The organism is Rhizobium sp. AG855 (assembly GCF_003610655.1).
Classification (GTDB): domain Bacteria; phylum Pseudomonadota; class Alphaproteobacteria; order Rhizobiales; family Rhizobiaceae; genus Allorhizobium; species Allorhizobium wuzhouense.
Window position 1 is genome coordinate 2,519,872 of record NZ_RAQG01000003.1, and the last position, 110,006, is coordinate 2,629,877.

The 110,006-nt window shown below is 62.7% G+C and carries 115 protein-coding genes and 2 tRNA genes (2 of these 117 only partly in view); 53 read left to right on the forward strand and 64 right to left on the reverse strand.

The genetic code is table 11. The features are described from left to right. Both DFO46_RS12500 and DFO46_RS12505 read right to left on the reverse strand, forming a co-directional pair. Positions 1-1,619 carry the 5' portion of a GGDEF domain-containing protein gene (locus DFO46_RS12500; RefSeq protein WP_110789501.1) on the reverse strand. Its footprint begins 184 nt before the window's first position, so 1,619 of the gene's 1,803 nt are visible here — the first part of the coding sequence; it begins with the start codon at positions 1,617-1,619; its stop codon lies off the left edge, out of view. A 116-nt stretch (positions 1,620-1,735) separates the two neighbouring features. Then, a complete protein-coding gene (locus DFO46_RS12505; protein WP_120277515.1) occupies positions 1,736-2,533 on the reverse strand; it encodes a pYEATS domain-containing protein in 798 nt (265 codons plus the stop codon). A gap of 129 nt (positions 2,534-2,662) precedes the next feature. Between DFO46_RS12505 and betI the strand changes: the two genes are divergently transcribed. Together betI and betB are read left to right on the forward strand one after the other, a co-directional pair. Further along, positions 2,663-3,310 (forward strand): transcriptional regulator BetI, encoded by a 648-nt coding sequence (gene betI / locus DFO46_RS12510; protein ID WP_120277516.1) that lies wholly within the window; start codon positions 2,663-2,665, stop codon positions 3,308-3,310. A gap of 106 nt (positions 3,311-3,416) precedes the next feature. Beyond that, complete coding sequence (betB, locus tag DFO46_RS12515; protein WP_120277517.1) at positions 3,417-4,880, forward strand: betaine-aldehyde dehydrogenase; 1,464 nt, start codon at positions 3,417-3,419, stop codon at positions 4,878-4,880. A gap of 226 nt (positions 4,881-5,106) precedes the next feature. Here the strand turns inward: betB and DFO46_RS12525 are convergent, their stop codons facing one another. Together DFO46_RS12525 and DFO46_RS12530 are read right to left on the reverse strand one after the other, a co-directional pair. After that, complete coding sequence (locus DFO46_RS12525; protein ID WP_120277518.1) at positions 5,107-5,457, reverse strand: helix-turn-helix transcriptional regulator; 351 nt, start codon at positions 5,455-5,457, stop codon at positions 5,107-5,109. A 3-nt stretch (positions 5,458-5,460) separates the two neighbouring features. Beyond that, complete coding sequence (locus DFO46_RS12530; protein ID WP_245422567.1) at positions 5,461-5,655, reverse strand: cytotoxic translational repressor of toxin-antitoxin stability system; 195 nt, start codon at positions 5,653-5,655, stop codon at positions 5,461-5,463. A gap of 100 nt (positions 5,656-5,755) precedes the next feature. On the opposite strand from DFO46_RS12530, the gene betA reads away from it, so the two are divergent. After that, complete coding sequence (gene betA / locus DFO46_RS12535) at positions 5,756-7,408, forward strand: choline dehydrogenase (protein WP_120277520.1); 1,653 nt, start codon at positions 5,756-5,758, stop codon at positions 7,406-7,408. 3 nt (positions 7,409-7,411) lie between these two features. Here the strand turns inward: betA and DFO46_RS12540 are convergent, their stop codons facing one another. The 5 genes from DFO46_RS12540 to DFO46_RS12560 form a co-directional block, all read right to left on the reverse strand. Next, positions 7,412-7,711 carry a type II toxin-antitoxin system RelE/ParE family toxin gene (locus DFO46_RS12540; RefSeq protein ID WP_120277521.1) on the reverse strand — a complete coding sequence of 100 codons (300 nt, stop codon included), beginning with the start codon at positions 7,709-7,711 and terminating at the stop codon, positions 7,412-7,414. Continuing rightward, complete coding sequence (locus tag DFO46_RS12545) at positions 7,708-7,980, reverse strand: prevent-host-death protein (protein ID WP_120277522.1); 273 nt, start codon at positions 7,978-7,980, stop codon at positions 7,708-7,710. The genes DFO46_RS12540 and DFO46_RS12545 overlap by 4 nt, the downstream gene beginning before the upstream one ends. A gap of 64 nt (positions 7,981-8,044) precedes the next feature. Continuing rightward, positions 8,045-9,430, reverse strand: coding sequence for an AcvB/VirJ family lysyl-phosphatidylglycerol hydrolase (locus DFO46_RS12550; RefSeq protein WP_120277523.1), 1,386 nt, complete (start codon positions 9,428-9,430; stop codon positions 8,045-8,047). 77 nt (positions 9,431-9,507) lie between these two features. Further along, complete coding sequence (locus DFO46_RS12555; protein ID WP_120277524.1) at positions 9,508-10,812, reverse strand: phosphatidylglycerol lysyltransferase domain-containing protein; 1,305 nt, start codon at positions 10,810-10,812, stop codon at positions 9,508-9,510. A gap of 235 nt (positions 10,813-11,047) precedes the next feature. After that, positions 11,048-12,187: an alpha/beta fold hydrolase gene (locus DFO46_RS12560; protein ID WP_120277525.1), complete on the reverse strand. Its 1,140-nt coding sequence runs from the start codon at positions 12,185-12,187 to the stop codon at positions 11,048-11,050. Positions 12,188-12,542: 355 nt separating this feature from the next. On the opposite strand from DFO46_RS12560, the gene DFO46_RS12565 reads away from it, so the two are divergent. The 3 genes from DFO46_RS12565 (at position 12,543) to DFO46_RS12575 (ending at position 15,499) form a co-directional block, all read left to right on the forward strand. Continuing rightward, a complete protein-coding gene (locus tag DFO46_RS12565) occupies positions 12,543-13,577 on the forward strand; it encodes a TRAP transporter substrate-binding protein (protein ID WP_110789512.1) in 1,035 nt (344 codons plus the stop codon). A 72-nt stretch (positions 13,578-13,649) separates the two neighbouring features. Next, a complete protein-coding gene (locus tag DFO46_RS12570; protein ID WP_110789513.1) occupies positions 13,650-14,189 on the forward strand; it encodes a TRAP transporter small permease in 540 nt (179 codons plus the stop codon). Beyond that, positions 14,189-15,499, forward strand: coding sequence for a TRAP transporter large permease (locus DFO46_RS12575; protein ID WP_120277526.1), 1,311 nt, complete (start codon positions 14,189-14,191; stop codon positions 15,497-15,499). Before DFO46_RS12570 ends, DFO46_RS12575 begins: the two co-directional genes overlap by 1 nt. Here the strand turns inward: DFO46_RS12575 and DFO46_RS12580 are convergent. Further along, positions 15,477-15,755: an Ada metal-binding domain-containing protein gene (locus DFO46_RS12580; RefSeq protein ID WP_245422568.1), complete on the reverse strand. Its 279-nt coding sequence runs from the start codon at positions 15,753-15,755 to the stop codon at positions 15,477-15,479. The two genes, DFO46_RS12575 and DFO46_RS12580, sit on opposite strands and share 23 nt — an antisense overlap. Positions 15,756-15,908: 153 nt before the next feature. On the opposite strand from DFO46_RS12580, the gene DFO46_RS12585 reads away from it, so the two are divergent. Then, entirely contained in the window at positions 15,909-16,589 is a 681-nt protein-coding gene (locus DFO46_RS12585) for a DUF2161 domain-containing phosphodiesterase (RefSeq protein ID WP_120277527.1), read from the forward strand. On the opposite strand, the gene DFO46_RS12590 is transcribed toward DFO46_RS12585, so the two are convergent. Further along, positions 16,573-16,944 (reverse strand): hypothetical protein, encoded by a 372-nt coding sequence (locus DFO46_RS12590; protein ID WP_110789517.1) that lies wholly within the window; start codon positions 16,942-16,944, stop codon positions 16,573-16,575. The two genes, DFO46_RS12585 and DFO46_RS12590, sit on opposite strands and share 17 nt — an antisense overlap. 380 nt (positions 16,945-17,324) lie before the next feature. On the opposite strand from DFO46_RS12590, the gene DFO46_RS12595 reads away from it, so the two are divergent. From DFO46_RS12595 to DFO46_RS12610, 4 genes are all read left to right on the forward strand, one after another. Then, entirely contained in the window at positions 17,325-18,071 is a 747-nt protein-coding gene (locus tag DFO46_RS12595; protein ID WP_183041889.1) for a phosphoadenylyl-sulfate reductase, read from the forward strand. 186 nt (positions 18,072-18,257) lie between these two features. After that, the gene (gene cysD / locus DFO46_RS12600; protein WP_120277529.1) at positions 18,258-19,214 is read left to right on the forward strand and encodes a sulfate adenylyltransferase subunit CysD; all 957 of its coding nucleotides are present in this window, start codon (positions 18,258-18,260) and stop codon (positions 19,212-19,214) included. Between the two features lies 1 nt (position 19,215). Next, the gene (gene cysN / locus DFO46_RS12605; RefSeq protein WP_120277530.1) at positions 19,216-20,703 is read left to right on the forward strand and encodes a sulfate adenylyltransferase subunit CysN; all 1,488 of its coding nucleotides are present in this window, start codon (positions 19,216-19,218) and stop codon (positions 20,701-20,703) included. Positions 20,704-20,843: 140 nt separating this feature from the next. After that, the gene (locus DFO46_RS12610) at positions 20,844-21,737 is read left to right on the forward strand and encodes a cobalamin B12-binding domain-containing protein (protein ID WP_120277531.1); all 894 of its coding nucleotides are present in this window, start codon (positions 20,844-20,846) and stop codon (positions 21,735-21,737) included. A gap of 128 nt (positions 21,738-21,865) precedes the next feature. Here the strand turns inward: DFO46_RS12610 and DFO46_RS12615 are convergent, their stop codons facing one another. Then, positions 21,866-22,924, reverse strand: a complete 1,059-nt coding sequence (locus DFO46_RS12615; RefSeq protein ID WP_110790330.1) for a LacI family DNA-binding transcriptional regulator — start codon at positions 22,922-22,924, stop codon at positions 21,866-21,868. A gap of 327 nt (positions 22,925-23,251) precedes the next feature. Continuing rightward, positions 23,252-23,328: transfer RNA gene (locus tag DFO46_RS12620), tRNA-Pro, on the reverse strand. A 430-nt stretch (positions 23,329-23,758) separates the two neighbouring features. Here DFO46_RS12620 and DFO46_RS12625 point away from each other — a divergent pair. Continuing rightward, positions 23,759-24,175 carry a hypothetical protein gene (locus DFO46_RS12625; protein WP_110789522.1) on the forward strand — a complete coding sequence of 139 codons (417 nt, stop codon included), beginning with the start codon at positions 23,759-23,761 and terminating at the stop codon, positions 24,173-24,175. 420 nt (positions 24,176-24,595) lie between these two features. After that, a complete protein-coding gene (locus DFO46_RS12630) occupies positions 24,596-24,874 on the forward strand; it encodes a hypothetical protein (protein ID WP_147412763.1) in 279 nt (92 codons plus the stop codon). 107 nt (positions 24,875-24,981) lie between these two features. Here DFO46_RS12630 and DFO46_RS12635 read toward each other — a convergent pair. Continuing rightward, positions 24,982-25,056, reverse strand: a tRNA-Gln gene (locus DFO46_RS12635). Positions 25,057-25,224: 168 nt separating this feature from the next. On the opposite strand from DFO46_RS12635, the gene DFO46_RS12640 reads away from it, so the two are divergent. After that, entirely contained in the window at positions 25,225-25,785 is a 561-nt protein-coding gene (locus DFO46_RS12640; RefSeq protein WP_120277533.1) for a type 1 glutamine amidotransferase domain-containing protein, read from the forward strand. 437 nt (positions 25,786-26,222) lie between these two features. Here the strand turns inward: DFO46_RS12640 and DFO46_RS12645 are convergent, their stop codons facing one another. After that, positions 26,223-26,546 (reverse strand): hypothetical protein, encoded by a 324-nt coding sequence (locus DFO46_RS12645; RefSeq protein WP_120277534.1) that lies wholly within the window; start codon positions 26,544-26,546, stop codon positions 26,223-26,225. Between the two features lie 101 nt (positions 26,547-26,647). On the opposite strand from DFO46_RS12645, the gene DFO46_RS12650 reads away from it, so the two are divergent. Further along, positions 26,648-27,622, forward strand: a complete 975-nt coding sequence (locus DFO46_RS12650) for a hypothetical protein (protein ID WP_183041890.1) — start codon at positions 26,648-26,650, stop codon at positions 27,620-27,622. A 91-nt stretch (positions 27,623-27,713) separates the two neighbouring features. Next, positions 27,714-28,670 carry a DUF1499 domain-containing protein gene (locus DFO46_RS12655; RefSeq protein WP_120277535.1) on the forward strand — a complete coding sequence of 319 codons (957 nt, stop codon included), beginning with the start codon at positions 27,714-27,716 and terminating at the stop codon, positions 28,668-28,670. Positions 28,671-28,864: 194 nt separating this feature from the next. On the opposite strand, the gene DFO46_RS12660 is transcribed toward DFO46_RS12655, so the two are convergent. From DFO46_RS12660 to DFO46_RS12675, 4 genes are all read right to left on the reverse strand, one after another. Then, the gene (locus tag DFO46_RS12660; protein ID WP_110789547.1) at positions 28,865-29,077 is read right to left on the reverse strand and encodes a hypothetical protein; all 213 of its coding nucleotides are present in this window, start codon (positions 29,075-29,077) and stop codon (positions 28,865-28,867) included. 335 nt (positions 29,078-29,412) lie between these two features. Next, positions 29,413-30,339, reverse strand: a complete 927-nt coding sequence (locus DFO46_RS12665) for an MBL fold metallo-hydrolase (RefSeq protein ID WP_120277536.1) — start codon at positions 30,337-30,339, stop codon at positions 29,413-29,415. Then, the gene (locus DFO46_RS12670) at positions 30,336-30,632 is read right to left on the reverse strand and encodes a cupin domain-containing protein (protein ID WP_110789549.1); all 297 of its coding nucleotides are present in this window, start codon (positions 30,630-30,632) and stop codon (positions 30,336-30,338) included. The genes DFO46_RS12665 and DFO46_RS12670 overlap by 4 nt, the downstream gene beginning before the upstream one ends. An 82-nt stretch (positions 30,633-30,714) precedes the next feature. After that, positions 30,715-31,650 (reverse strand): AraC family transcriptional regulator, encoded by a 936-nt coding sequence (locus DFO46_RS12675; RefSeq protein WP_120277537.1) that lies wholly within the window; start codon positions 31,648-31,650, stop codon positions 30,715-30,717. 98 nt (positions 31,651-31,748) lie between these two features. Between DFO46_RS12675 and DFO46_RS12680 the strand changes: the two genes are divergently transcribed. Beyond that, the gene (locus DFO46_RS12680; RefSeq protein ID WP_120277538.1) at positions 31,749-32,498 is read left to right on the forward strand and encodes an SDR family oxidoreductase; all 750 of its coding nucleotides are present in this window, start codon (positions 31,749-31,751) and stop codon (positions 32,496-32,498) included. A 70-nt stretch (positions 32,499-32,568) separates the two neighbouring features. On the opposite strand, the gene DFO46_RS12685 is transcribed toward DFO46_RS12680, so the two are convergent. Together DFO46_RS12685 and DFO46_RS12690 are read right to left on the reverse strand one after the other, a co-directional pair. Then, on the reverse strand, positions 32,569-33,429 hold the full coding sequence (locus DFO46_RS12685) for a sigma-70 family RNA polymerase sigma factor (RefSeq protein ID WP_120277539.1): 861 nt from the start codon (positions 33,427-33,429) through the stop codon (positions 32,569-32,571). Then, the gene (locus DFO46_RS12690; RefSeq protein ID WP_120277540.1) at positions 33,429-33,896 is read right to left on the reverse strand and encodes a carboxymuconolactone decarboxylase family protein; all 468 of its coding nucleotides are present in this window, start codon (positions 33,894-33,896) and stop codon (positions 33,429-33,431) included. Before DFO46_RS12690 ends, DFO46_RS12685 begins: the two co-directional genes overlap by 1 nt. 129 nt (positions 33,897-34,025) lie before the next feature. Here DFO46_RS12690 and DFO46_RS12695 point away from each other — a divergent pair, with 129 nt between their 5' ends. Continuing rightward, positions 34,026-34,277: a type II toxin-antitoxin system ParD family antitoxin gene (locus tag DFO46_RS12695; protein WP_120278247.1), complete on the forward strand. Its 252-nt coding sequence runs from the start codon at positions 34,026-34,028 to the stop codon at positions 34,275-34,277. Between the two features lie 314 nt (positions 34,278-34,591). Continuing rightward, positions 34,592-35,404 carry a hypothetical protein gene (locus tag DFO46_RS12700; RefSeq protein WP_147412764.1) on the forward strand — a complete coding sequence of 271 codons (813 nt, stop codon included), beginning with the start codon at positions 34,592-34,594 and terminating at the stop codon, positions 35,402-35,404. 41 nt (positions 35,405-35,445) lie between these two features. Here DFO46_RS12700 and ppdK read toward each other — a convergent pair whose 3' ends face one another. Continuing rightward, positions 35,446-38,121, reverse strand: a complete 2,676-nt coding sequence (gene ppdK, locus DFO46_RS12705) for a pyruvate, phosphate dikinase (RefSeq protein ID WP_120277542.1) — start codon at positions 38,119-38,121, stop codon at positions 35,446-35,448. Between the two features lie 361 nt (positions 38,122-38,482). Between ppdK and DFO46_RS12710 the strand changes: the two genes are divergently transcribed. Together DFO46_RS12710 and DFO46_RS12715 are read left to right on the forward strand one after the other, a co-directional pair. Beyond that, positions 38,483-39,796, forward strand: coding sequence for a hypothetical protein (locus tag DFO46_RS12710; RefSeq protein WP_183041937.1), 1,314 nt, complete (start codon positions 38,483-38,485; stop codon positions 39,794-39,796). Positions 39,797-40,188: 392 nt separating this feature from the next. Further along, complete coding sequence (locus tag DFO46_RS12715; RefSeq protein ID WP_120277544.1) at positions 40,189-41,358, forward strand: MFS transporter; 1,170 nt, start codon at positions 40,189-40,191, stop codon at positions 41,356-41,358. A gap of 12 nt (positions 41,359-41,370) precedes the next feature. Here DFO46_RS12715 and DFO46_RS12720 read toward each other — a convergent pair whose 3' ends face one another. The 3 genes from DFO46_RS12720 to DFO46_RS12735 all read right to left on the reverse strand — a co-directional run bounded on the left by DFO46_RS12720 (position 41,371) and on the right by DFO46_RS12735 (position 46,502). Then, a complete protein-coding gene (locus DFO46_RS12720; protein WP_245422569.1) occupies positions 41,371-41,799 on the reverse strand; it encodes an Ivy family c-type lysozyme inhibitor in 429 nt (142 codons plus the stop codon). Continuing rightward, the gene (locus DFO46_RS12725) at positions 41,799-45,263 is read right to left on the reverse strand and encodes a chromosome segregation SMC family protein (RefSeq protein ID WP_120277545.1); all 3,465 of its coding nucleotides are present in this window, start codon (positions 45,261-45,263) and stop codon (positions 41,799-41,801) included. The genes DFO46_RS12720 and DFO46_RS12725 overlap by 1 nt, the downstream gene beginning before the upstream one ends. Positions 45,264-45,758: 495 nt before the next feature. Next, a complete protein-coding gene (locus tag DFO46_RS12735; protein ID WP_110789569.1) occupies positions 45,759-46,502 on the reverse strand; it encodes a DsbA family protein in 744 nt (247 codons plus the stop codon). Between the two features lie 338 nt (positions 46,503-46,840). Between DFO46_RS12735 and DFO46_RS12740 the strand changes: the two genes are divergently transcribed. From DFO46_RS12740 to DFO46_RS12750, 3 genes are all read left to right on the forward strand, one after another. Beyond that, positions 46,841-48,241 (forward strand): tetratricopeptide repeat protein, encoded by a 1,401-nt coding sequence (locus DFO46_RS12740; RefSeq protein ID WP_120277546.1) that lies wholly within the window; start codon positions 46,841-46,843, stop codon positions 48,239-48,241. Positions 48,242-48,250: 9 nt separating this feature from the next. Next, entirely contained in the window at positions 48,251-50,761 is a 2,511-nt protein-coding gene (locus DFO46_RS12745) for a FecR domain-containing protein (protein ID WP_120277547.1), read from the forward strand. A gap of 83 nt (positions 50,762-50,844) precedes the next feature. Further along, on the forward strand, positions 50,845-52,989 hold the full coding sequence (locus tag DFO46_RS12750; RefSeq protein ID WP_183041891.1) for an adenylate/guanylate cyclase domain-containing protein: 2,145 nt from the start codon (positions 50,845-50,847) through the stop codon (positions 52,987-52,989). Positions 52,990-53,026: 37 nt separating this feature from the next. Here the strand turns inward: DFO46_RS12750 and DFO46_RS12755 are convergent, their stop codons facing one another. The 5 genes from DFO46_RS12755 to DFO46_RS12775 all read right to left on the reverse strand — a co-directional run bounded on the left by DFO46_RS12755 (position 53,027) and on the right by DFO46_RS12775 (position 60,352). Then, positions 53,027-55,306, reverse strand: coding sequence for a SulP family inorganic anion transporter (locus tag DFO46_RS12755; RefSeq protein WP_210210628.1), 2,280 nt, complete (start codon positions 55,304-55,306; stop codon positions 53,027-53,029). A gap of 165 nt (positions 55,307-55,471) precedes the next feature. Beyond that, on the reverse strand, positions 55,472-57,778 hold the full coding sequence (locus DFO46_RS12760) for a SulP family inorganic anion transporter (protein ID WP_183041892.1): 2,307 nt from the start codon (positions 57,776-57,778) through the stop codon (positions 55,472-55,474). A 231-nt stretch (positions 57,779-58,009) separates the two neighbouring features. After that, entirely contained in the window at positions 58,010-58,315 is a 306-nt protein-coding gene (locus DFO46_RS24145) for a hypothetical protein (protein WP_245422570.1), read from the reverse strand. A gap of 305 nt (positions 58,316-58,620) precedes the next feature. After that, positions 58,621-59,145: a DUF721 domain-containing protein gene (locus DFO46_RS12770; RefSeq protein ID WP_120277552.1), complete on the reverse strand. Its 525-nt coding sequence runs from the start codon at positions 59,143-59,145 to the stop codon at positions 58,621-58,623. Beyond that, on the reverse strand, positions 59,126-60,352 hold the full coding sequence (locus DFO46_RS12775; RefSeq protein WP_120277553.1) for an O-antigen ligase family protein: 1,227 nt from the start codon (positions 60,350-60,352) through the stop codon (positions 59,126-59,128). Before DFO46_RS12775 ends, DFO46_RS12770 begins: the two co-directional genes overlap by 20 nt. A gap of 72 nt (positions 60,353-60,424) precedes the next feature. Here DFO46_RS12775 and mutY point away from each other — a divergent pair, with 72 nt between their 5' ends. From mutY to DFO46_RS12790, 3 genes are all read left to right on the forward strand, one after another. Continuing rightward, a complete protein-coding gene (mutY, locus tag DFO46_RS12780) occupies positions 60,425-61,501 on the forward strand; it encodes an A/G-specific adenine glycosylase (protein WP_120277554.1) in 1,077 nt (358 codons plus the stop codon). 3 nt (positions 61,502-61,504) lie between these two features. Next, positions 61,505-62,116 (forward strand): HAD family phosphatase, encoded by a 612-nt coding sequence (locus tag DFO46_RS12785; RefSeq protein WP_120277555.1) that lies wholly within the window; start codon positions 61,505-61,507, stop codon positions 62,114-62,116. A gap of 254 nt (positions 62,117-62,370) precedes the next feature. Continuing rightward, entirely contained in the window at positions 62,371-62,733 is a 363-nt protein-coding gene (locus tag DFO46_RS12790; protein WP_120277556.1) for a nuclear transport factor 2 family protein, read from the forward strand. A gap of 225 nt (positions 62,734-62,958) precedes the next feature. On the opposite strand, the gene DFO46_RS12795 is transcribed toward DFO46_RS12790, so the two are convergent. After that, positions 62,959-64,089, reverse strand: coding sequence for a site-specific DNA-methyltransferase (locus tag DFO46_RS12795; protein WP_120277557.1), 1,131 nt, complete (start codon positions 64,087-64,089; stop codon positions 62,959-62,961). A 274-nt stretch (positions 64,090-64,363) separates the two neighbouring features. On the opposite strand from DFO46_RS12795, the gene DFO46_RS12800 reads away from it, so the two are divergent. Continuing rightward, entirely contained in the window at positions 64,364-64,714 is a 351-nt protein-coding gene (locus tag DFO46_RS12800) for a type II toxin-antitoxin system RelE/ParE family toxin (RefSeq protein WP_120277558.1), read from the forward strand. Further along, positions 64,711-65,001 carry a NadS family protein gene (gene nadS, locus DFO46_RS12805; RefSeq protein ID WP_120277559.1) on the forward strand — a complete coding sequence of 97 codons (291 nt, stop codon included), beginning with the start codon at positions 64,711-64,713 and terminating at the stop codon, positions 64,999-65,001. Before DFO46_RS12800 ends, nadS begins: the two co-directional genes overlap by 4 nt. 38 nt (positions 65,002-65,039) lie before the next feature. Here nadS and DFO46_RS12810 read toward each other — a convergent pair whose 3' ends face one another. From DFO46_RS12810 to DFO46_RS12820, 3 genes are all read right to left on the reverse strand, one after another. After that, positions 65,040-65,381: an MmcQ/YjbR family DNA-binding protein gene (locus DFO46_RS12810; RefSeq protein ID WP_120277560.1), complete on the reverse strand. Its 342-nt coding sequence runs from the start codon at positions 65,379-65,381 to the stop codon at positions 65,040-65,042. 147 nt (positions 65,382-65,528) lie between these two features. After that, the gene (locus tag DFO46_RS12815) at positions 65,529-65,951 is read right to left on the reverse strand and encodes a DUF1284 domain-containing protein (RefSeq protein WP_120277561.1); all 423 of its coding nucleotides are present in this window, start codon (positions 65,949-65,951) and stop codon (positions 65,529-65,531) included. 24 nt (positions 65,952-65,975) lie between these two features. Next, complete coding sequence (locus DFO46_RS12820; protein ID WP_120277562.1) at positions 65,976-66,563, reverse strand: biotin transporter BioY; 588 nt, start codon at positions 66,561-66,563, stop codon at positions 65,976-65,978. 455 nt (positions 66,564-67,018) lie between these two features. Here DFO46_RS12820 and DFO46_RS12825 point away from each other — a divergent pair, with 455 nt between their 5' ends. Further along, positions 67,019-67,846 (forward strand): carbonic anhydrase, encoded by an 828-nt coding sequence (locus DFO46_RS12825; protein ID WP_245422571.1) that lies wholly within the window; start codon positions 67,019-67,021, stop codon positions 67,844-67,846. 368 nt (positions 67,847-68,214) lie between these two features. Here the strand turns inward: DFO46_RS12825 and DFO46_RS12830 are convergent, their stop codons facing one another. The 5 genes from DFO46_RS12830 to DFO46_RS12850 form a co-directional block, all read right to left on the reverse strand. Continuing rightward, the gene (locus DFO46_RS12830) at positions 68,215-68,895 is read right to left on the reverse strand and encodes a GntR family transcriptional regulator (RefSeq protein ID WP_110789587.1); all 681 of its coding nucleotides are present in this window, start codon (positions 68,893-68,895) and stop codon (positions 68,215-68,217) included. Between the two features lie 55 nt (positions 68,896-68,950). Further along, positions 68,951-69,265 carry a type II toxin-antitoxin system RelE/ParE family toxin gene (locus DFO46_RS12835; protein WP_120277563.1) on the reverse strand — a complete coding sequence of 105 codons (315 nt, stop codon included), beginning with the start codon at positions 69,263-69,265 and terminating at the stop codon, positions 68,951-68,953. Then, on the reverse strand, positions 69,252-69,497 hold the full coding sequence (locus tag DFO46_RS12840; protein WP_120277564.1) for a type II toxin-antitoxin system ParD family antitoxin: 246 nt from the start codon (positions 69,495-69,497) through the stop codon (positions 69,252-69,254). Before DFO46_RS12840 ends, DFO46_RS12835 begins: the two co-directional genes overlap by 14 nt. 63 nt (positions 69,498-69,560) lie before the next feature. Further along, entirely contained in the window at positions 69,561-69,905 is a 345-nt protein-coding gene (locus DFO46_RS12845; RefSeq protein ID WP_120277565.1) for an antibiotic biosynthesis monooxygenase, read from the reverse strand. After that, positions 69,902-70,231, reverse strand: coding sequence for an NIPSNAP family protein (locus tag DFO46_RS12850; RefSeq protein WP_120278250.1), 330 nt, complete (start codon positions 70,229-70,231; stop codon positions 69,902-69,904). The genes DFO46_RS12845 and DFO46_RS12850 overlap by 4 nt, the downstream gene beginning before the upstream one ends. 165 nt (positions 70,232-70,396) lie before the next feature. Between DFO46_RS12850 and DFO46_RS12855 the strand changes: the two genes are divergently transcribed. The 4 genes from DFO46_RS12855 to DFO46_RS12870 all read left to right on the forward strand — a co-directional run bounded on the left by DFO46_RS12855 (position 70,397) and on the right by DFO46_RS12870 (position 72,930). Next, positions 70,397-71,080 (forward strand): helix-turn-helix domain-containing protein, encoded by a 684-nt coding sequence (locus DFO46_RS12855; protein ID WP_120277566.1) that lies wholly within the window; start codon positions 70,397-70,399, stop codon positions 71,078-71,080. 90 nt (positions 71,081-71,170) lie between these two features. After that, entirely contained in the window at positions 71,171-71,515 is a 345-nt protein-coding gene (locus DFO46_RS12860; RefSeq protein WP_110790338.1) for a multidrug efflux SMR transporter, read from the forward strand. Further along, on the forward strand, positions 71,515-72,105 hold the full coding sequence (locus DFO46_RS12865; RefSeq protein ID WP_120277567.1) for a TetR/AcrR family transcriptional regulator: 591 nt from the start codon (positions 71,515-71,517) through the stop codon (positions 72,103-72,105). The genes DFO46_RS12860 and DFO46_RS12865 overlap by 1 nt, the downstream gene beginning before the upstream one ends. A 135-nt stretch (positions 72,106-72,240) precedes the next feature. After that, the gene (locus DFO46_RS12870; RefSeq protein WP_110789593.1) at positions 72,241-72,930 is read left to right on the forward strand and encodes an HAD family hydrolase; all 690 of its coding nucleotides are present in this window, start codon (positions 72,241-72,243) and stop codon (positions 72,928-72,930) included. Positions 72,931-72,948: 18 nt separating this feature from the next. Here the strand turns inward: DFO46_RS12870 and DFO46_RS12875 are convergent, their stop codons facing one another. Together DFO46_RS12875 and DFO46_RS12880 are read right to left on the reverse strand one after the other, a co-directional pair. Continuing rightward, positions 72,949-73,869 carry a diacylglycerol kinase family protein gene (locus DFO46_RS12875; RefSeq protein WP_120277568.1) on the reverse strand — a complete coding sequence of 307 codons (921 nt, stop codon included), beginning with the start codon at positions 73,867-73,869 and terminating at the stop codon, positions 72,949-72,951. Positions 73,870-73,967: 98 nt separating this feature from the next. Further along, complete coding sequence (locus DFO46_RS12880; protein WP_120277569.1) at positions 73,968-74,534, reverse strand: hypothetical protein; 567 nt, start codon at positions 74,532-74,534, stop codon at positions 73,968-73,970. A gap of 304 nt (positions 74,535-74,838) precedes the next feature. Here DFO46_RS12880 and thrC point away from each other — a divergent pair, with 304 nt between their 5' ends. From thrC to DFO46_RS12900, 4 genes are all read left to right on the forward strand, one after another. Then, positions 74,839-76,245 (forward strand): threonine synthase, encoded by a 1,407-nt coding sequence (thrC, locus tag DFO46_RS12885; protein WP_120278251.1) that lies wholly within the window; start codon positions 74,839-74,841, stop codon positions 76,243-76,245. A gap of 20 nt (positions 76,246-76,265) precedes the next feature. Next, positions 76,266-77,564, forward strand: coding sequence for a pitrilysin family protein (locus tag DFO46_RS12890; protein WP_120277570.1), 1,299 nt, complete (start codon positions 76,266-76,268; stop codon positions 77,562-77,564). 61 nt (positions 77,565-77,625) lie between these two features. After that, positions 77,626-78,237: a GNAT family protein gene (locus DFO46_RS12895; RefSeq protein WP_110789597.1), complete on the forward strand. Its 612-nt coding sequence runs from the start codon at positions 77,626-77,628 to the stop codon at positions 78,235-78,237. Further along, positions 78,234-81,143, forward strand: a complete 2,910-nt coding sequence (locus tag DFO46_RS12900) for an EAL domain-containing protein (protein WP_120277571.1) — start codon at positions 78,234-78,236, stop codon at positions 81,141-81,143. Before DFO46_RS12895 ends, DFO46_RS12900 begins: the two co-directional genes overlap by 4 nt. A gap of 10 nt (positions 81,144-81,153) precedes the next feature. Here the strand turns inward: DFO46_RS12900 and DFO46_RS12905 are convergent, their stop codons facing one another. The 3 genes from DFO46_RS12905 to DFO46_RS12915 all read right to left on the reverse strand — a co-directional run bounded on the left by DFO46_RS12905 (position 81,154) and on the right by DFO46_RS12915 (position 83,060). After that, the gene (locus tag DFO46_RS12905; protein WP_147412765.1) at positions 81,154-81,453 is read right to left on the reverse strand and encodes a hypothetical protein; all 300 of its coding nucleotides are present in this window, start codon (positions 81,451-81,453) and stop codon (positions 81,154-81,156) included. 232 nt (positions 81,454-81,685) lie between these two features. Then, the gene (locus DFO46_RS12910) at positions 81,686-82,162 is read right to left on the reverse strand and encodes a hypothetical protein (RefSeq protein WP_147412766.1); all 477 of its coding nucleotides are present in this window, start codon (positions 82,160-82,162) and stop codon (positions 81,686-81,688) included. Between the two features lie 292 nt (positions 82,163-82,454). After that, on the reverse strand, positions 82,455-83,060 hold the full coding sequence (locus tag DFO46_RS12915) for a YqgE/AlgH family protein (protein WP_110790340.1): 606 nt from the start codon (positions 83,058-83,060) through the stop codon (positions 82,455-82,457). Positions 83,061-83,220: 160 nt separating this feature from the next. On the opposite strand from DFO46_RS12915, the gene DFO46_RS12920 reads away from it, so the two are divergent. Further along, the gene (locus DFO46_RS12920) at positions 83,221-84,108 is read left to right on the forward strand and encodes a protein-disulfide reductase DsbD domain-containing protein (RefSeq protein WP_120277574.1); all 888 of its coding nucleotides are present in this window, start codon (positions 83,221-83,223) and stop codon (positions 84,106-84,108) included. Positions 84,109-84,180: 72 nt separating this feature from the next. Continuing rightward, a complete protein-coding gene (locus tag DFO46_RS12925; protein WP_110789601.1) occupies positions 84,181-84,666 on the forward strand; it encodes a peroxiredoxin in 486 nt (161 codons plus the stop codon). Positions 84,667-85,078: 412 nt separating this feature from the next. Here DFO46_RS12925 and DFO46_RS12935 read toward each other — a convergent pair whose 3' ends face one another. Continuing rightward, positions 85,079-86,041, reverse strand: a complete 963-nt coding sequence (locus tag DFO46_RS12935) for an endonuclease/exonuclease/phosphatase family protein (RefSeq protein WP_183041893.1) — start codon at positions 86,039-86,041, stop codon at positions 85,079-85,081. Positions 86,042-86,219: 178 nt separating this feature from the next. Between DFO46_RS12935 and DFO46_RS24275 the strand changes: the two genes are divergently transcribed. Genes DFO46_RS24275 through DFO46_RS12950 form a run of 4 tightly spaced genes read left to right on the forward strand, consistent with a single transcriptional unit; the run spans position 86,220 to position 88,903 of the window. Beyond that, complete coding sequence (locus DFO46_RS24275; protein WP_280953034.1) at positions 86,220-86,342, forward strand: hypothetical protein; 123 nt, start codon at positions 86,220-86,222, stop codon at positions 86,340-86,342. Continuing rightward, the gene (locus tag DFO46_RS12940) at positions 86,339-87,094 is read left to right on the forward strand and encodes an ABC transporter ATP-binding protein (protein WP_120277576.1); all 756 of its coding nucleotides are present in this window, start codon (positions 86,339-86,341) and stop codon (positions 87,092-87,094) included. Before DFO46_RS24275 ends, DFO46_RS12940 begins: the two co-directional genes overlap by 4 nt. After that, positions 87,091-87,963, forward strand: a complete 873-nt coding sequence (locus DFO46_RS12945; protein ID WP_120277577.1) for a metal ABC transporter permease — start codon at positions 87,091-87,093, stop codon at positions 87,961-87,963. The genes DFO46_RS12940 and DFO46_RS12945 overlap by 4 nt, the downstream gene beginning before the upstream one ends. 40 nt (positions 87,964-88,003) lie before the next feature. Beyond that, positions 88,004-88,903: a zinc ABC transporter substrate-binding protein gene (locus DFO46_RS12950; RefSeq protein ID WP_120277578.1), complete on the forward strand. Its 900-nt coding sequence runs from the start codon at positions 88,004-88,006 to the stop codon at positions 88,901-88,903. Between the two features lie 57 nt (positions 88,904-88,960). On the opposite strand, the gene DFO46_RS12955 is transcribed toward DFO46_RS12950, so the two are convergent. Further along, positions 88,961-89,269: a Dabb family protein gene (locus tag DFO46_RS12955; RefSeq protein ID WP_120277579.1), complete on the reverse strand. Its 309-nt coding sequence runs from the start codon at positions 89,267-89,269 to the stop codon at positions 88,961-88,963. A 453-nt stretch (positions 89,270-89,722) separates the two neighbouring features. On the opposite strand from DFO46_RS12955, the gene DFO46_RS12965 reads away from it, so the two are divergent. Next, positions 89,723-90,226 carry a DNA-binding protein gene (locus DFO46_RS12965; RefSeq protein WP_120277580.1) on the forward strand — a complete coding sequence of 168 codons (504 nt, stop codon included), beginning with the start codon at positions 89,723-89,725 and terminating at the stop codon, positions 90,224-90,226. Between the two features lie 7 nt (positions 90,227-90,233). Here DFO46_RS12965 and rnhA read toward each other — a convergent pair whose 3' ends face one another. The 15 genes from rnhA to coxB all read right to left on the reverse strand — a co-directional run bounded on the left by rnhA (position 90,234) and on the right by coxB (position 100,922). After that, entirely contained in the window at positions 90,234-90,701 is a 468-nt protein-coding gene (gene rnhA / locus DFO46_RS12970; protein WP_062275735.1) for a ribonuclease HI, read from the reverse strand. Further along, positions 90,698-91,663: a homoserine kinase gene (locus DFO46_RS12975; protein ID WP_120277581.1), complete on the reverse strand. Its 966-nt coding sequence runs from the start codon at positions 91,661-91,663 to the stop codon at positions 90,698-90,700. The genes rnhA and DFO46_RS12975 overlap by 4 nt, the downstream gene beginning before the upstream one ends. A gap of 106 nt (positions 91,664-91,769) precedes the next feature. Then, positions 91,770-92,081, reverse strand: a complete 312-nt coding sequence (locus DFO46_RS12980) for a type II toxin-antitoxin system RelE/ParE family toxin (RefSeq protein WP_120277582.1) — start codon at positions 92,079-92,081, stop codon at positions 91,770-91,772. Continuing rightward, a complete protein-coding gene (locus DFO46_RS12985) occupies positions 92,082-92,327 on the reverse strand; it encodes a type II toxin-antitoxin system ParD family antitoxin (RefSeq protein ID WP_110789612.1) in 246 nt (81 codons plus the stop codon). 73 nt (positions 92,328-92,400) lie between these two features. Continuing rightward, positions 92,401-93,405 (reverse strand): 4-hydroxy-3-methylbut-2-enyl diphosphate reductase, encoded by a 1,005-nt coding sequence (gene ispH / locus DFO46_RS12990; protein WP_120277583.1) that lies wholly within the window; start codon positions 93,403-93,405, stop codon positions 92,401-92,403. Positions 93,406-93,409: 4 nt separating this feature from the next. Continuing rightward, on the reverse strand, positions 93,410-93,775 hold the full coding sequence (locus DFO46_RS12995; protein ID WP_120277584.1) for a DUF1304 domain-containing protein: 366 nt from the start codon (positions 93,773-93,775) through the stop codon (positions 93,410-93,412). Between the two features lie 72 nt (positions 93,776-93,847). Next, positions 93,848-94,519, reverse strand: coding sequence for an SURF1 family protein (locus DFO46_RS13000; RefSeq protein ID WP_245422615.1), 672 nt, complete (start codon positions 94,517-94,519; stop codon positions 93,848-93,850). A 76-nt stretch (positions 94,520-94,595) separates the two neighbouring features. After that, complete coding sequence (locus tag DFO46_RS13005; RefSeq protein WP_120277586.1) at positions 94,596-94,979, reverse strand: DUF983 domain-containing protein; 384 nt, start codon at positions 94,977-94,979, stop codon at positions 94,596-94,598. Further along, positions 94,976-95,503: a L,D-transpeptidase family protein gene (locus DFO46_RS13010; protein WP_245422572.1), complete on the reverse strand. Its 528-nt coding sequence runs from the start codon at positions 95,501-95,503 to the stop codon at positions 94,976-94,978. The genes DFO46_RS13005 and DFO46_RS13010 overlap by 4 nt, the downstream gene beginning before the upstream one ends. Positions 95,504-95,601: 98 nt before the next feature. Next, a complete protein-coding gene (locus DFO46_RS13015; protein WP_110789615.1) occupies positions 95,602-96,480 on the reverse strand; it encodes a cytochrome c oxidase subunit 3 in 879 nt (292 codons plus the stop codon). Positions 96,481-96,535: 55 nt separating this feature from the next. Continuing rightward, on the reverse strand, positions 96,536-97,138 hold the full coding sequence (locus tag DFO46_RS13020) for a cytochrome c oxidase assembly protein (protein WP_245408830.1): 603 nt from the start codon (positions 97,136-97,138) through the stop codon (positions 96,536-96,538). A gap of 36 nt (positions 97,139-97,174) precedes the next feature. Then, complete coding sequence (locus DFO46_RS24280; protein ID WP_120277588.1) at positions 97,175-97,309, reverse strand: hypothetical protein; 135 nt, start codon at positions 97,307-97,309, stop codon at positions 97,175-97,177. Further along, complete coding sequence (locus tag DFO46_RS13030) at positions 97,309-98,265, reverse strand: heme o synthase (protein WP_110789617.1); 957 nt, start codon at positions 98,263-98,265, stop codon at positions 97,309-97,311. Before DFO46_RS13030 ends, DFO46_RS24280 begins: the two co-directional genes overlap by 1 nt. 90 nt (positions 98,266-98,355) lie before the next feature. Beyond that, positions 98,356-100,023: a cytochrome c oxidase subunit I gene (ctaD, locus tag DFO46_RS13035; protein ID WP_110789618.1), complete on the reverse strand. Its 1,668-nt coding sequence runs from the start codon at positions 100,021-100,023 to the stop codon at positions 98,356-98,358. Positions 100,024-100,037: 14 nt separating this feature from the next. Next, the gene (coxB, locus tag DFO46_RS13040) at positions 100,038-100,922 is read right to left on the reverse strand and encodes a cytochrome c oxidase subunit II (RefSeq protein ID WP_110789619.1); all 885 of its coding nucleotides are present in this window, start codon (positions 100,920-100,922) and stop codon (positions 100,038-100,040) included. A 329-nt stretch (positions 100,923-101,251) separates the two neighbouring features. Between coxB and DFO46_RS13045 the strand changes: the two genes are divergently transcribed. From DFO46_RS13045 to DFO46_RS13065, 5 genes are all read left to right on the forward strand, one after another. Continuing rightward, positions 101,252-101,782: an invasion associated locus B family protein gene (locus DFO46_RS13045; RefSeq protein ID WP_120277589.1), complete on the forward strand. Its 531-nt coding sequence runs from the start codon at positions 101,252-101,254 to the stop codon at positions 101,780-101,782. A 107-nt stretch (positions 101,783-101,889) separates the two neighbouring features. Further along, positions 101,890-103,305, forward strand: a complete 1,416-nt coding sequence (gene tldD, locus DFO46_RS13050; protein WP_120277590.1) for a metalloprotease TldD — start codon at positions 101,890-101,892, stop codon at positions 103,303-103,305. Continuing rightward, positions 103,305-103,736: a VOC family protein gene (locus DFO46_RS13055; protein WP_110789622.1), complete on the forward strand. Its 432-nt coding sequence runs from the start codon at positions 103,305-103,307 to the stop codon at positions 103,734-103,736. Before tldD ends, DFO46_RS13055 begins: the two co-directional genes overlap by 1 nt. Positions 103,737-103,814: 78 nt before the next feature. Beyond that, positions 103,815-104,066 carry a hypothetical protein gene (locus DFO46_RS13060; protein WP_147412767.1) on the forward strand — a complete coding sequence of 84 codons (252 nt, stop codon included), beginning with the start codon at positions 103,815-103,817 and terminating at the stop codon, positions 104,064-104,066. A gap of 1 nt (position 104,067) precedes the next feature. Continuing rightward, entirely contained in the window at positions 104,068-104,421 is a 354-nt protein-coding gene (locus DFO46_RS13065) for a type II toxin-antitoxin system RelE/ParE family toxin (RefSeq protein ID WP_120277592.1), read from the forward strand. Here the strand turns inward: DFO46_RS13065 and DFO46_RS13070 are convergent, their stop codons facing one another. Both DFO46_RS13070 and soxR read right to left on the reverse strand, forming a co-directional pair. Beyond that, on the reverse strand, positions 104,422-105,771 hold the full coding sequence (locus tag DFO46_RS13070) for a D-alanyl-D-alanine carboxypeptidase (RefSeq protein WP_110789625.1): 1,350 nt from the start codon (positions 105,769-105,771) through the stop codon (positions 104,422-104,424). 240 nt (positions 105,772-106,011) lie between these two features. Continuing rightward, positions 106,012-106,455, reverse strand: coding sequence for a redox-sensitive transcriptional activator SoxR (soxR, locus tag DFO46_RS13075; RefSeq protein WP_120277593.1), 444 nt, complete (start codon positions 106,453-106,455; stop codon positions 106,012-106,014). A gap of 77 nt (positions 106,456-106,532) precedes the next feature. Here soxR and DFO46_RS13080 point away from each other — a divergent pair, with 77 nt between their 5' ends. Beyond that, entirely contained in the window at positions 106,533-108,029 is a 1,497-nt protein-coding gene (locus DFO46_RS13080; RefSeq protein WP_120277594.1) for an MFS transporter, read from the forward strand. 77 nt (positions 108,030-108,106) lie between these two features. After that, complete coding sequence (locus DFO46_RS13085; RefSeq protein WP_120277595.1) at positions 108,107-109,153, forward strand: polysaccharide deacetylase family protein; 1,047 nt, start codon at positions 108,107-108,109, stop codon at positions 109,151-109,153. A 24-nt stretch (positions 109,154-109,177) separates the two neighbouring features. Here the strand turns inward: DFO46_RS13085 and pdxH are convergent, their stop codons facing one another. Continuing rightward, positions 109,178-109,792, reverse strand: a complete 615-nt coding sequence (gene pdxH / locus DFO46_RS13090) for a pyridoxamine 5'-phosphate oxidase (RefSeq protein ID WP_110789629.1) — start codon at positions 109,790-109,792, stop codon at positions 109,178-109,180. A 109-nt stretch (positions 109,793-109,901) separates the two neighbouring features. Here pdxH and DFO46_RS13095 point away from each other — a divergent pair, with 109 nt between their 5' ends. Continuing rightward, on the forward strand, positions 109,902-110,006 hold the 5' end (the start) of the coding sequence (locus DFO46_RS13095; RefSeq protein WP_110789630.1) for an RT0821/Lpp0805 family surface protein. 306 nt of this gene lie beyond the right edge of the window; the window shows 105 of its 411 coding nt (coding positions 1-105); its start codon is at positions 109,902-109,904; its stop codon lies off the right edge, out of view.

Consider the following 110,006-nt stretch of genomic DNA (forward strand, 5'->3'; position numbering starts at 1 on the left):
CCCTTGATCCGGCCGGCCTGGCGATCGACTTCGGAATAAAGGTCGACGACGTCGTCGTGGAAGTCCGAGAGCAGGCGGTCGAGGATCTCGTTCAGTTCGGCGCGGGTCCAGTCCGTGACGCCGATGAAGAAATCGTCGCCGCCGACATGGCCGAGGAAATCGCCTTCCGAGAAGAAATAGCGGCGCAGAAGGGCGGCGAAGAGCGAGATGGCGTGGTCGCCGTGGTGGAAGCCGTAGTGGTCGTTGAACGGCTTGAAGTGGTCGAAGTCGCAGTAGCAGAAGAAGCGGGCCGCATCGCCGTCGCGGGCGACGTCCTGGATGAAATCGCCGATGGCGCGGTTGCCGGGAAGGCCCGTCAGCGGGTTCTGGTCCTGGGCGGTCTTCAGCTGCTTTTCGTTGATGATGCGGATCAGCGAGGCGGCCGAGACAATACCGGCATACCGCATGTTTTCCGTCAGGATGACGCAGTCCGAGCCTTCCATATTGGCAAAGATCGTCATCAGTCGCTCAGCATCGGCATCCAGCCCGACGATCGGGGCCCGGTCGACGAATTGCGAGATGGAGCGCTCGTAGAGCTTGTTCTTGAGCAGATCGCGGCCGAAGGGCTGATAGATGTATTCCTTCAGGTGACGTTCGTTGATGATGCCGCGCGGCTCGCCATTGGCATTCAAGACGGGGAAGAAGGTCTGGCCGGGATTGCGGCGGAAGAGATCGAAGACATGTTCGATGTTTTCGTGTTCGTAGACCGTCGGCAGGGTTTCGATCTGGCGGCGGATGAGGATCTCGTCGAGCGACTGGGTGGAGCGGCGGATCTTGCCGACGTCCTGCAGATGCGGAAAGGCGCTTTTCAGCTCCGTTGTCAGCGTGGTCGGGCGGGCGATGAACCAGCCCTGGACGAGATCGACGCCGAATTCCCGGCAGGCGATGAATTCGCCCTCGGTCTCGATGCCCTCGGCGATCACCCTGACGCCCAGCACATGGCAGAAATTGACGATGTTCTTGACCAGGTGGCGCTTGCGCGGATTGCTGTCGATGCCGGCGATGAAATGGCGATCGATCTTGACGTAATCGACGGGGAAATCGCAGAGCAGCTTCATCTCGCCATGACCGACGCCGAAATCGTCGATGGCGAGCTTGAAGCCGGAGCGGCGCAGGCGCTCGACGAGGCCGGCAAACTGCGGAACGATGGTGTTGTCGAAACGCTCCGACAGTTCGAAACAGACGGAGGACGGCGGGATCTGCGCCTTGCGCAGCTGATCGAGCAGCGTATCGACGAGGGCATTGCCGTCGGGGATCAGGCGGACGTCGAGATTGAGGAAGAGGGTTGCGCCGGCCCGATCCGGCAGCGTCGCGAATTTGGCGAGCGCCCGGCTTGCCACCATCTGTTCGAGCGGCAGGAGATGGCCGGTTTCGGCGGCCTGGTCGAGCAGATCCAGAGGGGTCGAAAAACCCAACCGGTCATGGCCACGCAGCAGGCTCTCGTAACCGAAAGCGGCGCCGGTCCCGACTTCGACGATGGGCTGGAGGGCATTTTCGACGACGAGCTTGGCCAGCGTCAGCAGTTGATCACTCGCGAAACGGCGCACAACAGCGCCTTCCTCGACTGCCCCCAATGCCATAATCTTCTCCAATATACCTTTGTTTTTTATGGGTCAGATCGTGCTGGGCAATTGTCAAGAAAGCCTTTCCCGGATGTGACAGTTGGATGAAAGTTTCGATGCGGCGCGCGGGGCTGCTAGAGGTCCCGGATGATGCGCGGTGCCCCGTCTGCACGGGAAAGATCAAGTTCCAGAAGGGTTTTCGTGCCTTCGATCCAGGCGCCGACGGTGAAGCCGCCATAGGCCAGCGTGTCCAGAGAGGCGGTGCCATCCATCGGGTTTACCGTTAACTCCGGACTGGGGAACGTGGGGTGCAGGAAGAAACGGACCTTCTGCGTGAGGACCTTGTCGGTGCCTTGCACGGTGAGCTTGACGTTGACGAGCCTTGCCTCCTCCGCCCCGATGAACTCGGCGGCCAGCCTGAAGCCGTCCTTCTCCGCCAGACCACCAAAGCGGCCCTTGTTGGGATCGTCCCACACCTTGACCGGCCCCAGTTCGGGCATCGGAAGCGGGGCCGCGCGCAGGCTCTTCTTGGTGGATCCTTCCGGCGGGGCGATCCGGCTCAGCGTGTCCTTGACACGCTCCAGCTCTTCCCGGAGTGCGGCGACATCGGCGGTCGCCTTCATCGTCGCGTCGGCGACCAGCTTGGTCTCGCCAAACTCGACTTCCACGCCATAGAACTTGCCCTTCAGCAAGGGACCGACACGCGCCAGAAGCAGCGCGACGAAGGCGGCGCCGAGATATTTCAGATAGACGTCGACAAGCTTGCCGTCGCCGCTGCCCTCCCAGCCCAGAAGGCGCGACCCGACATCCAGCGCGAGGAGCAGGATCGGGATCAGCGCCAGCGCGACCATGCCGCGGCGCCAGATTGTCTCCATCCCGGCCTCGACCGGACCGGTCTGCTGTCGGCCTTGCGCCCCCGGCTGCCTGCTCATCGCACCCTCCCCTTTGCCCCATCGCAGAATGCCAGAAATCGGGCGCTGAGAAACCCATGAAAAGGGCAGGAATTTTTATTGATTGATCAGTCAATCAAAATTATCCTGCTGCCAAGCAAGGAGAGCAGAATGCCGAAAATCGGAATGGAGCCCGTCCGGCGCAAGGCGCTGGTCGATGCCGCCCTGAAGGCGATCGGCCATCATGGGTCGCTGACCGTCACCATGTCGGAGATCGCGCGCGAGGCGGGTGTCTCGGCGGCGCTGGCGCATCACTATTTCGGCTCCAAGGAGCAGCTGCTGATCGAGACGATCCGCTCGCTTTTGCGGCAGCTGAGGGCCGATGCGGTGATTGCGCTCCGCCAGGCCGAGACGCCGCGGGCGCGGATTTCGGCAGTCATCCGCGTCTCGTTCCAGGCCGACCAGTTCGCCCCTGATGTCGTTGCCGCCTGGCTCGCCTTCTATTCGGAGGCGCAGCGTTCGGAAGAGGTGCGCCGGCTGCTCGTCGTCTATGCGCGGCGGCTGCATTCCAACCTGCTCTCCGGATTGAAGCCGCTCTGCGGGGCTTTCGACGCGGGCCGGATCGCCGATGGCGCAGCGGCGATGATTGACGGGCTCTATATCCGGCAATCTCTGAAAGCCGCTCCGCTGTCGATCGAGGCGTCCGTGGCGCTGGTCGAGGATTACGTGGCGGGGCAGTTACGTTCTGTGCCTGCCGAACAGATAGCCCCTCACCCTACCCTCTCCCCGCAAGCGGGGAGAGGGAGAGACGACCGTTAGCGCCGGCGTCTCCTTCTCCCCGCCTGCGGGGAGAAGGTGCCCGAAGGGCGGATGAGGGGCCCTTGATAGTTAGATGCAAATACGAACACCCGTCTGGAGACAGGACATGAAAGCCCAACCGCAAGCCTCGCATTTCATCGATGGCGCGTATGTCGAGGATACCGACGGCACCGTCATCGAGAGCATCTATCCGGCAACCGGCGAGGTGATCGCAAGGCTGCATGCGGCAACGCCTGCGATCATCGAAATGGCGATCGCCTCTGCCAAGCGGGCGCAGAGGGAATGGGCCTCGTGGAGCCCGGCCGCGCGTGGCCGCGTGTTGAAGAAGGCGGCCGAGATCATGCGGACGCGCAACCGCGAGCTTTCGGAACTCGAGACGCTCGACACTGGCAAGCCGATCCAGGAAACGATCGTGGCCGATCCGACCTCGGGTGCCGACAGTTTCGAATTCTTCGGTGGCATCATTGCGACTGCGATGAACGGTAGCCAGATCCCGCTCGGCGGCGACTGGGCCTATACCAAGCGGGTGCCGCTCGGCGTCGTTGTGGGCATCGGCGCCTGGAATTATCCGCAGCAGATCGCCTGCTGGAAGGGTGCACCGGCGCTCGCCGCCGGCAATGCCATGGTGTTCAAGCCCTCGGAAGTGACACCGCTCGGTGCGCTCAAGATCGCCGAGATCCTGATCGAAGCCGGGGCGCCGAAGGGCGTCTACAATGTCATCCAGGGGGGCCGGGAGACCGGGCCGCTGCTGGTGTCCCATCCTGACGTCGCCAAGGTGTCGCTGACCGGCTCCGTGCCGACGGGGCGCAAGGTGGCGGGCGCGGCTGCCGGCCAACTCAAGCATGTGACGATGGAACTCGGCGGCAAGTCGCCGATCGTCGTCTTCGACGATGCCGATATCGACAGCGCGATCTCGGGCGCGATGCTCGGCAATTTCTATTCGACCGGCCAGGTCTGCTCCAACGGCACGCGTGTCTTCGTGCACAAGGCGATCAAGGAGGTGTTTCTGTCGCGGCTCAAGGCCCGCACGGAGGCGATCCTGATCGGCGATCCGCAGGATGAGGCGACGCAAATGGGCCCGATGGTCTCGCTCGCGCAGCGTGAGAAGGTCTTGTCCTACATCGACAAGGGCAAGGCGGAGGGCGCGACGCTCGTGACCGGCGGCGGTATTCCGAACAGCGTGACCGGCGAAGGCTTCTACATCCAGCCGACCGTCTTTGCCGATGTCACCGACGACATGACCATCGCCCGCGAAGAGATTTTTGGGCCTGTGATGTGCGTGCTCGATTTCGACGAAGAGGCCGAGGTAATCGCGCGGGCAAACGCCACGGAGTTCGGCCTGTCGGCGGGTGTATTCACGACCGATTTTTCGCGTGCGCACCGGGTGGTGGATCAACTGGAGGCCGGCACGCTCTGGATCAACACCTATAATCTCTGCCCGGTGGAGATCCCCTTCGGCGGGTCGAAACAGTCGGGCTTTGGCCGCGAAAACTCGGCCGCGGCCTTGGAGCATTATTCCGAGCTGAAGACGGTTTATGTCGGCATGGGCAAGTGCGAGGCGCCGTATTGAGATGAGCGGGGCCGTCGCGCAAGTTCGCCCCCCTCTGCCCTGCCGGGCATCTCCCCCACAGGGGGGGAGAGTGGATCGTGGCTGGGCGCCCGGTCGACGGCAAGTGTTGAGTGCTCTGTCGTTGGAAAAATCGGGGGGCAAAGCGGTAGCGGCCACTCTCCCCCCTTGTGGGGGAGATGTCGGCGCAGCCGACAGAGGGGGGTGCTGCAGCTTCGACGTTTGGCAGTCACACCACGATATCGTCCAGATCGACCTTCAAGGCGACTGCAATCCGCTTCAGCACATCGACGGAGCCGGTCTTCTTGCCGCTTTCGATCTCGGAGAGATAGGGCTGGGAGATGCCGGCGGCGGCCGCGAGGTCGGAGACGGACAGTTTGCGGTAAGTGCGGTAGGTGCGGATGCGGCTGTCGGTTTCCCAGAGCTCGTAAACGAGCTCGGCCGGCCAGGTTTCCTCGCCGGCCCGGATGCGCGCCATGATCTTCTCAGCCGCAATGCTATCGATCAGGTCTTCGTATTCGTCCTCGGGAACGAGAACATAGGTCTCGCCGTCGATGACGGTCTTGCGCAGTTCGCCCATGGTTCACTCCTTGTAGCTTCCGCCCCGCGGCCCGACCTCGACAACGAGGACCAGCATCGTCTGCTCGTCGATGATGACCCGGTCATCGCCAACACGAATTCTCAGAAGCTGGCTTCCGGTGTTCTTCACATCAACACGCTCGCCGCGCGCGAAGGCATCGACCTTCGACCGGATCGCATCCCGTCGCTTGGGCTGCATTCCGTCAAGAACTTTGGTCGCAGCTTTGGTGTACTCCACCCTCTTCATGTCAAGAATATAGCAAATAGCTATAACCCTTCAACCACTCGGATCTGAGACCATGCAAAACGCAGATTTCGTCATTATCGGTTCCGGCTCCGCGGGCGCGGCCATGGCTTATCGCCTGTCGGAAGACGGGAAAAACACCGTCATCGTGCTCGAATTCGGCGGGTCGGACATCGGGCCGTTCGTGCAGATGCCGGCGGCGCTTGCCTATCCGATGAACATGGAGCGCTACAACTGGGGCTATATGACCGAGCCCGAGCCGCATCTCAACAATCGCCGGATGATTGCGCCGCGCGGCAAGGTGATGGGCGGGTCGTCCTCGATCAACGGCATGGTTTATGTGCGCGGCCATGCGGAAGACTTCAATCGCTGGGAAGAACTGGGCGCGACCGGCTGGGGCTATGCGGATGTGCTGCCCTATTTCAAGCGGCAGGAGACATCGCATGGTGGCGAAGAGGGCTGGCGGGGGACGGACGGGCCGCTGCATGTGCGTCGCGGCGAGGTGAAAAACCCGCTGTATCGTGCCTTCATCGAGGCGGGACGGCAGGCCGGGTTTCCGGTGACGGAAGACTATAACGGCCGGCAGCAGGAGGGCTTCGGCCTGATGGAGCAGACCAGCTGGCAGGGACGGCGCTGGTCGACGGCGAATGCTTATCTGAAGCCCGCCCTGAAGCGGCCGAATGTCTCGCTGATCCGCTGTTATGCCCGCAAGGTCGTGATGGAGGGCACCCGTGCCGTTGGCGTGGAGGTCGAGATCGGTGGCAAGATCGAGATCGTCAGGGCGAACCGCGAGGTGATCGTTGCGGCATCGGCTTTCAACTCGCCGAAGATCCTGATGCTCTCAGGCATCGGCCCGGCGGCGCATCTGCAAGAGATGGGTATTCCCGTCGTGGCGAACCGCCCGGGCGTGGGCCAGAACCTGCAGGATCACCTGGAATACTACCACCAGTTCAAGTCGAAGCTGCCGATCACGCTGCATTCGAAGAACAACTGGTTCTGGATGGGCGTGGTTGGCGCGCAGTGGCTGTTCTTCAAGAAAGGGCTTGGAACCTCCAACCAGTTCGAGGCGGCGGCCTTCATCCGCTCGGCGGCCGGGGTCAAATGGCCTGATATCCAGTATCACTTCCTGCCGATCGCCATCTCCTATGACGGCAAGTCGGCGGTGGGTGGCCATGGCTTCCAGGCGCATGTCGGTTACAACATGTCGAAGTCGCGCGGCTCGGTGACGCTGCGCTCGCCCGATGTGAAGGATACGCCGGTGCTGCGTTTCAACTATATGAGCGATCCGGAAGACTGGGTAAAATTCCGCCATGCGGTGCGCGTCACCCGCGAGATCTTTGCCCAGAAGGCCTTCGATCCCTATCGCGAGATCGAAGTCGCACCGGGGCCGAATGTGCAGTCGGACGAGGAGATAGACGCCTATCTGCGGGAGCACCTGGAAGGCGCCTATCACCCCTGCGGAACCTGCAAGATGGGCCGAGCGGATGATCCGATGGCGGTGGTCGATCCGACCACCAAGGTGATCGGCGTCGAGGGGTTGCGCGTGGCAGATTCATCCATCTTCCCGCATGTGACCTATGGCAACCTGAACGGCCCCTCGATCATGACGGGCGAGAAGGCGGCGGATCATATCCTCGGCAAGCAGCCCTTGCCGCGCAGCAATCAGGAGCCGTGGATCAACCCGCGCTGGGAGACGAGTGATCGGTAAGGCTCAGCGGTAGTCGTCTTCGCGCTGGTGGCGGATGGCGAGGATGTTGACGTCGCCAGCTGGGGAGACCTGATACAGAGCGAGGTATCCGGCCCGGCCGAAGGGGATCACGAGTTCCCGGAACAGCTGGCCGTCTTGTTCGATCTTGCGGCCGGTATTGGGGTACTGGGCGAGCCCCATGACGCATTCAACGATCGCATCCAGCGCCCGCTCGGCTGTGGCCGCGTCCCGGTCCAGCAGAAAATCGTAAAGCCTGTTCAGATCCGTCCGCGCCTTTGCGTTGTAGCGGATCTTTCGGCTCATCGGCTCAACTCGGCCTTCCTCTTTTCGAGCCTGGCTCTGAGTTCAGCATGAACCTCTTCGGCGCTGTACCAGACGCCGGTGCGTTCTGCTTCCTCCAGTGCCGCCAACCCTCTCGCGACAAAGGCCGCCTGTTCCCGCCGATACTCCACCTCGGCTCTCGCCGAGCGGTCGATCAGATCGGCCACGGTCTCGCCTTCGCGCAGGACGCTTTCGGCGGCCGCGTGAAATTCTTCGTCATCAAGGACAGCGGGTTTCGCGGTTTCGGTCATGGGCGTCGGCTCCTGCGCGTGGTGCCAATCATAGCGCAAAAATCGGGAGCTGATAAGGCTGAGCTCAGTGGGGCCGGATCCGCGCCAGGATCTCGTCGGCCACCAGCTCGTAATTCTCGTCGAAGTGATGGCCGCCCGGGCGGGCGATCAGCTGGAGGCCGTCCTTCACGCGAGATGCGAGAGGCGGACAGCCGCTGCCCTGCTCTTCGAGGCCGTAGGCGCACTGGATCTTTGCGGCCTCCACCTCAGCCAGATGCTCGACCGGGTCGCCCTGTTTGCCGGTGCCGGCAGCACCCAGCCAGCCGGCGACGGCGATCTCGAAATCGGCCTGACGGGACAAAGCCAGCAGCGAAAGCAGTGTGACGGCCTCCTTGTCGGCTGCCGGCAGCAAACCGTAGACTTTGGGCAGCACATTGGCGCCGAAGGAATAACCGATCAGCACGACCCTGGAGACGCCAAGATGCTGGCGATAGTGGGCCATGATGGACGAGAGGTCCCGGGCGGTTTCCTTTGGGCTCTTCTCGCTCCAGAAATAGCGCAGCGCATCCATGCCGATCACGGGCACGCCCTTGTCGTTGAGACGTGCGGAAATGCGCTGATCGATCTCGCGCCAGCCGCCATCGCCGGAATAAAAGATGGCGACCGTGTCGTGGGCGGGCGTGACGATGTCTTCGACGAGCGGCAGATCGAGTGCCGCATCCTCCGGCGTCAGCCGGTCGGCAAGGGCGGCGGCCTCGAGCGCCAGGGCGCGGGCGGGGCCGCCGGCATGCGCGGTGATGACGATTTCCGGATGGATCGATTTCAGGCTCTGCGCATGGGCGCGGCCGGAGGGATCGGCGGCGGCGGACAGGATGATGCGCACGGGATTGGGCAGCGCGCCGGGGCCGAGTTCATAGGCATAACCTCTGGCCGTCTGGTGGTAGGATGCCGATGTGCAGAGGCGCTTCGGCAGGGAGACCGCTTCGGCCGGATCGATCGCCAGCGTTTCACCGATCGTCTCGGCAAAACTGGCATTGGGGGTCTGGGCGGCAATCGCCAGCGCCAGCGTCGCGCCCTCCCCAAAGCCCATGACGCGCGGCGGGCGATAAAAGGTGGCGTCATGGCGGCGGTGAAGTTCACGGGCCAATCGCTCGATATCAGCCGGCAGGAAGAGACAGTCCCGATCGGTCTCGCGCGACAGGGCAGCCCGCCAGGTGCGCAGGTCGACACCGACCCCGATCGCGCCACCGACGGCTGCGGCATCAAGGGCGGCCTGCTCCATCACGTCCCATCCGTCGGCATCGGAGATCACGAAAATCACGCCGTTCATCTGATCGTCGTCCGGGATCAGGATATTGTCCTGCGGCAGGCTGACGACGCGGTCCGGTGCAGCAACGGACGGCTTCGGCTGAATGGCGATGGATGCGAGGATCACGGCACAGGCCAGCAGCATGCGTGACGCAGCGGCCATCCGGCCGCAGCTAGTCGGCAATGGTGCCGTCTGGCCGGTGTGCCGAATGTCGTTTGCCGCAGGTCGCGCCACACCGCTCATTTTCGCCACAGGCCCTTCACGCCGCCACCGATCAGCAGTGTGACATCGATGAGCGAGGCCAGCGGAAAGCCCTGCCCCGCCACCGCGATGTAACGCGGGCGCCAGTCGGGATCGAATTTCTCCTTGAAGGCGCGCACGCCGCGGAAATTGTAGAAGCGCTCGCCATGGTCGAAGACCTGCCGCGCCAGATGGTTCCAGGCCGGCGCGCGGTCATGCGCCGCCAGCCCGGCGAGCGGGGCCATGCCGAGATTGAGGGTGCGGAAGCCCTGATCCTTCAGCGTCTCCATGATCTTCACGAAGAGCAGGTCCATCATGCCGCGATGCACGCCCGGCACATGGCGCATCAGGTCGATGAAGGCATCGCCGTCGGAGGCTTCGGTCATGACGCTGGCAAAGGCGACGATGCGGCCGTGCAGGCGGATGACGGCGACCGGGCTGGCGGCCAGATAATCGGGGTCGAAGGTGCCGAGCGAAAAGCCCTTTTCGGCGGCCTGATGCGCCGACAGCCAGGTGTCGGAGACCGCCTGCAATTCGTCCATGACCGGGATCACGGTCTGCGGGGCCAACCACTCGAAGGTCAGGCCATCGCGTTCGGCGCGGTTGATCGACCGGCGCAGTTTCAGCCAGGCGCCGCCGGCGAGCGAGAAGCGCGTGAGATCGACGACCGCCTGTTCACCGAGCTTCAGCGCCTGCAGGCGCATCTCGACGGCGATCGGCAGGAAATCGGCGGAGACCTGGTAAAACACCGGACGGCAGCGGCGACGCTTCGCCTCGGCGATGAAGGTGGCGACAAGCGGCTGCCAAAGACGCTTCGGCCCGACCGGATCGAAGAGCGCAACCAGCGAGCGCCCCTGGCGGGCATACATCAGGAATGCCTTGCCGCAATCGGAAACCAGCACCTGCTTGTCGCCGAGGCGCACAAGACCGGCTGCCGCTTCGGGCTGACGGGCGAGGATGGCGAGCGCGCGTTCGACGCCCTCCGAGCGCTCCTCCGGCCGCCGGCGACCGGGGCGGCGGATGAACCCGCGCGAGGCAATGACGCCGAAAAGCAGGGACAGGCCAAGCGTGCCCTCCGTCGCGCCGATGCCATGGCGCGCCAGCACCAGATGCCAGCCGAGATTGAGCAGACCTTCATCAAACAGCAGGGGCGAGATCACCGCGAGGCTCGCGCCGGCCGCGAGCCAGAGACCGGGCCGCGGGCCGCGCAAAACCAGCCGGCAGAGCACCGACAGGGCAATTATGGGCAGCGGCCTTGCGCGCGAAGGCAGCGGTTGGGAAGCCGCCAGTTCAACCTCAGACATGGGAGGGGATGTCATTCAACAGGACCGTATGGATTGGAGACGCGTGTTTATTAGATCTTTCGCATGGATCACAGTTTGTGACACCAACGGGTAAACGAGTCGGTAAACCGACGCATAAATTGCGCGGAACATGGGAAATCGCGTCTGGTCAATGACAAAAGAGCCGGTGCGGCGGCGGTCCCCGTCTTTTGGCGACCGGCGGTGGCGGGCGAAGCCCCCACCGCCGAGGCGGGTCTCAGCGCCTGCGCAAGACCTTCGCGGCCAGCGCGAACGGACTGGAGACCGTCCGTGCAGCCGCATCGAAGACAAAGGCACCGGCATCGCCAAGGGATGCGCTGGCTGCCGGCTTGCTGAGCGTGCTGGCAAGCTGCTTCACGTCGAAGAAGCGGTTGTGATTGGTGGCATCGACCGATTCCAGCGAGGAGATGTCGATGATCGTCACGCCGGCTTTCTTGGCCGCATCGGCGACAACGCGATCGCGCACGTTAAGCGCGCCGATACGCTGGGTGCCGGCGCCGAGCAGGCTGGAGACCTGCAAGGCCCGATCGTCGGCCGCAACCAGGATGACGATCGGAATGCGCATCCGGCCGATCACGTCGAGCTGCGCGGTGAAGACGTCGGCGTCGATATCCGGCGCGGCCATGATGACCCGCAACCGATTGAGCACATCGGTGCGGCCTTCGAGTTTGAGCTGCCGCAGCGCCTCGACCGTCAACCAGCCGCCCATGGAATGGGCAAAGACATCCACCTCGCCCTTGCGCGCGGTGACGAGGTCGGCCAGCAGATTGGCGAGCGCATCGCGCGAATAGGTGGCGGATTCCTTGTCGGCGACATAGGCCGGCAAAGCGGCATAAGACGGCCAGGAAAAGACGATCGGCAGGCCGTCGACATTGCTGTCGGTCTTCAGCTGGGCGAGGCGATAAAGCGCTTCCTGGAAATTGTAGTTGTAGCCGTGGACGAAGACGACGGGTGTCGGCGCCTTGGGCGCACGAACGGCGCCGAGCAGACCGGCGCGGTCGAGAACGGACTGCGAGACAACGGCGAAATCGGTGCGGGGGTCCACCGTCTTGCGCTTCGGCCATTCGATGTTGGCCGGCTTGTGATTGGGCGGGATCGAGACGTCGAAGCGGGCGTAATTGGGCTCGCGTGTCTTTTCGACGCCGAAGATGTTCTTGCCCGGCTCTGTTCGGCCACGGGTGGTGACGGAATACAATGTCTCCACGCGATCCGGCTTGAAATCACCAAGGGTGACCGACGACAGCGTTTCGGGCCCCGGACGGCCGGCGCAGGCGCAAAGCAGCTGGACCGAGACAAGGCACAGGACGGCCAGAGTAAGCCGGCGCGCGGGGGACCGACCGGAAAGAGCGCTCTTCATGCTTTTCGTCCTCATGCTGCCCAGCAGTCACGGCCATCCACATGGCGGCCCGTGGCGAGCTATAATGCGGCAAAGGATATTCGCCAAGAGCACAACGCCGGGAGCCGAGCTGTCGCATCCGTCCACTATCGCGGGCGGGCGGAACAGCGCATACATACCCGTTCGGTTATGGGTTATCCCTCAGATTTTTATTTGCGCGCGACAACCTGTTCTGCAACCATAACCATCAAGGGAGAGATTGCCGGCTGGAGGAGACGGCCGTCACCGCGACAGGCCGGCTGATCCCGGTGGCGTGGTGCGGATGCCGGCACCGGCGATTTTCTCCCATATTTCAATATGTTTCTGGGAGGAGACCATGTTGCGCCATTTCCTGCTTGCCGGCCTGTCCGGAATTGCCCTCACATTTACCGGTTTCGCTGCCCATGCGGCGGACGTCACCTTGAAGCTGCACCAGATGCTGCCGCCGCAGGCGACGATCCCGTCCAAGGTGCTGCAGCCCTGGGCCGACAAGATCAAGGCCGAGTCCGGCGGCCGGATCGAGGTCGAGCTCTATCCCGCCATGCAGCTCGGCGGCAAGCCGTCCGATCTGGTCGACCAGGTCAAGGACGGCGTGGTGGATCTGACCTGGACGCTGTTCGGCTACACGCCCGGCCGCTTCCCGAAGTCGGAAGCTTTCGAACTGCCCTTCATGGTGACGACGGCGGAAGCGACTTCGGTCGCCTTCCAGGATTATGCCGACAAGCATCTCCAGGATGAGCTTTCCGAATATCATGTGCTGGCCGTGCATACCCACGGTCCCGGCCTCATCCACACGATCGCCGCCAAGCCGGTGAAATCGCTGGAGGACATGAAGGGGCTGAAGCTGCGCGGCACCTCGAAGGTGGTCAACCAGATGCTGGAGGCCATGGGGGCTTCGCCCGTCGGCATGCCGGTGACGGCCGTACCGGAAAGCCTGTCGAAGAGTGTCATCGACGGCTCCGTCGTTCCGTGGGAAGTGACGCCGGCGATCAAGATCGCGGAACTGGCGCCGAACCACACCGCCTTTTCCGGCAGCACCGGGCTCTATACCGGCACTTTCGTCTTTGCGATGAACAAGGACAGCTACGATGCGCTGCCCGATGACCTGAAGACGGTGATCGATGCCAATTCCGGCAAGGAATTGGCCCGCCTCTTCGGCAAGGCGATGGACGAAGGCGATGTGCGCGGCAAGGACATTGCCGACAAGGCCGGCAACACCACCTTCACGCTGGACGAGACCGAAACCGCGCGCTGGAAGGCGGCCGGCGAAGCCGTCACCAAGGCCTGGATCGCCGACATGGATGCCAAGGGCCTCGATGGCACCGGCCTCTACAAGGATGCGACCGCGCTGATCGCCCAGTACAGCAAATAAACCAGCGTCTTCATCTCCGGGCGTCCTGTCGGAGGCGCCCGGAGTTTTTTTCCGCCTGCCAGAGGACGACCGATGGACCTGCCCGCCTCTTCCGCCTTTCTGCGTTTTGAAAAGGCGACCTATGCCCTTGCCCATGCTCTCGTCGGCTTTGGCGGGCTCTGCCTGGTGATCGCCTGCGGGCTGACCGTCGCGTCGATCGTCGGCGGACTTGCGATCCGGCCTTTGCCGGGCGAAATCGAGCTGGTCGAGGTTCTGTGCGGCCTCGCGGTCTTCGCCTTCCTTCCCTATTGCCAGCTCAAACGCGGGCATGTCGGCGTCGATATCCTGATCTCGGCCTTCGGGCCGAAGGCGATGAACTGGACCCAGCTGATCGGGGACGTGATCATCGCTGTGTTGATCGGCGTTGTGACCTGGCGCCATGTCATCGGCACGCTGGACAAACTCGGCAATGGCGAGACGACGCCCCTCCTGCTCTTTCCCGTCTGGTGGGGTTTTGCCATCGGGGCGGCGCTGCTGATTGCCAATCTCTTCGTCTGCCTCTTCATCATTTTTGCCGACATCCGGGATATCCGCGATCGTCGCACCATTGTCGCATCGCTTGGAGCCCATTGATGAGCAGCGTCGAAATCGGCCTCTGGTCCTTCCCCGTTCTCATCCTTCTGATCTTCCTGCGCGTGCCGATCGGGGCGGCCATGCTCGGCACGGGCATCGTCGGGACCTATCTGGTCCTCGGCAAATGGACGCCGATCCTGGCGCAGATGAAGGTGCTCGCCTGGAACACCAATGCGAATTATTCCCTGTCGATCATCCCGCTCTTCCTGCTGATGGGCCAGTTTGCCGCGCGCGGCGGCATGAGCCAGTCGCTGTTCAACGCGGCCGCCGCGTTCCTGGGGCATCGCAAGGGGGGCGTCGCCATGGCCGCCGTCGGCGCCTGTGCGGGCTTCGGTTCGATCTGCGGCTCGTCGCTCGCAACGGCTGCAACCATGGCGCAGGTGGCGCTGCCGGAACTGAAGCGCAACGGCTATGCCGGCGGGCTTGCCACCGCGACGCTTGCCGCCGGCGGCACGCTCGGCATTCTCATCCCGCCGTCTGTCGTTCTCGTCATCTATGCGATCCTGGCCGAACAGAACATCGCCAAGCTCTTCCTTGCGGCCTTCGTGCCCGGCATCATCGCGGCGCTGTCCTATCTTCTGGTCATCGCCATCTATGTCCGGGTGAGGCCGGAAAGCGCCGGCAACGCCGCGCGGATTCCCTGGGGCGCGCGGGTTCCGGCCCTGATCGCCGTCTGGCCCGTGGTCGCGATCTTCTTCCTCGTCGTCGGCGGGATCTATCTCGGCTGGTTCACCCCGACCCAGGCTGCGGCCATCGGGGCGGCCGGTGCGGGCCTCGTCGCCTTCATCAATGGCGGGCTCGACCGCAAATCGCTGTTCGACTGCTTCAAGGAGACGGCGGTTTCGACCGGCATGATCTTCTTCATCATTCTCGGTGCTTCGGTCTTCAACTCCTTCCTCGCCTTCTCGCGTCTGCCGCAGGTCGGTGCGGAATGGGTGACGGCGCAGGGTTATGCGCCGATGACGGTGCTAATCATCATTCTCCTGCTCTACATCGTCTTCGGCTGCATCATGGATTCGCTTTCCATGATCGTGCTGACCATTCCGATCTTCTTCCCGATCGTGACGGCGATGGATTTCGGCATGAGCCCCGAGCATTTCGCCATCTGGTTCGGCATCCTGGTGCTGATGGTGGCCGAGATCGGCATGATCACGCCACCAGTGGGATTGAACCTCTTCATCATCTCGGCCATGGCGCGCGACGTGCCGATCCGCGACACCTACAAGGCGATCGTGCCCTTCGTCACGGCCGACCTGTTGCGCATCGTGCTGCTCACGACGTTTCCGATCATCTCGATCTTCCTGGTGTGAGGGCGGGTCGCTCAAGCTTTCCCCACGTCTCCGGTTGGTCCGGACGGCAGCGCAGACACGGACGGAAGCCGCCTTCACGGGCGGCTTCGACCGTTTCATGGAAGACGACGTTTTCCGGCCTTGCCGGGCGTGAGGGACAGGACGGGCGGCAGACGATGCCGGTCGAGAGGACGCCATAGACGAAGTGACCGTCCATGGATCTGTCGCGGGTTTGGATCGCTGTCCAGCGGGTATCTTCGGTCGGGTCATGGCTCACGCAGGGCCTCCTTGCAGCTTTGTGGCCCGAGCATGCTCAGAGACGGTGCAGAAGGCCACCCGTTTCCTGCGCTGATCATCGGCAGTTTTCGGATGACGCCGGCAGACGAAGCGCTGTAGGTATCGGTTTTGTGCACAACCGAATCCGAGGCCCATGGAAACGTCGCTCTATCTGCCGGTCAAAGGCTTCCTCGAAACGGCCGGCTATACCGTCAAGGGCGAGATCGGCGGTTGCGATCTGGTCGGCCTCAGCGACGAGGACCCTTCCATCGTGGTGATCTGCGAATTGAAGCTCAGCTTCAACCTTGAGCTCATCCTGCAGGCGGTGGACCGTGCCTCGGTCGCAGACGAAGTGTGGATTGCGGCGCGTGTCTCGGCCAAGGGAAAGGGACGCGAGGCCGACAAGCGCTACCGCGATCTCTGCCGGCGGCTGGGGTTCGGCATGCTTGGCATTACCGATAAGGGCGAGGTCAGCGTCATCGTCGGCTCGGTGACGCCGATGCCCCGGACCAATCCGAAACGGCGCTCGCGGCTGATGCGCGAGCACCAGCGGCGCAAGGGCGATCCGGCTGTCGGCGGCAGCACAAGGACGCCGCTGATGACGGCCTATCGCCAGCAGGCACTCGGCTGTGCCGTGGCGCTTTCCTCGGGGCCGCTCAAGGTGCGGGAGATCAGAGCAAGCGTTCCCGAGGCCGGAAAGATCCTGCAGGGCAATGTCTATGGCTGGTTCGAGCGGGTGGAACGGGGCGTCTACGGATTGACGCCTTCGGGGCACGAGGCGCTGGCGCGGTGGCAGCCGAGTGACGCGGAATCGCCCCTCACGCCTTTCGCGTAAACAGGATCACGGCAAACAGCAGGACGCCGGCGAAGGTCACCAGCGAGGAGACCGCAACGACGGGCTCGAGCGCGGTATTTCCGGTCAGCATCAGGAAGAGCGATGGGCCCATGACCAGGATGCCGAGCGTGTAGACCATGTACTGGATCTTCGCGATCCGGCTTGCGGCCTGCATCGGATTGAACGCGTAGTAGAGGCCGAAGATCGACATGGTGACCCAGCCGAGCAGGTTGATATGCGCATGCGCGCCGGTCGCCTCGAACTGGTGCGTGATCGACATGTAAAGACCGACACAGATGCCGGCGATCAGAAACAGGATTGCGGTCCGGAAATACCAGACGGACAGTTGTGGCATGGTGTTCTCCCCCCTCCAGAAGCCTATTGAGATTAGCACCACCCGCGCGCCGCGCAACAGATCTGATCATCGTCAAATGCTGAAGCATGACGCCCAGGATCCCCCGCAACGCCGGGCGCGCATCTGCCACAACCATCGACCGGGAAGCGCCGGATAGATATTTGTCTATTGATTTTATAGAATTTAAGCGATAGAAGGCATTCTTTTCGTCCTCGCCCAGCGGCCGCACCCTCGCCGTGCCGGGACCGACGGGACGTTATCGCGCATATGCTCATCTGCGTAGAGAGATTTGCTCTCCACCCGTGCGCAGTTGAAAGGCGATTCCTGTCTTGTGGATGCGTTCGCGGTGATAATTCAGCACAGTCAGCAGGATTATCGTGATGCCATCCACCCGTGCCGCAGAGTTTGCCTCCTCCCTCGATCGCCAACTCGCCTCGCTCTCGCTTCCGGAACGGCTGCGCCTCGTCGCGGGGCTTGACGGCCGCGCCGTGTTCACCACGTCCCTCGGGATCGAGGACCAGGTGATCACCGCCGCCATCGGCCTTGCAGGATTGCCGATCGATGTTTCGACGCTGGAAACCGGGCGCCTGTTCAAGGAGACGGTCGACCTGATGGCCGAGACCGAAGAGCGCTTCGGCATCGCCATCCGGCGCTTTCATCCCAAGCCTGACGACATCGATGCCTATGCGGCGAAGTATGGGCTCAACGGCTTTTACGAGAGTGTCGAAGCCCGTCACGCCTGCTGTCATGTGCGCAAGCTGGTGCCTCTCGCCGAGGCGCTTGACGGCGCCCGCTTCTGGATTACCGGCCTTCGCCGCTCGCAGTCCGGCAATCGCGCCGCCACGCCGTTTGCCGAATACGATGCCGAGCGTGACCTGATCAAGGTGAACCCGCTGGCCGACTGGTCACTCGACGAGATCAACACTTACGTCGAGGCCGAGAGCGTGCCGACCAATCCGCTGCACCGCAGAGGCTATCCCTCGATCGGCTGCGAGCCCTGTACCCGCGCCATCAAGCCGGGCGAGCCGGAGCGAGCCGGGCGCTGGTGGTGGGAGAATGACGAGAAGCGCGAATGCGGGTTGCACGTTCCGGAGGCTGCGGCCTCCGCGATCCCGACGCCGGCTTGAACTGATTTTGCTCCGGTAGCTGCCCCTCATCCCCCTGCCGGGACCTTCTCCCCGCAGGCGGGGAGAAGGCGGGAGCCGCCGACGGCGCCGCGAGTCTCTTCTCCCCGCAGGCGGGGAGAAGGTGGCGGCAGCCGGATGAGGGGCAACCCCAGAAGACAATGCGGGCGAAAGCCCAAAGGAAGAAAAATGCACGTACACACATCCGAATTCGATCCGCATTCGAAGGATCCCGTCACCAAGCCGCCGCTCGATCCGCATCTGAAGGCGCTGGAAAACGAGGCGATCTATATTTTCCGCGAAGTGGCCGCCGAGTTTGAAAAGCCGGTGATGCTCTATTCGATCGGCAAGGATTCGTCGGTGCTCCTGCATCTGGCGCGCAAGGCCTTCTTCCCCGGCCGCGTGCCCTTTCCGCTGCTGCACATCGACACCGGCTGGAAATTCCCCGAGATGATCGCGTTTCGCGATGCGACGGCAGAGAAGTTCGATCTCGACCTGATCGTGCACACCAATCCGCGCGGCAAGGAAGAGGGCATCGGCCCGTTCAGCCATGGCTCGGCCTATCATACCGATGTGATGAAGACGGAGGCGCTGCGCCAGGCGCTCGATGCCGGCAAATATGACGCAGCCTTCGGCGGCGCGCGCCGTGACGAAGAGGCCTCCCGCGCCAAGGAGCGTATCTATTCCTTCCGCACGCCCGACCACAAATGGGACCCGCGCAACCAGCGCCCGGAACTGTGGAACATCTATAACGGCATGATCCGCCGCGGCGAAAGCGTGCGCGCCTTCCCGCTGTCGAACTGGACCGAAGTTGACATCTGGCGCTACATCCAGGCCGAAAACATCGAGCTGCCGCCGCTCTACTACGCCAAGCGCCAAAAATACGTCGAGCGCGACGGCATGCTGATGTGGGCGGAAGATCCGCGCTTCGAAGCATTGCCCGGCGAACAGATCCAGGAAGGCATGCTGCGCTTCCGCACGCTCGGTTGCTGGCCGCTCACCGGCGGCATCCGCTCCCATGCGACCACCCTCGACGAGGTGATCGCCGAACTCGAAATCGCCACCGTCTCCGAACGCCAGGGCCGCGCCATCGACCGCGACCAGGCCGGCTCGATGGAAAAGAAGAAGCGCGAAGGATATTTCTGAGATGACCGCAGCTGCCAATACCGCCCTCGCCGCTGAACTCCTCGAGGCTCCCCAGGCCGATGCAGCACCTCTCGTGCGCGATTCGCGCCCGTTGCGGCTGATCACCTGCGGCTCGGTCGACGACGGCAAGTCGACGCTGATCGGACGCCTGCTCTGGGACACCAAGGCCGTCAAGGAAGACCAGGCCGCCAGCCTGCGTCGCGATTCCGGGCAACAAAACGATCTCGGCCTGCCGGACTTCGCCCTTCTGCTCGACGGACTTCAGGCCGAGCGCGAACAGGGCATCACCATCGATGTCGCCTATCGCTATTTCGCCACCGACCGCCGCTCCTTCATCGTTGCCGACACCCCCGGCCACGAACAGTATACCCGCAACATGGCAACCGGCGCCTCGACGGCGGATCTGGCGATTCTGCTGGTCGATGCCCGTGCCGGCCTTCTCGAACAGACCCGGCGGCATGCCACCATCGCCTCGCTGATGGGCATCAAGCAGTTCGTGCTGGCGGTGAACAAGTTCGACCTCGTTTCCTACGACAAGGCGGTGTTCGACCAGATCAGCACCGAGTTCAAGGCCCTGGCCCTGACGCTTGGCGTGCGCCAGGTGACGGCCATTCCGATGTCGGCGCTGAAGGGCGAAAACGTCGTCTACTCCGCCGGTGCCGTGATCCCGTGGTATGAAGGCCCGACACTGGTGGAAACGCTGGAACTCGCGACACTGCGCTCCGGCCAGTCGACCGGCTTCCGCCTGCCCGTCCAGCGCGTCTCGCGTCCGGGCGAAAGTTTTCGCGGCTACCAGGGCACGGTGGCCGGTGGCGCGGTAAAGCCCGGCGACAGCGTTGCCATCCTGCCCTCCGGTCAGGTGGCGAACGTCAAGCAGATCGTCACCTTCGACCTGGTGCGCAATGCGGCCGTTGCCGGTGACGCGATCACGCTGGTGCTCGACCGCCAGGTGGACGTGGCGCGCGGCGACATGATCGTCTCGCTCGACGCCCAGCCGCAGACAGGGCTTGCCTTCGATGCGCAGCTCGTCGCGTTGCAGCCCGACGGCATCGTGCCCGGCAAGCGTTACTGGCTGAAGGCGGGTTCGCGCCGCCAGCGCGTGCAGGTGCAGCCGGTGCAGCAGCTCGACCTCAAGTCCGGCAAATGGCTGGCGGCCGAGATGCTGCAGATGAACGCGATCGGCAAGGTGCATCTCGCCTTTGACGAAACCGCGATCTTCGACCCTTACGAGCTCAACCGCGGCACCGGCGCCTTCATCCTGATCGATCCCGACACCAACAACACCGTGGCGGGCGGCATGATCTCAGCCAAACGGACCGATCTCGGCGGGCTGAATACCCATGAGGGACGCGTGATCCTGTCACTGCCGGCGGATCTTGCCGAACAATTGCTGGCAACGGAGCTGCTCGCCAACCGCCGCGACGAGGTGGAGACCCGCCGGGTCACCACATCCGCCGCGCGCCAGCTGCTCGACGACATCGACGGCTGAGGCTCAGGCCATTTGACCGACAGAACAGATGGCCTGCCCCGCGCAGGCCATTTTTGATATATATCAAGAATTGCCCGTACACCTCCACGCAAGTTTTCCGAGCTATCACTTAGCCTCGTTGCAAGGAGACGGCGGGACGAATGCATTCGGGTCAAGGCGGAGAGAATTGTGGTCAGGCGCTACTGAGCCTCGCCGAGGTTCTTTCCATCAGCGGCATCACGAAGCTGGTCCTGCATGCCTGGGAACGCCGCTACGGCATAGAGCCGACGCAACGCAGCGGGACCGGCCGACGCTTCTACACCGCCGAACAGGCCGAACGGCTGCGACTTCTCAAAGTCTGCAGCGATGCCGGGCATCGGATCGGCAATCTCATCACGCTGCCCTTGGACGAACTGCAGCGGATCGAGACCACCCAAATCGAGCGCGAACGGAATGCACCGCTGATCGCGGCCATCCGGGCCATGGACGGGGAGGCGTTTCGCAACCTGCTTCTGGCCCGGGCCGAGAGCGAAGGTCCGGACGTCTTCCTCGATACAACCGCCCTGCCCTTGTTGCGGGACATCGGAAACCTGTGGTCGGAAGACGAGCTGTCGATTGCCGCCGAACATCTGGCGACCGCGACGCTCAAGCGGCTGCTGGGAACCATGTTTGACACCAGCCCCCGACCGGGCGCGGACGCTCCCCGCCTGATCACGGCGACACTGTCCGGCGAGGAGCACGAGATCGGGGCGCTCGCCGCCGCATGGATCGCCCGCCTGCATGGGTGGGACAGCCTGTGTCTCGGGCCCAATCTGCCGCCGGAAGAAGTTGCAGCAGCGGCTGAGACACGACAGGCGCGCATGGTCTGCATCAGCGCCGTGCATGGCAAGCCGGCCCGGCTGGAGGCCGGTCTTCGCCAGTTGCGCGGTGCGCTGCCCAGGGCGATACGCCTGGTGACGGGCGGACCCGCCTATGCCGCGATGCCGGCACTCGACCGCGTTTCCTACCTGCCGCATTTCGACGCTTTTCGGCAGATGGTCGAAGCCGAACGCTGAGCGCGGCTGGTCGTCAGACCCAGGGTCAGCGCAGCCGTGACAGGCGGCAGAGAAAGCCTTCTACAAATTTAGGGAGACCAGACGACGGGACCGGCGCGCGATGCCTTGGCGCCGGCAGACCTGCCCGATCAGCCTGTCGGCCCCTTCGGCGCGTTGCGGGCCGTCGACTGGCGGGCGATCAGCTGGAAGCCGAGATCCACCACGGTTGGCGCCTGGCGGCCGCCACCCGTCGCGCGGATCAGCATGTCGGCCGCCCGGTAGCCGATCTCGTAGCGCGGCAGGCGCACCGAGGTGAGCGAGGGAAATGCGACGCCGGCATAGTCGAAATCGTTGAAACCGCAGATGCCGAATTCGTTCGGAACGGAACGGCCGCGCCTCTGGCATTCGAACAGGGCGCCGAGCGCGAGATCGTCGCTATGGCAGAAGGCAGCATCCGCATCCGGATGATCGCTGAGCAGGCGATCGAGCAAATGAGCGCCGAGCCCGACGCTGGTATAGCTGTCGATCGACAGGACAAGGGACGGATCGAACAGGCCTTCTGCCTCCAGGACCGACTGAAAGCCTTCTAGCCGCCGCTTGGACCTGTTGTCCCAGCTGGCGCCCAGCATGGCGATGCGCCGGTAGCCCTGCTCCAGCAGATGGCGGGTCGCCGCCTCGGCGGCCAGACGGTGATCGATGCCGACAGCCATTTCCGCCGGCGCGTGGCTGACATCCATGATCTCGACCACCGGACAGGGCGCACGGCGCAGCAGGTCGTCCAGGGCCGAATCATGCTGCAGGCCGACATAGATGATACCGGCCGGGTTCTGGGAGAAGAAGAAGCGCAGCTTGCGGCCATCGTCATTCCGTCCGTCACCGGGGTTGGCATACTGGATGCGCAAATCGGTGGAGCGAACGCGGTCCTCGATGCCGCGCATGACGGCGATGAAGGCATAGCTGGTGAGACCCGGCGTCAGGACCCCGATCAGGCCGCTGTCCTTGCTGGCGAGCGCCCGCGCCGCCATGTCCGGCACATAACCCATCTGCTCGACGACGCGCAGGATCGTCTCGCGCAGCGCCGGCGACACTTTCTCCGGCTCTCGCAGGGCACGCGATACGGTGATCGCACTCACACCAGCAGCCTGGGCGACATCGGAAAGCGTAACTTTTTCATGGCGGTGACGCCGCCGTCGCGTGCCTGGAATCATGATCGTCAATTTAGCAGATTATTCAACCGATGGTAGGCCAATCTGAAGACATCGCTGCGAATTGACAGATGCCAAACAATAAAGCGATTTCTTAAATACCCGTGCGTGCAATAGGTTGACGCTCTAAATCCCGGGTTAGCTCCACCACGGCTTCGTTATCGAATACAACTGTGGGTCGGACACACCAATATTGCTTGGCTTGCCCGAGCAAGCCGGCGCGGTCATCCGGGGATGGCGCCCGTGGGACGTCGCGGGACGCATCGCGTCATTTGAGACGGCTGCGGATGGCAAAAACGAAAAAACCCTGCCGAAGCAGGGTTTTCAAGCTGGTCGGAGTGGAGTGATTCGAACACTCGACCCCCACGTCCCGAACGTGGTGCGCTACCAGACTGCGCTACACTCCGTGACCAGCGGCGCCTCTATAGACCAGCGATTTTGCGAGTACAAGCATGGACACGACAAAATCACGACAGAAAGATGTTTTTTTTCACGGCAGCTGTCGAAAGCCCCGTATTTCCAGGATCTTGAGGGATCAAACCCGCGTGCAAACCGGGATGCCTTCCTCGCTTTCGGCATTCCGCCCGGTCCGCTTCCTCGGCCAATTTGGGGGCGTGTGGCACGATCGAGGTGTCGCGGACCGGCGCCCTGTGGAACAACCCGGCCTTCCGTTACGTTGCGCAGACGCATCAGCTGGAAATTTTGCGGTGTGCGAACGGCCGGGACAATTTCCCCTGCCGCCGTTTGACGCTAAGGCAGGTGTGGATCGCGCGACCGGCAGCGCGCCGCAGGACCAGGCCGGAAGACCGCACATTCAGGGTGCAAGGGGCAGCAACAATGACATTCCGCAACATGCTGACGGCAGGCCTCATGGCCGCTCTCGGACTGGCAGCCACAGGCTGCACGACCACCGGCGTTCCCCAGAACGAGGTCGAGGCCCGCTGGAACGGCCAGCAGGCCGGCGCGTTCTTCGCCCGGTTCGGACCTCCCGTCACCGACGCCGTTGCCGGCAATTCGACCCTCTATACCTGGCGCGGCGGCAACAAGACCCGCGTGATCCCGGCGACCTACGAGGATCTCGGCAATGGCAAGAAGGGCAAGCTGCTGACCCAGGCGCGCACGCAGTATATGCGGTGCGAAGTGCAGCTGACGGTCTCTTCGGATTACGTCATCCGCAGCATCCGCACCGTCGTCGACCGGCCCGGCATCAATGGCGGCAAGAGCTACTGCGCCGAATTCCTCGCCGCCGACTGAGCCTCTGGCAGCCCAAAATTCAAAGCCTCCGGTCCATCACGGGCCGGAGGCTTTTTTTTGCCCTTACGGGCAGTCGTCATCGATGGGAGAGGACCGGCTGCATGCCGGTGTCAGTCGGTGGAGCCCGCAACGGGAGGACGCCGTGGATGACGCCCTCCCCCGATACGCGAGACTGAAACCGATGCGCTTCTCGACGCTATACCCTGATGGAAGCGGTATGGTTATAGCGAGATCAAGGTTAACACTATCCTTACATACGGCGGATTTTATGGTTAATTTTCCGTGACTTGCGCGCGGGATCGGGCGGCGTGCGGGACAGACGGCCGGCATGGATCTTCGGGTCCACTTGGGGTTTAAATGCGCTCAAATCCGGGAAAAGTCGCGGCTTCGTTTCGATTTCCGCTTGACGATGTTCATGGAATGTTCGCATCTTCTCACATGACCCGGACACTCGATACCCTCGGCAAAGCGCTCCGCCACAACATGCTGGTCGTGGCAACCTGTCGTGACTGCGAACGCCAAGCCCGCTTCCTCGCCCGCGACCTCGCCACCTTCTACGGCCAAGGCCGCGACCCGCATTCGCTAAAATTCCGCTGCACAGCGTGCGACAGGCACAATTGCAAGATCACGCTGATGGACAATCCGTACGATCGCACGCCCGAGACGGTCGTCTGGCGGCCGGTGAAGGTGAAGCTTTGAGGGATGGGGGGATTAAAAAAGGGGATCAACGGCTGACGGTGTTTTGCCGGGCAGTCGGTTTCAAGTCCGTGGCTTCGGTATAAGGGCCGCACGGTCACAAGAGGACGTGGCTGGGGCGCCAGGATTCGAACCTGGGAATGCCGGTACCAAAAACCGGTGCCTTACCGCTTGGCGACGCCCCAACAGATTGCGTGCTCAAGGTCGCGCCGCAAATCGCCGCCTGATTAGCAAAGGCAGAGCCGAGCGGCAACAGGTCTTGTCGACTGGTCGGGCGATTTTTGCGGAACGATGACGGCGGTCGGTCGTTTGCCTGTCATCCCCCGAGCCAAAGAGAGACGAAAGGACCCATCATGCCGTCGATTACATCCGCACGCATCCTCATCCTTGCCACCCATGGATATGAGCGTTCCGAGCTGCGCGTGCCGCTCGAAAAGCTCTCCGCCCGCGGCGCCAAGGTGTCGATCGCTTCGCTGGAAAAGGCGCCGATCAAGAGCTGGGACAACGAGAACTGGGGCGACACCGTCGAGGTCGACCTGACACTGGACGAAGTCTCGGTCGAGGATTTCGATGCCATCGTTCTGCCCGGCGGGCAGATCAATCCGGATCTGTTGCGCAAGGAGCGCAAGGCGGTCGACCTCATCTCGGCCTTCGTCGCATCCGGCAAGACCGTGGCTGCCGTCTGCCATGCGCCGTGGCTGCTGATCGAGGCCGGCGCGGTCAAGGGCCGCAAGGCAACCTCGTTCAGCTCGATCAAGACCGACATGATCAATGCCGGCGCCGACTGGCGCGACGAGGCTGTGGTGACCGACCAGGGCATCGTCACCTCGCGCAATCCCGGCGATCTCGATGCCTTTGTGTCGAAAATCGTCGAGGAAATCGAGGAAGGCCGCCATCAGCGCCGCGCGGCCTGAACCGGTCGGGCGCCATACAAAGGCCGCAGGTCATCTGCGGCCTCATCCAGAGCCAATGGGGCTCGGCGATTTTCGCCGGGCCCTTGTTCTTGTGACGGTCGCTCCACCGCCCGGATGACCGACATCCGCCCGCTTCGCTTGACTGCGAACAGGCCGCTCCACCCTCCCCCACTCGGAGGAACCCAGCGGCACCGCGATCAGGATGCCACAACCGGCCGGCCGCGACCCGCCGCACCGGTCGCCGGCTCTGCCCAGCGTCCGCTCCCGTGACACGATCAGGTGAAGATCAATCCCGATGAATTGGCTTTGCCGCGAGGAGGAGCGCGCACCTGCCACTGCTGCGGCTTCGTCGCCCTCAGTCTTCCAAGGTGCCTGCCCGGACGGCACGCGTGTCCCGGTCACCGTCTCGTCATTCCAGGCTCCTCATCCGGGGTCCGTCATCCGGGGATCGCCGGCACCTCGCGGCGCAGGTCCGGTTCGTCGTGGATGAAGGTGAGCTGGAGGGTTGCCATGCGTTCCGCCTCGGGATGGCCGCCCAGGTCATGCGGCACGTCGACCGTGATGCCGGCCCCGCTCAGGGCTTCGGCAAAGGCGGGGAATGCACCGGCGGGCAAGGTCAGACGGATGGTGTTCATCAGGTTGGAATACATCCTGGTGTCGTCGATCCAGCCCCCAAGCCGGTTCACCGTGTCGAAGACCAGTTGGGTCGCAAGCCTGCGCTCCAGCCGTGTCACGCCCGTCATCATCACTATGGCGCCCATCGCCTCATCTCCTTTGCGCCCCGCAGTTTGGCGCTCGGCGGTGACAAATCAAGTCCATTGTGAAATAGGCTTGGAGGCAATGGGAGCGGCGGACGGCAGGCATGAAGAAACAGCGGCAGCGCGGCGGACAACAGAAGCGACGGGCGACACCGGCGTTGGCCGGGACGACACCCCTCGCCAATGGGGCGACGGTGGACGCAGTGCGGCCGGCCGGCGCTGATGCGGCGGGCCGAAGCGGGCAAAGCGCTGCAGGCGCCCGCTTTCACGCCGGCATCCAGACGCGCGGCTTCAAGCTGGCGCTCGCGCTGTTCCTTGCGGGCGTGCTGCCGGTCGCCCTTGCGCTCTCCATCCCGCATGACTTCGCCTTCTTCGAGCTCGGTTTCCTGTTCACCCTGTCGATCTACGACCTGGTGCTGGCGATGCTCGGCTTGTCGGTGGTGGTCGGCATGGCGGAGCGCGGGCGGGAGATCGGCTGGATCGCCGGCACCTTTCTCGGCGTGCTCCTGCCGATGCTGCTGCTCTTCGACACGATCTTTCCGATCATCCTGCAGAGCCCGCTCGGCGACGAACTGTTCCTAATTGCGCCGGTGGCCGTTCTCTTGGCGGGCGTGGCCTTGTGGCTGCCGCAGCGGTTTCGCGTGGTGGGCGCAGCGCTTGCGGCAGCCGTCGTCGCGCTCTCGCTGTCGCTGTTCATCGGGCTCGACGATTTCGGCATCGGGATCAAGGAGTTTGCCTTCACCGCCGTGCTCGGCGCGCTGTGGATCCTGCTGTCGCCGGGCCTGCTGCTGCGGCCGTTTCGCGGGGCGTGGCTCACCATCCCGGCGCGCATTATCGGCTCCTGGCTGGTGGTGATCGCCATCATCGTGACGGTCTCGCTTTACGTGCCGCTCACACCCGAGCCGCAAATGCCGCTCGGCGATCCGAGCGCACCTGACGTGATGATGCCCGGCATCGGCTCTCTCGACTCGCCGAGCCTGGCGCCGCTCGATCCCGCGATCGAGGAGGGTCTGGAAGACGCGCCCGGCGGCGACGGCTCCGACCTGTTCCTGCCGCGCGAGGAGGACCCCGCGCCTTGAGTGATCGCCACGGGTATCGGGATATCGACGCCTCCCGGCCAAGCGGTTACACAAGGGGGCTCTTCGTTCTCCTGATTCCGGTGCCGCCTGCATGATCGTCCGCTACGACCGTCCCGTGTCCCGATCCGCCTTTCTTGCGCGGCGACTCGCGCTGTTTGCGCTGGTGATGGTGTTGCTGGTGATCGTGGCGCATCGGTTTGGCTTCCTGAAAACACCGGATTTCGTCGCGCTGGTGCTGGTTGCGGCTTTGCCGGCCGCCTTTGCCGTGCCGCTGGCGCTGATCGGGCTGATGCGGCTCTGGCAGATCGGGGCTCTGGGCGGGATCGCTGCCGTTCAGGCGCTCGCCTATGCGGCCCTGCCGCTGGCACTGCCCGGATATGGCTATTTCCTCTATGAGAGCCGGCCGATGCTGACGGAGGTGTCAACCGATCTCAACGACCGGCCGGCCTGGGTTTCCGTGCCGGAGGCCGACCAGCAATTCCTGCCCCGCCCGCCGCTTTCGGTCGTGGCCAGCACCTTGCAGGCAGAGCATTACCCGGGCCTCAACGGCCGGCGTTACGAGGGCGCGATCGACCGGGTCTATGAGGCCGTGCGCAAGGTGGCGGTGGCCAACGGGCTGGTGGTGACCGCCAGCCGTGGCGAAGCGGAAGCCCTGCCGGACCTGCAATTGCGCCCGGCGGAAGACGGCACGACCGCGACACCTCCGGCATCGGCCTCAACCGGCACACCCCCGGCCGAGGAAGCCCTGCCCGAGAGTGGCCCGCTGCCGATGCCGCGTCCGGATGCCATCTCGGCCCTGATCGCCGCAGCCGAGGCCGGCCCGGCAGAACCGGACGGCGAAGCGCGGCTGCAGCTTGCGACAAAGACCTTTCTGCTCGGGCTTCCCTTCGATGCCGTGGTGCGGCTGAAGGAAGAGGCGGAAATGACGCTGGTCGACATCCGCGTCGCCGCGCGCTACGGGCCGCACGACCTCGGCTTCAGCGACGAGATCGCCGAAGGATTTCTGCATGCCCTGGATGCCGAACTGCTGGGGATTGCCGGGAATTGAGGAAGGGCCCACTCGCCCCATCTGTGGGGAAGATGTCGGCGCGGCCGCCAGAGGGGTCGAACTGGACAAGGCGGCGGCTCGGAGCGCGGGTTAGATCAATTCCGTATTTCCTTGGAAACACAGAACCGATCTAACTCTTTGTTATCAAGCGATTTTGGATTACCTTGCGATGGTCGCCAAAGCGAGCAGCTCGCTTATAACTTGGACCGATCCTTGTCTCGTCTCCATTTGATGAGATAGGCAAAACCGGGTCCGATCAGCGCTCCTCCCGTCATCCATTGGGCCAATGTCAGCGGCTTTTCGTCGGGATCATGCCCCGTCACATAAAGGAGGAGCAGAAACGCGGCGGCACCCGCAAACATGAGAATAATCGGGAATAATATGCTTTTACGAAACCCTTGCGTCATCGTGTTTCCTATCGTTCAAAGTCTTTGAGTGGGTGGCCTGCACCACAACCGCAGAACGCGGCCCATCGCATACATACCAACAAAAGCAGCCATTTTCCCCCTGAGTTCTGCACCACGCATTTTCGCATCGCCATGACAAGGCATAGGGAATTGAAGACCTGACGCTACGCTGCACCGCTCAAGGCCAGGGCCTCAGCGGACCACAGACGCACTGCCTCGCTCCCCTCACCGCGCCCGCGAGCGACTTCTGATCTCGTCCCTGATGGGACCCCCTCTGTCCTGCCGGGCATCTTCCTCATACGGCGGGTGAGCGGATGAATGCTGGCCACGTGCGATTAGGCAGGCCAATACTCGCCCAACAGCTTCGGCGGCCCATTGGTCGCGATCAAGCCCTTCTCCACGAGATCTTCGATATGGGCGAGTACCGAAAGCGCGGCTGCCCCATGCAGGCGCGGATCGGTTGCGGCATAGATGACCTTGACCATGTCCGATATCAGGCGGTCGCCTTGCCGGATACGCTCAAGCACCGCTTGCTCGCGCATCAGGCGATGGGTGCGCAGCGCGCGGACGAATGTCTGGGGATCAGTGACCGGGCCGCCATGGCCCGGGAGATAAAGACTGTCCCTGCGCTCCACGAGCCGGTCAAGCGAGGCCATGTAGTCGCTCATCGCGCCATCCGGGGGCGCGACGATCGAGGTGGCCCAGGCCATGACGTGGTCGGCGGAGAAGAGGATGCCGGTGTTTTCGAGGGCGAAGGCTGCGTGGTTGGCCGTGTGGCCGGGCGTGTGCACGGCGGTGAGGCGCCAGCCATCCCCCTGGATGGCCTCGCCATCGGCGAGCGCCAGATCGGGCACAAAATCCGTGTCGGAGCTTTCGGCGAAGGGGTTCACCTCCCCCTCGAAGAGCGGGCGCGACGGGCGATGCGGACCTTCGGCGACAATGATCGCCCCGGTCGTCTGCTTCAGCCGGCGGGCGAGCGGGGAATGGTCGCGGTGAGTGTGGCTGACAGCGATGTGGGTGACATCCCTGCCCGCGAGCGCCGCCATCAGCGCCTCGAAATGCGTTTCATCATCGGGACCGGGGTCGATGACGCAGACGGATTTCTGGCCGACGATGTAGGTGTTCGTGCCGTGGAAAGTGAAGGGGCCGGGATTGTTGACCGTGATCCGTTGCACCCCCTCGGCCACAGGCACGGCCACGCCATGCTGCGGGTCGAAGGCGGTGACGAAGTGCGGCAAGGACGGATCGTCGCTGCGGCTCATTTATACTCGATCTCGACAAAGCTCATGGGCTCGGTGCCGCCATTGATGACATTGTGCTCGACACCGGCATCCCGGCGATAGGCCTCGCCGGCCTTCGACGTCACGCGGCGTTCGCCGGCGGCATCCTCGATCAGGAAATGGCAGTCGGTCATCGGCACGACGACATAACCCAGGCCATGAGTGTGATGGCCCGTCGCGGCACCGGGTTCGAAATCCCAGCGGATGATGCGGGTGACCGCATCGTCGAGGATCACGGTGGGGATGGCGGGCGGGCGGGCGGAATAGCCGGGCATGGGGTGTCTCCGTGTGGGACCGACGAGGGGCGACGCGCGTGATGACGGCCTGCGTCATGGGAGCGCGAGCCTAGCTTCTGCCTTACCCCGCGACAACAGCGGAAATCGGACGCCAGGAGGCAATCGCCTGTTTCTGCTCAACTTCGTAGCGCGAGGGCGGCACGCCGACGAACCGGGTGAAGGCGGTGGAGAAGGCGCTGGCGGAGCCGTAGCCGATGCGCTCGGCGATCTCCTGCATGCCGAGCACCTGGTCGCGCAGATGATCCTTGGCGAGCGCCATGCGCCAGGCGGTGAGATATTCCATCGGCGGCAACCCGACTGCGGCGCGAAAGCGCTTGAAGAAGGCGGAGCGGGAGAGCGCCGCTTCCCGGGCCAGGCTTTCGATCGTCCAGTCGCGCGCGGGATCGGCGTGCAGACGGCGGAGGCTCGCTGCCAGACGTTCATCGGCAAGTCCGCGCAGGATGCCGGTCGGGGCCTTCTCGCTCGGGGCAATGCGCAGGGCTTCGAGCAGGATGACATCGAGCAGGCGGGCGAGAACCATGTCGCGTGCCGGACGCGCCGCGCGGATCTCATCGGTCAGGAGGCCGACAAGGGTGGAGAGGCGTTCGGCGCCGCGCACATGCAGGAGGCTCGGCAGAAGCGAGACCAGCAGGTGCGCATCGGGCGAGCCGAAATAGAAATGTCCCACCAGCAGGCGCGCATTGGCCGGCGCTTCGAGATCACCATGGCAGACTTCGCCGGGCGCAACCGGAATATCTGCGCCGATGCTACCCTTTTCGGGCAGACCCAGGACATGAAAATCGAAAAGGGCGGGCACGAGCACGAAGTCCCCGGCCTTGATCTCCATCGGCGGAAGACTGCCGACGGTGAGGCGGGCGGAGCCATCCAGCACCACGCAATAGAAGGGTTCGCCGGTCAGTTCGCGCGAGACCTGCCAGGCGCCGAAGCCGCGGGCGATCTTGCCATGGCCGGCGCGCGGACGCAGCAGCGAGACGATTTCGGCCAAGGGATCGCTCAAACGACACTCCTGATAAAGATTTGGACACTCCGCATGATAGAGGATTTCGCATCGCCCGGATAGCCTGGGATCAGTTCAACAGACAGGAGACGAAGATCATGAACAGCATCCTGATTACCGGCGCTTCGGCGGGCTTCGGCCTTGCAACGGCCAAGCTCTTTCTCGATCGCGGCTGGCGGGTGATCGCCGGCATGCGGACACCACGCGCGGACCTGCTGGCCCCCTCCGACCGGCTGCAGGTGGTGGCGCTCGACGTGACCGATCCCGACAGCATCAAAGCGGCGGTCGAACAGGCCGGGCCGATCGACGTGCTCGTTAACAATGCCGGCATCGGCTGGATGAATGCGGTGGAGGGCACCGGTGGAGACACGCTGCGTGCGCTGTTCGAAACCAACACATTCGGGCCGGCGGCAATGATGCAGGCGGTTCTGCCGCAGATGCGGGACCGGCGCTCCGGCGTGATCGTCAATGTGTCCTCCAGCGTGACGCTGAAGCCGCTGCCGCTGCTGTCGGCCTATACGGCGAGCAAGGCGGCGCTGAATGCGCTGACGGAGGTTTCGGCGCTGGAACTCGCGCCCTTCGATATCCGGGTGCGGATCGTCCTGCCCGGCCGCGCGCCGACCACCGGCTTTGGGGACACGGCCCGCACCAAGGTGCAGGAACAAGGCGGCTTCCCGGAAGCCTATCTGCCCGTGGTAAAGGCCGTCATGGACGCCTGGGCGAGCGAAAGCGAGGCCGAGGTGACGAAGGCAGACGATGTCGCGGAAGCCGTGTGGCAGGCGGCGACTGATCCAACAACGCCGTTGCGCATTCCGGCAGGAGCCGATGCAGTGGCTCTGGCGGGCTGAGACTCGGCTTCGGCGGGAGGGCGGCGGGGTCGTTCCTCCCTACCCTGCCGCTGCCGCCGAGCCCCCCACCTCAATGGAGGTGCCTGAGCTTGTCGGGGTTGCGCATGACATAGATGGCGGTGATCGCGCCATCCGCAATCTCCAGCGCTGTCGTCTGCAACTCGCCGTCCGCCTCCCGTGTCACGAAGCCCGGCAGGCCGTTAATGAGGCCGACGCGCAGGAGGTCTGATCCCGCAGGCCAGACCTTTTCGGCGAGATAGGTATGGACCTTCATCACGGCGGCATGGCCGAGGATCGGGGCGATCGCGGCCGAGCGCTTGCCGCCGCCATCGGAATGCAGGCCGACATCGGCTGCGAGCATGGCGGCAAGCGCCGTCATATCGCCGCTGCGCGAGGCGGTGAAGAACGCCTCCGCCATCTCCAGCCCACGCTTGGCGTCGACTGTGTAGCGGGTCCGTTCTTCCCGCACGTTCCGGCGTGCCCTGGCTGCCAGCTGGCGGCAGGCCGCCACGTCGCGATCCAGCGTCTCGGCGATCTCCTCGAAGGGCTGGCCGAAGACATCGTGGAGCAGCAGGGCCGCCCGCTCCAAAGGCGACAGCCGTTCCAGCGCGAGCATCAGCGGCAGGGTGACATCCTCGGGCTCGTCCTCCTCTTCGACCACGGGTTCCGGCAGCCAGGGACCGATATAGGTCTCGCGTTTCAGGCGGGCCGATTTCAGCTGGTCGAGGCAAAGCCTCGTGACGACGCGGCGGAGAAACGCTTCGGGCTCGCGGATCTCGCGGCGATCGGCCCTCATCCAGCGGATGAAGGCCTCCTGCAGCATGTCTTCGGCATCTGTCACCGAGCCCAGCATGCGATAGGCGAGCCGCATCAGCTTCTGCCTCAACGGATCGAAGCTCGCCGCCGCATCTGTTTGCTCGGAGGACAACATCAGGCGGCCACTCCCTGGGCTCGGGTTGCCGGTGTCTCGATCCAGAGGCCGAAGCCGACGGCAAGCCTGTTCCAGCCGTTGATGACATTGATCATCAGCGTCAGCTTCACCTGCTCCTCCTCGGTAAAGGCCGCCTGCAGATCCCGGAGTGCCGTCTCCTGCGGATGGCCGGCTGACAGCGTGGTCAGGGCTTCTGTCCAGGCGAGGGCCGCCCGCTCACGCTGCGTATAACACGGCGCCTCGCGCCAGGCCGAGAGAAGATAGATGCGTTGTTCGGTCTCGCCCTGGGCACGGGCTTCCGCCGCGTGCATGTTCAGGCAATTGGCGCAGGCATTGATCTGGGAGGCACGGATCTTGACGAGTTCGATCAAGCTCGGTTCGAGGCTTGCGGCGATGTCGGTCGACACGGCCATCCACTTCTTCATCAGCGTGGGGGAGGCTGCGAAAGGATCGAGTGTTGCGGTCATGATGTCGGTTCCTTCTGTTGGGGACGACATCATGACGAGCGGGGGATGGTCAATGTGACATGGGGCGGGGATTTTTGTTGGTTGGGGGCGATAGAGTGATATTCTGCGGCACCACCAGGAATGATCATCATGTCCAGACATGAGACAGTGACCATCACATTGCCGACCGAGCTTCTCGACCTTATCCGCTTGAGGGTGGAGGCGGGGGCTTATGCCGATGAGAGCCACGTCGTTTCGGAGGGTTTGAGACTGCTTGCGTCAAATGAGGACGCGCTGGAGGACTGGCTTCGCAACGAAGTGGCGCCGACTTATGACCGCGCGGAGGCCGAACCCGAAAGTTTGCAGGATCTCGATGCTGCGTTCGATGGCATTTCTCGATGAGCTGCGAAGCGGCAAGGCATCGGCTGCGGAATGAGATATCGGCTTCGCCCAAAGGTCAACATTGGACAGGTGCCCTGAGTATTTATACTGTAAGAGCGTTATGTCTCCAGCTAATTCTCTTGGAAGCACTATCTAGCCGAAACAAAATAGGAAAAATCGTCGTTTGCCACGTCTCCAGATCAAATGTCGAAATTACTGAAAAACCTATATAAAGTCGCCCCACCTTACAACCCAATTAATCCCATATAAAAATTGACAAATTCACCCCGATCGAATTATTATTACAAATCAAAAAAATTGCCAGAAGAAAACAAATGACACAGGATCTAAAAAGCATTAGAATTCGAAATTCCAATTCTTTCAGGGAAAAAATAGAACAGCAATCCCAATCAATAGATTCAATTCATAAAATATCTGAATTGTTATTCCTATCTCAGCAATCATTTCTTAATAAGATTACAGTAATAGGATCTATTCTTACAATTATATTTGGAATTGGAAGCATATCTTCCTCATACATGCAATGGGAAAAGTTAAATTCAGCAATCGAAGAAATTGGCAAGAAGAGCTCTGACTTCGAAAAAAAGATTGATGACGAACTAAACAAGAAGGCAATCAAATCAATCTCAATCAGAAACACAATTGACGATTCTGGTTATATATATGGATCCCTGTCGATATCGCCTCAGTTTTTAGGAGAAAAACTTGTCGGATACACATTGGAGTCCGACTTCTCTGTTATATTTTCTTTTGTAGGATCGACTACAAACCACCTAAACTCGTACAAAATAAAATATTCGAAAAAATTTGTTGATACTTTCCTCAAGCACCCCGACCAAATCACGGCCAAAGAAGTAATTTTGGGAAAAACATACACACTTGGCTCTGAAAAAGTCGTTACTGGGCGCGACAAGTACGTTAGCTTCAACGCAATAACTCGCAACAAATCATGCGAATATCTTGAAAATGAAATTTCGAAATTGGTTGCCCTCGACAACGCCGGTGAAGTAACAATTTGGCCGATCTACGAAATAGACAATCAAATTGACTCCAACAGGACGTTTATTATTAAATTTGAACAATCAGCAATGGCATACGACTGCGCTCATTTCGAAACTCTTCGCTAACTCGCATCTTGCTAACTACATTCAAATTTCAGGAGTGAATGTTATTGAGCAGCAGCCCGCGCCTTGATCGCCGCCTGGGCCGCAGACAGCCTTGCAATCGGCACCCGAAACGGCGAGCACGACACGTAGTCCAGCCCGACATCCTCGCAGAAGTGGATCGAGGTGGGGTCGCCGCCGTGTTCGCCGCAGATGCCGAGTTTCATGTCAGGCCTTGTCTTGCGGCCGCGTTCGGCGGCGATGCGGATGAGTTCGCCGACGCCGTCGAAATCGAGCGAGACGAAGGGGTCCTGGATGATGATCCCCTTCTTCTGGTAGGTCGGGATGAAGCGGGCGGCGTCGTCGCGGGACATGCCGAAGGTGGTCTGGGTCAGGTCGTTGGTGCCGAAGGAGAAGAATTCGGCGGCTTCGGCGATGATATGGGCGCGGATCGCGGCGCGCGGCAGTTCGATCATCGTGCCGACGAGATAGGAGATCTCGAGTTCGGCTTCGCCCATGACTTCGGTCGCGACCCGGTCGATGACGGCCTTCACGTAATCCAGCTCGGAGCGCAGGCCGACCAGGGGCACCATGATTTCCGGCACGACGGGAGCGCCTGTTTCGCGGGCGGCGGCGACGGCTGCCTCGAAGATGGCGCGGGCCTGCATTTCGGCGATCTCGGGATAGGAGATGGCAAGGCGGCAGCCGCGATGGCCGAGCATGGGGTTAAACTCGTGCAGCGCATCGATGCGGCGGCGCATGAAGCCGGGCTCAAGCCCCATGGCGTTGGCCACTTCCTCGATTTCCTCGTCCGACTTCGGCAGGAATTCATGCAGCGGCGGGTCGAGCATGCGGATCGTCACCGGCAGGCCATGCATGATGGTGAAGAGCTCGGTGAAATCGGAGCGCTGCATGGGGAGCAGCTTGTCGAGGGCGGCGCGGCGGCCGGCCTCGTCTTCGGCGAGGATCATCTCACGCATCACATGAATGCGCTCGCCCTCGAAGAACATGTGTTCGGTGCGGCAAAGGCCGATGCCTTCGGCGCCGAAGGAGCGGGCGGCGCGGGCATCACCCGGCGTGTCGGCATTGGTGCGCACCGTCATGCGGCGGGTCGCATCGGCCCAGACCATCAACTGGGCGAAATCGCCCGAGAGTTCCGGCTGCAGCATGGGCACCTCGCCCTTCAGCACCTGGCCGGAGGAGCCGTCGATGGTGACGATGTCGCCCTTGGTCAGCGTGACGCCGAGGCCAACAAGCTTTTCGTTGCGCAGATCGACGCGCATGGTGCCCGCACCCGAGACGCAGGGGATGCCCATGCCGCGGGCGACCACGGCCGCGTGGCTGGTCATGCCGCCACGCGTCGTCAGGATGCCTTGTGCCGCATGCATGCCGTGAATGTCTTCGGGGCTGGTTTCGACGCGCACCAGAATGACCTTGCGGCCTTCGCTTTCGGCCTCGACCGCCTCTTCCGCCGTAAAGACGATGGCGCCGGTCGCCGCCCCCGGCGAGGCGGGCAGGCCGGAGCCGATGACATGGCGGGTGACGCGCGGGTCGATGGTCGGGTGCAGCAATTGGTCAAGCGAAGACGGCTCGATGCGCAGCACCGCTTCTTCTTTCGTGATCAGGCCTTCCGCGACCATGTCGACGGCGATCTTCATCGCGGCCTTCGTCGTGCGTTTGCCCGAGCGGGCCTGGAGCATCCAGAGCTTGCCGCGCTCGATGGTGAATTCGAGATCCTGCATGTCGCGGTAATGCGCTTCCAGCCGGTCGCAGATGGCGCCGAATTCGGCGAAGGCCTCCGGCATCAGCTTTTCCAGCGAGGGCTTGTCGGAGCCACTGTCGATGCGGGCGGCTTCCGTGATCGATTGCGGCGTGCGAATGCCGGCGACGACGTCCTCGCCCTGCGCATTGACCAGGAACTCGCCGTATAATTCCCGGGCACCGGTCGAGGGATTGCGGGTGAAGGCGACGCCGGTGGCCGAGGTCGAGCCGAGATTGCCGAAGACCATGGTCTGCACCGTCACCGCCGTGCCCCAGTCCCCGGGAATGTTGTGCAGCAGGCGATAGGTCTTGGCCCGCGGGTTCATCCAGCTGGAAAAGACGGCGCCGATCGCGCCCCAGAGCTGGACGTGGGGATCCTGCGGAAATGGCTGGCCGAGGTCCTGTTCCAGCAGGTCCTTGTAGAGGCTGACGATGTGCTGCAGCTCGACGGCCGACAATTCGGTGTCGAGCTCGTGGCCGAGGCGGGCCTTTTCGTCCTCAAGGATCTCCTCGAAAACCTCGTGATCGAGGCCCATCACGACATCGCCATACATCTGGATGAAGCGGCGATAGCTGTCCCAGGCGAAGCGGGCATCGCCGGAATGCTGGGCGAGTGCGGCGACCGTGTGGTCGTTCAAACCGAGATTGAGCACGGTGTCCATCATGCCGGGCATGGAGGTGCGCGCACCGGAGCGCACGGAGAGCAAAAGCGGCTGGCTGGTATCGCCGAAGGCGCGGCCGGTGGCCGTCTCGATGCCTTCTATGCCCTGGAGAACCTGGGCTTTCAGATCGTCGGGAAGGGTCTTGCCGCTCTTGTAATAGATGCCGCAGGCGTCTGACACGATCGTGAGGCCGGGCGGAACAGGCAGACCCAGCGCCGCCATTTCGGCGAGATTGGCCCCCTTCCCTCCCAACTGATCGATCTCGGCCCTACTCCCCTCGGCCTTTCCTCCGCCGAAGGTGTAAACCCACTTGCGCATCGCCCTCTCCACCCAAAACAGGCTTTATTTTCCACCGTTTACAGCAAATGTGACGGATTGGAAACGCCACCTTGTCAAGTTTATGCTGCAATGCATCATAATTGCGGCAGTGACAGGGGATAGCGGTCTCGGCGATGTGAATCCTCGTGAGGGCGGCGGCCGTCCGAGGGGATGGCTGGAACGAGCGGCTGGTGAGACTGTCTTCCGACACCGTGTAAAGCGGCAATTGTTACGGCTCATCACGCAATGCGATAAACGGTCACTTAAAATGACCGAAGAAATCGCTTCAGGATGATGCACTGCGGTCGAGACTTTGGTAGTGGGCATGCACGAGTATTGTAATCCGGAATCGAAAATGACCCTGAAAAGCCCGGTGCCCCTGACGCAGATCCCGCATAACGACCTGTATCGCAAGGGCGACGTCTTCGTTCTCTTTGGTGAATTGTTCGGTCGCGGTTATGTCACCGGCCTGCTGGACCAGGCGAAGAAGGCCGGCATGGAGATCATCGGGATCACCGTTGGTCGCCGCGATGAGCACAACAAGCTGCGTCCGCTGAACGATGAGGAACTCGCCCAGGCCGAAGCCAATCTCGGCGGCCGGATCATCAACATTCCCGCCATGGCCGGCTTCGATCTCGATGCGCCGGAAGGCGAGCCGACGCCGACGGACCTGCTTTCGGCGCTGACGCTGGAAAACTGGGAAACCGAAAAGCTCGACTGGGCGCATATCGAAAAGTGCCGCGATGTCGGCGTGAAGCGCTTCCAGGATGCGGTCGCCAAGATCATGGCCGAGCTTGAAGGCATGATTGCCGATGGCAAGAACGTGCATTTCGCCCACACCATGGCCGGCGGCATTCCGAAGGCCAAGGTCTTCCTCGTGATCGCCAACCGCATCTACAAGGGTCGCGGTGCGCGCCACATGTCGTCGCAGGTGCTCTTGGAAAGCGATCTCGGCAAGCTGATCCTGCAGAACTTCGACGAAGTCTCGGCCAACACCTTCCGCCACCTGATCGAAGGCAGTGCTGCCATCCGCGCCCGCATCGAAAAGAGCGGCGGCCAGGTGCGGTATTCCGCCTATGGCTATCACGGCACCGGCATCCTGATCGGCGACGACTATCGCTGGCAGACCTATACGAACTACACCCAGGGCTATGCCAAGATGAAGCTCGAGGCGATTGCCGAAGAGGCGTTTGCGTCCGGCATCAAGGCGACCGTGTTCAACTGCCCCGAGATCCGCACCAATTCATCCGACGTCTTCGCCGGCATCGAGCTGCCGCTTCTGCCGCTCCTGAAGGCCTTGAAGAAGGAAAATGGTGGGGCGCGGGCTGAGAAGATCTGGGCCGACTGCCAGAACCTGCTTGTCGACGGTGCGACGATCGACGAGGTGCTCCAGAAGATCGCCGACTTCCAGGTCAGCGCGGTGATGGAGCCGTTCTACGACTTCAACAAGTGGCCGATGCCGAACAGCCAGGGCCAGTCCGACATCACCATCGGCACCTCGACCGAGATCGCCCAGATGCACAAGGACGGCAAGGCGCTGATCTCGGACTATCTGAGCGTGCTCGTGGTCGAGGCGACCGGCGCTCTGATCTTCGGTGAAATCGCGCATCCCTCCACCCCGGTGATCTGGCTGAACCACGACGTGGTGGCGCGGCAGATTAATTCGGCGGGTTGAGCGCGGGAAGCGAATAGCGAATAGGCGGTAGCCAATAGAAGATGCCGGGAGCTTGCTTTCGGCATTTTTGTTTGATGAGGTCCTCTCCGCCGTCATCCTCGGGCTTGTCCCGAGGATCTACCACCGCTGCTATTGGCTTGACGTTTATGGCCTTTCCCAGGCCTCCCCTTCCTGGCCACCCTTGGCAGATCCTCGGCACAGGGCCGAGGATGACGGCGCGTATGGGGCATGCTCCCTTCCCGCTAGATCTCTTGGCGAGCAGCAGCAACCAATGGGTCTTTTGCAAGGGCGAACCGTTCGGCGTCTCGCACGGCTGGACTTGTCGCCCGGATGCTGGCACGTCCGTAATCAGTTGTCTGACAAATCGAGTCTTCCACAAATCGAGTCGTCCCATGCGCATTCCCCCGCAGTTTCGCGTCTATATCGCCTTCTTCCTGTTCGCCATGTCCACCGGCGCGATGTTTTCGCGGCTGCCGGACCTGCAGGCGCATTTGTCGGTGAACAAGGCCGAACTCGGGATGACGCTGATCGGCATGGCGATCGGGTCGCTGATTTCGCTCACCTTTTCCTCGCCGCTGATCGTCCGGCTTGGCACGCGTACGACGCTTGCCATTTCGCTGCTCGGCGTCATGGCGCTGCTGTCGACCATTCCGCTGTTGCCCAATGCACCCTCGGTCTTTGCCACGCTCTTCGTCATGGGCCTGCTCGCCGGCGCGCTGGAGATCTGCCTGAACGTCGAGATCGGACGGATCGAGGCCGAAATCGGCTTCGGGATCATGAACCGGGCGCATGGTTGCTGGAGCCTCGGTTTCTTCGTTACCGCCATCACCGCCTCGCTGGTGCGCCAGGCCGAGATCAGCATGCAGATGCATATGCATGCGTTGCTCGGCGTGATGTTCGTGATCGGGGCGGTGACGGTCGCCGGCATGAAAAATGCACCGCACCTCCCCCATGTCGGCACCGCGCAAGACCAGCCGCATTTTGCCCTGCCGACGCTCGGTCTGCTGCCGCTCTGCATCATCGGCACCTCGGCCTTCCTGATCGAAGGTGCCGGCATCGACTGGTCGACGATCTACATGAACGAGGTTTTCGAGGTCTCGCCCTTCATCTCCGGCTCGGGCCTCACCCTGTTTGCCTTCTTCATGGCGCTTGCCCGGCTGACCATCGATCCCGTCGTTGATCGGCATGGCGCGCGGCTTGTCGGGCGTGTGCTCTTGACGGTGGCCGCATTCGGCATCGCGCTGGCGTGGGTCGCGCCGCATCCTTATGTGGCGCTTCTCGGCTTCGCGCTGATGGGGGCCGGCTGCAGCGCGGTCTATCCCATGGCGGTGACCGCCGCTGCCCAGCGTACGGACCGGCCGGCCGTGGTCAACGTGGCGGCGATTGCGCAGATGGCCTTTGTCGTCTTTTTCCTCGGCCCGCCGCTTCTCGGTTTCGTTGCGGAAACCTTCGGCATCCGCAATGCCTACCTCGTCTGCCTGCCGCTGGTGCTGGGTTCGATCCTGGCCAGTTCGGCACTGCCGGTGCGGGTGATCAAGGCCGGGCGAGAGGCCGCGGCGTGAGGCTCATTGCCGTCAGTTGGCCAATGCCACCAGCTCGTCGGGGGTCGGGTCGCCGAAGAATTTGACGCCGAGTTCGGCGTCGGAAACCTTGAGAACCGCATGTTTGCCATCGGCGGAGAAGATCGCGACCAGCCGGCTTGCATCACAACGGCCGGCCTCGCAGGCACGAAACAGCTGCCGCCTTTCGCCCGAAACCACGACCTCCTCAGAGGCCAGAGCCACATAGCGCGGCTGGCTGACCAGTGTGCGCACCCAGAAGGGCAGTCCCGGCTTGCCCTTGATCATGTCCATGAGACTGTCTCGATGGACCGCCGAGGTTTCGAGAACCTTGGGCAGGAAGTTGCCGGAGAGGGAAGTGTCGGGAAGACCGTCCGTGTCTTGCGTCGCGGCAGGGGCCGCAAGCGACAACACCATCAGAGCGGTGAGAATGGAGTGTCGCATCACACCAGATCCCGCTCGCGCAGCGCCTCTGCCGTCTGCAGGTCGACGGAGACGAGCTGGCTGACACCCTGTTCAGCCATCGTCACGCCGAAGAGGCGGTTCATCCGGGCCATGGTGATGGGGTTGTGGGTGATGATGACGAAGCGGGTCTCGGTGGAGGCGGCCATCTCGTCCATCAGGTTGCAGTAGCGCTCGACATTGTGGTCGTCGAGCGGCGCGTCGACTTCGTCCAGCACGCAGATCGGCGCGGGGTTGGTGAGGAAGACCGCGAAGATGAGCGCCATGGCGGTGAGCGCCTGCTCGCCGCCCGAGAGCAGCGTCATGGTCTGCGGCTTCTTGCCCGGCGGGCGCGCGAGGATTTCGAGACCGGCTTCCAGCGGGTCGTCGCTTTCGATCAGCTGCAGCTCGGCGGTGCCGCCGTTGAACAGGTGGGTGAAGAGGCGCTGGAACTGGGCGTTGACGACGTCGAAAGCGGCGAGCAGGCGTTCGCGGCCCTCGCGGTTCAAACTCTGGATCGCGCCGCGCAGCTTGCGGATCGCATCGATGATGTCGTCACGCTCCTTGATCAGGGCTGCCAGCTTGTCCGACAGTTCCTTCTGCTCTTCCTCGGCGCGCAGATTGACGGCGCCTAAGCGCTCGCGCTCCATCTTCAGGCGGTCGACATTGCGCTCGACCTCGCGCAGGTCGCCGATCTGCGAGGGGTCTTTCAGGCCCGTCAGGCGAAACGCCTCGTGCGGGGGCACGTTCAACGCTTCGGCAATGCGGGCCTCGGCATCGACACGCCATTCCTTGGCCGAGACCAGGCGCTCTTCGGCGCGGCCGCGCTTTTCCCTGGATTCGGCGAGTTCGGCGAGCGCGGCGGCGGCCTTCTGGTCAGCCTCGCGCTGACGGGTTTCGGCGTCGACCAGGCGGTCGGCGGCCTCGCGGCGATCTTTTTCCGCCTTGTCGAGGGCGGTCATCAGGTTGCGGCGTTTGTCCTCGAATTCGTCGGGCGCCATTTCGAGATCGGTGATTTCTTCGCGCGCTTCTGCCTCGCGCTCGCGCAGGGTCGCGATGTGTTCTTGCGCCGATTTGGCGCGGTTCTGCCAGTTCTGCTTTTCCTGGCGGATCGCAAGAATGCGGCGGCGACGCATCTCGTCTTCGCGGGCAAGCCCCTCGAAGCGGGCACGGGCTTCGGCGAGCAGGCCACGGTCGCGGGCAACCAGGCTTTCCGCCTCCCGCAGGCGGGCGTCGAGGGCGGAGAGATCGGGCGTCTCCTCCATCTCAATGCGGGCGGTTTCTTCCTGCTCGACGATCTCCTCGATCTGAGCCTTCAGGCCATTCACCGCCTCCTCGATCACCTCGCGGCGGCGGATGAGATCGCCGGAGGCGCGTTCGGCTTGGGCCAGGGCATCGCGGGCTTCGGCGAGTGCGCGGACGGTGAGCCGGCTGCGGTCGCGGGCATCCGTGAGACGGGCCTCTTCGGTGCGGATGGCGTCGGCGGCCTCGCTCAACCGGTCCTCGGCTTCGCCCATCTGGTCGCGGGCTTCCTCGGTCTCGATCTCGATTTCGGCGAGGCGATTCTTCTGGGCAAGGCGGAGCGCTGCCGCACTCGGGGCATCGGCGCCGGTGACATGGCCATCCCAGCGATAGACGGCGCCATCGCGGGTGACGAGGCGCTGGCCGGGGGCGAGGCTCGCCATCAGGCGGAGGGCGTCACCTTCTTCGACCACGCCGATCTGGCGGAGTGCACGGGTGAGGGCTGCGGGTGCGCGGACATGGGCGATGAGCGGCTTCGCGCCTGACGGCAGGCCTGCGTCCCCTGCCCCGTCGCCATTGCCATGCCAATGGGCGGGGGCGGATGGGTCGAGGGCGCTGTCGAGGTCGTCGCCAAGCGCGGCTCCGAGCGCGGTCTCGAAGCCACGATCGACGGAGAGTTCGTCGGCGACGGGCGGGAAGTCGCCGGTTGTTGTCGAAGCCAGGATGCGGGCGATGGTGCGGGCTTCGGTCTCCAGACCGTTGACCCGCGCACGGGCGGCTTCGAGCGGCTGGCGCAGGTGGCTTTCAGTGCGGCGCGCCTCTGTCAGCGCTGCCTCGGCCTCCATCGCCGCACTCTCGGCATCGGCCACCGCCTGTTCGGCGATCTCGACCATTTCGCGCTTTTCGTCCGGATCGGGCAGAGCGGCGATGCGTTCGAAGATGTCGGAAAGTTCGCGGGAGGCGTCGGAGACCTGGCGCTCCAGCCTTGCGCGGCGTTCGGCGAGATCGCGGATGGCGCGTTCCAGCTGATTGCGGCCGGCGGCGGCTTCGGCGCGCTCGGCGGTGAGCCGGGTGAAATCGCGTTCGCTGTCGACAAGGGTCGCTGCGGCGGCGTCGAAGGTCTCCTTCGCCTCTTCAGCGAAACGTCCGGCATCGGCGAGGATTTCCTCGAGTTCGGCCTCTTCTTCCGCCAGCCGCTGGATGACCTCGGCGTTTTCGGAAACCAGACGCTCCTCGCGGCGGATGTCCTCGTCGAGCTGGGCGAGACGACGGGTGAGTTCGTCGCGGCGGCGGAGGATACGGCTGGCTTCCTCGTCCAGTTGGCTGCGGGCGATCTGCAGGCGCTGGAGGGCGGCGGCACATTTCGCCTCCTCCTCACGCAGTTCCGGCATTTTCAGGCTGGCGACGGCCTGCAGCTTGGCCGCTTCCATCTGGAAGTTCGCCTTTTCGGCGACGATGGACATGGCCTGATTGAGGGCGCTTTCCGCCTCCCCTTCCGCCTGTTTCGCCTGTGCCCAGCGGATATGGAGGAGCATTGCCTCATGGGCGCGGATATCGGCTGACAGCTGCTTGAAGCGGTTGGCCTGGCGGGCCTGGCGTTTCAGGCTCTCGATCTGGCTTTCGAGCTGGGCGGTGATGTCTTCCAGCCGCTCCAGATTGGTTTCGGCGGCGCGAAGCCTGAGTTCGGCCTCGTGGCGGCGGGAATGCAGGCCGGAAATGCCGGCGGCTTCTTCAAGCAATTGCCGGCGGGCCTGCGGTTTGGCCGCGATCAGCTCGCCGATGCGGCCCTGGCCGACCATCGAAGGCGAGCGGGCACCGGTCGAGGCATCGGCAAACAGCAGCTGCACATCCTTGGCGCGGGCTTCCTTGCCGTTGATGCGGTAGACGGAGCCGGCACCGCGCTCGATGCGGCGGGTGACCTGGATCTCGTCGGCATCGTTGAAGGCGGCCGGCGCCGTGCGGTCGGAGTTGTCGAGGTAGAGGCCGACTTCCGCCGTGTTGCGGGCCGGGCGATTGCCGGAGCCGGAGAAGATGACGTCGTCCATGCCGGACGCGCGCATGTTCTTGTAGGAATTCTCGCCCATGACCCAGCGCAGCGCCTCGACCAGGTTCGACTTGCCGCAGCCATTGGGTCCGACAATGCCGGTGAGGCCACGCTCGATGACGAATTCGGAGGGCTCGACGAAGGACTTGAAGCCGAGAAGACGCAGGCGGTTGAATTTCATCGGCACAGCCTCCCCTTCGCCCCGCTTGCGGGGAGAAGGTGGCCCGTAGGGTCGGATGCGGGGCCGATGGCCGAGGTTTTAAGGCTCAAGACGCTGAAGTCGAACGAGAGCGCCCCCCTCTGCCCTGCCGGGCATCTCCCCCACGAGGGGGGAGAGCGGCGCGCGGCACTTGTCGCGGTCACCGCTGGTGTCGCGTCCGGCGCAGACAGCGCAGCTATGGGTAAAATGATTTCAGTATGGGAGCGAGAGGCCGGCGGATTTCCGCTCTCCCCCCCTGTGGGGGAGATGCCCGGCAGGGCAGAGGGGGGTAACGCCAGATGCAGCTTTACGAATGCGCCCCTCATCCCCGGCGCAAATTTTGCGCCTGACCTGCCGCCACCTTCTCCCCGCAGGCCGGGAGAAGGGCGATCAACGCCGCCCTCGCCCATCTGGCCACCAGACATACAAACGGGCGCACGGGTTTCCCCGGCGCCCGTCGTCAGAACGGTGCGTCGATCAGAGCAGGCTGTCGATGAGGGCCGACATGGAGTCAACCGACATGTCCCCCGAATAGGCCTTGCCATTGATCAGGAAGGTCGGGGTCGAGTTGACACCGAATTCCTGGGCGCCGCGATCGCGGACAGCCGACACATCACCGGCAAGCTTCGCGTTCGTCAAGCAGGCGTCGAAGGTCTCCTGTGTAAAACCGCCGAGTTTCGACAGTTGCAGCATGGCGGAGCGCACATCGCCATTGTCAGGGGCGGCCCAGGCGCGCTGCTGCTTCAGGAACATCGAGACGAAGGGGAAGAACTTGTCTTCGGTGGTGCAGCGCGCCAGCATGAAGGCGGCGAGCGAAGCGGTGTCCTGCGGGAACGGGAATTCGCGCAGCACGAAGTAAGCCTTGCCGCTGTCGACATATTTGGTCTTGATCGCGTCGAAGGTGGTTTCGTGGAAATGGGCGCAATGCGGGCAGGTCATCGACATGTATTCGATGATCTTGACCGGGGCGTTCGGATCGCCGAGCGTCATTTCCTTGAGCGGGCCTGGCTTCAGGGCCGCTTCCATGTCGACATCGCGATCGGCCTTCGGCATTTCGGCAGACGTGGTGGAGGCCGTGGTCTCGTTGCTGACCGCCGGCACCGGCTGCTCGGCACTGGCCGACTTCTCGTCGCTGCAGGCCGACAGGGCGGCAACGGCGCCAGCCAGGGCAATACCGCTCAGCAGGCGGCGCTTGGTGATCGTGAGTTCAGACATCGACATCGGTCTCTTACCTGTTGGAATGACGGTTGTTCTGGGCTCAACCGTTATAACGGCAGATGGCGGCAAACAAGGCAGGCTGCCATGAGAAAAATCAAAGTTCCGTGACCTTTTCAAGGACACAGCGTCACCCATTGCCTGCAGGACGGATATCCCACGCGGAACGTCTGTCCGTGCCCGACACTTGCCCTTGCTGCACTGCAGCCTTACAGATGTGCGCTTGCCGCGCAGCGCGCGGGAAGGCACCAAACTTGGCCGTTCAGTGCGTGTTTCTTCACTTCATAGTTCGGATCAACTTGCCGTAAATGATTTTATTCGGGTCGTTTCCAAGAGTTGCAGTCATGTTTTATTCATTCAAAAGTTTCAGCAGGCTCTTTTCCCGGACGATCCACATTGGCGGCATGGTGATTTGCTTCGGCCTGCCGCTCACCTCCGGCAACACCCTCGCCCAGTCGTCGCAGAATGTCGGCCCCCGGCCCGGCGGCCAGTCGCTGGATGTGATCGAGGCCGAGCGCAAAAAGCTCTTCGCCCAGATGATGGCGCATCCCGACGATCTGGACACAGCCTTCCAGTATGCCGCCCTCTCCTCCCAGGCCGGCGACCTCGAAGGGGCGGTGTCGACGCTGGAACGCATGCTGATCTATGCCCCCGGCCTGCCGCGCCTGCAGCTGGAGCTCGGCGTGCTCTATTACAGACTCGGGGCCTATGAGACGGCGCGGCAGTATTTCGAGGGCGCCCAATCGGCCGGTGACGTGCCGCCTGAGGTCAAAACCAAGGTCGAGGACTATCTCGCCGCGATCGACAAGCAGGCGGCTCCGTCGTCGCTGACCGGCATGGTTCGCGCCGGCATCCGCTATCAGAGCAATGCCAATGCCGGGCCCGGCAATTCGACCGTGACCCTGAACGGCCTTTCCTACAGGCTCGACGAGCTGACCGTGGCGGGTGAGGATTTCAACGCCTTTCTTACCAGCTCCGTGCGGTATCGCCACGAGCTGGACGAACAGGGCATTGCCATCGAGGCCGGAATTTCCGGCTATACCGCCGGGTATCGCGACCGGGATGCCTTGAACACAGGAGCGCTCGAAGGTTATGTCGGCCCGACCTTCGACCTTGCCCGCTTCGGCCTCGACGACCGGACCCTTTCTGTCTTCCTTCTGTCAAGCGGCGTGCTGATCGAGGGCGATCGCTATCTCGCCTCGATCGGCGCCTCGACCACATTCAACTGGCAAGTGACGCCGACGGACGGGGTGGCTGCACAGCTCGAATATCGCTACGAGGACTACAACAATACAAAGTCCCGCCAGAGCCCCGAATATCAGACAGGCGACCGCATCGACGGGCAGCTTTCCTATTCGCGGCAGATCACCGAGGATTTCAACATTTCCAGCCGGGTTCTGGCCACACGGCGCATTGCCGAAACCGACTATCTTTCGTCGACGGAACTTGGTCTGGGGATCGGCAGTGCCTGGCGTTTCGCCGCGCCGATCGGCGATGGTCCGGCCTGGGTTCTGGCCCTCGACACGGCTGTGTCGCGCCGCAACTTTGACGGCCCGGACGCCATGATCGATGCAGACGAGCGCCAGCAGGATACGGAATTCAGCGTCAATCTTCGGCAGATCGTGCCGTTTACCGACAGCGTGGCACTGGTGGCGGAGGCCGGCTACCGCAAGGTCTGGTCGAACTACGACATCAAGACCTTCGACAATATCAGCGTGTCCCTCGGCATCCAGTCGAGCTTCTAGGAGAGCACCATGAACCGCATCCTGTCGACCTCCGCGCTCCTTGCTGCTTCCGTCGCCATGTCCATGGCCGCCGCCGCCCCCAGCCGTGCCGAGGCCAATGTCGCCGGTGTGACGGCCGCAGTAAACCCGACCGCCTCGGCCCTCCAGCCGGGCGGAAAGCGCAAGCTGATCTCGCTTGGCGATCCCGTCGTGCGCGACCAGCGCATCGAGACCGGACCGGAGGGCCTGGTGCAGATCCTGCTTGCCGACGGCACGTCGTTCACGGTCGGGCCAAACTCCTCCATCGTCATCGACAGCTTCGTCTACGATCCGGAAAAGCAGACGGCATCGCTCGCCGCCACCATGACCAAGGGAGCTCTGCGCTTCATCGGCGGCAAGGCTTCGAAAGCGAGCGGTGACGTGAAGATCGACACGCCGATCGGCACCGCCGGCATTCGCGGCGCCGTTGTCGACATCAACCTCGACGGCCGGACCGCCGACGGCCAGGTGATCCCGCCGCATGTCTCGCTGGTGTTCGGCAAGCAGGTGGAATTGAACAGCCGCGGCAGTTCGGAACGCCTCTTCCGGCCGGGCTTTTCGATCGTCGCCGGCGATGGCGGCAACAGCGTCAAGCGGACACCATCCCTCTGGGTGAGCAGCCTGCAGCAATATCTCGCCGGTCGGCCGGGCATGACCGGCGGCGCGAAGATGGTGCCGACCGACCAGAGCGTGCGCAACAGCCAGGTGGCGACCAGCAATTCACAGCAACCGGTGGCGAAGAACAACATACCCGTTCCCCGCCCCCGGCCCTTGCCGGTGACGGCGCCGGACGAGATCGCGGCGACGTCGACCCGGGACAATACGCGGCCTGAGGTACCGGAGGAAAATCCCGGCGCCGAAGTCCCCGTGCCAAGCAGCGCCAGCGTCAGCGTTGGCGTCGGTTCGTTGGGCAAGGTGAACACGCGTTCCGGTACGGTCACGCAGAATGCGGACGGGACCATTACCGGCAGCTACGGCGCCGACAGCTTCATTCTTCCCGCCCTCGCATCGACCTCGTCGCTGACGTCGCAGACGGTCAACGGCACGGCCAATGGTGCCGCCGTCAGTGGCACCGCCTATACCGGCAGCAACGGTTTTGTCGCCTATCTGCTCACCAACGGGTCCGGTGACCCGTTCTATGTGATCGGCGGCACGCCGGCGAATGCCACAAGCACGCTTTCGAGCGGGCAGATCCTTCACTACGTGCTGAAGCCGGATGTGCTCAACGCGGCGATGGTGAATGCGGATGGCATCACCATCCCCTTCACCAGCGGTTTTCCCGCCGGGCCGACAGTCGCCAGCGACCTGCTTGTCGCCGGTGTTTCCACCAGCAACGGGAAAATCGGACGTGCCATGCAGGCATCCCTTTTGATCGACGGTGCCGGCACCAGTCAGACAAGTGCGATCAATGTCACGGCAGGCAGCATCGGCTTGTTGCAGGGTGGCGGATATGGATTGACCGGCTCGACTGCGGGTTCGGGTCGGGACACCGCGAACAGCCAAGCCTCGCACGGTCAGGGAATCACCACATCGATCGGTTCGACGGCCGGAGGCGACCAGTTCTATGGTAGCGGCGGCGAGTATCTGGTCGTCGGGACCGGCAGCCTTCCGACCGTCGACTTCGGAGACCCTGACGGTGAATTCCAGGGTTATGACTATCTGCATGTCGCGGGCCGCAATGACGCGGCATCAACTGCTGCAGTGAGAAGCTTCGGCAGCCAGACGCGGACGGGTTTTTCGTCGTGGGTGCTGCGGTCGTTTGGCTCCAATACGATCCGCGCGGGACGGGCGACCGTCACCTTCGATGCCACCCAAGGCACCTTCACCGGCGGGATCACGTCCGTCGGCGGGGATTATTATGCCGACTTCTACGGTAACGACGACCGGACCTATCTCAGCGACACGCTGATGGCGGCGACCAGTTCCAAGGACGGGACCTATATGGTCTCGTCTGCGGCCGTTCCGGCAAAGATCTTCAATGGCAACACGTCGGCGCAGATCTGCACCAGTTGCGAGTTCATGACCTGGGGTTGGTGGGGTCGAAACCTTTACGGCGAAGTCGACTACAAGGTTCATCTCGGCAACTGGATCATCGGAGAGCGGCCGGCGAACACGGCCGTTCCCACAACGGGCAGCGCGACCTATACCGGCAATGCCGTCGGGACGGTGCTGAACAACGGTGCGCAATACATCGCGACGGGGAACCTCGCGGCGACGATGAATTTCGGCGCGCGCACCGGTACAGTCGAGATCAGCAATTATGACGGCAAGGGCACGTTCGGCGCCAATGTGAGCTTCCAGTCCGGCGGCAATCCGGTGTCGACGCTTACCAGTTCATCGATGATCGGCATTGCCACCAGCGTCACCGGCGCCTTCGCCTCGGATGGCACCGGCACTCCGTCCGGCAATGTCAGGGGCGTGATGGGGAACTTCACGGCTGTCGACGGCACCTGGTCGTCGACAGGCATCTTTGCCGGCAGCACCACGGGCGTCGTTCCGTGACAGACCGCATGGCGGAGACCCGGCGGCCACAGGCCCGCCCAACACGGCGGCTTTCCTCCTCCCAGCGTCGGCGGCTCGGAGTCATGCTGATCGGGGCGGCGGCGTTGACGGGGGTGATCACGCTCCATGCCGTCTTCGCCGACCAGGCCTTTCGCCTGACCGCCTTGGTCTTCGACAGCTATCAGAGCTTCAAGCCGCGGGAGGCGACGGACCCGCCGGTGGCGGTCATCGATATCGACGAGGCCTCGATCGCGAGGCTCGGCCAGTGGCCGTGGTCGCGGCGGGTGGTGGCCGACATGGTGACGCGGGCAAGCGCATTCGGGGCTGCGGCGATCGGCTTCGACATCGTGTTTTCCGAACCGGACCGGACGGCGCCTTCCCGGCTGATTGCGGAAATGCGCCGCCAGGGTGTTTCGCTCGACATGGCGGGAACCGACCTGCCTGATCCGGATGTCGCACTGGCCGAGGCAGCACGCGTCCACCCCGTGGCGCTCGGCATTGCGCTGACGAACGAAACCCAGGCGCCGGTCGCGCCGCCGAAAGCCGGCTTTTCCTTCCTGGGCGAAGACCCGAGCCCCGCACTCAACCGATTTTCCGGTGCGCTCTCCAATCTGCCTGTTCTGACGCAGGCGACCACGGCTGTCGGCTACTTCTCCTTCCCGCCGTCGCCCGACAATATCATCCGGAGTTTTCCGCTGGTCTCGACGGCCAGGGGCACGCTTTATCCCGCCCTCTCGATCGAAACGCTGCGCATTGCCCAGCAGGCCGGCTCCTTCATCGTGCGCTCGGCGCAGAGCGGTGGCCGGCTCGCCATGACCGACCTGCGTGTCGGAGCGCTCGAGGTGCCGGTCGGCCCCGGTGGCGAGATGTGGATCTATTACTCCGGCCTGCCGGCCATGCCGGTGATTTCGGCTGTGGACCTTCTTGATCCTTCCAAGGCGGCCACACTTGCCGGCCAGATTGAGGGCCGCATTCTGCTGATCGGCACTAGCGCCGTCGGCTTGCGCGATCTCGTGGCAACCCCCGTTGATCCGGCCATGCCGGGGGTGAAGGTGCATGCCGAGATTATCGACCAGATCGCCAGCGGTGTGTTCCTGCAGCGGCCGGACTGGATCACGGGTGCGGAACGCGGCCTCGCCGTCGTTGCGGGCGTGTTGCTGCTTGCGGTTCTGGCACTCGGCTCGCCGGCAATCGCCGTCGCCTCCGCCGTGCTGCTTTCGGCCGGGATCGCGGCTGTCTCCTGGCTCGCATTCTCAAAAGCGCTGGTGCTGTTCGATCCGCTTCTTCCGCTTGCCGGACTTGCCTCCGTGCTGCTGACCGCGCTCCCCCTGCTCTTGATGCTGACCCACCGGGAAAAGCGCTTCGTGCGCGAAAGTTTTGGTCGCTATCTGTCGCCGACGCTGGTCGAACGGCTATCGGAAGACCCGGAAGGGCTGAAACTCGGCGGCGAGGACCGCGAACTGACCATTCTGTTTTCCGACATTCGCGGCTTCACCACGCTCTCGGAGAGCCTCACTCCAACCGAACTGACGGCCCTGCTCAACGGCTTTCTGACGCCGATGACCGACGTGCTTCTGGAGCGCGAGGCGACGATCGACAAATATATCGGCGATGCGATCATGGCCTTCTGGAACGCACCGCTCGATATCGAGGATCATGCGAAGAAGGCCTGTGGCGCCTCGCTGGCCATGATTGCGGCTCTGGAGGCGCTGAACCGACAGCAGGGCACCTCGCTCAAGATCGGCATCGGGCTGAACACCGGCATGGCCTGCGTCGGCAATCTCGGCTCCGATCAGCGCTTCAGCTATTCCTGCCTTGGCGACAGCGTCAATCTCGCCTCCCGCGTCGAGGGCATGACCAAGCTCTACGACGTCGCAATCCTGGTCACGGAAGACGTGGTCCGTCAGGCGCCCGGTTTCGTCTTTGCCGAGGTGGATCGGGTGAGGGTCATGGGACGGCGGGCGGCGGTGCGGCTCTATACGCTGCTCGGTCGCAACAGCGATACTGCTGTTACCGACATGGCGCCGGTGCTCGCCCGGCACGATGCCTTCATCGATGCCTGGCAGGCCGGCGATTTTGCCGCGTGCCGGCGGATGATCGAGGATTTGGCGAACTTGCCAGCCAATCCGCTTACCGGCACGCATGCGCTCTACCGCGACCGGCTGTCTGCCCTGCCCGAGAGAGCCACTGAAGACTGGGACGGCGTGTTTACGGCGACGAACAAGTAGTGTGTCCTCAGGGACTCCACCGGGTGCCTACGGAAATCTACTCGTGCAGCGACTGCACCACCCGGTTGGCGATGGTGAGGCGTTCGGCGAGCGTCGTGGCGCAGAGCCGATGGATGAGAAGTGCCAGTTGCGGATCCGCCTTTTCCAGATGACGCAGTTGTTGCCTGACGAGGCGGTAGACGGTCGAGGGCACTTCGGCGACGACATCGGCCGTGCGCGGACCGCCCCGATAAATCGCGATTTCCCCGAGCACAACACCGGGCTTCACCGTGCGCAGGCGCAAGGACCGGCCATCCGGCAGGCGGGCCTCGACCTTGGCCCTGCCCTTCCACAACAGGAACAGATCATCGCCGGGTTCTCCGGCGCGGATGAAACGATCACCGGGCTCAAGATCGATCCGCTCCATCGCGGCAACCAGATCGTGCAGCCGGGCATTGGGGCCGATGGTCTGGGCGAGATAGTCCTCGACATCGTTCCAGTCGACCTCGCGCGGCAAACTCGCCAGCAGGCGCTCCTCGCAGCGTTCCAGCGCGTGATCGAGATCGCGCTCGATACCGACGGTCGGATCGTCCACGACATCGAGACCATTGCGACGCAGCGCCGTCTCGACCCGTTTGTTCAAGCCGCAGACCAGAAGCTCGACCTCGCTTGCCACCAGCATGTTGCGGATCTTGACGAAGGCGGCGCAGGCGGCGGCGTCCATGCCGCTCACCCGGCGGAAATCGAGAATGACGAAGCGCAGCGACAGTCGGGTGCGATCGGCAAGCCGCTGGCGAACGGCGCCGATGATCTGCTCGACGGTGCCGAAGAAGAGGAATTCCTGGAGTTCCAGAACCTGGACCTGATCGCCTTCGAGATCCAGCACAGCGTTTTCGGCGATGGGACGATCGATGCTGGAGCGGCGCTGACGCCCTGACGTATCGGCCCGGATGACCGAGAGGCGGGCATAGTTGTAGACGAAGGTGACGATCGACAGCGCCAAGCCCAGCGCCATGCCGCCGATGAAGCCGAAGGCCAGCATGCCAAGCGGAATGGCAAGGACCACCAGCCATTCGCTGACAGGCAGCTGGCGGCGCGAACCCCAGAGCCAGTCGTGGATCAACTCGAAACCGAGGGTGAGCATCAGGCCGGCGGCGATGAAGGTGGGCATGGCGCCGGCCAGCTGGCTGGCAAAGGGCAGCATCAGAACCAGGACGCCGGCCGTGGCGATGCCGACCGAACGGGCATGCGCGCCCATGCGGTTGGCGAGCAGGGTCATGCTCAGCCCCGAAAAGCCTGGAGCGCCCCCGAGGCCGCCTGCCACGAGGTTGGCAAGGCCGGCGATGCGCAGTTCGGCATCGGCATCGATCTCACGGCGCGTCGCGACCTCCAGCCCGCTGGTGTTCAGGAGAACGCCGACCATGCTGAGCAGAGCCACCGAGGCGATTGCCGGAAGCGCATGGGCAACCACACCCCAATCCGCGCCGGTGACGATGGCGAGCGGTGACGGCAATTGCAGTCCCGATGTCGGCGGCATCGACGGCAGCCATTGCAGCATACGGGCCTGTTCCGCACTGACGCCGATCACCGCCAACATGGCATAAAACAGCAAAGCGCCCGCGAGCATCACGAGGGGTGCAGTCCCGGGATTGCTGGCATTTTTCAACGCCAGCGTCAGCACGATGGCGAAGATCAGCGCGATATAGAGATTGGCAAGGGCCTGGTGGCCAAGAGGCTGGATGAGGAGCTGTGCCAGCGAGCGATCACCGACCACCATCATGATCGCGCCCTGGATGAGCAGAAAACCGGAGCCTGCGAGGAAGCCTGCCACCACCGAGAAGGGCATGAAACGCACCAGCCGGCCGAAGCGGCAGGCGCCGAAGATCCAGAAGATTGCGCCGGTGACCACCGCGCTTGTGCCGAGGATGGCAAAGGCGGTGTCGATGCGCGCCGCTTCGGAGGCCGATTGGAGCGACGGCTGGGCCATGGCTCCGGCGATGGCTGTCGCGAGGATGGCGATGCTTGCCTCCTGCACCTGACCGACGCTGGAGGGATAGCGGCTGCGCAGGGCAATCAGCAGCGCGATGACGACGCAGGAGAGCAGGATGACACCGACCCCCATGCCGAAACCGGCGGCAAGCGGGCCGGTGAAGATGAGAGCGGCAAATGCGATGCTGGTGCCGAGACCGTCGATGCCCGCAATGCCGGCAAAGAGCAGAGGTGCTGCAAGCCTTGCCAGCCGCCCCTTAGGCAGAGTTTTCGGCACCGTTGCCTCCCGCGCCGGGATGACGGCGTCGGCGGGCAGTTCAGGCTGGAACTTGTAATTGCTGACGTTCACCGTGGCCATTCCTGCAAGCTGGCGGGTCGATGCACCAGGGAGGCGAGGAGTTTGACCGATTGGTAGACCCGGCTTCAGCACCCGACAACGGGCCGCATCCGATGCGCCCAAACTTGGCCGATGATGTCGGCGGAAGCCTTTGTGCGCGTTGGCAAATTTGGCTTCTCATTCGTGCAGCGCCTGGACGACGCGGTTGGCGATGGTCAGGCGCTCGGCAAGCGTCGTGGCGCAGAGCAGGTGTACCAGGACGGCCAGCTGCGGGTCGGTTTGTTCGAGACGGAGCAACTCGCTGCGGGCGAGCCTGTAGACCGTGGACGGCAGTTCGGCAACGACGTCGGCGGTGCGGGGGCCGTCGCGGTAGATCGCGATTTCACCGAGGACGACACCCGGTGTGACGGTGCGCAGGCGCAAGGTGCGGCCATTCGGCAGGCGGGCCTCGATCTTGGCACGGCCTTTCCAGAGGAGGAAAAGATCGTCACCGATCTCGCCGGCGCGGATGATGCGATCACCGGGCGCCACGTCGACGCGCTGCATGATGGCGACGAGGTCGTGCAGGCGGTCGTTCGGCCCGATGGTGCGGGCGAGATAGTCTTCGACATCCTGCCAGCCTTGTTGCCGCAAGGCGCCTGCGAGCAGATGTTGCTCGCAGTGCTCCAGGGCGCGGTCGAGATCGGGTAGACGGAGCAGCGCCGCGTCGTCGTCCAGATCGATGCCGTTGCGGCACAGGGTGCGTTCCGTCTCGCCGGACAGTCCGCAGAAGATCAGAACCGCCCCTTCGGCCGCAACGAGATTGCGGGTCTTCAGGAAGGTGATCGCGGCGGCGGCATCCATGCCGCTCACCCGACGGAAATCGAGGACCACATAATTGAGCCGCAGGCGCGTCTGATTGCGCAGGCGCTGGCGGATCCGGTCCATCACCTGTTCAGCGGTGCCGAAGAAGAGGAATTCCTGCAGTTCGAGCAGCTGGACGCGGTCCCCTTCCCGCTCGATCACGGCGTTTTCGGCAATCGGGCGATCGACGCTCGACCGGCGCTCGCGGGACGAGGCTTCGACACGGATGACGGAGAGACTGGCGTAATTGTAGACGAAGGTGACGACGGAGAGGGCGAGGCCAAGCGCCATCCCCGGGAGGAAACCCATGACGACCATGCCGAGCGGGATGGCGAGCACCGTCAGCCACTCGCTTTGGCTCAACTGGCGGCGCGATTTCCACAACCAGTCATGCAGCATTTCAAAGCCAAGCGTCATCATCAGGCCGGCGGCGATGAAGACAGGCATGATGCCGGCGAGCTGTCCGGCAAAGGGCAGCATCAACAGCAAAACTGCAGCGGTGGCGAGGCCGACAAGCCGTGTCCTTGCTCCCATGCGGTTGGCGAGCATGGTCATGGACAGGCTGGCAAAACCCGGCGGCCCGCCGATCAGACCGACGGCAATATTGGCGAGGCCGGCGGTGCGCATCTCGCGGTTGGCATCGATTTCCCGGCGAGTGGCAACTTCGAGGCCGCTGGAATTGAGAAGAAGGCCGATCATGCTGAGAAGGATGACGGAAGAAACCGCCGGAAGCGTATGGGCCACCGCCCACCAGTCTGCGCCAAAAAAGACGGCGAGCGGTGATGGCAGGTCGAGGCCACCCGATGGTGGCATGGCCGGCAGCCAGTGGATGCGGCGGGCCTGTTCGAGCGGCAGGCCAATCGCGAGCAGCAATCCGTAAAAGAGCAGGCCGCCTCCGAGCATCACCAGCGGACCCGTGGCGGGACTAGCAAAACGGCCGAGGCACCACAACAAGACGATGGCAAAGATGATGGCTACCAGCAGATTGCCGAGGATCGGAAGCCCATGGGGTTGCAATAATGCGTCAAACCCACCCTTACCCAGCACCATCATCACGGCACCCTCGACCATCAGCGCGCCGGAACCAGCCAGGAAGCCGGCGATGACGGAAAAGGGCAGGAACCGGATGAGCCTGCCGAAACCGAAGGCGCCGAAGACCCAGAAGACAACACCGGTTGAAAGTCCGCTCACGGCCAAGACGGCAAAGGCGGTCAGCAACCTCGTCTCATCGGTCGCATCCGTCATCACCGAGGTTGCTGCTGCGATGGCCGAGGCGAGGATGGCAACGCTTGGTTTGCGCACCTGGCCAATGCTGGAGGGATAACGGCTGAACAGCGCCATGGCCAGAACCAGCACGACGCTGGAGAGGAGGATCAGGCCGACACCCATGCCGAAGCCCGAGGCAAGCGCGCCCGTGAAGATCAGGGCGGCAAAGGCGATGCTGGTGGAAAGCCCATCCATGCCGGCGACGAGGGCAAAGAGGAGTGAGGCGGTGATCGTGGCGAAGCGGTCCGAGCTGCGGGAGGCTGTGGGAGTGAGGACGCGGGAGGTCGTTGCACAGTCTGCCGCTTTGGCGGTTGCCTGTGAGGCTGACGGGTCGTTCAGGGACCCAGCGTTGCGTGTCGGACTGTGAAGATTCACTTTGGAATCCATAACGGGGAGCTCGACCACGGATTGGTCTTGCGCAAATGGTAGACATCACCCGAGGCAGGCGGCAACGCTTAGGGGCAATCGGCCCAAAGATGGCCGCCGCATTGCAGCATGTTTATGCCGCGACGCGAAAACAGCACGACGGGAAGAGTGTGCGTTTGTCGCGGGGCAGACATTGCTGTCGTTGCTATAATTCCAATCAGTGTCCGCTTGCACGATCATCTAAATACGTTGATAAGGAACAAGAAATTCGATGTTCCGCAGCTCAATGGACTGTTCAGAAAGAGCCGCAGCGCACGCAGTCTGCTCGAAACTTGGACATTTTTGGCCAGGAAAGGACACCATATGCCCCATCTCTCGATTGAGTTCTCCGAGGGCATCGAGCGGAAATACGATATGCAATTGGTCTGCGAAAAGTTGTTCACGGAACTTGCGGGGAGTCCTGTTTTTGAAGCCTCCGACATCAAAGTTCGCGCGAAGCCCGTCGCTTATTTTCGCATTGGCACCGATCCCCAGACCTTTGTCCATGCCACCCTCCTCCTCATGGAACGGCGCGATGAGGCAACGCGTACAACGCTGAACCGGACGATCATTGAGAGATTGAGAGAGCTCCTTCCAGACGTCGGTAGCATCACGGTTCAAGATCTGGAAATCGAGCGAGCCACTTATCTAAAGAATCTGTTTTAAGCACTGTCGCACGCGCATACCCTGTTTCTGTGCGTCACTGGTTTCGAACGAGAAGCGGACATTAGCAGAACGGCGATAACGTGGAGGTTTGAGCTAGAGCTGGTCAGAAGGTCGCTCGAATTCATGGCCGCTTTTTTTCCTCGGCCTCAGCGACCCGGCCCGGACGACCCTTTGGCCTTCGACAGCACTGCGGTGCCGAGGCGTTCGATGGCGCGGCGCAGATTGTCGTCCTCGATGCCGTCCATCATCGTCTCCAAGCGGCGCGCCTTTTCGCCCTGCAGCTTTTGAAGCGTCGGGCGGCGAAGTGCCGCATTCGAGACCGGTTTCTGCACGATGCGGATCTGGCCGATCGCGGGATAGCCGAAGAAGCCGTTGATGCGGGCGATCAGCTCGCCCTGGGCATGGGACAGGAAAAGGGCGCGTGCGCCCTCGCAGGCGATGGTCAAGACCCCCGGCCGATGGCCGCCGTCTTCCGCAAGATCGCCACGCCGCGGCCAGGCGATCTTTTCCGGCCGGGTGCAATCGGCGAAACTCTCCCCGACGATGTCCTCCCAGGAGCCGAGCAGTGCCGTGTTGATACCGGCGCGGCGCGCAAGCACCGGATCAACGATGCCATTGGCGATCTCGGAGATCTGATGGGCGCCTCTGCGGCTAGGCTGATCCTTGGACATCGTCACTCGCTTTTGGGGCAGCCGAAACTGCGATCACCAGACCAACCCAGAGGAAAAGGGCATTGTAGATCACATGACCAAAGATCTGGTTGACCGCGCCGCCCCAGACATAAACGAAAACAAGAATCGTAGCCATGAACAGGCGCGGGCTGAACAGTTTGTCGCGCGGACAGCGCCATGCGATCCATACCGGACAGAACAGCAGCAGAACCAAAGCCACGAGACCGGGAATGCCATTGTCGAAGGCGGCCGTAATGAACCCATTGTGCCAATGATTGTAGTCATAGCCGAGCAGATCGATGAAATGGCGGCGGTTCTGGAAGCCATGACCGGACCATGGCATCTCAAGAATGCCGTTCAGGCCTTGGGACCACATGATCAGGCGCTCGGTATAGGACCCCCCGAGTTGTGCGGTTTCGTCGCCCTCGACCGCGATCGCCCAGATGTCGGAAAAGCGCTGCCAGCTATCGGAAACGTACAATCCCACTCCCATAAAGAGCAGAACCCCCACAACGGCCAGGCAAACATGCCGAACTTTCATGCGGCCGCGAAGAAAGATCAACCAGTACAAGCCGAGCCCGAAGAGGGGGACTGGTATGATGCTCTTGGTCTGGGAGAAGAGTACGCAGAGAAAACCTGCGCAGAAGCCCGCTGCGGCAAGCCAGCGGTAGCGTCTGTCGGGGTTGTTGAAACCCAAGAGCGCGAAGCTTGAAAAGAGCGCGCTCATTGCAGCGAAGGGGATAGCGTTGCCAGCCCCACCCTCGACCCGCATATTGAGGATGAGCCCCTGGTAGAGAGCGATTGGAAGCGACACCAGCCCCCAAACGGCCGCCGCGATCCACATGGTGCGCAGAAGACTTTCGCGCGGAACCGTCGCCAATCGCGCCGCGACAAAGAAGGGAAGGAGGAAGTTGATGTGCTTGAGCGGCTGGCTCCACTCGTCGTCCGGCTTGGGGAAATAAGTCCCGAAGTGCATGAGAAAATAGATCAGCTGAACAGCGAAATAGAGGCCGGAAAGGGCTACGAACAAACCAATCGCACCATCCAGCCGCGGCTTCAGCACTCCGATGAGGAGATAAATCAGCGCAAGGCCCGCCGTTCCCATAAAACTGAAATCCATCACCGCCTTATGAAGGGAAGACAAGCTCAGGATGGCGAACAGCGCCCATGTCGTATTGCGGGTCAGGTCGGAGCGTTGTAGCTGCATGATCTCTCCGGGTCATTGGTTACGGCTTTGGCCGCGCCACCGTCTAACCGCATCAAGGCTACCGCACAACCGATGAAGCAAGACAAGAGCGCCATTCTTCTCGCTTGGTATGACCGGCATCACAGGGACCTGCCATGGCGCATTTCGCCTGCTGCAGCCAAAGACGGGGCGGTGCCGGACCCTTATCACATCTGGATGTCGGAAGTCATGCTGCAGCAGACGACGGTGGCAGCGGTGAAGGCGTATTTCGCCAAGTTCATCAGCCGCTGGCCGACGGTGACGGACCTCGCGAAGGCGCCGAACGAGGATGTGATGGCGGCCTGGGCGGGGCTTGGCTACTATGCCCGGGCGCGCAATCTGAAGAAATGTGCGGAAGCCGTTGCCTTCAAGCATGGCGGGACCTTTCCCGACACTGAAGAAGGCTTGCGGGCCCTTCCCGGCATCGGCGACTATACCTCGGCAGCGGTTGCGGCGATCGCCTTCAACCGTCCCTCCGCCGTGATGGACGGCAATGTCGAGCGGGTGATCTCGCGGCTCTTCGCCATCGATGCGCCGCTGCCGGGATCCAAGCCGCAGATGAAGGCCAAGGTGGCAAACCTCACCCCGACCGACCGGCCGGGCGATTTTGCCCAGGCGATGATGGATCTGGGTGCCACGATCTGCACGCCCAGGCGACCCGCCTGCGCGCTCTGTCCGTTCAACGGCGACTGCCTTGCCTTGGCAACCGATGATCCCGAACGTTTCCCGGTCAAGGCGGCGAAGAAGGCAAAATCCGTTCGGCTGGGGGCCGCCTTCATTGCGGTGGACCGCGACGGGCGGTTGCTGTTGCGCAAGCGTGTCGACAGCGGGCTTCTGGGCGGCATGACGGAAGTGCCGACGACAGCCTGGACCTCGCGGCAGGATGGCGAGACCGGAGTGGATGCCGCCCCCTTCCCCGCCGCCTGGCAGCCGGCCGGCGCCATCAGCCATGTCTTCACCCATTTCGAACTGCGGCTCTCCATCTTCCGCGCCGGGCCGATCGACATACCCTCGGGAGATCACGGTTTCTGGGTGCCGGTCATCGAACTTGATGGGGAGGCGCTGCCAACCGTCATGAAGAAGGCAATTGTGGCGGCTATTCCGACAGCCTTTCCAACTCCTAAGGGATAAAACATGACCGAGATTCGCCATATCGTCTTCGACATCGGCAAGGTGCTGATCCATTACGATCCAAACCTGCCGTATCAGCGGATCATTCCCGATCCCGACGAAAGGGCGAAGTTCTTTGCGACCGTCTGCACCCATGACTGGAACATCGAGCAGGATCGCGGCCGCAGCTGGGCCGAGGCGGAGGCCCTGCTCATTGGCGAATTTCCCGAGCACGAGGACAAGATCCGCGCTTTCCGGCGCCATTGGGCCGAGATGGTCCCGCATGCCTATGAGGACAGCGTCGCGATCATGACCAGCCTGATCGCATCGGGCCATGACGTGACGATGTTGACCAATTTTGCCGCCGACACCTTTGGCGAAGCGCGCAAGATGTACCCCTTCCTGAACGCGCCGCGCGGCGTCACCGTGTCGGGCGAAGTTGGCCTGATCAAGCCGGATGTGGCGATTTTCCAGCGCCATGCGAAAGATTTCGACCTGTCCCCCGCCCATAGCGTCTTCATCGACGACAGTGTCCCCAATGTCGAAGGTGCGCGCGCCGCCGGCTGGCAGGCCGTGCATTTTACCGGGGCGGACCAACTGAAGGCGGATCTGCTGGCGCTGGGCGTCGGTGTGTAAAGTCAGCGCTGACAAAAAAATAGGCGCGGGTGGAGTTGGCGGACCCCGACCCGCGCCAGTTCCGGTCGCAAGCGACCGAAGGCGTTCCGGGCGGGTCGATTGACTGACGTCGTCCGTATTTGTGTGTGTGGTGGTACGGTTGCCGGCTTGTCCGAAACTGGTCTCGATGACTAGATACCGTAAACGAAACCCGTCCGACGCAATTGCCGGTTCTTCCTCCCCCGGCCCTGTCGCTGATCTGCCCTGGAGACCCCATGTCCTTCGATCCCGTCGCTGCTGCCCGCACCTTTCACGAGGCGATCAATGCGCTCGATTTCACCACCATCGACGCCTTCTTTGCCGAGGACGCCGTCTATGGTTCGGTGAAGGTCGGCCAGCTCTCCGGCAAGGCCGAGATCATGGCGGCGTTCCGGCGCTATTTCGATACCTATCCGGATCAGGTGGCCGTCGACGAATTGACGGAGGCGGTGTCGCCGATGGCAGCGCGCGCCGTGTGGCGGCTTAAGGCGACGCATGCGCAGACGGGGGAACCGCTGGTGCGCTTCGGCGAGGAGACGATCACCTTCAACGACAAGGGCCAGATCATCTCGGTCGATGTGACCGACTATAAGGTCTGACGGGTCTCAGAGCGGACGGACCACATGTTCGAATGAAGCGGATGAAGAGGGCTGACGTGCTCATTTCGTCATGCTCGGGCTTGTCCCGAGCATCTACACCCCGTTGAATTCATTCAGCCTTGGCAGATCCTCGGCACAAGGCCGAGGATGACGTCGTGGTTGCCGAACGCAAAACGCCCGCTTGAGATGAGCGGGCGTCTTTCATTGTGTTAATCGGCTCGGCTCTCAGCCGAGCTTGCCCATGCCGGCGCGGACGATGGCGCGCAGGTCGTCGATCGGCTTCAACGCGCCCTCTTCCTCGAAGTGCCAGAAGGTCCAGCCATTGCAGGCATCCAGCCCCTGCACCTTGGCGCCGAGGCGATGTATGGAGCCGGCCTCGCCGTTCGAGACCAGCGTGCCATCGGCGCGGATGATCGCGGAGTGGCGGCGCTTGGCGTCGGTCAGCACCTGGCCGGGCTTGACCAGGCCGCTTTCGACCAGCGTGTTGAAGGCAACGCGGGCTTCGCCCTTCTTGCCGGTCAGCACGGTCAGTTCGACTTTACCCAAAGGCTCGACTGCGGCGATGCGGGCCGAGGCTGCATCGATATATTCCTGCTCGCGTTCGATGCCGACGAAATGGCGGCCCAAACGCTTGGCAACGGCGCCTGTGGTGCCGGAGCCGAAGAAGGGATCGAGCACGATGTCACCCGGCTTGGTGGACGCCATGATGACGCGGGCGAGCAGCGCTTCCGGCTTCTGGGTCGGATGGACCTTCTTGCCGTCGTCGCCCTTCAACCGCTCGCCGCCCGAGCAGATCGGGAAGAGCCAGTCGGAGCGCATCTGGACGTCGTCATTCGACGCCTTCATCGCATCGTAATTGAAGGTGTAACCCTTGGCTTTCGGATCAGGCGAGGCCCAGATCATGGTTTCATGGGCGTTCTGGAAACGGCGACCCTTGAAATTCGGCATCGGATTGGTCTTGCGCCAGACGATGTCGTTGAGGATCCAGAAATTCATGTCCTGCAGCGTCGCGCCAACACGGAAAATGTTGTGGTAGCTGCCGATGACCCAGATCGTGCCCGTCGGCTTCAAGACGCGACGGCAGGCGAGCAACCAGGCGCGGGTGAAGGCGTCATAGGCCTCGAAGGAGGCGAACTGGTCCCATTCGTCGTCGCAGGCATCGACGAGCGACTGGTCGGGCCGATGCAAGGCACCGCCAAGCTGCAGGTTATACGGCGGGTCTGCAAAGATGACGTCGACGGATTTGTCGGGAAGGGCTTCGAGAGCGGAGACGCAATCGCCCTTGATGATGCTGTCGACCCAGGCGAGCGGGTCGGACGAACGGCGGAGTTCGGCAATCGGAAATACAGAAGCCATTGGTTACTCACTCTTACGCTGACGCAGCACGGGAACACGAGGCTTATGGTTACCGAAGTTGGTTACTGAAGCGTGAAGAGGGGATGAGATTTTGTGCGGGGGTGGGATGGGGGGGCCGATCACGGGTAATGAGGAGAGTTTAATTTCAGCGCCCACCTAGGATAGCCATAGAGCAGTCTTGCACCTATGATTGCAGCCAAGCTGTCGAACATACGGCAATGCCGCACAACATCCTTGACAGTGAAGACGGCAATGCCGTACAAGTGAGCCTCCGATGCAGACTGTCATTCAGACTCCGACGTTTCTGATTCAGGCCAAGCGCTGCGGCCTCTCTGATGAAGAGCTTCAAGAGATTTTAGCCGTGATTGCCGCCGATCCCGAAGGCGGAGACCTGATGCCGGGAACGGGTGGGGCGCGAAAGCTGCGGCATGCGCGCGAGGGTCAGGGTAAACGTGGAGGCTTTCGGACCATCCACTATTTCGGTGGAGGAGACATTCCGGTGTTTGCCCTTGCCATTTACGGGAAGAACGACAAGGGCAACCTTTCGAAAGCCGAGCGGAACGAATTGGCGCGCATCCTGCCCAGGCTGGGTGATGCTTACAGACAGAGAAAGACCAGAGCATGAGTTTTGGAAAGGAGCTGATCCAGAGCGCCGAGGAAGCCCTTGCTATTGCCGAGGGCCGGGCCGAACCTGCCGCTGTCTTCGTGCCCGAAACGATTGACGTGGCAGCCATCCGCAAGCGCCTTAAGCTTTCGCAGGCGGAGTTTGCGAGGCGTTACGGTCTGCCTGCCGGGACCATCAAGGACTGGGAGCAGAAGCGTCGCCAACCTGACCGGGCCGCTCTGGTGCTGCTGAAAGTGATCGATCAAGCGCCTGAGATGGTTGCGCAGGCGCTCTTATCCCGCGCTTAAGTCGGGGAAATCCGACCTCCCCAGGTAAATTCAAAGCGTTACCGTCCCGCATCCCACTCTTTCACCACCGCCTTTTTCGCCTGATCCCGCCACACCCGGATGAGGTTTTGCCGCACCCATTCGATATCGACTCGATCCGGGCGGGCGAGCACCATCGGATAGGGGCGATGGTGATCCGTGGTGAAGAAGGTGTCGGGGTCCATCTCGATCAGGTGGTCGCGCTCCTCGAAGGGGACCTTGAAGACCGGGCAGTCATGGGTCGGGTTCCAGAACAGCATGGCCTTGCCGTTGACCTTGAAGGACGGATGCCCCCAGGAGGTGGTTTCCTCCGTTGTCGGCAAAGCGAGGATGATCTGGCGCAGGGTGTCGAGGGTGATCATGGTGGGGCCTCCGGGCGCGAAGTGTGCCAGAGGTTGTGGGAGGTGTCATCTGTCTGGGACAGCCCCTCGTCCCCCGGCGCAACGAGTTGCGCCTGACCCTTCGGGCACCGTCTCCCCGCAGGCGGGGCGAACGGGACACCGCCGGCGTCAGATCCCAACCCGCACGCCGACATACCCACCGTCGGCAACGCTGTCGCAAAGCTCCGACCATTCGCAGCCCGAACAGGCGGTGCGGATCTCGCCGGTGGCGAAGGTTTTTCTGAGCCGGGCGAGGAGTGCGGCTGACGGCGTGATGCGGGCGCCGGGCGGCAGCGGACTGCCGATGAGGCGGGCGACGGCGTCAGCGGCTTCGCGGTCCCGCTCGGCGACGCTTGGCCCATGGCAATGGGCCTCGGGGTCTGCGGTGAGCGGGCCGCAGATGTCGTCCGGCCCGGCCACCAGTTCGATTTCCTCGCCGGCCGAGAGACGGGCGGCGATTGCCTCGTAGTTCTCGACGAAGGCGGGAGAATAGCCCTTGCCGACATAGGTCAGCATGCAGAGCAGGTGGTGGGGGCGGAGCCGGACGGTCATCAGTCTATCGTGGCAGATCGCAGGTCAGAGGTCGAGCGGCTGTGCCTTGCGGCGGGCAAGGGCCAGCAGCACGGCAGCGGCGAGCGCCGATTTGATCACGGCACCCAGGATGAAGGGTGTCACGCCAAAGGCCAGACCTTTTTCCAGACCGATCATCCAGGACAACCAGGCGCCGCCGATGGCGAGGCACAGAATGTTGGCGGCGAGATGGGCGACGAAGCTCTTTACGACGTGCTCACCCGTCCAGCCCTTTTCCGCGAGAAAGCCGGCAAGGGCAGCGATGATCGGGAAGGAGACGAGATAACCAGCCGTCGGGCCGACAAAGGGGGCAAGGCCGCCGGAGGCATTGGCGAGGACCGGAAGGCCCAACATCGCCTCGCCGAGCCAGGCGAGCACGGTGAGCGCTCCCAAGCGCCAGCCATAGAGCACGCCGAGCATGGTCAGTGCGAAGGTCTGCAGGGTGATCGGGACCGGCACCATGGGAACCGAGACCTGGGAGGCGAGCGCCAGGATGCCGGTGCCGGATAGCACAAGCGCGGCCTTTACCGGCAGCGAACGGCCGGACAGTCCGAGCGGATCGAAACGGTGGGACAGGGCGGAAGCAGTCGTCATCGCAATCTCCATTTTATAGATAATCTTATTCACGGCGAATCTTTTATCTATGATTTTAGTGGGCGGCAAGCCTGAGCCAGGCCAGCCAGATGCAATCGTGTGGACGACAAATGGCCAGCCCTGCGATTTCTCGCGACGGAAATCCCGGCAAGCGCTTGAGTTTCCGGGCATATTTTCCCGAACTCATGCAATCACAATATCAGTTGACTTATTATCTATAATTTTGGAACTGCCGAGTCTATGAGCTCCAAGGCAAGGACCTAGCCTAAAAATGGTCCGGCAATCACGGCATTTCCGAAAACCATCATTTACAAATAACCCGCAGGATGAGGCGGAATGCGATCGTGTGGCTGGCGGGGTGCGGCGGATATTCCGTACTCGTCATCCGCGTCGAGCACGCCTTTCCACCTCAACACGGGAGCCGACCGATGTGTCTCGACTGCAATGACCTTGGCATGAAAGGTCTGAAGCGCCGCCATCTGATGAAACTCGCCGGCCTCGGCTTTGTCGCAAGCGGGATCGCGCCGATGGCGCAGGCCTCCGAGACGAAAAAGAGCGCGGCCACAGACGCGCATGGCGCGGACGGGCATGCGGTCGAGGCGCCAGCCGAGAGCGGCCATGACGCGCCCCAGGCGGCCGAGGCCAAGCCGGCGGCCGACCCGCATGCGGCACCGACCGACGGGCTGACGCCGAAACAGGCGCTGACCAAACTGAAAGAGGGCAATCGCCGCTTCGTCGAGGATGCCAATGCCTGCGCCGCCGATCTTGCCGAACGCCGCACCGAGCTTGCCGGCGGGCAACACCCCTGGGCGATCGTGCTCACCTGCTCCGACAGCCGGGTGACGCCGGAGCTGATCTTTGGCGGCGTGACGCTTGGCGAACTCTTTGTCGTGCGCAATGCCGGCAATGTGCTCGATACCGGCGCGCTGGGCACGATCGAATATGGCACGGAACATCTGCATGCGCCGCTGGTGGTGGTCATGGGCCACAAGAAATGCGGGGCGGTGGCGGCCGCCTGCGACGTGGTGAAGAAGGGGGCTGAGCTCGAAGGCTCGATCGGCAAGATGGTGCAGCCGATCCTGCCGGTGGCGCTGGCCGCCCTGTTCACATCTGAGGATTTCGTCGGCCAGACCGTGCGCAACAATGCCGTTTCCGGGGCCAAACGCATTACCGAAGAAAGCGCCATCGTCTCGCATCTGGTGGATAGCGGGGCGGTGAAGGTGATTGCAGCCGTCTATGACATCGAGACGGGCGAAGTGCAGTTCATCGACAAGATCGCGTAGGGAACACAGGGCCCGAACCACCCTCCCCTTGAGGGGGAGGGTCGGACCGCAGGTCCGGGGTGGGGTGAGCAAGGGTGGCCGCCGCCGTCCATGGCGCTCGTGGAAAATCACCCCACCCGCCGCTTTGCGGCGCCCCCCTCAAGGGGAGGTGGGTAGAGCGTGGCATCTCAGCGGAGGCAAATCCCGGATGCTCTGGCTGAAAAACACTGGCGTTTCGGCGGAACCACCCTCCCCTTGAGGGGGAGGGTCGGACCGTAGGTCCGGGGTGGGTGAGCAAAGGTGGCCGCCGCCGTCCATGGCACTCATGGAAAATCACACCACCCGCCGCTTTGCGGCGACCTCCCCCTTAAGGGTAGGTAGGGGAGATCTCAGCCGACGATCGCAAAGCCTTCGGTCTCCGCACGGCCCGGCACCGGCATCGGCGCGCGGCCGATCCATTGGACGTGGCGTTCCAGGATGCGGGCGGCTTCCGTCGCATTGCCGGATTTCAGCGCTTCCAAGATGGCACGGTGATCGTGGTCGGTGCGGGCTTCCCAGGTGGCGCGCCAGGCGACGAAGAGGAAGCGGGCGGAGACGGCATGCAGATCGTCGATGACCGAGAGCAGGCGCGGCATGCCGCAGGTCGAGACGATCAGGCGGTGGAAGCGGCGGTTGGCCTCCTCCCAGGTTCGCACGTCCTTGGCATCATCAGCATCGGCTGCGGCCCGTTCGGCGGCGGCCAGCACGTCGGGCGTCAAGTTCGGGGCAGCGTGACGCAGCGCCAGGACTTCGAGGGCGGCGCGCATTTCGGCGACTTCGCGCACCTGCTTCAGGTCGAAACTCGCGACCCGCACGCCCCGGCGTGGAATGCTGACGACGAGGCCCTGCGCCTCCAGCCGGCGAAAGGCCTCGCGCACCGGCACGTGGCTTGCGCCGAACTCCTCGGCGATGTGATCCTGCGCCAGCCGCGAACCGGGCACGAGCTCGCCATGGATGATACGCTCCGCCAGCGCACGGCTGATGCGGCTCGCAATCGTATCCTCAGGCGAATCTTCGGGCTTTTTCGGCATGGATCCCTGCATAGTCAGCGGGACGCGGCTTGTCGAGGGAGGGACGACGGGAGCGTCAGTCGATGGCCCGCAGGATGGCCTGCCAATCCTGGCCGCCGCCCAGAACGCGGAGTATGGTCACCTCGCCTCCCACGCCGATATAGACGATCAGGTGACTGCTAAAAGGATAGATCCGTACCGGAGGTGTGAATTCGAGACACTCGCGAAACAGGGTCGGCGTCCGGCCAACCCGGTCAAATGCCAAGACGAGTTCATCGAGATACCGATCGGCCTGATCGACAGACCAGATTTCCGCACCATAGGTCCAGATGGTTTCAAGATCCCGCAGCGCTTCCGGCGCGATTGCATAGGTGCCGCTAGCGGGCGCCATGGCTTTCTCGCATGCGCCGCTTGAACGCCTCCGGATCGAAGGGTTCCGGTGGGCCGCTTTCGACGCCCTTGGCGATGGCGGCCTGGAGTTGTTCGAAGGCTCCCAGCCGCTCCTGATCCTTGCGGATCAGGTCACGGATATAGTCGCTGGCATTGCCGTAGCGACCGCTCTCGGCCTGACGCTCTACCCAGGCCTTCATCGGATCGGGCAGTGATACATTCATCGTTGCCATGGGCTGCCTCCTGTCATTCAGAGAATGATGGTGCTTATGGCAAAGTTTGTCAAAGCTCTCCCCTCACCTATGCTGCGCGCGGCTATCCTCCGGCGCCTCCTCCCGCTCCGTCAGGCCATAGTCGCGCAGGACATGGGCGACGCGCAGACGGTAGTCGGCGAAGATGCCGCCACGGCCCGCGCCCTGGGCGGCGCGATGATCCGGGGTTTCGCGCCAGCGGCGCACGGCCTCTTCGTCGCGCCAGAAGGACAGCGACAAGAGCTTGCCGCGCGTGGTCAGGCTTTCGAAACGCTCGACGGAGATGAAGCCGTCGATCTTTTCCAGCCGGGCGCGCAGGTCGCCGGCGAGATCAAGATAGCGGTGGCGCTCGCCGATGAAGGGCACGACCTCGAAGATGACGGCGATCATGGCTGAACCTTCGATGATGGCGGGTTCGACACGTTCTTCAGGAAGAGACGGTCTTCTTCCAGGATGAAGCGGGCGCTTTTGGCGAATTCGTAATTGGCCTTGCCGAGCGGATCGGCTGCAAGCCTTGCGCGGTAGGTCTCATAAGCCGCGAGATCCTCGATATGGTAGACGCCGTAGGCAGTCGTGGCGGAGCCCTCATGCGGGGCGAAATAGCCGACGAGATCGGCGCCGCAGCGCGGGATCGCCTCGCCCCAGTTGCGGGCGTAAGTTGCGAAGTCATCGCGGCCGAAGGGGTCGATGCGGTAACGGATGATGCAGGTGATCATGGCTGGCTCCTCGTTGTTGACGAGGCGGTTCTGGCATAGCGGCATCGGGTGATGCTTCGATCGCGGTCGAAGTTTCGGCGGTCTCTTTTCCGCGACAGTTCGACCGGGATCGAAGCATGGGCTACATTGTTGCTCCATACTATAACCGACAGAGGAGAGCATTTCATGGCCGAAGGACCCGACATTGCGCGCATCGCTTCGCTGATCGGCGATCCCGCACGCTCGAACATGCTGCTGGCCCTTCTCGGCGGCAAGGCGTTGACGGCGACGGAACTGGCGGGGGCGGCCGGCGTGACGCTTCCGACGGCGAGTTCCCATCTGTCGAAACTCGAAGAGGGTGGATTGCTTTCGCAACGCAAGCAGGGCCGGCATCGCTATTTCGCGCTGGCCGATGGCCATGTCGGGGCAATGATCGAGAGCCTGATGAGCTTTTCGGCAACGCGCGGGCACCTGCGCCATCGCACCGGGCCGAAGGAGCCGGAGCTCCGGAAAGCCCGCATCTGCTACGACCATCTGGCCGGCGATTATGGCGTGCGCATGCTGGACAGCCTGGTCGCGCGAGGGGCGATCCGCACGGAAGACGAGGCACTGACTTTGACGTCGGCCGGTGACATGCTGCTGAGCGACCACGGTGTCGATATCGGCAGCCTGCGGGCCAAACGCCGCCCGCTCTGCCGCGCCTGCCTCGACTGGAGCGAGCGGCGCACGCATCTGGCCGGCTCGCTGGGCGCCGCGCTTCTTTCACACGTCCTCGACCAGGGGCATGCCCGGCGGGTCGAGGAAAGCCGGATCATCCGCTTTTCGCCGGAAGGCGAGCGCCGGTTTCTCGCGATGTTTCCCATGGCTTGAAGATGCGATGTGCGGGCGCCATCCGAGCCCTTGCAAAGAAACCGACCGTACGGTATGTTTTATACAATTGCCGCCTCCGGAGTGTCTTCGATGAATCCCGCCCTTGCCGCCTATAGCGCGCTGACCGCAGCCATCGTGCTCGAAGTGATAGGCACGACCCTGCTGCAGAAATCGGCGCAGTTCACCAAGCTATTGCCGACAGCCGGCATGGTGGTTTTTTATGCCGCCTCCTTCTATCTGCTCACCCATGCGCTGAAAGGGCTGCCGCTCGGCATTGCCTATGCCATGTGGGGCGGGCTCGGCATCGTGCTGACGGCGCTGATCAGCGTCTTTGTCCTGAAGCAGAGCCTGGATTATGCGGCGCTGGCCGGCATAGGCCTCATCGTTGCGGGCGTGATCGTGATGAACACGCTGTCGAGTTCGGTATCGCATTGATGGCTTCTGCCCCCTCCCCTTCCGAGGCGCCGCATTCGGCGCATCGCCGCAAGAAGCAGCCGGAACAGGTGCGCCGGGCACTGCTCGATTGTGCCGCCCAAATCGCCGCCGAACAAGGGACCGCCGCCATCACCATCCAGGCCGTGGCGGAGCGGGCGGGCGTGACCAAGGGCGGGCTGCTGCATCATTTCGACAGCAAACAGACGCTGCTGGCTGCCGTGTTTGCCGATTTGCTCGACCAGCTCGACCGGGAAATCGACCGGTCGATGGCGGAAGACCCGAAGCCGGAAGGTCGCTTCACGCGGGCCTATGTCAGGGCCTGTTTTGCCGATCGGCCGCTCGGGGCGCAAAGTCTCTGGGCAGCGCTTGCGGTCGCCATCGTGACGGAACCGCAGCTCAAGGCGCTGTGGTCGCGCTGGCTCGATGCGCGGCAGTCGCGGCATCACGACACCGATGGCGATCCGGCCTTTACCACCGTGCGGCTGGCGGCCGACGGCATCTGGCTCGCGGATGTGCTGGAGAAGGAAAACGGGATCCGGCGTTATCCGCAGTCGCTGGAGGCTGAGCTTTTGAAGATGGCCGGCGGATGATTGTGGAGCGGGTGCCAGCAAACTCGCACGCGGTAGACTGCCATTGCGGGGACGCTGCCATGCAAGCGGTGTGATTGTCCTCGGCCCATTGATCGTGTAGGGAGCGACCATCCCTCACGACACCACGGATCCCCCATGAGCAGTTTCGAGCTTACCCTATTCGATTGCGACGGCGTTCTCGTCGATTCCGAGATCATCGCCGCCAAGGTGGAATCGAAGCTTCTGACGGAGGCGGGTTATCCGATCTCGGTCGAGGAAATGGGCGAGCGTTTTGCCGGCATGACCTGGAAGAACATCCTTCTGTCGATCGAGAAGGAAGTCGACATTCCGCTGTCGGCCAGCCTGATCGACAAGTCGGAACAGCTGCTCGACCAGAAGCTGGCGCGCGAGGTAAAGGCGATCGAGGGCGTGCAGTTTGCCCTTTCCCGCATCAAGGGGCCTCGCTGCATCTGCTCGAATTCGTCGACCGCGCGGCTCGACCTGATGCTGAGCAAGGTCGGCCTCAAGGAATTCTTTGCGCCGCACATCTTCTCCGCCAAGGATCTCGGTCCCGACCGGGTCAAGCCCAAGCCCGACATCTTCCTGCATGGCGCCAAGCAGTTCAATGTCAGCCCGTCGCGCTGCGTCGTGGTCGAAGATTCCGTGCATGGCGTGCATGCGGCGCGGGAAGCCGGCATGCGGGTGATCGGTTTTACCGGTGCTTCGCATACCTATCCGTCGCATGCCGACAAGCTGACCGATGCCGGCGCCGAGACGGTGATTGCCCGCATGACCGACCTGCCGGGCGTGATTGCCGCCATGGAAGAATGGGAAGGCGCGTTCTGAGCCTGTCGCTCCCGACGCTCAGAACCTGATCGTCAGCGCCTTCGGCACGATTTCCGCGACGAAGCCGCCGCGAATGGGGTTTTCGCCATCAACCTCGATCGGGAAGCGATCGGGGTCCTGCGGGCGCAATTCGACACGGCGGCCGCGATGGAAGCTCAAGAGCGGATGGCCGAGATGTCCCGCCGTATAGAGGCTCTTCAGTAAACCAAGCAGACCGAAGACGCTTTCTTCGCGCATCACCGCCACGTCGAACAGGCCGTCGGCCACATCCGCCTGCGGTGTGATGTGCATGCCGCCGCCGAACCAGCCACCGTTCGCGATGGCGGCAATTGCCAGCGGCCCCTCATGCACCCGCATGCCATCGACCAGAATGTCGAAGCGGTAGGGGCGATAGCGCAGGATCGCCATGACCGAGAAGAGCAGGAAGCGCAGCGGACCGGTGACGATCTTGCGGCGACCGCCGGCATTGACCGCGTCGACGATTTCGCCCGAGATCCCGACGCTTGCGATATTGGCGAAGTAGCGGCGCTGCTCCAGACCCTGCGCATCCCGCGCCAAAAGAAGGCCGGCATCGATCTTGCGGGGGCTGGCGCCCGCGATCCGGCGGGCAAGTTCGACGGGATCGACCGGAGGCGCGAAATTGCGGACGAAATCGCATCCGGTGCCAATCGGCAGAAATGCAAGCGGCGTATCGGGCCGGGTCGAGGTGAGGATGCCGTGAACCACATCGCTGATCGTGCCATCACCGCCGGCGACGATCACGAGGTCACAGCCTCGGTCGGCCTGTTCGCGCGCAAGCCGTATGGCATCACCGCCCGAGCGGCTTTCCTGGACATCCAGTCCTGGGAATTGATCTGAAAAGGCCTTGTAGGCTGCCTTCCATGCGCCGCTCTGCCTGCGGCCACCCGCGACCGGGTTCCTGATAATGACGACGTTCACCGCTGATGCTCCCCCACCGCCGGTCTGGCCGGCGCATGCCCTTGGCGCAGCGAACGTTCAGCCCGCCGCGACGCCGGTCACAGAATAGAGGGGGGAAGTTACTTTTTCTTTTTACCTTCGTCGAAGCCGACATAGACGCGCGTCACGCCCGAAACATTGCCGGGAACGGTGACCTGCTTGGTATAGACGAACTGTGTCGGCTGGTTCACATCGGCGAGGTTGACCGCGTACTGTTCGATCTCGGAGGTGACTTCCTGATCGCCGTCCATGACGGTCACGCGGATCGGCAGGTTGATCGAGCCTGCCTTGCCCTGCGGTCCGGAGGTCAGGCGGCCCTGCAAGAGCGCGGTGATGGTGAGCGTCGTGTCGGTGCGCGAGCAGGCGCGAGTCGTGTCGGCAAGCGAGGCCTGGAAGACCACGTCCTTGGCGTCCTGGCTCTTCGACTTCGCATAGGTGCGGTACACCGACGTGCCGTCACGCAGCGAGATCTGCGGGCAGAAACCCTGGACGAAAGGTTGAACGGCAGCTGCAGTCTGTGTCGCAGGCTGGGCTGCGGGTTCCGTCGGAGACAGGCCGAGGCCCGACCCCATGCTGCCGGCGTTGCAACCGCCCAGCACCATCATCAGCGAAACCACCAAGACACCACGCGACACGTTTACAGACACGAGATTTCACCTTCCGCATGCTCGGCCGAAAAAGCCGGAAAACAGTCAAACTTGAGGCTTTTCAGCGCCCTTGCGGATGGTCTATACCAGCGGCCACAACAAAAATCGATTGGGTAGCCGGCAATTTGAGTCAATTTTCGATCTGCCAGCCCAGCCCCTGCCTCACGCCCTCGACCCCGGTCGTGGCCGGCATTGCCGGGCTTGCGAAATTCACACCTCCGGTCTGGCGCAAAATGGCAAACCTCTTTATCGAAAACGCCATAGATTTGCGGGCGTCATCGATCCGGACAACACACATCCAAGGATAAGCAACGTGGAATATATCTCGACCCGCGGAGAGGCCCCCAGCCTCGGCTTTTGTGACGCGCTTCTCGCCGGGCTTGCCCGCGACGGCGGCCTTTATGTGCCGCGCGAATGGCCGCAGATGTCGAAAAAGGCGATCCGGGGCCTGCGCGGCAAGAGCTATCAGGACGTCGCCTACGAGGTGCTTCTGCCCTTCACCAATGGCGAGATCGAGCCCGCCACCTTCCGCGCGATGATCGACGAGGCCTATGCGACCTTCAAGCATCCGGCCGTCGCCCCACTGGTGCAGACGGGGCCGAATTCCTTCGTGCTGGAACTCTTCCACGGCACGACGCTCGCCTTCAAGGACGTGGCGATGCAGCTGCTTGCCCGGCTGATGGACCATGTGCTGGAGAAGCGCGGCGAGCGCGCCACAATCGTCGGCGCGACCTCGGGCGATACCGGGGGGGCCGCGATCGACGCCTTTGCCGGGCGCGCGCGCACCGACATCTTCATCCTCTTCCCGCATGGCAAGGTGTCGCCGGTGCAGCAGCGTCAGATGACATCCTGCACGGAAGACAACGTGCATGCGATTGCAGTCGAGGGCAATTTCGACGACTGCCAGAACCTGGTGAAGGCGATGTTCAACGATGTTGCCTTCCGCGACCGGGTGAAGCTATCCGGCGTCAACTCGATCAACTGGGCGCGCATCATGGCGCAGGTGGTCTACTATTTCACGTCTGCCGTCGCGCTCGGCGCACCGGACCGGAAGATCTCGTTCACGGTGCCGACAGGCAATTTCGGCGACATCTTTGCCGGTTACGTGGCGAAGAAAATGGGCCTGCCGATCGACAGGCTGGTCATCGCCACCAATGACAACGACATTCTTTCGCGCACGATGAAGACCGGGCGTTACGAGATGAAGGGCGTCATGGCGACGACCTCGCCGTCAATGGACATCCAGATATCCTCGAACTTCGAACGGCTGCTGTTCGAATCCTACGGCCGCGATGCCGCGTCCATCCGCTCTGCGATGGAAGGCCTCAAGCAGTCGGGTTCGTTCGAGATCCAGCCGGAGGCGCTGAAAGCGATCCGCCGCGAGTTCCGCGCCGGCCGCGCAACGCAGAAGGAGGTGGCGAAAACCATCAAGGCTGTGCTGGCCGACACCGGCTATCTGCTCGACCCGCATACGGCCGTCGGCGTGCATGTGGCGAAGAAATTCGAGAAGCCGCAGAGCCCCATGGTGGTTCTCGCCACCGCCCATCCGGCGAAATTCCCGGCGGCAGTAAAATCGGCCTGCGGTATTGACCCCGCGCTTCCGACATGGCTTGCTGATCTGATGGACAGGGAGGAGCGCTTCGAAATCCTGCCCGCGGACCTTAAGGCCGTCGAAAGCTTTGTCGGCACACATGCCCGTGCGGACGGTTGAGAAGCGCAGAAAGACGGACCATGAATGTTGAGTGTACCCGGCTTCCATCGGGTTTGACTGTCGTAACCGAGAATATGCCACATCTTGAAAGCGTGGCACTCGGCACCTGGATCAAGTCCGGCTCGCGTAATGAGACCGAAGCCGAGCATGGCATTGCGCATCTGCTCGAGCATATGGCTTTCAAGGGCACGAACGAGCGCAGCGCGCGCCAGATCGCCGAAGAGATCGAGAATGTCGGGGGCGAGCTGAATGCCGCCACATCGACCGAGACCACGTCCTATTACGCCCGTGTTCTCAAGGACAATGTGCCGCTCGCCGTCGATATCCTTGCCGACATCCTGACGGATTCGCTCTTCGATGAAGAAGAGCTGGAGCGCGAAAAACACGTCATCCTGCAGGAGATCGGCGCGGCCGACGATACGCCCGACGACGTGGTGTTCGACCGCTTCTCCGAACGGGCCTTCCAGGACCAGACGATCGGCCGCAGCATTCTGGGAACACCTGACACGGTGCAATCCTTCTCCAGCGACCAGATCCGCGCCTATCTCTCGCGCAACTACACGACGGACCGTATGTTCGTGGTCGCCGCCGGCGCGGTCGATCATGACGCCTTCGTCAAGCAGGTCGAACAGCGTTTTGCCTCGCTTCCGACCCAGCCCTCCGCCCCGCCCGTGATGGATGTCGCCCGCTACACCGGCGGCGAAGCCCGCGAGGAACGCGACCTGATGGATACGCAGGTCCTGCTCGGCTTCGAGGGCAAGGCCTATCACATGCGCGATTTCTACTGTTCGCAGATCCTGGCGAACATCCTGGGCGGGGGCATGTCCTCGCGCCTCTTCCAGGAAGTGCGCGAGATCCGTGGCCTCTGCTATTCCGTCTATGCCTTCCATTGGGGCTTTTCCGACACCGGCATCTTCGGCATTCATGCCGCGACCGGCGGCGACAATCTGCCGGAACTGGTGCCTGTCATCATCGACGAACTCCGCAAGGCGTCCGAACACATCGACCAGCAGGAGATCGAGCGCTCGCGGGCCCAGATCCGCGCACAGCTGCTCATGAGCCAGGAAAGCCCGGCCGCCCGCGCCGGACAGATTGCCCGGCAGATGATGCTCTACGGCCGCACCATTCCGAACCAGGAGATGATGGAGCGGCTGGCCGGCATCACCACACAGCGCCTGACCGACCTTGCCGGGCGCCTGTTCTTCGACACGGCACCGACGCTCTCGGCCATCGGCCCGGTGGACAAGCTGGTGTCGCTCGACGAGATCGCAGGCGCTCTCAGTGTTCAGCAGAAGGGCGCCCGCAAGGCGGCCGGCTGAGGGATATCGCGAATGAATTCATCCGGCGGGTTCGCCGCCGGATTTCTCTGGGGGTTCCAGGATGACGCGCTCGGTCTTTCGGTTTCTGTCGCGACAGGCGGAGCTTCCGGAACTCGTGGGCGAGCGGCATCTGCTGCGACTTGCCCGCTACCGCGACTTCGAAGCCTGGCACGTTCTTCGACGCGACAGCCGTGCCTTCCTGCAGCCCTGGGAGCCGACCTGGCGCACCGACGAACTGACGGAGCGTGCCTTTCGCCAGCGGGTGTTGCGCAACGAGCAGGAGTTTCATTCCGGCATGGCGGTGCCGCTCTTCCTGTTCGAACGGGAAACGGACACGCTTCTCGGGGGGCTGACCATTGGCCTGATCAGGCGCGGCGCTTCGCAGGCTTGCATGATCGGATACTGGATGGGCGAAAAACATGCCGGCAAGGGTCATATGTTTGCCGCACTTCAACTGGCTATTCCCTACATCTTCGGGCCGCTCGAGTTGCACCGTATCGAAGCAGCCTGTATTCCCGACAACGTCAACAGCGTAAACCTGCTGGAGAAAGCGGGATTTGAGCGAGAAGGTCTTTTGCGCGAATATCTGAAAATCAACGGAGAATGGCGCGACCACGTGCTGTTTTCGAAGATCGCCCCGGCTCGGGGACGGAACGGCAAAGCAGGCTCATGACGCAGACCCAGATTGCTCCGCGCAGGGCTCAGCGCCTGTTACTCCTCGTACTCGCCCTGTTTTCGGCCCTGTGCCTCGGCTTCGTCGCGCCGGCTTTCGCCGTCGAACCGGTCAAGATTGCCCGTGACGACACGGCCCTCGACCTGACCGCGACCACCGAGATCTACACAAACCAGGGCGCCGCCTTCCAGGTTTCGACGGCTGCCGGTGCCGATGGCATCCGCCGTCGCATCGAGGTGCGTTCGAGCTCCGATACCCATCAGGGCGACTGGGCCGTTTTCGCGCTCGCCAATGTCTCGGAAGAACAGCTGGAGCGCGTGATCGTCGCGCCGCATTTCCGCCTGTCCGGCTCCAAGCTGTTCTGGCCGGATCTCGGCTCGCAGAGAATCATGGCGATCACGCCTTCGGAAGGCTTCGCGCTCGACCGGGTACCAAGCCCGGATGCCGACGTCTTCCGCATCACCCTCAATCCGGGCACCGTCATCACCTTCGTGGCGGAACTCGCCTCGCCGAACCTGCCGCAGATCTATCTCTGGGAACCCGACGTCTACAAGGACACGGTCAACGCGTTCACGCTCTATCGCGGCATCGTTCTCGGCATTGCCGGCCTGCTCGCCGTGTTCCTGACCATCCTCTTCGTCGTGAAGGGCACCTCGATGCTGCCGGCGGCGGCAGCACTTGCCTGGGCGGTGCTTGCCTATATCTGCGTCGACTTCGGTTTCCTCGAAAAGCTGATCTCGATCACGTCTTCCGATGTGCGAATATGGCGCGCGGGGGCGGAAGTCGCGCTCGCCTCGTCGCTCGTCATCTTCCTCTTCACCTATCTCAACCTCAATCGATGGCATGTGCATCTCGGCTATGCGACGCTTGCCTGGATGCTGGGACTTGCCGCCCTGTTCGGGGTTGCCATCGTCGATCCCTCGATTGCCGCCGGTATCGCGCGCATCTCGTTTGCGCTGACCGGTGTCGTCGGCATCGGCCTGATCATCTATCTCGGCTTCAACCGCTATGACCGCGCCGTGCTTTTGGTGCCGACCTGGGTCTTGATCCTCGTCTGGCTATTCGGCGGCTGGATGACGGTGACCGGACAGCTGTCCAACGACATCATCCAGCCGGCACTCGGCGGGGGCCTGGTTCTCATCGTTCTCCTGATCGGCTTCACGGTCATGCAGCACGCCTTTGCCGGCGGCGCCTATCAGCAGGGGCTGTTCTCCGATCTCGAGCGCCAGTCGCTGGCGCTGACCGGCTCCGGCGACACCGTCTGGGACTGGGATGTGGCGCGCGACCGCGTCGTGACCAGCCCCGACGTCTCGGTTCGTCTCGGCCTCTCGCCCGGCACCATGCATGGGCCGGCACGAAACTGGCTGCCGCGCCTGCATCCCGACGATCGCGACCGGTTCCGCGCCACGCTCGACGTGCTGCTCGAGCATCGCAAGGGTCGGCTCAGCCACGAATTCCGCATCCGCGCCGAAGACGGGCATTTCCACTGGCTGAAGATCCGCGCTCGTCCCGTGCTGGGATCAAACGGCGAAGTGATCCGTTGCGTCGGCACGATCATCGACGTGACCGAGCAGAAGAACTCGATCGACCGGCTGCTGGTCGATGCCATGCACGACAACCTGACAGGCCTGCCGAACCGCGAGGTCTTCCTCGACCGGCTGCAGGCGATCCTGTCGCTCGCCTCGACCTCCGACAGCGTGCGCCCGACCGTGCTTGCAATCGACATCGACCGCTACAAGCAGGTCAACGATGCGCTCGGCATCGCTGCCGGCGACAATATCCTGATTGCGATCACACGCCGCCTGCGCCGCTTGCTGAAGCCGCAGGATACGCTGGCGCGTCTGTCCGGCGACGAGTTCGGCCTGATCCTGGTGTCGGAAAAGGACCCCGGCAAGATCGCCGACTTTGCCGATGCGGTCTCCAAGGCGATCATGGTGCCGCTCAACTTCGCCAATCGCGAAATCAGCCTCACGGCCTCGATCGGCCTCGTCTCCTGGGTCGACCAGCAGGAAAGTGCGACCAGCCTTCTGGCGGATGCGGAGCTTGCCATGTACCGGGCGAAACGCTCCGGCGGCAACCGCGTCGAGCCTTTCCGTCCGGCCTTCCGCACCGTCAGCACCGACCGGCTACAGTTGGAAACGGACCTGCGCCGCGCGATCGAGCGCAAGGAACTGACGATGGCCTACCAGCCGATCGTCCGGCTGTCGAATGGCGAGATCGCCGGCTTCGAGGCATTGATGCGCTGGGATCATCCCAAGCGCGGCAACATTCCGCCGACGGAATTCATCCCGATCGCTGAGATGTCTGACCTCATCGAGCCGCTCGGCATGTTCGCGCTGGAGCGCGCCTCGACCGACCTGATGGACTGGGAGCGCCAGACCGGCGAGCTGCCGCTGTTCGTCTCGGTCAACCTGTCCTCGGCGCAGCTGATCTCCAGCGAGATCTACAATGACGTGCGCGCGATGCTGACCAAGACCCAGTGCGATCCGAAGCGGATCAAGCTGGAGCTGACGGAAAGCGTCGTCATGGAAAACCCGGAACAGGCGCGCCTGATGCTGCAGAAGCTGAAGGATACCGGCATCAGCCTGGCGCTCGACGATTTCGGCACCGGCTATTCGTCGCTCGCCTATCTCACCCGCTTCCCCTTCGACACGATCAAGCTCGACAAGGCGCTGGTCTGCGACCAGTCGGACAAACGCGCCGTGCTCCTGCGCTCCGTCGTCGCCATGGCGCGCGGGCTCGACATGCAGGTGGTGGCCGAGGGCATCCAGACCGACCAGGACGCTGCCGATCTCGCCATGATGGGCTGCGAATTCGGCCAGAGCTATCTCTTCGGTCCGCCGCTCGGGTCGGAATCGGTGCTCAGGCTTTTGAAGGAACGGTTTCCGCTGATGAAGCGGGCGTGAGGGGACCGTGCTACTTCATTCGTGAAAAGCCATCGGCAGCAATAGTGCCAACGCTGAGGAATTGAGCATAGCGATCAATAACGTTACGCACACCAGATGGGTTTGGATATCCGCTATCTGCCAAACTTTCACGCAGTGAGCCTGATATACTGCCAGCTTCTGCGGAAGCAGCCAAAAGCAAGTCTGCGGCCGTGACTTCCTCCACAGGCCCAACGTCACCGCCACGAACAGATTGTAGCCACGCATAAAGGCGTTCGCCGGTTTCAATTTCAGGGAATGTTCTCTGAGCAAACTCGGATTCTGCAAGCACTAAGAAAAGTTTTGACGTTTCCTCAAGTCGAGCGGCCGCGTCTAAAAAGCGCTCTGGTGAACGCCGATTTTGTCGCTCACTCTCAGCAGACCTGCAAAGAGTGACGATGCGCCGTCAAACATTGCGGCACTTGCTTCACGGGACGCCTCTGAGACGGCTGGATCCAGGATGTTCCATGCATCACCTGCTGAACATGGAACAGAAAGGATCAAAACGCCCAACAGAGCGACAATTATTGTTTTTTGTCGGAGCACCATTCAGCCCTCATTTCCACTCTTTCAGCTTTGTAATGCTTCGCTGCAACCTGAGCATCCCAGAACGCCGCAATCTCGGGGCGCTCAAAAGATTGACAGAAGTCATCGGCCATTTGAGAACGAAACACAGCAGATATTCCTGACGCCTTCGCCTGCCTGTATACAGATTGATAAAAGTTGAATAGCAACCCTATGCTTTGCTTGGAATCCAACACTTGCTGCTTTTCACAAGTTGACGTATCCGCAATGCAATCTGTCCGCATTTTGGGACCAATTACCTGAACTAAATCTCGCAGATCTTTTCGGATTTGATACTCATTGGCTGCCTGGAGCTGCTTTGTGGTCTGCTGCAACTGAGATATGGTCAAACCAAAGCCAACGACAGTTACCACCAAACCCAAAACAGTCGCAATGGCAACGATGGCTTCAGCTTCCCTGGCAATCCAAGTCCACATAGGAATTCTCCGCCAGAAGTAGAGCGCCCTCATTCAATGCTTTCAGCTGCGTGACTGGCATCTTAGTGAATCCTCAAAACATCTTCAATCAAAAGTTAAATTTTATTTCCGCAATCGTCCAATGATTGCATTTCAAACCATCCTCCATATTCCCACGAGCTTGGAACCGCAAAAAGGTGCCTTCTGGAAGTGTCAAAACCGGAAAGTGGTGTTACGCAGCCGATGCCGGCAAGCATTGCAAACTGTTCCTACAAAGCCCAAAGATCGCAAATGGCTGCGCTGCGTCTATTGATCACGCATGGCCCGCATCCATCGACAGCATGGCCGGGTTGATGCCCATCAGGGCCAGCGCGCGGTCATACTTGTCGTCAAGGCAACGGTCGAAGATCAGGTCTTCGGTCGCGGCGCAGTTGAGCCAGCCGTTCTGGGCGATTTCCTCTTCCAGTTGGCCCGGACCCCAGCCGGCATAACCGAGCAGCATGGTGGCGTAGCGGGGTCCTCTGCCGTCGGAAATGGCGCGGACGATGTCGAGGGTCGCAGTCAACGATATGTCGTCGCTGACGGGGATGGAGCTGTCGGAGAGATAGTCGTCGGAATGCAGCACGAAGCCGCGGTTCTGCTCGACCGGGCCGCCGCACTGGATCGGGAAATGGCGGGCGTGATCCGGCAGCATGATCGCATCATTGCGGTCGATGAGTTCCAGATGCAGCAGGAGATCGGCAAAGGTCACCGATTGCGAGCGGTTGATGATGAAGCCCATGGCGCCGGCATCCGAATGGGCGCAGATATAGACGACGGCGCGGGCGAAATTGCCGTCGGCCATGCCGGGCATGGCGATCAGCAGCTGACCATCCAGAAAGCCGCGCTCTCTCAAGGATGTCTTCGACGACAATGCCATGCCCGCCTCCTCGGTCTGCCTTGCGGCCATCGGTGTGATGCGTGGTTCAGGTGGTCTCCCAAGCAAGATGGGGCAGAAGGGGACTGTGATCAACCCAAAATGATGCGGTTCGCCGAAGCGTGACTGGTATAGCCGAATTTGTTCGCCTAGATGATTGGACATGATCGACAGTTCAACCGCTCTCCACCCCTTGTTTCGCCAGGCCTTTCGCCAGGATTTTCGCCCGGCCGTTCGCGCTCGATTGACTGGCCTTGCCGTGCTGGTGCCGCTGTGTCTCGTCGCGTTGACCGGTACCGTACAGGCGGCCAGCAGCGCCTGGGCGACAAACGAAGGGGGGCGAATGCGGCTGGTGCTTCTGGCTGCCAAGGCCGACGGCACCCGCGAGGGCGTTTTGCTGGTGGAGCCGAAGAAAGGCTGGATCACCTATTGGAAGGAGCCGGGCGATGTCGGCATTCCGCCATCAATCACTCCGGCCGCCGGATCCGACTATACCGTGGCGGATGTCGATTTTCCGGTGCCGAAGCTGCTGTCGACCGGCGACATGCAGGATGTGGGATACGACCATTCGGTCGCGCTGCCTCTGGTGCTCGCCAATGCGGGTTCAGACCGGCCATTCAAGCTTTCGGCCTTTGTCGGCGTGTGCCAGAACATCTGCATTCCCTTCCAGGCGGACCTCACCGTCGATCCGGCCGCCGAGATCGGGAGCGATCCGGACGAAACGGCGCTGGTGGAAAAGGCCAAGCGGCTGGTTCCACCGGGGCCAAGCGAGGACTTTCGGGTGACGGCGCATGCCATGCAGCCGGATCTGAAATCCCTGCAAGTCTCCCTGCGTTTGCCGGCGGGCGCCCCTGCCCCACAGGTCTTCGTCAGCGGCCCAAGCGGGCATGTCTATGTCGAGGGAACGGCTGCAACGGGGCCCCATGGCGAGACGCTCTATACGGTGCCGATCGGCAAGCTTCCCAAGGGCTACACGATGGCCGGCAAGCGCTGGGGCATCCTGGTGGTGGCGGGCGAGCGCGCCATGGAAACCACGCTTGCCTTTGAGTAACCGGCTTCTATATTCGCGCTCGACGAGACGACCGGCACCAGGCCGGCGTGACGAACCACGGGAACGAATTTCATGACCATTGCAATCGGCGACACGCTACCCAAGGCGACCTTCAAGGAAAAGACGGCGGATGGCCCGGTGGAGATCAGCACGGATGAGCTGTTCGCCGGCAAGAAGGTGGTGCTGTTTGCCGTGCCGGGCGCCTTTACCCCGACCTGCACACTGAACCACCTTCCCGGTTATCTCGAAAACCGCGACGCGCTGAAGGAACGCGGCGTCGACGACATCGCCGTCATCTCGGTGAATGACTGGCACGTGATGGGCGCCTGGGCGCAGCATTCGGGCGGGCTCGGCAAGATCCACTTCCTCGCCGACTGGGATGCCTCCTTCACCAAGGCGCTCGGTCTGGAGATGGACCTGTCGGCGGGTGCACTCGGCCTTCGCTCGAAGCGTTATTCCATGCTGGTCGAAAACGGCGTGGTGAAGAGCCTCAACATCGAGGAAAATCCCGGTCAGGCGACCGTCTCGTCGGCGGCGACGATGATTGAGCAGCTTTGATGTGAATGTGGGTGACCGGAGAGACTGGAGGGCGTGGTACGCCCCTCTGACCTACCGGATAGGTTCGAGGGCTTGGTCCCCCCCCTCTGGCCTGCCGGCCATCTCCCCCTCAAGGGGGGGGGGAGATTGGACCCCGCCATCGGCTTGCCGTTACGATAAGTTCTGGCTCTTTCGGACAGGTTCCAGGGCTTGGCACCCCCCTCTGGCCTGCTGGCCATCTCCCCCTCAAGGGGGGAGATTGGACCCCGCGACACGGTTGCCGGTCGGATCAGTGTGACCCGAAGAGCTGGCGTGCAAACCGAACGGTGCCGTTATCCGATCTCCCCCCTTGAGGGGGAGATGCCTGGCAAGGCAGAGGGGGGTAACGCGGTGTCCGAGGCCGATGAACGCCCTCCCTCAGCCGATCAATGCCTCAAAACTGCACCACCGCCATGGTCGCCCGGTGATCGGATGGCCAGGGCGTCACGACCACGTCGGCCTCGGGCGCCTTTTCTCCGACGATGCCGGCTTTCACGACCTTGAGGGTCTTTGCCCGGCCGAGTGTATAATCGATGCGGTCATGATGATCGTCCTTGGCGGTCGGCTCCGAGGTCGGCGTCCAGGTGAAGGCCGGCTTGGCGACCGGATCGGGGAAGGCGGCGCGGAAAAGGTCGGTGAAACCGCCGGCCGTCTCGATACGCTGGGCCGAGGGATAGCTGACCGCAAGCGGCTGGTGACCGGCCTTGGCCGCGGCCTCAGTCCAATCGAGATGCGAGGGTTCGTTGAAATCACCGAAGACGAAGGCGGCATCAGCACCATCGGCCAGTTTCAAATCCTGAAAGAACAGATCCAGTGCGGGTCCGCGCGCTGCCTTGGCGGCGGCCTCTGCCTCGGCTGCGGTTTTCAGAAAGGGCGCCTTGCCATATTCGATGTTGAGCACCTGGTATGGCTGATAGGGGAAATCGGTCAGGTGCAGGTTGAAGGCATAGACCTTGCGGCCCTTCACGTCGATTTCGACACCCAGATCATGCGGGGTCGGCTTGCCGATGGGGTAACGGCTGAGGATGGCATTCGCCCAGAGGGCGACGTTCTGCTGGTTCTGGTCATAATAGAAATAGCCGAGCTTTTCCGCGATGGCTTTTGCCTTGCTCTCACCGACGGGCACACAGGCCTCGGCTGTGCAGGGGTCGGGTTCCAGGCGCGTTTCCTGAATGCCGATGATGTCGGGATTGACCGCCTTGATCGCGGCGACGGTTTCATCCACGGGTTTTCCCGCATTGCCGCCGCCGCCCCAGATGTTGAAACTCATCACGGTGAGTTCGACCGGCTGCTGCGCGTGGGCAAACCCGGGAGCGGCGAGAAGGATTGCAGAAAGCATCAGCGAGAAGCTGCGCATGACGATGTCTCCGTGAAACGGTGTGTTGGAACAACGCTGATCTAACAGGGCCAGATGACAGAGCGGAGACACAGGCAAGGCGAAACCACCGGCAGGAGGCCTCTCCATCGGCCTTGATTTTGCCGCAATGCGGGCGCCCTTGGTTTCGTAATGTTATTACATTTATGACGGGCCGCCGATGGACGATCCTGCCTTTCTTCCCAGCCTGCTCGCCCGCTCGGCGCTGGCCCGCCTGTGTTTTGTTCTTCTGCTGATCGCCCTGATCTGGGCCGGCATCCAATGGGCTGTTGCACTTCCATGAGCCTGATCCGTATTGACAATCTGACGCTGACCTATCAGCGCCATCCGGCCGTGCACCATCTCTCCGGCGTGATCAGCAAGGGGAGCCTGACGGCGATTGCCGGGCCGAACGGGGCAGGCAAATCCACTCTGCTGAAGGCGATCATGGGCGAGATCCGGCCTGCCGAGGGCCGCATAGAGCATGCCCTGACCGCGCATGACTTCGGCTATCTGCCGCAGGCCGCGGAGATCAACCGGCGCTTTCCGATCAGCGTGCTCGATACCGTCCTGCTCGGCGCTTGGCGGCGGGTGGGCGCGTTCGGGCGCATTGGCAAGACGGAGATGGACAAGGCGCGGGAGGCGCTTTCCACCGTCGGACTCGAGGGCTTCGAGCGCCGCGAGATCGGCTCGCTCTCGGCCGGGCAGTTCCAGCGCGTGCTGTTTGCACGGCTTCTGCTGCAGGATGCGCAGGTGATCCTGCTCGACGAGCCGTTTACCGCGATCGACGCGCGCACCACCCGCGACCTGATCGATCTCGTCGCGGGCTGGCATGGGGCGGGCCGCACCGTCATTGCCGTGCTGCATGATCTCGACCAGGTGCGCAACCACTTTCCGGAAACGCTGCTCCTGGCCCGCGAACTGATCGGTTGGGGCGCCACCGACGAGGTCCTGACACCGGCCAATCTCCTGTCGATGCGCCGCATGGCCGAGCGCTGGGACGAGGATGCCGAGGTCTGCGAACCTGCCGACACCACCGGGAGGACGGCGGCTTGAGTGCCTTCGATCTGCTGATTGCGCCCTTTGCCGATTACGGCTTCATGCGCCGCGCGCTGATGGCCGCCGTTTGCCTCGGGTTCAGCGCCGGGCCGATCGGCGTCTTCCTGCTCTTGAGGCGGATGAGCCTGATGGGCGATGCGATGAGCCATGCGGTGTTGCCGGGGGCTGCCATCGGTTATCTCGTCGCTGGTTCGCTGTCGCTCACCGCCATGGGCATAGGCGGGCTTGTTGCGGGTCTGTCGGTCGCCGTGCTCTCCGGCCTCGTCAGCCGCTCCACCGTGCTGCAGGAGGATGCGAGCTTTGCCAGCTTCTATCTGGCGTCGCTGGCGCTTGGCGTGCTCATCGTCTCGCTGCGCGGCTCGAATATCGACCTCTTGCATGTGCTGTTCGGCACCATTCTTGCCATCGATGCCCCGGCGCTCACGCTGATCGGCGCGATCAGCACGCTGACGCTGGTAGCCCTTGCGCTGATCTACCGGCCGCTGGTGCTCGAGTGCCTCGACCCCGGTTTCCTGCGCGCCGTCGGCGGCCGTGGATCGCTCTATCACTTCGCCTTCCTGCTGCTCGTCGTCATCAACCTCGTCGCGAGCTTCCAGGCATTGGGCACGCTGATGGCGGTCGGGCTGATGATGCTGCCGGCTGCAATCGCCCAGCTCTGGGCCCGCACGCTGCCCGGCATGATGGCGGTTTCGGCCGTGACGGCCATCGTCTCCAGCTATGTCGGGCTGATCGCCTCCTTCCATTTCGAACTCGCCTCCGGCCCAACGATCATCCTGACGGCGGCCATCCTCTACGGCCTGTCGATCCTCGTTGCCCCGATGGGCATCGCTCGCCGCTTTTTCCCCCGGCCGCATCTCAAGGCTTGAGAGCGACCTCCCCCCAAGCGTGAACTCCAAGGAGTGCCTCATGACCCGCAAGCTCACCCTTCTCTCCGCCCTCCCCCTGATCGCGTCACTTTACGGCTCCACGGCGCTGGCCGGCGAGCCGGTCAAGGTGGTTGCCTCCTTCACCGTGCTTGCCGATGTGGTGGCGCAGGTGGGTGGCGATCATGTCGAGGTTTCCAGCCTGGTCGGGCCGAATGGCGACCCGCATGAATTCGAGCCGTCGCCGACAGATGCCAAGGCGCTGAAGGCGGCGAAGGTCACCTTCATCAGCGGCGAGGGTCTCGAAGGCTGGATGGAACGGCTGATCTCGGCCTCCGGCTATGACGGCAAGCCGGTGGTCGTCTCCGACGGCATTTCGCTGCGCACCATGGAAGAAGACGGCAAGACCGTGAACGATCCGCATGTGTGGAACAGCCCTGTCAATGTGAAGGTCTGGGTCGACAATATCGAGGCGGCCCTTGCCAAGGCCGATCCTGATGATGCGGCGGATTTCGCAGCGAACGCCAAGGCCTACAAGACCAAGCTCGATGCCATGGATGCCTATGCGCACGAAAAATTCGACGCGGTTCCGGAAGCGAGCCGCAAGATCCTGACCAGCCATGACGCCTTCGGTTATCTCGGCCGGGAGTATGGCGTGACCTTCCTGTCGCCGCTCGGGCTATCGACGGAGACGGAGGCCTCGGCAGCCGAGATTGCCAAGCTGATCGAGCAGATCAAGACCGAACATGTGAAGAGCTACTTCCTGGAAAACTCCAACGATCCGCGTCTGGTGGAGCAGATTGCCGGCGCCACCGGCGCACAGTCGGGCGGCGAACTCTATGTCGAGTCGCTGTCGGAAAAGGACGGCCCTGCGCCGACCTATGAACAGATGTTCCGCTACAATGTCGATCAGCTCTCGGCCGCGATGGCAAAATCGAGCTGATCGGAACTCCTGCGACGCATGGTCGGCAAGCCCTCCCCCACCGGGAGGGCTTTTTCGTCAATGGGCGAGGTCGAAGACCAGGATGCCGGCAAGGCCGCCATCTGTGGCATGCACGATGCGCTCGCCGACGGCGACATGCTGCGGATGCTTCAGATAATAGTCGCGGACCAATTCGTCCTCGAAGGTGACGATGAAGCCGTCGTTATAACCGCCGCTCAGGCCCTCGGGCGAGACATTCGGTCCCGACTTCACCTCCAGCATGCCGGGCACGACATCCTTCAGTTCCGCGATCGCGGTATAGATCGCCTGCTTCTCGGCCTCCTGGATCGCGGCCTTGAAGCGCAGGAACACGCAGTGCTGGATCATCGATGTCTCCCGTGTGTTTCGTTTTGAGGCGAGCATAGGGGGAATGGGGGAAAGGGCAAGGGCGCATCCGGGAGGGCTGCCTTGCGAAAACCTGGGGTTGCTGGCCATTATGATGCTCCACTAGCGCTGCTACGGACCGGTTGTCATTTGACAACACATTCGTCCGGAATTATCTTGAGGAGGCTTAGTTGAGGCGAAGGCATCCGAATAAGGAAATCGAGGAGGCCCTGCGGCACGCGGAAGCGCAAGGCTGGCGGGTTGAGATCGGCGGCAGCCATGCTTGGGGACGGATCTACTGCCCCTATGACGATAAAACCTGCCGCTGCGGTGAATTCTGCATCACCAGCATCTGGAGCACGCCGGCCAATCCGACGAACCACGCTCGCGCAATCCGCCGCGTTGTGGACCGCTGCAGCCGACGCAGGACGGAACAAGATGACTAAGAATTGCAAGATGACAGAATACGCCTTTGTGCTGAAGTACCGGCTGCCGCACGGCCTGGACAGTGCGTCGGTCGTTGAAGCTCTTGGGGCAGCGGACTGCACCGACGCGCTTGTGGGAACCGGTCTTGCCGGGCGGCTGGCGCTGGAATTCGATCGCGAAGCAGAGGACTCGGCGAGCGCGATCACCAGCGCTATCGACGATGTCGCACGCGCCCTACCCCAGGCTGAGCTCATCGAAGTCGGACCCGATCTGGTGGGACTTACCGAAATTGCCGAACTGCTTGATGTCAGCCGGCAGAACATGCGCAAGCTGATTGTCGGGGCTTCAGGGTCACCGCTGCCCGTGCATGACGGCAGCACGACGCTTTGGCATCTCGCCGATGTGCTCGACTGGCTGGTCGCCGCCAAAGGTTACCGCATTGAACGGGAACTGCGCGATACGGCACGGGCGGCGCGGAGCATCAATCTGGACCGACTGGTTTCACGCCATGGACGCGCCGTCGCAATAGCCTGACCCAAACCTACTTCACCAGCAGCGACTTGCCGAAATTCGAGGTCTTGAAGGGCTCCATGCCCTTGCGGGCGAGTTCGTCGGCGCGTTCGTTTTCCGGATGGCCGGCATGGCCCTTGACCCAGTGCCACTTGACCTTGTGGCGCTGGTTGGCGGCATCGAGCGCCTGCCAGATCTCGCCGTTCTTCACCGGCTTCTTGTCGGCGGTCTTCCAGCCGTTTTTCTTCCAGCCGAAGATCCACTTCGAGATGCCGTCCATCACATATTTGCTGTCGGTGTAGAGATCGACTTCGCAGGCATCTTTCAGCGCGTTCAGCGCGCTGATGGCCGCCAAGAGTTCCATGCGGTTGTTGGTGGTGTTGGCCTCACCGCCGCACAGCTCTTTCTCGACGTCGCCATAGCGGAGTACGGCGCCCCAGCCGCCGGGGCCGGGATTGCCCGAGCAGGCGCCGTCGGTGAAGATGTCGACATGTTTCATGAAATCAGTCCGTATTCGGAGGCATTGGTGACGGCGCGGTGGAAGCGCAGCTTCTTCAGATATTCGAGCGGGTCCTTCTTGACCACCAGCGCGCCTTCCGGCGTCGTCAGCCAGTCATAAAGGCGGGTCAGGAAGAAGCGCAAAGCCGAGCCACGGCAGAGGACCGGCAGAGCCGCGATCTCATCGGCTGAGAGCGGACGCACCGAGAGATACCCCTCGATCATCGCCTTGCCCTTGGTGATGTTGTAGGAACCGTCCTTCTCGAAGCACCAGGCATTGAGGCAGATCGAGAGATCGTAGACGAGGAAATCATTGCAGGCGAAATAGAAGTCGATCAGGCCCGAGAGCTCGTCGCCGAGGAAGAAGACGTTGTCGGGGAAGAGGTCGGCATGGATGACGCCTGACGGCAGATCTTCCGGCCAATGGGCGGCGAGGAAATCGAGCTCGGCGCCGATCTCCTCTTCCAGCCCCGTCTCGACCTCGTCGGCACGGGCCTCGGACTTTGCCCAGAGCGTCTGCCAGCCTTCGAGCGACAAGGCATTCGGCCGGGTGATTTCGAAGCCTTCGCCGGCCACATGCATGCCAGCCAGCGCCTTGCCGACTTCGCGGCAGTGCTGGGCTTCCGGCTTGCGCAGCCACATGCCTTCCAGGAAGGAGATCAGCGCCGCCGGTCGGCCGGAGAGCTCGCCCAGCAGCGCGCCATCCTTGCGCGGCAAGGGCAGCGGGCAGGAAAGGCCGCGCTCGGACAAATGATGCATCAAGCCGAGGAAGAAGGGCAGATCATTTCGGTCGACGCGCTTTTCATAGAGCGTCAGGATCAGCGGCTGCTTCGTCGTATGCAGCAGGAAATTGGTGTTCTCTACGCCTTCGGCGATGCCCTTGTAGGACAGGAGTTCGCCGGCATCATATTGTGCCAGGAAGGCCTTGAGATCGATTTCGTTGATATCGGTATAGACTGCCACAGCGTGAGTTTCCGTGCCGCTTCGGGGATGGTGCAAAGTCCTATAACGGTCGGCCCACCTGTGCCAGCCCCGGAACGACATGGGCACAGGAAATGGGGGCTTCACTTCACCCATCGTCATGCGGGAAATGTCGCTCGACGTCGCGATGCCCTTCGATAATGGCGATGATCTCGAAGACGTCATCCCTATATCGGAAAAAGATGATGTAACTGCGGAAGGCAAAGCTTCGAAGATCGGGCAGCAGTTCAAAACGAGGGCGGCCCATCTGTCCGGGCAGGATAGCCAGTTCCTTGCATCTCGCTCTCAGTCTCGCAACGAAAGCCGATCCTACATCAATGGATCCACTCTCACGCGTGACATATTGCAGGATGGAGCGAAGATCGCGAACAGCACGCGGCGTGTATCGCAAACGCGGCAATCAGAATCCCTGCCGTCTCAGCGAGGCCGCCTCTTTGTTTAGCGCTTCGTCCACGGACTCGTCACTGAGGTCGCCGCCCTCGGCAATCGCAGCTCGGAGTTCATGCCTCAAAGCTGCAATCTTCCCTTCCCGCTCCTCCACGAGACGCAGGCCCTCCAGCACAACATCGCTCACAGAGCGATAGCGTCCGCTGCTCACGCTGTCTTTGACAAATTTTTCCCAGTGCTCATTGAGCAAAACGTTCATGGAAGGACCCTGTCATCCGACGACCTGCCCCAAAGATTGGGCAAATCGCACCCGTGGTCAAGAGATCCACCCCTCACCCGTTCACCCAGGCCATGTCCTCGCGGGTCAGTTCGACGTCGCGCAGTTCGCGGTTTACGAGGAAATGCTCGTTTTCTTCGGCCGTGATCGCAAGCTCGACCTTGGCGTCGAAACGCTGGCGAAAAGCCTCGATGATTTCATCGACGATGACTTCCGGGGCCGAGGCGCCGGCGGAGATGCCGAGCGTGCCGATCGTGCCGACATCGTCCCAGTCGATTTCGGACGCGCGCTGGACGAGCATGGAGCGGGTGGCCCCTGCCCTCAGGGCCACTTCAACGAGTCGCTTGGAGTTGGACGAGTTGGGGGCGCCGACGACGATGAAGAGGTCGCAGCCGGGGGCGGCCTGCTTGACGGCTTCCTGGCGGTTGGTGGTGGCGTAGCAGATGCTGTCGGCCGAGGGGGCCGTCAGGTTGGGGAAGCGTTCCGTCAGCTTGGCGATGACGCCGGCGGTATCGTCGACCGAGAGGGTCGTCTGGGTGACGAAGCCGAGGTTGTCGGGGTCGGCGGGCATGTAGGCGGCCGCGTCCTCGACGGTCTCGACCAGCGAGACTGAACCTTCCGGCAACTGGCCCATGGTGCCGATCACTTCCGGGTGGCCGTTGTGGCCGATCAGGATGACATGGCGACCGAGGCGCTGGTGGCGCATGGCCTGCTTGTGAACCTTGGAGACCAGCGGGCATGTGGCGTCGAGATAGAAGAGGTTGCGGCTTGCCGCATCCTCCGGCACCGATTTCGGCACGCCATGGGCGGAGAAAACGACGGGCTGCTGGCGATGTTCGGCGGGGATCTCGTCCAGTTCCTCGACGAAGATCGCGCCCTTGGCCTCAAGCCCTTCCACGACATAGCGGTTATGGACGATCTCGTGGCGCACATAAACCGGGGCCCCGTAGCGCTTGAGCGCGAGCACGACGATCTGGATCGCGCGGTCGACACCGGCGCAAAAGCCGCGCGGGCCGCAGAGCCTTATCGTCAGAGGGGGGCGGTTCACATGCATGTTCATCGAATCAGCCGGCAATCAGGACAGCGAGAATGGCGAGCGCTGCGGGCAGAGCCTGAATGACAAAGATCTTCCGCGACGCCGTTGCACCCCCATATAGGCCCGCGACCAGCACACAGCCAAGGAAAAACAACTGAATTTGAAAGCCTACGGCAAGACCCGGATGCAGCAGGCCCCAGATCAGACCCGCTGACAGAAAGCCGTTATAGAGCCCCTGGTTTGCCGCCATGACCTTGGTCGCTTCCGCCTGTTCCGGCTTCAGGCCGAAGGCGCGGCGGCCGGTGGGCGTGGTCCAGAGAAACATCTCCAGCACGAGAATGTAGATGTGCTCGAGAGCGACGAGCGCGACCAGTGTCGAGGCGAGATAGGACATGCGGTTCCCCCAAGGGGCAGCCGCGATTCCGGCTGCACTTTGAGCGTGTTTAGCCGAAATCGCCGCGCGCCTCTACGGGGTTTTGCGGCGGAAAAGTCCAGCGATCGTGACGGCGGCCAGCGCGAAGGCGAGACCATACCAGGTGATGGCATATTGCAGATGGCTGTTGGGCAGATCCACCTGGGTCACCCCGCCCTTCGGCAGGCCGCCTGCGACGGGTGTCGCATCGGCGTCGAGGAAGAAGGGCAGCACGCGGTCTTCCGGCAGACCGGTGGACGCCGCCATGCGGGTCAGATCCTTCCAGTAGAAGATGTTGGTGCCTTCGTTGTTATCCGGCACGAGCGATGACGGTTTCTCATTCAGCTTCGCACGGGCCAGACCCGTGATCGTCTGCTCACCCTCGACCAGGCTTTCCGGGCGGCTCTTGGGGTCCTTGCGGTCATAGGGGACGAAGCCCCTGTTGACGAAGAGGTAGCGACCGTCCGCCATTTCCAGCGGTGTGTAGAGATAGAAGCCGGACTGGCCGTCGAAGGTGGCAAGGAAATGACGCTCCTTGTCGTTGAGGAAGCGGCCGCTGGCGCTGGCATGGCGGTAATCGATCTCTTCTCCCGCCGCCAGACGCGCCGCGATTTCAGACACATCGACGGCCGGCGCATGGCTGCGCTCGTCTATGTCTGCGAGCAGGCTTTCCTTCCAGTGCAGGCGGTTCACCTGCCATGTGCCGAGCGACAGCAGGATGGCCATGGCGACCGGCACCAGCACGAGCCCGATCCAGAAGGGCCAGCCCCGCCCGCCGCCTGCCTGGGGCCGGTTACCCTGCTCACCCACGATCAATGACCCCAGGGGCGGCATTGTGACGATACTGCAGGGCGATCAGCAACGCCTTCAGCGTACGCATCAGCCAGAGCGTCAGTCCCACGCCGAGGGGCGCGAAGACAAGGATGTGCAGCCAGACGGAGGGCTGGTAGGTGAGTTCGACCCAGACGGCGAAACCGACCACCAGAAGGTCGGCCAGCAGGATGACGAAGATCGCCGGGCCATCGCCCGCATCGATGAAGGAATAATCGAGGCCGCAGGAGGCGCAGCGCTGCTTCGGCTTGGTCAGTCCATCGAACAGCTTGCCATTGCCGCAGCGCGGGCAGGAGGCAGAGAGCGCTGCCTTCATCGGGTCTACCGGCGGGAATTTCGCTTTGTCTTCGGTCATGGTGTGATCTCGATCGGCGTGCCGTTCGGCACGGAATTCCAAATAATATCCATGTCCGCATTGGTAACCGCGATGCAGCCATCCGTCCAATCGAAACGCTGCGTCAAATACGCCAACCAGCCGAGATAGTTTCTCTGGCCATGGATCATGATCATGCCGCCCGGATTCTCTCCTGCGGCATCGGCACGAGCTATGTCGGCGTCATTCGGATAGGAGATGTGCAAAGATAGGTGGTAGCCACTTTTATCGTTGCGCCAATCGATCCGATAGTGCCCCTCCGGCGTGCGCTGGTCACCCTCCTGCTGTTTGTGGCCGTCGGGCGCGCCGCCAAGCGCGACCGGAAAGCTCGCGAAGACCCGGCCGTCGCGGATCAGATCGAGACGGCGTTCGGACTTATCGACCCGGATATGGGTGGCCTGACCGGCCGTCAGGGGCGGCGCATCCTCTGCGCAAAACGCCGAGCCGGCTGCAGACAGACCGGCAAGCGTAACAACGAAGAACGCGCGGATCGGCATAGGGGACAAGTCAGCAACTCGCGTTGATACCGGACTACATACCTGAAGCATATGCAGGTCAAAAAAAGGGCGGCTCGCGCCGCCCCTCTCGAATATCAACGTGCCGGTCAGCCGGCGTGCAGCGGTGCACCCCAGTCGCCCCAGATGTAGATGGCGAAGAAGAGGAACAGCCAGACGACGTCGACGAAGTGCCAGTACCAGGCGGCAGCTTCGAAGCCGAAATGCTGCTGCGGGGTGAAGTGGCCGGCAAGCGCGCGGAACAGGCAGACGATCAGGAAGATCGTACCGATCAGAACGTGGAAGCCGTGGAAACCGGTCGCCATGAAGAAGGTCGCGCCGTAGATCGAGTTCTTGAAGTCGAACGGCGAGTGCATGTACTCATAGGCCTGGACCGACGAGAACAGGATGCCGAGCAGGACCGTCAGGACCAGACCGGAGACGACGCCCTTGCGGTCGTTGTGCAGCAGCGCATGGTGAGCCCAGGTCACGCAGGTGCCGGACAGCAGCAGGATGACGGTGTTGTAGAGCGGCAGGTGCCAGGGATCGACGACCTCGATGCCCTTCGGCGGCCAGGTGCCACCGGTGAATTCGACGCGGCTCGCCTGGATCGCTTCATTGGCGAAGAGGCTGGCATCGAAGAAGGCCCAGAACCAGGCGACGAAGAACATCACTTCCGACGCGATGAACATGATCATGCCATAGCGCAGATGCAGCGACACGACGCGCGTATGGGCACCGGCATGCGCTTCCTTGATCGTATCGGCCCACCAGGCGAACATGGTGAAGATCACGATGGCAAGGCCGATGAAGAAGAGCCACGGATGGGCCAGTTCAAGACCGAACAGCTTGAACGAACCGCCATGCAGATAGCGCATGTAGCCGACGCCGCCGAAGGTCAGGAGGAAGGCACCGATCGAGGCCAGGATCGGCCAGGGGCTCGGATCGATGATGTGGTAGTCGTGGTTCTTCTGGTGCGCTTCGGCCATTTCAGCAATCCCCGAATGTCAATTTCATTACGAGACCCGGCTTACCGGACCCCTCTCACAGTTTCGGCTGTTCCTTGCCCTTGTCCACGTTCAGCGCTGCTACCGGCTTGTCATCTTCGCGCGGATAGAAGGTGTAGGAAAGGGTAATCGTTCCGATGTCCTTGGTCTCTTCCGCATCGACGATGGCGGGGTCAACGAAGAAGACAACCGGCATTTCCAGTGTCTCGCCCGGCTGCAACGTGGTCTTGGTGAAGCAGAAGCACTGGACCTTGTTGAAATAGGCGCCGGCCTCGCCCGGGGAGACGTTGAAGATCGCCTCGCCAGTGACCGGTTCAGACGAATGATTGGTGGCGGTGTAGCGGATCTCGACGGTCTCGCCGATCTTCGGCGTGATTTTCTTGTCGATCGGCTTGAAATCCCAGTTCAGGCCGTTCGAGACATTGGCGTCGAAGGTCACATTGATCGTCTTGTCGAGGACAACCTCGGACATCTGCTCGACGCGCTGCGTGGTGCCACCATACCCGGTGACCTTGCAGAACATCTGGTAGAGCGGAACGGCGGCAAAGCTCATGCCGACCATGGCACCGACGAAGACGACACAAGCCGTCGCGACGCCGAAATCGCGGCGGGTCGCGCGGCGGTCGGTTGTCTTCGGCATGTGGTTCATCGGGGTGTCTGCCATGATGCTTTTCCGTCAGCCGACATTGCTGATCTTGATGATCGTCACCGCGTAGAAGATCACCACGAGAAGGGCCAGAACCACGCCAAGGGCAATATTGCGGCCACGGCGCGACTTCTTCTGCACGTCATTGAGCTCGATGGTTTCCATCAGGCGGTACCTCCGAGGGACAGGATCGCGGGTGCGAGATAAAGGTCGATCATCAGCGCGGAGAAGATCGCGAAGAGATAGAAGATCGAATAGCCGAAGAGCTTCTTGGCCGGCACCATCTTCTCGTCGCCGTCGGCCATGCGCCAGACGGCGATGGAACAGTGGACGAAGACGATGCCGAGCAGGCCGGCCACAATGCCGTAGCCAACCGAGGACAGTCCGGTGAAGGTCGGCAGTACGCCGGTCACGGCGGTCAGCACGGCATAGACGGCTATCTGGCGCTTGGTCGAGGGAATGCCGGCGACATTCGGCATCATCGGCACGCCGACTGCGCCGTAGTCCTTCATCTTGAACAGCGCCAGCGCCCAGAAATGCGCCGGCGTCCACAGGAAGATGATCATGAACAGAATGAAGCTGTCGAGCGAGACTCCGCCGGTGACGCAGGCCCAGCCGACCATGGGCGGGAAGGCGCCGGCCGCACCGCCGATGACGATGTTCTGCGGGGTCGAGCGCTTGAGCCACATCGTGTAGACGACGGCATAGAAGAAGATGGTGAAGGCAAGCAGGCCGGCGGCGAACCAGTTGACGGCGAGGCCAAGGATGGCAACCGAAAAGACTGAAAGCACGAGGCCGAAGGCGAGCGCTTCATGCGGCGTGATGCGGCCGGCCGGAACGGGACGGGTCGCGGTGCGCGACATCACGGCGTCGATATCGGCATCATACCACATGTTGAGCGCACCGGAGGCCCCTGCCCCGACCGCGATGCACAGGATGGCGATGAAGCCGATGACCGGATTGATGGAGCCGGGGGCGAGAACGAGGCCCGCCAGCGCGGTGAAGACGACGAGCGACATGACGCGCGGCTTCAGAAGCGCGAAGAAATCGCGCGGGCCGGCTTCGGACAGGCGGATTTCGCCCTCGAGGCCGAATACGTCGCGATTGTCGATGACTGTCATTCTGTTGCTTTCCGTCTTCCGTCTGGTCTTTCGGGCGCCGCAATCCCGATGACTGCGGCGCCCGATTGTCTAGGAGATGCGAAGATCTGATTACTTGATCTTCGGCAGCTGTTCCCACTGGTGGTACGGCGGCGGCGAAGACAGCTGCCATTCCAGCGTGGTCGCACCTTCACCCCAGGGGTTGTCGCCGGCGACGCGCTTCTTGGCGAAGGCTTCGAAGACGCCGTAGAGGAAGACGAGAACCGCGAAGGCCGAGATGTAGGAGCCGATCGACGAGACATAGTTCCAGCCGGCATAGGCATCCGGATAGTCGATGTAACGGCGCGGCATGCCAGCGAGGCCGAGGAAGTGCTGCGGGAAGAAGACCAGGTTCACACCGACGAACATGATCCAGAAGTGCAGCTTGCCGACGAACTCGTTGTACATGTAGCCGGTCATCTTCGGGAACCAGTAGTACCAGCCGGCGAAGATGGCGAAGACGGCGCCGAGCGACAGAACGTAGTGGAAGTGAGCCACGACGTAGTAGGTGTCATGCAGCGAGCGGTCGAGGCCGGCATTGGCGAGCTGAACGCCCGTGACGCCACCGACGGTGAAGAGGAAGATGAAGCCGATCGCCCAGACCATCGGGGTCTTGAAGGTGAGCGAACCGCCCCACATCGTCGCGATCCAGGAGAAGATCTTGATGCCGGTCGGCACCGCGATGACCATGGTTGCGAAGAGGAAGTAACGCTGGGCGGCGAGCGACAGGCCGACCGTGTACATGTGGTGAGCCCACACGACGAAGCCGACGGCGCCGATGCCGACCATGGCGTAGGCCATGCCGAGGTAGCCGAAAACCGGCTTCTTCGAGAAGGTCGACACGATGTGGCTGATGATGCCGAAGCCGGGCAGGATCAGGATGTAGACTTCCGGGTGACCGAAGAACCAGAACAGGTGCTGGTAGAGGATCGGGTCACCGCCGCCTTCCGGCGCGAAGAAGGTCGTGCCGAAGTTGCGGTCGGTCAGCAGCATCGTGATGCCGCCGGCGAGAACCGGGAGCGACAGGAGCAGCAGGAATGCCGTGACCAGAACGGCCCAGGCGAACAGCGGCATCTTGTGCAGGGTCATGCCCGGCGCACGCATGTTGAGGATGGTGGTGATGAAGTTGATCGCACCGAGGATCGAGGACGCACCGGAAACGTGGAGCGCGAAGATCGCAAGGTCAACCGCAGGTCCCGGCTGGCCGGACGTCGCAAGCGGCGGATACATGGTCCAGCCACCGCCGACGCCGTGGGCCCCCGCCGGACCTTCGACGAACATCGAGAGCACGAGCAGCAGGAAGGCCGGAACGATCAGCCAGAAGGAGATGTTGTTGAGGCGCGGGAAGGCCATATCCGGAGCGCCGATCATGATCGGGATCATCCAGTTGGCAAAACCGCCGATCAGCGCCGGCATGACCATGAAGAAGATCATGATCAGCGCATGCGCCGTCGTGAAGACGTTGTACATATGCTTGCCGGCATCGATGGCGGCATCGCCGCTGGTGCCGTAAACCATGGCAGCGAGGCCGTGGAAGATCTGGATGCCGGGCTCCTGGAGCTCGGCGCGCATGGCAACCGACAGGGCACCACCGATGATGCCCGCGATGATCGCGAAGATCAGGTAGAGCGTGCCGATGTCCTTGTGGTTGGTCGAAAACAACCAGCGAGCAGCAAAGCCCGGCTTATGGTCATGATGCGCATCGTGCGCGTGGTCGTCGTGGGCAACAGAGCCGGCCATTGTCCTCACTCCTCTCAGTTCGTGATGTTTTCAGCGCTCTGGACGGCAGCCGGAGCCCCGTCGACAGCAGCCATCAGCGCCTTGTTGGCGCCAGCAAGGTCAGATGCCGCAGCCGCGAGCCAGGTCGCGTACTGCTCATCAGACACGACACGGATGGCGATCGGCATGAAGGAGTGATCCTTGCCGCACAACTCCGAACACTGGCCGTAATAGAGACCTTCGCGCTCAGCCTTGAACCAGGTTTCGTTCAGACGGCCGGGGATGGCATCGATCTTGATGCCGAAGGCCGGCATGGCAAAAGCGTGGATAACGTCGGTCGGGGCAGCCGTGACCAGCATGCGGACGGTCTTGCCGACGGGAACGACGACTTCGTTGTCGACGGCGAGAAGGCGCGGATACCGCGCGACGTCTTCCTTGCCGGCAGCGGCGCGGTCTGCATCCTTCAGCATGTAGCTGTCGAAGGATACGGCCTGCTCGCCTTCATATTCATAGGACCAAAGCCACTGGGTGGCGGTCGCCTTGACCGTCAGGTCCGGGTTTTCCGGCATCTTCAGCTGGTAGGTCAGAAGGTTGAAGGACGGGATCGCGATGGCGAAGAGGATGAGAACCGGCGCCACGGTCCAGACGATTTCGATCGCCGTGTTGTGGCTGGTCTTCGACGGTACCGGGTTCGCAGCGGCCCGGAACTTCACCACGACCAGGATCAGAAGGATCAGGACGAAGATGGTGATCGGCACGATGAACCAGAGCGTGTACTGCTCAAACCAACGGTTCATCTCCATGACCGGGGTCGCTGCATCCTGCATGCCCATCTGCCACGGCCTCGGCTGATCGGCGAAGCTGGCAGAAGCGAAAAGCAGACAGGCCAGCGCGGCCAAGGCTGCATAGGTTCTCTTCATCACGGTTTGGTCTCCCACAAGCGCTTGATCCACATCAAACCATAGCGCAAAAATCATGCTAGTGTCGCCGTTTAAAATCACAGATCGGCCGCATTCGCAATACGCTGAGGTGAAAGCCGGTGCGGCATTTTTGCGCTTGATCAATTGCCGGGCGCCTTCCTTCACAGGCTTTTCCCCAACCGGCTGAGCAAGTCGGTCCGAATGCCCGCCAGAGGCGCGCAGCCAGTCCCAATTATGCCGCAGTCGACCGTAAAACAGGCGTCGGGGCTTTCCATTTCCCCACCCGGGCGACAAGAATGTGCGGGATGATTCGTTTTCCAGAGGTATTCATGGGTCTTTCGAGACGTGTCTGGTCTGGCCTTGCCGCAACCGCCGTGCTTTTCAGCACGCTTGCAGGCCCGGTACAGAGCCAGCAAACACAGCAGCAGCCCGGCACCGTGCGCTCCAACCACGGAGCCTGGTCGGTGATCTGCGACAAGCCGGCCGGGGCCAATGCAGAGCAATGCGCGCTGATGCAGAACGTGATCGCGGAAGACCGGCCCGAAGTGGGCCTCTCCGTCGTCGTCTTGAAGACCGCTGACCGCAAAGCCCGCATCCTGCGCATTCTGGCGCCGCTCGGCGTGCTCTTGAAGGATGGCATGGAGCTGTTCGTCGACGGCAACAATATCGGTCGCGCCTATTTCACCCGCTGCTTCTCCGAGGGCTGCTATGTCGAGGTCGAGATCGACGAAGAGCTGATGAAGATCCTGCGCGCCGGCAAGGCCGCCGTCTTTGCGCTGCGTGAGTCGGCCGATCAGGACCGCGTCGGCATTCCAATCGAGCTCGCCGGCTTCGGCGAGGGTTATGACACGCTGCCATGATACATCGCCTGATCGTGAAGTCGTGATCTTTCGGGGCAAGTCCATCGGGCTTGCCCCTTTCTTATTGTCCCCCTACATGCAGGGACCAGCGCTTCAAGGAGACCCGCATGACCCAGGACCTACTCTCCCTCTTCGACTGCGACGACGCCACCTTGACGCGACGCGTTGCCGAGGCGTTGAACGGTGCTGACGATGGCGAATTGTTCGTCGAGCATGCGCAGGCGGAATCGCTGACCTTCGACAACGGACGGCTGAAGGGTGGCTCGTTCAACACCGACCAGGGATTTGGCCTTCGCGCGGTGGCCGGCGAGGCCGTCGGTTATGCGCATGCCGGAGAGTTGTCGCTCGCCGCCCTCTCCCGTGCGGCCGATGCCGTCGGTGCGGTCACCCACGGCCATTCCGGCTCCTATGCCGCCGCCCCGCAGCGGACGAACTCCAAGCTCTATGGCGACGGCAACCCGATCGGCTCGCCGAGTTTCGAGGAGAAGGTGAAGCTGCTCTCCGAAATCGACGCCTATCTGCGCGACAAGGACCCGAAGGTGCGGCAGGTGACGGCTACGGTCGGCGCCAGCTGGCAGGTGGTCGAGATCCTGCGCGCCGATGGCCACCGCGTGCGCGACATCAGGCCGATGACGCGGATCAATATTTCCGTCGTCACCGGCGCGGGCGACCGCCAGGAAAGTGGCTCCTTCGGCACCGGCGGGCGCATGGGCTTCAACGATTTCCTGACGAGCGAAAGCTGGCAGCGCGGCGCCGACGAGGCGCTGCGCCAGGCACTCGTCAACCTGGAGGCCCAGGAGGCCCCGGCCGGCACGATGGATATCGTGCTTGGCAATGGCTGGCCGGGCGTGATGCTGCATGAAGCCGTCGGCCACGGGCTGGAAGGTGACTTCAACCGCAAGAAAACGTCCGCCTTTGCCGGCTTGCTGGGCGAAATGGTGGCCGCCCCCGGCGTCACAGTCGTCGACGACGGCACGATCAATGACCGGCGCGGCTCGATCACCATCGACGACGAGGGCACGCCATCGGCCTATAATGTGCTGATTGAGAACGGAAAGCTGGTCGGCTATATGCAGGACCGGCAGAATGCCCGCCTGATGGGCATGAAGGCGACCGGCAACGGGCGTCGCCAGGGCTATGCTCACCAGCCGATGCCGCGCATGACGAATACCTACATGCTCTCGGGCGACAAGACGCCGGACGAGATCATCGCCTCGGTAAAGAAGGGCATCTATGCCGTCTCCTTCGGCGGCGGCCAAGTGGACATCACCTCGGGCAAATTCGTCTTCGGCTGCACCGAGGCTTACCTCATCGAAAACGGCAGGATCGGCGCGCCGGTGAAGGGCGCCATGCTGATCGGCAACGGACCGGACGCAATGAAGCGCATCACCATGATCGGCAATGATTCCAAGCTGGACACCGGGATCGGCAATTGCGGCAAGGCTGGCCAGTGGGTGCCGGTCGGCGTCGGCCAGCCGCATCTCCGGATGGACCAGATCACGGTCGGCGGAACCAAGGCTTGATGGGCAACGCGCTGGTTCCTGAGCTGGCCGTCAGCGACTGGCAAATGAGCCGGGCCTTCTACCTCGACCTGATCGGCTTCGAGGTCGCCTATGAACGGCCGGAGGAAGGGTTCAGCTTTCTGGTGCTCGGGCAGGCGCAATTGATGATCGACCAGATCGGCATCGGCCGCACCTTCGAGATCGAAAACGCGCCAATCGAGCGACCCTTCGGGCGCGGGCTGAATTTGCAGATCCTGGTGCCCAGCGTCGAAGACATCCTCACCCGCCTTACTGCGGCAGGGGTGGGCCTTTCTCTGGCGCTCGAAGAGAAGTGGTATCGCCGGGACGACCATGAGGTCGGCAACCGGCAATTCGTCGTGGCGGATCCGGATGGGTATCTGCTGAGGCTGTTTGAGGATCTTGGTCGGCGGGATTTGGCGTTTGTGGGGTGACAACATCCATAGCGCGACCAATTGGCAAGGCTTCGTCCCTGTGCGAGACTGACCCGATCAAAGTCGGTGGGAGCAGATATGGCAAACAGACGACTTCACATGACACTCGATCACGACCTGTCCGCCCATCTCGACCGGAAGCTTCAGGTCGAAACAGGATACGAAACTGCGGAGGACTATGTCGGTGAGTTGATCCGCCAGGATATGGAGGCAGACGACGCCACGGCAGCCTTCATGCGAGACCTGCTGGCCGATGCGGTCAATGACGGCGAAGACAGCTATCGCGCGATCGAGCCAAGCGAGGTGATCCGGCGCAATTCTCCACGCTAGCATGAGCCGGTACCTGTTCCACCCGATCGCGGATGCGGCGCAGGACGAGATCTTTCGATCCACGCGAGAGCGCTGGGGCCAAGGGCAAGCGGAAACCTATATCTACGGACTTCACGCGCATCTCGAATTGCTAGCCGCGTCTCGTGGCCTCTGGAGAGCCCTGCCAAACCGCATGGGCATCCTGATCCACAGCAAGGTCACGATCTATGTCTCCCGCTACCGGATGCATTACATCTTCTTTCGAGAACTGCCGACCGGTGCGATGGGCATATTGATGCTCGTGAATGTGCGCCGAGACATGCCCAAAAAGCTGCGCGTGGAACTCACGCGGATCGCGCGTGACGCGATCAAATGATCACCCCCGCGCCGGCATCAGCACGCAGTCATAGCGCTGGCGGACCAGTTTGTCGCAGGCGGTGCGGGCTTCGTCCTTGGTCTCAAAGCCGGTGAAGCGGGCGCGGTAGAAGGTGGTGCCGTTGCGGGTGACCATCTCGGTATAGGTATCGAGGCTCTTCAAGGAGCCGCCGACCTTGTTGCGGGCGTCGGACAGGAGGTCCATGGCCGCCTGGGCGGAGGTGGCGGCCGCGATCTGGATCTGCCACTTGCGCTCGCCGGTGGTCGAGGCGGCCGTGGCGTGCTGGGCGCCCTGCCCTGCGACAATCGCGCCGTCTGCGGTTTCGGCGCGGGGTGCCAATCGGGGGATGGCGGCGGTCAGGGGCTGTTCTGCCGGAGCAAGGTCGCCTTCGGCGTAAGCTGCCGCCACGTTGCTCGTGCCGACGCCGGTGGCTCCGGCCATGCCCTGTACGGCAGCCATGGCGCTCTGGCGCGAGCCGGGAACCGGGATGTCGTCGCCGAGGCGCGCAAGGTCCATCTGCACGCCGGTCGTGCGGCTCGCAACAAGCTGCGTGCCGGTGGAAGCCTTGCCGAGATTGGCGTCGATCAGCTTTTCCATCAGCTTGTCACGGCTCGCCGCCGTGCGGCCGCCCATGACCACGCCGATCACGCGGCGGCCCTTGTCTTCGACGGCGCTGACCAGATTGAAGCCGGAGGCGTTGGTGTAGCCGGTCTTGATGCCGTCCATGCCCTTGTAGCGATACATCAGGTTGTTGTGGCCGTTGATGGTGCGGCCGCGGAAGGCGAAGCTCTTGGTGGAGAAGAGGTCGTAATCCTTGGGGAAGTCGCGGATCAGGGCGACGCCGAGGGTCGACATGTCGCGGGCTGTGGTGAACTGCTGATCATGCGGCAGGCCCGACGCATTGAAGAAAGTGGTGTTGAGCATGCCAAGCGAGCGCGCCTTGCGGGTCATCAGCGCGGCAAAGCCTTCTTCCGAACCACCGATCTTTTCGCCGACGGCGGTTGCCACGTCATTGGCCGAAAGCACGATCATCGCAAGCACGGCTTCCTTGACGGTGATCGAGTCACCGGCCTTGACGCGCAGTTTGGTCGGCGGACGGGCAGAGGCGTATTTCGAGAAGGGGACCGGGCTGTCCCACGACAGCTTGCCGGCATGGATCGCGTCCAGAACCATGTAGATGGTCATCATCTTGGTCAGCGAGGCCGGATGGTTCAGCGCATCGGGGTTTTCGGAAGCCAGGACCTCGCCGGTGCGCGCATCAAGCAGAAGCTGGGCACTGCCGGCCTTAGCCGAGGTCGAGAGAGACAGGATCGCCACGCAAAACGAAAACGCGATCAATAACTTCTTCATGAAAACTCCAAATGCCGCCTGGATTTCGATGATGGATCAGGCCTGCATGATTCTCTCGACGCGCCGTCCCGGTGCTGCGCTTAGGGCAAGAATGGGGCGACAATCAGCCAATTGAGATCAAATGCAACCGATGATCCACAGAAGGTGCCTTGATCATGGTTAGCAGGGGGTTAATTTTGTGGGCGAGTTCTGCCACGCGCGCCCTGACCTCTCCTCTATCTGCCCAAGCCTCCCCGAAGCTTACCTGCAGAGCGCCACGCCGCCGGTTCCTTCGTCCGAAAGCGCGTCGGCCGGATTGACCAGCTGGCAGCGTTTCATCGACAGACAGCCGCAGCCGATACAGCCGTCGAGATCGTTGCGCAGACGCTGCAGCACGCGGATGCGGGCGTCGAGCCTTTCCGCCCAGCCGGTCGCGATGCGGCGCCAGTCGGCCGGGGTGGGTGTGCGACCGGCCGGCAGGCTCTTCAGCGCGTCGGCGACTTCCGAAAGCGGCAGGCCGACCTCCTGGGCGGCGCGGATCAGGGCGAGGCGACGGAGGACGTCGCGGCCATACCGCCGCTGGTTCCCGCCGGTGCGGTCGGCGGCAATCAAACCCTTGCGCTCGTAGAAATGAATGGCCGAGACGGCAAGGCCGCTGCGCCGCGCGACATCGCCGACACTCAGGAGGGAATTTTCTTTCGCCATAGGTCTTTACCTCAACTTAAGTTGAGGTTGTAGCATCCGATCCCGACCCGACCAAGTCTCATCTTCAAGGATGCCCCATGCCCAAGACTGCAGCCATTCCCGTCAGCGCCACACCTTCCGCCGCCGATCCCCTGCCGCCGGATCCGACGCCGGCCGACGGCTTGTCCGATCAACGCTGGCTCGACCTTCTGGCCCCGCGCCATGCGGCCACCACCGTCATGCTGTGCATGGGCGTTGCGCTCTTCGCCTTCAACGGTTTTCTGGTCACCACGGTCATGCCGAGCGCGATTGCCGAGATCGGCGGTGGTCACCTGATCGCGTGGTCGGTCTCGCTCTACCTGATCGGTTCGATCGTCTCCGGTGCCAGTGCTGCAGCGCTGAAGAGCCGGTTTGGGGCACGGCTGGTGATGCTCATCGCGACGCTGCTGTTTCTCGCGGGCACGCTCGGGGCCGCGTTTGCAACATCGATGCCGCAGGTGCTGATCGGCCGGATGGCGCAGGGGCTGGGCGAGGGTGTCGTCGCTGCACTGTGTTATGCGCTCATTCCGGCTCTCTACCCGACCCGCCTGGTGCCAAAGGTTTTTGGCGCCGAGGCCATGGTCTGGGCGGTCGCATCGTTTGGCGGACCTTTCGCTGCCGGGTGGATCACGGAGACCGTCTCCTGGCGGGGCGCCTTTCTGGTCAATGTCCCTCTCGGGCTCATCTTCCTTGTGCTGGCACTCAAGACGGCCACCCCGCGGGACATATCTGACACCGGCAAGCGGATACCGCTTTCTCCCCTGCTTCTGCTCGCGGCAGGAATGCTGGTGCTGTTGTCCGCCGGCTCGGTGGTCGATCTGCGGATTTCAGCGCTCACCGTCCTGCTCGGTCTCGCGCTGGTCGGCTCAAGCGTCATCCGCGATCGAAAGGCTGCCCACCGACTGATGCCAGAGGGCGCGTTCGGGCTCGGGTCGACGGTCGGCGCCGGCCTCTGGATCGTGCTGCTGATGCCGGTGGCACAGGCCACCAGCGCCGTCTACATCGTTTTCGGACTGCAGCATGTCTTCGGCTATGGACCAACGGCGGCCGGCGGTTTCGGCGCCGTGATGGCGATGAGCTGGAGCGTGGTCGCCGTATTGATCGCCAACCTCACCTCGCCGTCGGCCCGGCGGCGGGCCATCCGGGGCGGCCCCGTGCTGCAATGCGCCGGCATGATCCTCGTTGCAGGCGGGATGGGTTTCCAATCCGTGCCGATGCTTGTCCTCGGCCAGGCGCTGGTCGGGGCCGCATTCGGCTCCAGCTGGTCCTATCTCAACCAGATGCTGATGGCCTCAAGCCCGGCTGCGGAACGCGACAAGACCTCCGGCCTGCTGCCCACCCTGCAATCGGCCGGTTACGCCATCGGTGCGGCTCTCGCCGGCCTCACGGCCAACAGTCTCGGCTTTTCCGAAGGCTTGGACAGGGACACCCTGCGGCTCGTCCTCACGGCGACCTTCATCCTGCCCATTCTCTGGACGCTTCCAGCCATGGTTCTCGCCCGCCGGACGGTCCGGCTTGCTCCGCCTCCCTGGGGCGTGACGCCTGGCAGGAAATGAGACAGTTCCATTGAACGAAGCTTAAGGACTTCGCCGTTAGGTTGACCGCAACTCGAAAAGGGGTGCAGGCGGGAACGATGGCGGGACGTCTCAAACAGAGCATCAAGCGGGCAGTGATCACCGGCGGGCTGGAGGTTTCCTTCTGGCTTTCCAGGATGGGGCTGCTCAAGGCTGCGCAGGGGCGCGGGGTGGTGTTCACCCTGCATCACGTGCGGCCGGCCGAAGCGGAGGCGTTCCAGCCCAACCGGCATCTCGACATCACGCCCGAATTTCTCGATGCGGCGATCACAGCGCTGAAGCGCGACGGATATCGTTTCATCCGGCTGGAGGACGTGGCGGCGGCCCTTGCCGAACCCGGCCCTGCCCAGCCCTTTGCCGTCTTCACGCTCGACGACGGTTTCCGCGACAATCCCATGCATGCGCTTCCCATATTTGAGAAACACCGTGTGCCCTTCACCATCTTCGTCTGCAAGGGCCTGTCCGAGCGCAGCCATACGATGTGGTGGGATACGGCAGCAGCGCTTATCGGCAAACAGAAGCGCCTGACGCTTTGCCTGCCGGCCGGACGCATTGATGTGGATTGCAGCACGACGCGCGCCAAGCAGGCAGCCTTCGATGCGGTGGCCGAGGCCGTGTTTGCAGGCGCCGAGACGAAGTCCGTCGCCCAACTCGACGCGGCAGCCCAGGCGGCCGGCATCAACCCGCATGCGCTGGTGGCGGAAAGCGTGATGGATAGGGACGAGTTACAGGCGCTCGGTCGCCATCCGCTCGTCTCCTATGGCGCTCATACCGTGAGCCATCGGGGCCTGGACGCCCTCGGCGATACCGAAATCCTGGCGGAACTCAACGAGAGCGCCGATTATGTGGCCGATATCACCGGCCGCCGGCCGGTGACGTTTGCCTATCCCTATGGCGATGCCCGCAGCGCCACACCGCGGACGGCAGGCTATGTGCAGTGGGCGGGCCTTAAGCTCGCCGTCACCACACGTCCCGGGACATTATCGCCCGCCTCGCTCTCTGCGCCGCATCTCCTGCCGCGCATCTCGCTCAACGGGCTTTACCAGAAGCCGCGTTACGTTCAGGCCCTGGCGTCTGGCATTCCCTCGCGCCTCAACAGGGGCTGAAGGCGCCCCTGCCCTCGTCTGCGATCACGGATACATCCGGACCTTCGACCAGCCGTCGCCATCGCGCCGGAACTCGATACGGTCGTGTAGGCGGAACTTGCGGTCGTGCCAGAATTCGATCGACTTCGGGATGATGCGGAAGCCGGACCAGTGCGGCGGACGCGGCACATTTCCGAGCGCGTATTTCGCCGTGTATTCGGCCACCGCTTTTTCCAGCGCGAAGCGGCCTTCGAGCGGCCTCGACTGCTTGGAAGCCCAGGCGCCGATGCGGCTGCCGAGCGGGCGGGACTGGTAATATTCATCGGCCTCGGCGTCGGAGACGACCTCGACTTCACCGCGCAAACGGATCTGGCGGCGCAGCGATTTCCAATGAAAACACATTGCCGCCTTCTTCTGGCCGAGAATTTCCTGTCCCTTTTGGCTCTCAAAATTCGTGTAGAAAACGAAGCCGCGAGAATCGAACCCCTTGAGAAGCACCATACGCACATTCGGAAGACCATCCGCATCCACGGTGGCCAGCGCTACCGCATTGGGATCATTGATCTCCGAGGCCTCGGCATCCTTCAGCCAGGCGGCGAACAGGGCAAACGGCTCGCTCTCCTCGGTAAAGTCACCAGTTGTTAACCCGACTTCTGACATATTGTCTCAATTGCTCCTGATCTGCATACTAGCCACCGGCGCGAAGCACCGGATGGAAGGGCCCTTGAGAGACATAGCAAAGTCGGTTGAGCGTACAAAGGGTAGCTGCATGCGCAAAGCCTCGATGATCCTCCTCATCGCTGCGACACTTCCGCTCAGCGGCTGCTTCGGCAGCAGCATGGACCTGTTTGGATCCGACACCGTCGACAGTTCG

Bases quoted from the DNA above. Each gene is read 5' to 3' on its own strand.
- DFO46_RS12965 (WP_120277580.1), top strand. From the start codon at position 89,723: ATGACAGAATACGCCTTTGTGCTGAAGTACCGGCTGCCGCACGGCCTG.
- DFO46_RS12840 (WP_120277564.1), bottom strand. From the start codon at position 69,497: ATGGCAACGATGAATGTATCACTGCCCGATCCGATGAAGGCCTGGGTA.
- DFO46_RS12915 (WP_110790340.1), bottom strand. From the start codon at position 83,060: ATGGCATTGTCGTCGAAGACATCCTTGAGAGAGCGCGGCTTTCTGGAT.
- DFO46_RS12995 (WP_120277584.1), bottom strand. From the start codon at position 93,775: ATGTCCTATCTCGCCTCGACACTGGTCGCGCTCGTCGCTCTCGAGCAC.
- DFO46_RS12685 (WP_120277539.1), bottom strand. From the start codon at position 33,429: ATGTTGTCCTCCGAGCAAACAGATGCGGCGGCGAGCTTCGATCCGTTG.
- DFO46_RS12690 (WP_120277540.1), bottom strand. From the start codon at position 33,896: ATGACCGCAACACTCGATCCTTTCGCAGCCTCCCCCACGCTGATGAAG.
- DFO46_RS12715 (WP_120277544.1), top strand. From the start codon at position 40,189: ATGCGCATTCCCCCGCAGTTTCGCGTCTATATCGCCTTCTTCCTGTTC.
- tldD (WP_120277590.1), top strand. From the start codon at position 101,890: ATGACCCAGGACCTACTCTCCCTCTTCGACTGCGACGACGCCACCTTG.
- DFO46_RS12505 (WP_120277515.1), bottom strand. From the start codon at position 2,533: ATGAGCAGGCAGCCGGGGGCGCAAGGCCGACAGCAGACCGGTCCGGTC.
- DFO46_RS12860 (WP_110790338.1), top strand. From the start codon at position 71,171: ATGAATCCCGCCCTTGCCGCCTATAGCGCGCTGACCGCAGCCATCGTG.
- DFO46_RS12770 (WP_120277552.1), bottom strand. From the start codon at position 59,145: ATGTCCAAGGATCAGCCTAGCCGCAGAGGCGCCCATCAGATCTCCGAG.
- DFO46_RS12615 (WP_110790330.1), bottom strand. From the start codon at position 22,924: ATGATTCCAGGCACGCGACGGCGGCGTCACCGCCATGAAAAAGTTACG.
- DFO46_RS12900 (WP_120277571.1), top strand. From the start codon at position 78,234: ATGACGCAGACCCAGATTGCTCCGCGCAGGGCTCAGCGCCTGTTACTC.
- DFO46_RS13065 (WP_120277592.1), top strand. From the start codon at position 104,068: ATGAGCCGGTACCTGTTCCACCCGATCGCGGATGCGGCGCAGGACGAG.
- DFO46_RS12895 (WP_110789597.1), top strand. From the start codon at position 77,626: ATGACGCGCTCGGTCTTTCGGTTTCTGTCGCGACAGGCGGAGCTTCCG.
- DFO46_RS24145 (WP_245422570.1), bottom strand. From the start codon at position 58,315: ATGGACAAAGGTCTGGGGATCGGTGCCAATGCGAAAATAAGCGACGGG.
- DFO46_RS12575 (WP_120277526.1), top strand. From the start codon at position 14,189: ATGAGCAGCGTCGAAATCGGCCTCTGGTCCTTCCCCGTTCTCATCCTT.
- DFO46_RS12955 (WP_120277579.1), bottom strand. From the start codon at position 89,269: ATGATCCAGCACTGCGTGTTCCTGCGCTTCAAGGCCGCGATCCAGGAG.
- DFO46_RS13020 (WP_245408830.1), bottom strand. From the start codon at position 97,138: ATGCCGAAGACAACCGACCGCCGCGCGACCCGCCGCGATTTCGGCGTC.
- DFO46_RS12695 (WP_120278247.1), top strand. From the start codon at position 34,026: ATGTCCAGACATGAGACAGTGACCATCACATTGCCGACCGAGCTTCTC.
- DFO46_RS12545 (WP_120277522.1), bottom strand. From the start codon at position 7,980: ATGACCGAAACCGCGAAACCCGCTGTCCTTGATGACGAAGAATTTCAC.
- DFO46_RS12835 (WP_120277563.1), bottom strand. From the start codon at position 69,265: ATGGCGCCCGCTAGCGGCACCTATGCAATCGCGCCGGAAGCGCTGCGG.
- DFO46_RS12530 (WP_245422567.1), bottom strand. From the start codon at position 5,655: ATGCAGCCCAAGCGACGGGATGCGATCCGGTCGAAGGTCGATGCCTTC.
- DFO46_RS12985 (WP_110789612.1), bottom strand. From the start codon at position 92,327: ATGAACGTTTTGCTCAATGAGCACTGGGAAAAATTTGTCAAAGACAGC.
- DFO46_RS13055 (WP_110789622.1), top strand. From the start codon at position 103,305: ATGGGCAACGCGCTGGTTCCTGAGCTGGCCGTCAGCGACTGGCAAATG.
- mutY (WP_120277554.1), top strand. From the start codon at position 60,425: ATGAAGCAAGACAAGAGCGCCATTCTTCTCGCTTGGTATGACCGGCAT.
- DFO46_RS13070 (WP_110789625.1), bottom strand. From the start codon at position 105,771: ATGAAGAAGTTATTGATCGCGTTTTCGTTTTGCGTGGCGATCCTGTCT.
- DFO46_RS12925 (WP_110789601.1), top strand. From the start codon at position 84,181: ATGACCATTGCAATCGGCGACACGCTACCCAAGGCGACCTTCAAGGAA.
- DFO46_RS12525 (WP_120277518.1), bottom strand. From the start codon at position 5,457: ATGGGCGAACTGCGCAAGACCGTCATCGACGGCGAGACCTATGTTCTC.
- DFO46_RS12815 (WP_120277561.1), bottom strand. From the start codon at position 65,951: ATGACCGTCCGGCTCCGCCCCCACCACCTGCTCTGCATGCTGACCTAT.
- DFO46_RS12655 (WP_120277535.1), top strand. From the start codon at position 27,714: ATGATCGTCCGCTACGACCGTCCCGTGTCCCGATCCGCCTTTCTTGCG.
- DFO46_RS12855 (WP_120277566.1), top strand. From the start codon at position 70,397: ATGGCCGAAGGACCCGACATTGCGCGCATCGCTTCGCTGATCGGCGAT.
- DFO46_RS12940 (WP_120277576.1), top strand. From the start codon at position 86,339: ATGAGCCTGATCCGTATTGACAATCTGACGCTGACCTATCAGCGCCAT.
- DFO46_RS24275 (WP_280953034.1), top strand. From the start codon at position 86,220: ATGGACGATCCTGCCTTTCTTCCCAGCCTGCTCGCCCGCTCGGCGCTG.
- DFO46_RS12950 (WP_120277578.1), top strand. From the start codon at position 88,004: ATGACCCGCAAGCTCACCCTTCTCTCCGCCCTCCCCCTGATCGCGTCA.
- nadS (WP_120277559.1), top strand. From the start codon at position 64,711: ATGAGTTTTGGAAAGGAGCTGATCCAGAGCGCCGAGGAAGCCCTTGCT.
- DFO46_RS12540 (WP_120277521.1), bottom strand. From the start codon at position 7,711: ATGAGCCGAAAGATCCGCTACAACGCAAAGGCGCGGACGGATCTGAAC.
- DFO46_RS12625 (WP_110789522.1), top strand. From the start codon at position 23,759: ATGACATTCCGCAACATGCTGACGGCAGGCCTCATGGCCGCTCTCGGA.
- DFO46_RS12830 (WP_110789587.1), bottom strand. From the start codon at position 68,895: ATGCCGAAAAAGCCCGAAGATTCGCCTGAGGATACGATTGCGAGCCGC.
- DFO46_RS12740 (WP_120277546.1), top strand. From the start codon at position 46,841: ATGTTTTATTCATTCAAAAGTTTCAGCAGGCTCTTTTCCCGGACGATC.
- DFO46_RS12825 (WP_245422571.1), top strand. From the start codon at position 67,019: ATGAAAGGTCTGAAGCGCCGCCATCTGATGAAACTCGCCGGCCTCGGC.
- DFO46_RS12650 (WP_183041890.1), top strand. From the start codon at position 26,648: ATGAAGAAACAGCGGCAGCGCGGCGGACAACAGAAGCGACGGGCGACA.
- DFO46_RS12810 (WP_120277560.1), bottom strand. From the start codon at position 65,381: ATGATCACCCTCGACACCCTGCGCCAGATCATCCTCGCTTTGCCGACA.
- betB (WP_120277517.1), top strand. From the start codon at position 3,417: ATGAAAGCCCAACCGCAAGCCTCGCATTTCATCGATGGCGCGTATGTC.
- DFO46_RS13060 (WP_147412767.1), top strand. From the start codon at position 103,815: ATGGCAAACAGACGACTTCACATGACACTCGATCACGACCTGTCCGCC.
- DFO46_RS12640 (WP_120277533.1), top strand. From the start codon at position 25,225: ATGCCGTCGATTACATCCGCACGCATCCTCATCCTTGCCACCCATGGA.
- DFO46_RS12565 (WP_110789512.1), top strand. From the start codon at position 12,543: ATGTTGCGCCATTTCCTGCTTGCCGGCCTGTCCGGAATTGCCCTCACA.
- DFO46_RS13030 (WP_110789617.1), bottom strand. From the start codon at position 98,265: ATGACAGTCATCGACAATCGCGACGTATTCGGCCTCGAGGGCGAAATC.
- DFO46_RS12785 (WP_120277555.1), top strand. From the start codon at position 61,505: ATGACCGAGATTCGCCATATCGTCTTCGACATCGGCAAGGTGCTGATC.
- DFO46_RS12550 (WP_120277523.1), bottom strand. From the start codon at position 9,430: ATGGCCGCTGCGTCACGCATGCTGCTGGCCTGTGCCGTGATCCTCGCA.
- DFO46_RS12630 (WP_147412763.1), top strand. From the start codon at position 24,596: ATGTTCGCATCTTCTCACATGACCCGGACACTCGATACCCTCGGCAAA.
- DFO46_RS12870 (WP_110789593.1), top strand. From the start codon at position 72,241: ATGAGCAGTTTCGAGCTTACCCTATTCGATTGCGACGGCGTTCTCGTC.
- DFO46_RS12800 (WP_120277558.1), top strand. From the start codon at position 64,364: ATGCAGACTGTCATTCAGACTCCGACGTTTCTGATTCAGGCCAAGCGC.
- ctaD (WP_110789618.1), bottom strand. From the start codon at position 100,023: ATGGCCGGCTCTGTTGCCCACGACGACCACGCGCACGATGCGCATCAT.
- cysN (WP_120277530.1), top strand. From the start codon at position 19,216: ATGACCGCAGCTGCCAATACCGCCCTCGCCGCTGAACTCCTCGAGGCT.
- DFO46_RS12570 (WP_110789513.1), top strand. From the start codon at position 13,650: ATGGACCTGCCCGCCTCTTCCGCCTTTCTGCGTTTTGAAAAGGCGACC.
- DFO46_RS12590 (WP_110789517.1), bottom strand. From the start codon at position 16,944: ATGCCACAACTGTCCGTCTGGTATTTCCGGACCGCAATCCTGTTTCTG.
- cysD (WP_120277529.1), top strand. From the start codon at position 18,258: ATGCACGTACACACATCCGAATTCGATCCGCATTCGAAGGATCCCGTC.
- DFO46_RS13085 (WP_120277595.1), top strand. From the start codon at position 108,107: ATGGCGGGACGTCTCAAACAGAGCATCAAGCGGGCAGTGATCACCGGC.
- DFO46_RS12555 (WP_120277524.1), bottom strand. From the start codon at position 10,812: ATGTCTGAGGTTGAACTGGCGGCTTCCCAACCGCTGCCTTCGCGCGCA.
- DFO46_RS12660 (WP_110789547.1), bottom strand. From the start codon at position 29,077: ATGACGCAAGGGTTTCGTAAAAGCATATTATTCCCGATTATTCTCATG.
- DFO46_RS12745 (WP_120277547.1), top strand. From the start codon at position 48,251: ATGAACCGCATCCTGTCGACCTCCGCGCTCCTTGCTGCTTCCGTCGCC.
- ispH (WP_120277583.1), bottom strand. From the start codon at position 93,405: ATGAACATGCATGTGAACCGCCCCCCTCTGACGATAAGGCTCTGCGGC.
- DFO46_RS12920 (WP_120277574.1), top strand. From the start codon at position 83,221: ATGATCGACAGTTCAACCGCTCTCCACCCCTTGTTTCGCCAGGCCTTT.
- DFO46_RS12850 (WP_120278250.1), bottom strand. From the start codon at position 70,231: ATGATCACCTGCATCATCCGTTACCGCATCGACCCCTTCGGCCGCGAT.
- DFO46_RS12795 (WP_120277557.1), bottom strand. From the start codon at position 64,089: ATGGCTTCTGTATTTCCGATTGCCGAACTCCGCCGTTCGTCCGACCCG.
- DFO46_RS12595 (WP_183041889.1), top strand. From the start codon at position 17,325: ATGCCATCCACCCGTGCCGCAGAGTTTGCCTCCTCCCTCGATCGCCAA.
- DFO46_RS13005 (WP_120277586.1), bottom strand. From the start codon at position 94,979: ATGACCGAAGACAAAGCGAAATTCCCGCCGGTAGACCCGATGAAGGCA.
- DFO46_RS12665 (WP_120277536.1), bottom strand. From the start codon at position 30,339: ATGAGCCGCAGCGACGATCCGTCCTTGCCGCACTTCGTCACCGCCTTC.
- DFO46_RS12935 (WP_183041893.1), bottom strand. From the start codon at position 86,041: ATGCGCAGCTTCTCGCTGATGCTTTCTGCAATCCTTCTCGCCGCTCCC.
- DFO46_RS12720 (WP_245422569.1), bottom strand. From the start codon at position 41,799: ATGCGACACTCCATTCTCACCGCTCTGATGGTGTTGTCGCTTGCGGCC.
- DFO46_RS12890 (WP_120277570.1), top strand. From the start codon at position 76,266: ATGAATGTTGAGTGTACCCGGCTTCCATCGGGTTTGACTGTCGTAACC.
- DFO46_RS24280 (WP_120277588.1), bottom strand. From the start codon at position 97,309: ATGGAAACCATCGAGCTCAATGACGTGCAGAAGAAGTCGCGCCGTGGC.
- DFO46_RS12910 (WP_147412766.1), bottom strand. From the start codon at position 82,162: ATGTGGACTTGGATTGCCAGGGAAGCTGAAGCCATCGTTGCCATTGCG.
- DFO46_RS12735 (WP_110789569.1), bottom strand. From the start codon at position 46,502: ATGTCGATGTCTGAACTCACGATCACCAAGCGCCGCCTGCTGAGCGGT.
- rnhA (WP_062275735.1), bottom strand. From the start codon at position 90,701: ATGAAACATGTCGACATCTTCACCGACGGCGCCTGCTCGGGCAATCCC.
- DFO46_RS12820 (WP_120277562.1), bottom strand. From the start codon at position 66,563: ATGACGACTGCTTCCGCCCTGTCCCACCGTTTCGATCCGCTCGGACTG.
- betI (WP_120277516.1), top strand. From the start codon at position 2,663: ATGCCGAAAATCGGAATGGAGCCCGTCCGGCGCAAGGCGCTGGTCGAT.
- DFO46_RS12585 (WP_120277527.1), top strand. From the start codon at position 15,909: ATGGAAACGTCGCTCTATCTGCCGGTCAAAGGCTTCCTCGAAACGGCC.
- betA (WP_120277520.1), top strand. From the start codon at position 5,756: ATGCAAAACGCAGATTTCGTCATTATCGGTTCCGGCTCCGCGGGCGCG.
- DFO46_RS12670 (WP_110789549.1), bottom strand. From the start codon at position 30,632: ATGCCCGGCTATTCCGCCCGCCCGCCCGCCATCCCCACCGTGATCCTC.
- DFO46_RS12845 (WP_120277565.1), bottom strand. From the start codon at position 69,905: ATGATCGCCGTCATCTTCGAGGTCGTGCCCTTCATCGGCGAGCGCCAC.
- soxR (WP_120277593.1), bottom strand. From the start codon at position 106,455: ATGGCGAAAGAAAATTCCCTCCTGAGTGTCGGCGATGTCGCGCGGCGC.
- DFO46_RS12610 (WP_120277531.1), top strand. From the start codon at position 20,844: ATGCATTCGGGTCAAGGCGGAGAGAATTGTGGTCAGGCGCTACTGAGC.
- DFO46_RS12560 (WP_120277525.1), bottom strand. From the start codon at position 12,187: ATGAAGAGCGCTCTTTCCGGTCGGTCCCCCGCGCGCCGGCTTACTCTG.
- DFO46_RS12645 (WP_120277534.1), bottom strand. From the start codon at position 26,546: ATGGGCGCCATAGTGATGATGACGGGCGTGACACGGCTGGAGCGCAGG.
- DFO46_RS12680 (WP_120277538.1), top strand. From the start codon at position 31,749: ATGAACAGCATCCTGATTACCGGCGCTTCGGCGGGCTTCGGCCTTGCA.
- DFO46_RS12725 (WP_120277545.1), bottom strand. From the start codon at position 45,263: ATGAAATTCAACCGCCTGCGTCTTCTCGGCTTCAAGTCCTTCGTCGAG.
- ppdK (WP_120277542.1), bottom strand. From the start codon at position 38,121: ATGCGCAAGTGGGTTTACACCTTCGGCGGAGGAAAGGCCGAGGGGAGT.
- DFO46_RS13000 (WP_245422615.1), bottom strand. From the start codon at position 94,519: ATGGCCATCCTGCTGTCGCTCGGCACATGGCAGGTGAACCGCCTGCAC.
- DFO46_RS12790 (WP_120277556.1), top strand. From the start codon at position 62,371: ATGTCCTTCGATCCCGTCGCTGCTGCCCGCACCTTTCACGAGGCGATC.
- DFO46_RS12750 (WP_183041891.1), top strand. From the start codon at position 50,845: ATGCTGATCGGGGCGGCGGCGTTGACGGGGGTGATCACGCTCCATGCC.
- DFO46_RS13045 (WP_120277589.1), top strand. From the start codon at position 101,252: ATGGGTCTTTCGAGACGTGTCTGGTCTGGCCTTGCCGCAACCGCCGTG.
- pdxH (WP_110789629.1), bottom strand. From the start codon at position 109,792: ATGTCAGAAGTCGGGTTAACAACTGGTGACTTTACCGAGGAGAGCGAG.
- DFO46_RS12865 (WP_120277567.1), top strand. From the start codon at position 71,515: ATGGCTTCTGCCCCCTCCCCTTCCGAGGCGCCGCATTCGGCGCATCGC.
- DFO46_RS12775 (WP_120277553.1), bottom strand. From the start codon at position 60,352: ATGCAGCTACAACGCTCCGACCTGACCCGCAATACGACATGGGCGCTG.
- DFO46_RS13015 (WP_110789615.1), bottom strand. From the start codon at position 96,480: ATGGCCGAAGCGCACCAGAAGAACCACGACTACCACATCATCGATCCG.
- coxB (WP_110789619.1), bottom strand. From the start codon at position 100,922: ATGAAGAGAACCTATGCAGCCTTGGCCGCGCTGGCCTGTCTGCTTTTC.
- DFO46_RS13080 (WP_120277594.1), top strand. From the start codon at position 106,533: ATGCCCAAGACTGCAGCCATTCCCGTCAGCGCCACACCTTCCGCCGCC.
- DFO46_RS12700 (WP_147412764.1), top strand. From the start codon at position 34,592: ATGACACAGGATCTAAAAAGCATTAGAATTCGAAATTCCAATTCTTTC.